Below are 115,343 nucleotides of genomic sequence, written 5' to 3' on the forward strand. Positions count from 1 at the left end.
TCAACAAACAATCTCCAAAAAAATAACTAATACTCACACAAACCCCCCGTTTTTTTTCTCCCCCCCCCCCCCCCCCCCCCCCTTCTTGTGGGGGGCCCCCCCCCCCCCCCCCCCCCCCCCCCCGCGTCCGTCCGGAAGCCTGCATTGGGTTGCGCAGGATGGCTTGCGACAGCGCATTCGCAACCGTGACGAAAGGGTTCTACGATGTCTTATAATTTTCTGCTGGCGTCGTGGGGAACCCTCGGGAATTTGAGCCCGCTGCTGACTGCGGCGCGGAGGCTGCACCGGAATGGACATCATATCCGGGTGATGGCGGATCCGGCGATGCGCGCTGAAGTCGAGGCCTCCGGCTTTGCATTTGTAGCATGGCGCCGCGCCCCGACCGGAAAGGCTGCGGATCCGGTGGACGTCTCGGATGTGAAAGACTTTCTACGCCAGGCCGTCTTTGATCCTGCCGCGCTCTATGCGGCCGATGTCCGGGATGAGATCGGCCGTATGCCGACGGATGCCGTTCTCGTGCTTGACGTGCTGTTTGGTGCTGCGCTCGGGGCGGAGGCGTCAGGCGTGCCTTTCGCTCTGCTGTCCCCTCATGTCAGCATTCGGCCCCTGCCGGGAATGCCGCCGGCTGTCAGCGGGTTGAGCCAACCGAAAACGCCGGAAGAGCGCGCCGAAGTCGACGCCGCCAATGCCAGGCTGGCCGAAACACTCAATCTGTTTCTGCCAAGTCTCAACCGCGCGCGTGCTGATCTGGGTCTTCCGCTTCTGGCAGATGTCTACGATCTGTTCGATCGGGCCAACCGGCTTTTGCTCGCGACCAGTCGAGCGTTCGACTTTCACGCTGACTCGCTGCCCGACAATTTTCGCTACGTCGGACCGCTGCTCGATGTACCGAATTGGTCCAAGTCTTCGCAGATGGAGGCGTGGCGAGCGCCATGGTCGGCTCAGTCGGGTCGTCCTCGCGGGCTGATCGCATGCAGCACGGGTGCGCAAGGTCAGCGCGAACTGTTTCAGCGCATTATCACAGCGATGGAGGCGGTCGAGATCGATGCCCTTGCAACAGCCGGTCCCAATGTCGACGTCGCCGATCTCAGGGCTCCGAACAATGTGCATTTGGTCCGGGGCGCTCCCCATGACCTCGTCATGAAGGATGTTTCCGTGGTGATCTCGCAAGGCGGTCACGGAACGACCACGCGTTCACTCATCAACGGACTGCCGCTGCTCATCCTGCCGATGGGTCGGGACCAGGCTGCCAATGCCGCGCGCGTCGAAGCGAAGGGGGCAGGGCTTCAATTGCCTCCAACCGCCTCCGAAGCGGAAATTGCAGCGGCGGTGAACCGATTGATTGCGGAGCCGCAATTCAGGATGGCAGCCCGTCTGCTCGGCGAGGCCATGAAAGTCGATATCGATCGGTCCGGCCTCGTCGACGAGATGGAGGCGATCGCCGCCATTGGCCGCGCGGCGAGACCGCAACCGAAGAATCAACCGCTTCGAAAATCTGCCTGACGGTTCGCAAGGCGAATTGGCGGCACACCGTTCGTGAAACGATGCGCCGCTCGTTGGTTCATGCCGCTTTGGCGTCGACGCTGCCGATCCAGTTGCGGGCCAGCGTCACGTCGGCCTGCGACAATTGATGGCCTGCCGGCAGGACCTTGTGGTCGACACGCGCGCCGGCTTCCGACAACAGCGCCGCAAGCTTTGCCGAATTGCTCGCTGGCACGATCGGATCAGCCTGCCCGGACAGCAGCAGAATCGGCTTGCCGCCAAGCTCCGCCTTCGGCGGATCCGACAGCGGCACCATGGCACGCAGCAGGATCGCGCCGGCCAGGACGTCCGGCTTCAGCAGCAACAGCGCGGCTGCGATGTTGGCGCCGTTGGAGAAGCCGACCGCAACAGGCGCGGCGATGCCGTATTGCTTCCGCGCATCCGCGATGAAGTCGCCGAGCTCCAGCGCGCGCCGGCGCACGTCGTCCTCGTCGAACACGCCCTCGGCGAGACGGCGGAAGAAGCGCGGCATGCCGTGCTCGAGCACGCGGCCACGCGGCGAGAGCAGCGCGGAGCCGGGCGAGATCATCTTGCCGAGCCCGAGCAGGTCGTTCTCATCACCGCCGGTGCCGTGCAGCAGCAGCAGCGGAGGGGAGCCCGCGTTGGTCGCGGGCTCGAAACGATGGATGAATGTGCTCTCGGTCATGACGCGCTTTCTTCCAGGCTCGGCAGAACATTTTCGATCTGCTTGCGCTGCGCTTCGAGGAAACTCGGCAGCTTCAGATCACGTCCCAGGGTTGCTACGGGCTCATCGACGGCGAAGCCGGGGATATCGGTCGCGATTTCGAACAGCACCCCGCCTGGTTCGCGGAAGTAGATCGAGCGGAAGTAGTTGCGGTCCCTCTGCTCGGTCGGATGCAGGCCGTGATTGCTCACGAGCTTTTGCGCCATCCGGCCCTGCTCGGCGTCATCGGCCGCGCGGAAGGCGATGTGATGGACGGAGCCGCCGCCCTGATGTCCGCGCAAGAAGCCCTTGGCCTCGTAGATGTCGACGACGCTACCTTCGGCATCGCCCGGCGCCTTGAAGCGGATCACCGAGCCCTCGCGTCCGGTCTCCTTGAAGCCGAACACGTCGGTGAGCACGGAAGCCGTCTTCGCCGCGCTGTCGAGCAGCAAGGTCACGCCATGGAAGCCGCGGATCGCGTGCTCGGCCGGGACGTCGCCATTGCTCCAGCCGGGCTCGTCCTCGGCACCGGGGACACCCACAAGCGCGAGCGCCATGCCGTCAGGGTCGGTGAACGGCAGGACGGACTCGCCAAAACGCTTCTCCAGCGCCTCGTAGGCGATGCCCTTCTCGGTGAAGCGCTGCGTCCAGTAGCCGAGCGAGCGCTGCGGCACGCGGAAGGCGGTCTGATGGGTCTCGCCGACGCCGCGGCGGCCGGCCGGCACGCCGGCCCAGGGGAAGAAGGTTAGGATCGTGCCGGGGCGGCCGGTCTCGTCGCCGTAATAGAAGTGGTAAGTGCCGGGATCGTCGAAATTGACCGTCTTCTTGACGAAGCGCAGGCCGAGATCCCGGGTGTAGAAGCCGAAATTGCGGATGGGATCGCCGGCGATCGCGGTGACGTGGTGCAGTCCAGACATTGTCGTCCTCCAGAAGTCGGGGAGCGGTCTTGCTCTGGGTGGAAATATCGTTCCGCTTTGGATTGGAGACAATCCATGCAAATATGACGTCTATGTCTACGATTTGGAAACAATCGCCGGGGCCGGCCCTTGGATAAGGTCGCCAGCCTCCGGGCCTTCGTGAAGGTGGTCGAAAGCGGCAGTTTTGCGGAAGCCGGCCGGCAGCTGCGGCTGTCGCGCTCGGCGATCAGCAAATACATCGCCGACCTCGAAGAGAGCCTCGGCGTCCAGCTCCTGAACCGGACCACCCGCCACGCCAGCCCGACCGAGAACGGCCAGCGCTACTTCGAGCGCGCGGTCGTGATCCTCTCGGAGATCGAGGCCGCCGACCAGGCGGTGGCGCAGGCCCAGTCGGCGCCGCGGGGATTGCTGCGGGTCAACGCGCCGATGTCGTTCGGCACCATGCGGCTTGGACCGGTGCTGGCCGATTTCATGGCGCGCTATGGCGAGCTTCAGCTCCAGATCGTGCTCAGCGACGATCTGCTCGATCCCGTGCAGGACGGCTTTGACGTGACGTTGCGGATCGCGGAATTGGAATCTTCGAGTTTGATCGCACGAAAAATCATGCCGGTGGCGCGCATGATCTGCGCCTCGCCGGATTATCTCGCGCGTCACGGCACGCCAAAGCATCCGCAGGATCTGCGTGAGCACGCTTCGCTGACCTATGGCTTCCTGCTCACCGGCAACCAGTGGAAGCTCACAGGCAGCGACGGCGATCACTGGATCCAGCCGGCCTGGTCGCTCTGCGTCAACAATGCCGAAGTGCTGCGCGACGTCGCGATCAAGGGCAGGGGGCTGGCGCTGCTGCCGGAGTTCATCGCGGCGGACGCTTTAAGGAGAGGCGAGCTGCGTACGGTGCTGGACGACTATTCTGCACCGCCGCTCGCGCTGTACGCGGTCTATCCGCCGACGCGGCATCTGTCGGTGAAGGTGCGGCTGTTCATCGATTTTCTGGTGGAGCGGTTTGCGCGCGAGGAGGAGGCGGGCGTGCAGTAACCGACCGCTGCTCGGCGGGCCGAAGCAGATCGTCGAGCGCGCTCATCGACGCCTCACGAAGTGCGGCGAGATCGCGCGCGGCGCTTTGGCATTCGGGTGGCGACATCGAGGGCGCCGCCAGCTCGATCTCGCGGCTGCGCTCGAACAGGCGGACGAGGCCGAGCGCGCCGGCGGCGCTGCCGAGCTGGTGCGTGAGCCGCGCCAACTGCGCGTGATCGCCGGCCGCGGCGGCTTTGGCGATTTCTGCGATCAGCTTGCCGCTGGTCTCCCCCAGCAAATGATGGAGCTTTTCGATTTGCGCGGGGCCGAGCAGCTCGCGCTGGTCGTCGAGGAAATGCCGGTCGATCAATGCGCCTGCAGCGAGTTGCGCGGCGGCCGGCTCATCCGGGGCGTCCTCGATCGCCTCGCGCAGCGCGTTGATCAGGATCGGCTTGCTGACGACCTTGGCGATGCCGGCACCTGCGAGCCGCTCGCGGGCGCTGGAGGAGACGTCGGCGGTCACGGCGATGATGCGCGGCATCCGCGGCAGATTGAGCTTGCCGATCCGCGACGCCGCCTCGACGCCGTCCATGTCGGGCATGTGCAGGTCCATCAGGATGATGTCGAACGCCTGATCGCGGGCGAGCGCAATGGCCGAAGCGCCGTCTCTCGCGATCGTCGCGCGATGGCCGAGCCGGTTCAGAATGGCTTCGCCGACCTCGCAATTGACGGGATCGTCGTCGACCAGCAGCACGCGGAGCTGCCGCGACGGCGGCGGGACCGCGCCTTGCGCCACGCCGCTTGCGGCGCGGCCGAGCGGCACCTGAAGCGTGAACGTGCTGCCCGCGCCCGGCGTGCTCTCCACCGTCAGCTCGCCGCGCATCAGGCGCGTGAGCCGGCGCGCGATCGCGAGTCCGAGGCCGGTGCCGCCGAACCGCCGCGCGATGCTGTCGTCGGCCTGGACGAAATCGTCGAAGATGCGCTCGTGCATGTCGGGCGCAATGCCGATGCCGGTATCGCGAACGGTGATGCGCAGCAGGACATGATCGTCGCGTTGCTCGGCGGCCGCCGCGAGCGCAATTCCGCCGTGCGGGGTGAACTTGATGGCATTGCCGATCAGATTGAGCAGGATGCGGTTGAGCCTGACCGGATCGCCGTGCACCGATGTGTCGACCGTCGCATCGCAGGCGAGGTCGAAGGTCAGGCCCTTGCCGAAGGCTTGCGGACACATCAGCTCCGCGGCGGTCTCGATCAGCTGGTGAAGGCGGAAGTCGCGCGTCTCCAGCGTTTCGGTGCTGGCCTCGAGGCGGGCATATTCCAGGATGGCATCGACCAGCGCGATCAGCGTTTCGCCCGATGCCTCCGCGGTCGCGAGGTGGCGGCGCTGGGCCTCGCCGAGGCTGCCGTCGTCGAGCAGCTGCAGCACGCCCATGACGCCGTTCAGCGGCGTGCGCAGTTCGTGGCTGACGACGGCGAGGAAGCGCGACTTGGTCTCGTTGGCCAGCACGGCGGCCCTGCGCGCGCGCTCGGCCGCGTCATGCTCGGCCAGGGCCTGATCGCGGGTCTTTTCGAGTTCGGCGGTCCGCTCGACGACCTTGCGCTCGAGCGTCGCATAGGAGTCGCGCAAGTGAGCGGCCATCCGGTTGAACTGGTCGCCGAGCGCTTCCAGCTCGTCGCCGGTCTTGATCGCGAGCCGCAGGCCGAGATCGCCGCTGCCGATCCGCCGCGCGCCCTGCGTCAGGATCTGGATCGGCACGGTCATGCGCCGGCTCAGCCAGAGGGACACCAGGATCGCGCAGGCGAGCAGGACGACCAGGAGAAACGTCGCGCGTCCGATCGATGCATAGATCGGAGCGTAGGCCTCGCTGAGCGGAAGCTCGACGAACACCAGCCAGCCGAGCGAGGGGACCGTCGCATAGGTCGAGAGCACGCGCTGGCCTGACAGATCCCCCTTGACCAGGCCGCCCGAAGGCGGCCCCACGCCGTCGAGTGCGGCGCGCACGTCGGCATGCCCGGAGAGATCGGTCCGTTGCAGCGCCGGCCACAGATCGGGATGCGCGATCAGGACTCCCATGCGGTCGACCACATAGGCCTTGCCGGTGTTGCCGACCCTGATCCCGGCGACGAGGTCCCAGATGAAGCGCAGATTGACGTCGGCCACGATCACATTGGGATTCCGCCCGGTCCCGCGCGTGGCGAGCGTCATGAACGGCTCGGTGTCGCCGAGGAAGTACACTGGCCCGTAATAGGCCCGGCTTTCATTGGCACCGCGGAAGGCCGGCGAGGCCGAGAGATCGGCCTTGCTGCCGACCCTGTCCGCGACGCGGCGCGACACGCGCACCTGCTCGCGGCCCTGCGAATCGAGCTCGGCAATTTCCGCGATCGCCGGCGAGAGGCGCAGGAGCCGGATGGCGTTCAGGCGGTCGTCTTCGTTGCTCGACAGCTCCGGAGGCAGCCGCGAGAGCCATCTGATCTGGCTTTCGATCTGGCCGATGAACTGGCCGATCTGGATGGCCGCGCTTGCTGCCTGCTCGCGCTGGGTCGCCGCGAGAAGCTGCTTCTGCTCGCGATAGGAGAACCAGACGTCGAAGCCGGTGTTGATGGCGAGCGCGGCAAAGGCGAGGGCGACGATCGAGTAGAGATATTTTCGGAACAACCGGCCCGGGGGCGTCCGCAAATGTCCCTGGTCGATCGCCTCGTTCACTCGCGGATCTCGTCGGCGCGCGCCAGCAGCGTGAAGGGAATGTTCAATCCGAGCGAGCGGGCGACCGTGCGGTTGATCAGGAGTTCGTATTTCCGCGGCGATTGCACCGGAAGATCCCCGGCCTTGGTGCCGCGCAGGATGAGATCGACGTAATCGGCCGAGCGCACCTCCAGCGTCGGCCCGTAGCTCATCAGTCCGCCCGCATCCATGAAATAATGGAACGGATAGATCGTGGGGACGCGATGCTTGGCCGCCGCCGCCACGACCGCCTGACGGTGGACCACGAGGAAGCTGTCGACCAGCGCAACCAGCGCCGCCTTGGGCGGTTCGGAAAAGCGCCTGATGGTTTCGTCGATGTCCGTTGGCGCGTTGACGGGCGCGGGGGTCACGGACACCCCTGAGGTCGCGGCCTCCCGCTCGATCGAGTCGAGGAAGAAGCGCCCGGCGCGAGGCGTGGTCGTCGGGTTGAAGAGGACGCCGACGCGCGCGAGATCCGGCACCGCCTCGCGGATGAGCTGAAGCCATTTGCCGCCCATTTCGGCGGTGCTGTTGGTGAAGCCGGTGACGTTGCCGCCGGGATGCGCGAGGCTTTCGACGAAGCCGTTGCCGACCGGATCGTTGGCGGTCGCGAAAACGATCGGGATGGTTTTGGTGGCGGCAAAGACTGCGGCGGTTTCGATGGTCGAGCCGGTCAGGATCACGTCCGGCTTGAGCTCGAGCAACTCCTGGACCGCGGTCTTGAGCTTGTCCGGTCCGCCGAAGGTCGAACGAAGTTCGAGGCGGAAGTTGACGCCCTCGACCCAGCCTCGCTGTCTCAAGCCGACGATGAGACCACCCAGGCGGGAGGTCGGGCTGTCGGTCATGCTCCGTCTGGTCAGTTCGTCGTCGAGCGGCAATCCCGTCAGCGAGGCAACGATCCGCATGCGATCTGACGTTGCGCCGAGCGCAATCCAGCCTGCAGCGGTTGTGCCTGCGAGGCGAATGAAGCCGCGGCGATCGAGCGCGAACGCGGAAGGCCGTTCGGTCATGGAATTCTTTGCACGATGGTCTGTCCCAACCGGATGCTTAACGCGAAAGGGCGGTGTCCACAATTGATGAAAAAATGCGCTTATGAATGTTCATTCGCAGCATTCGGCAGTCCGATACCGTATTCCTACCCCGCCAAAGAGTCGCTGTTTCGAGCTTTGTCTGCTCCGTGACGATCTGCAACGCATTGTGGCGTTGCAACATTTTCCGTCTCGTTGAGACGACGGTTCGGAGAAGTCGATTTCTGAGCGGCTGATTTTTTGAAGCGTTGTTTCAGGTTTGTTTCGAAGGTTGTCGATGCGCAAAATCTATCTTCTTCCGGCCCTCGTGGGCCTGCTGACCTCAGTTGCAGCCGGGCCGCTCGCGGCTCAGGGAGTAGTGCCGAAGCAGAAGGCTGCGCCGGCACCCAGAGCCGCCGCTGCCGGTGCGCCGCCGGCTGCCGCCGCCGGTGCGCCGGTCGCTGCTGCGACCGAGACGCCGACCGCCGGTGCGGACGACAAGACGGCCAAGGCGATCGACGGCTTCCGCTCCGCCAAATTCGGCATGAACGAATCCGACGTGCGCGCGGCGATGACCAAGGACTTCAGCGCCAAGCCCGACGCGATCAGGGCGCAGGACAACGCGTCCGAGCTGACGCACAGCCTGCTGCTCTCCGTTCCCGAGCTGCTGCCGAACGGCGGGACTGCCGAGCTCTCTTATGTGTTCGGCTACAAGTCCAAGTCGCTGATCCAGATCGGCGCGGTCTGGTCGAAAGGGACCGACACGGCGATGACGCCGGAGAAGCTGTTCTCCAACGCCAACATCCTGCGCGCCCATTTCATGGGCGAAGGCTTCAAGCCCGATTCGATCGCGATGAACATGCCCGTCGCCGGCGGCATCGTGATGTTCCGTGGCAGCGACGCCAAGGATCGCTCGGTGATCCTGCTTCTGCAGGGCACGTTCGAGAACAAGGAGAACAACCAGCGTGTGCTGACCCCGACCAGCCTGCTGCTGTTCTACGTGGCCGACGCCAAGAGCCCCGACATCTTCAAGCTGCCGCCCGGCCAGTTCTGATGCCGGACGACCTCACGACATTCTCCCACCCGGTTGTGGATCGGCGCCAATGCCGATGAAGAGGATATGACATGCGCGGACCATCTGCGACGCGACACAACGACGGGCTGACGACGCTGCGGGGGCTGGCACGCTTCCGTTCGATGTCGCTGCTCTGCGCGATGCAGATGGTCTTCCTGCCGGTGTTCAGCGTCCGCCTGCAGGCACAGACGGCGAACGTCATCACCCCGGATGGGCGCACGGGCACGTCCTTGCAAACCTCCGGCAGCGTGACCAACGTCACGACGTCGACGATTTCGGGCAACAACGCCTTCAACTCGTTCTCGCAGTTCAGCGTCGGGCAGGGCAACACCGTCAATCTGCAGCTGCCGACCGGCACGCAGAACCTCGTCAACATCGTTCGCGACGCCCCGGTCTACGTCAATGGCACGCTGAACTCCTACATGAACGGCGCGATCGGCGGTAACGTCTATTTCGCCGACCCCAAGGGGTTCGTGGTCGGCCGCAGCGGCACGGTGAATGTCGGCAGCCTCAACGTCTCGACGCCGACGCGCGAGTTCACCGACAGCCTGATTGGCGCGGGCGGGGCGATCAACCAGTCGGCGGTCGGCAACCTGATGGCCGGGTCGTTTCCGGTCTCGCCCGACGGCAACATCCGTATCTATGGCCGCATCAACGCGATCGACGGCGTGCGCCTGACCGGGCAGAACGTCTTTGTCGGCGGCGCCACCCAGCGCGACATCGCCAATCTCGACCACGCCGCGAAGTTCGCAGCCTCCGTCAACTCCAAGGGCCTGCGCAGCGCCAGCGCGATTACCGTGAGCAACGGCTCGATCCATATCGGCGCCGTCAACAATGCCAGGGTCAACGGGCGTCTCACCGCGCAAAGCAAGAGCGCGACGCCGAGCAACATCACGGTTCAGGCCGGCAACAACATCGATGTCGGCAAGAAGGCCAATCTCAACATCGCAAGCGCAAACGGCAATGCCGGAGAGATCCGCCTGAAGGCGGCGCAGAACCTGACCGTCGCGGGCGGCGCCAGGTTCGATGCCAGCGCGAAGACGGGCAATGCCGGTCTCGTCGACTTCAGCGCGAACGGGATCATCGACATTGGGAAAGGCATCAAGGTCGACCTCAGTGCGGACAACGGCAAGGCCGGCACGCTGCTGATCGACCCGACCGACGTGGTCGTGGGTGATGCCGCTCAGGGCGACACCGGCGTGACGCTGTCGAACAGCTCCATCGTGAATGCGCTCGCCGGGCTCAGCGCCGGTGCCGACTACCTCATCCAGGCCGATCATTCCATCACGCTCGCCGCGCATGCGATGATCGATGCCCGCCGTCTCGATGGCTCCGGCCATTCGACCGGCAACGCCAACAACGTCATCATCGACGCGCCGAACATCGAGATCATGAATGGCGCGCAGATCCTGGCCCAGTCGGTCAACTTCGGCGGGACCACCTACGCCGACGGCAACGTGACGCTGAGGGCAACGGCGAGCGACATCAAGCTGTCCGGCCAGGCCACCGCCGCGACGTCGATCACGGTCGACGGCAAGATTACCGGCGGCATCGTCTCGATCAGCGCGACCTCGACGGCCGTGTCGAGTTTCCTGAACGGTTCGGTGGCCGGTGATTTCGCGCTTGTCGGCTCGACGCTTGCCGCCTCGCTGCTCGGGCTCAATGGCGGCTATGTCGCGGCGAGCGCCACGGCGACCATCAACATCAACAGCCATGCCGACATCAACGGGCGCGGCGATGTGACCATTTCCGCACACGCCACGGAGACCGCGTCGGATCCGGCGGTCGCCTCCACCTTGCTCGGCAGCCTCACGCCGGTCGCGGCCGGCGTGGTCGTCGGCAAGATCGACGGCACTGCCACGACCAACGTGGCCTCGGGCGCGACGGTCAACGCCGGCGGCAACCTCGAGATCAAGGCGCTCAATGATGCGACCATCGCCATCTCGGCCCTCGCGGCGTCGACGAGTGCGCAGATTGTCCCGACGGTGGCCTATTCCACGGGATCGGTGACGACGACCGCAAACGTCGCGACCGGCGCGCATATTGCTGCCGGCACGGTGAACACGAGCGGCAGCACCCTGAAGGTGCGCGCGATTAACAACAACTCGTTCTCGACCAGCGCAACGTCGGTGGCGGCACCCGGGACGGGGGCGAGCGGCGCCGTCGGCGGGGCATTCGCCATCAGCGACATCACGACATCCGCGACCGCAACGCTCGGCGCATCGCTCGGAACCGATGTCAACAACCGAATGAACGGGTCCGTTCTGGTCGAAGCGACGTCCGATACCACGCTCAATTCCACGATGGCTTCGTCCATCGCCGGCCTCCCGGCACTGATCGCGGCAATCGAAAGAGGACTGCGTGCCGTCACCGCGCCGACGTCGATCATCAGGGACCATATGGGCTCGCTGATGCCGTTGAGCTTCGATTTCAAAGTCGCAGGCGCGCTCTCGCTGGCCAACAGCACGCAGAGCGCAACCGCTGCGATCGCGCAGAATCCGAGCGGCGGCGCGCCGAGCATCTATGCCAGCGGCAACGTCGCCGTCGCCAGCAACGTCATCGATCGCGGCGTTCGCAGCAATGCGACGTCCAGCGCGATCACGAAGGACCCGGTGTCCGGCGAGAGCACCGCGATCAGCGCGGCCGTCGCCTGGGGCAATTTCACCCACAATTCGAACGCCTATATCGGCGGCGGAACCCTGGTCAACGCGGCGAATATCGCCGTCGATGCCACCACCGAATTGCCGATCACCAACACCTGGCTGAAGTGGGATGGTTTGGGCGCGGTGCTGAGCCACCTCAACGGCAATCTCGGCGTCGGCGGCAACATCCTGACCAGCTACGCCAATGCCACCGCGGACGCTGGCGACACGATCGGCATCGCCGGTTCGCTGAACCATTTCGTCGTGAACAACAACACGACGGCGTGGGTGGCCGGCAGCGCGAGCCTGACGACAACCTGCGCGACCGCGGCCTGCGGCAGTGGCACCGGCTGGTCGGTCGGGATGGACAATGGCGACGTCCATACCTACAACGCCAGCCTCCAGATCGCGGCCACCACGACCACGGCGTCGATCGACGCCGCCGGCAATGTCGGCACGCTCGGCTTCCTGTTCGGCAACACCTCGGGCGGCTCCTCCGTCGGCGGCGCGCTCAATCTCGTCCAGTTCAACACCAATACCATCGCCGGCGTTTCGGACCGTGCGACGCTGCGTGCGGCGGACGACATCGCCGTCAACGCGATCACTTCCGACCGGTTCGTCGCTGTCGCACCGTCGTCCGGCAAGGCTGCCGGCACGCTGGCGCTGAACGGCATCACTTCGCTCGGTTTCCTGAACAACTCGACGCACGCGTCGATCTCGAGCCAGGCCACCGTCTATGCCCCGACCGTCGGCATTCTGGCGCAGCAGGATCTGTCGGTCGTGACGCTGTCCGGCGCGATGAGCTATAACGGGAGCGGCGGTTCGGCGGTCGGCTTGTCGGTCGCCTATCTCGGCGCAAACACCGACACCTCCGCCTATATCGGCGACAACCATTCCGACATCCGGCCCGGCGTGTTCAGCGCCAACGATCCGTTCGCCGGCACCAGCGGCGGAAGCGGGGCGGTCAATGTCGACAATCTGACACTCAGCGCGACCACTTCGGGACGCATCACCGCGGCCGCCGTCGCAGCAGCCGTCTCCGATCCGGCATCGTCCAGCTTCTCCGACAAGGCAGGCGCTGCCGGCGCCGCCTCGACCGGAGGCGCAGCCGGCGTGACGACGGCGGCGGGCAAGATCGGTTCGACCTCGGGATCGAGCACCAGCGGCTTCAGCCTCGATCTCGCCGGCAGCTCGTCGGTGAGCGACGTCTCGCTCCGCACAAGCGCCTATATCAGGAACACGACGGTCAACAAGTACACCACGACCGGCGCCGTGCTGACCAACACGATCGTTCAGGCGCTGAACGACACCATGCTCAACAATGGTTCGGGCTCGGCGGCGCTCAATCTGGCCGGAGGGTCCGCCACGGGGGCTGCGATCGGCGGCGCGATCGCGGCGGCGATGTCGAACAATGCGACGCTCGCCTATATCTACGGCACCACCATGAACAACCAGAGTTCGGTGACGGTGCAGGCGCTCAATGGCGGCTCGGAGACCGTCGTCGCCATCGGCGTGGCGGGATCGAAATCCAACGCGGCGTCGCTGTCGGCCTCGGTCGGCATCATCACCGACAGCGCCAACGCCTATATCGAGAGCTCGACGATCACGGGGCAGGCGAGCGGCGTCAATCGCGCGCTCGAGGTCGACGCCTACCAGACCACGAACATCGCGATCGGCGGCGGCTCGCTCTATATTTCGGGCGGTCAGGCCGGCGTCGGCATCGGGCTGACCTATGCCTCGATCGCCGATCCCACGGGCGGAAACGCGACCGATGCGCATATCCGCAGCACGGCGATCTCGAATTACGACACCCTGTTGGTGATGGCCGACAGCGCCAGCGTGATTGCGGCCGGTGCGGCCTCAGGCGGGGGCGGGGCCAGCGCCAACGGACTTGCCGGCGCGATCGTCGTCAGCGAGATCACGCCGACCACGACAGCCTATATCAACAGCGGCTCGACGGTGAGCATCAATGTCGGCCGCGTGACGGTGCTGGCGGACAGCGGCGCGGTGTCGGCGCTCGACACTGCGCTCGGCAACCTCGTCAAGAAGTCGAACAACAATCTTCTCGCGTCGGATACCTGCACGGTCGCCGGTGGCACGGGCGGGCAGAACTGCATCGACTTCAGCGCGGCTGCGCTCAACGACGGCACGGGGAACGGTCCGGGCGCCAGCATCGTCTCCGTTGCGGGCCTCATCCAGGCCGGCAAGAACAATGTCGGCGCCTCGATCGTCTACAACACGATCGCGACCACGCATTCGGCCTATATCGCCAACGTCCTGATGACGGCCGGCAGCAACGGCAATGTCAGCGTGAGCGCGGTGGATTCCTCCAAGATCCAGGCGGTCACGATCGGCTTCGGCCTTGCGACCGGCCAGTTCGCCGGCGTCGGCGGCACCACGATCAGCTCGATCGCCAACACCGTTTCGGCGGCCATCGGCAACAATTTGTCCAGCACGACGCAATCGTCCGTCACGGCCCGCAACATTTCAGTCAACGCGACCGACAATTCCAGCATTATCGGAACTGCCGCCGTCGCGGGCGCCTCGACGCAGGGCAGCGCGGCGGGCCTTGCGCTCGTCTACAGCAGCATCGCCAACAACGTCAGCGCTGGCGTGACCGGGTCCAAGCTGACCGCTTCGGGCAATGTCGCGGTCGGTGCGAACTCGAACGCCAGCATCTCGACCGTCGCCGTCGGTATCGCGATGTCCTCGCAGGTCGGGCTGGCCGGTTCGGTCGCCACCAATCTGATGGGCACCAACGTCACCGCCAGCATCACCGCCGCCGGCACCAACGGGATCAACGGCGCCGACGTCACCGCGACCAACAACGTCGCGGTGATCGCCGGCAACAACGACAAGGCGGCCGTGTTTGCGGGTGCCGTGTCGATCAGCAAGGGCGCTGCCGGCGGTGCCGGCTCGCTGGTCACCAATCAGATTACCGGGACGACGGCGGCCTATATCAGCGGGGCGAGCACCAAGGTCGACGCGCTCGGGACCAGCACCACCGATACGCTGTCGGTCAACAACGGCACGCTGGTGCATGCCTTCGATCTCGGCGCCGCCCACGCGCCGACCGACTCGACGCCCGATCTCTCCGAGAACCAGGACATCCTGCGCGGCCTTGCCGTGGTCGCGAGTTCGCACCAGGCGGTCGTGACCAACGTCGCGTCGGTCGCCGCGAGCAGCGGCATCGCCATCATGATCAACCCGATCACCAACGTGATGAGCGGGGAGACCAGGGCCTATATCGACAGTGCTTCCATCGACACACGCCTGACCTCGTCGACGCTGGCGCCGCAGATCGAGGTTGCCGCGTCGAGTTTCTCCTATTCCGGCGCGTTCGGTGCCGGCATCGTGGCTCCGACCGGCAACGGCGGCGGCGGTGCCACTATCATCAGCACCACGATGCAGCGCGGAACGTTCGCCTACATCACCAATTCGACTGTCGGCGGCGTGCAGTCGTCGAGCGCGACGGTCGGCGCCGTCACCGTGAAGGCCAATGCCGAGCAGGACGCGTCCTCGATCGCGATCGGCTTCAACACTGGCTCGGTCGGGTTGAACGTCTTCCAGGCGACGACGGAAGCCTATGTCGATGGTGGCGCGCTGACGGCCGCATCGCTGACGGTGAACGCCACCAACAACACCGGCATCTTCTCCGCGAACGGCTCCGGGGCCTATGGCAGCCAGGCCGCGATCGGCGCGGCGTTCCTGGTCCAGGTCTCTTCGAACCGGACCGAGGCCTATGTCGGCGACGAATTCCACTATCAGGGCAATGGCGCCGCACACACGACCGCGCTCAATCTGAGCGGCGCGCTCGACGTCGAGGCCACCACCAAGAATCGCTTCGAGGCCTATGCGATCGGCGGTGCGCTCTCGACCGGCACGGCGGCGATCGCCGGCATGGCGAACATCGAGATCGCCAACAACACCACCATCGCCGGCGTCTACGACACCACGTTACAATCGGTGACGGGCGGTGCGGCCGGCGCGGTCACCATCAACGCGACCGAGGACGTGGCGATCAAGGAGATCGCGGGGGCGCTCGCGGTTGGCGCCAGCGGGGCAGGGGTCGGCATCGGCGCCGCCGCCAACGTCATCAGCTTCAAGAGCCAGACCATTGCAGAAAGCCGCAACAGTAATCTGAACTCGGCTGGCGCGATCAACGTCAATGCGCTCAGCACCAAGGAGGTGCTGTCCTACGCGGTCACCGCGGGCATCGGCGGCAGCGTCGGTATCGGCGCGACGGTCGGAGTCATCATCATCGGCACCAACACCGCCGATGCGGACACCCAGGGCCAGCAGACCGGCCAGCTCAATCAGGGCAACAACGGCACCATCGCGTCCGTGAACAACGGCACCAACCACACGCAAGGCAGCAACGCGGTCGCCAGCGGCACGGCCGGCAATCCGAACAATGCCAACGTCAGCTCGACCTACGACGTCAGCAGCGTGCTGAGCGGCGGCAACGACGCCGTCGTCGCGCAGATCGCTGGCGGCAACGTCACGGGCACGCAGGTCAATGTCACTGCCACCAGCGCCAATGCGGCCAAGATGTATCTGCTCGGCGCCGGCTTTGCGAAAAATGTCGGCATCGGGGCCGGCATTGGCTACACCAGCGTCAACAGCACCGTGCTCGCCAATCTGAGTGACTACGGACGCAACGGCTCCGGCGTGCTGGTGGCCGCAGATACGCCTTTGGCCATCTCGGCACCGATTGTCACCGTTGCGGCGGTGGTCAAGGACGCGACCACCGGACCTTATGCCGGCAAGACCATCGACACCGAGGCGATCGCCGGCGGTGCGGCGCTCTACTTCGGCGCCGATGCGGCTGTCGCGGTCGGCAATGTCAGCAACTCCGTGGTGGCGATGCTTGGCGGCCAGATCACCGGCACGGGCGGCACCGGCACTGGCGCCGCCGTCATGGCGCAGGATTCGACGACCCAGGTGGTCTTCACCGGCGGCGTCACCGGCGGCGCCGTGGCTGTCGGCGCTTCGGTCGCGTCGGCAAGCCGAACGAGCTCGGTCGCTGCGAGGGTTCTGAACGGCTCCACCGTCAACGTCACGACTCTGGCAGTTGGAGCAAGCGGCGCCGGCACCTTGACCACGACGTCCACAGCACTTGGCGGCGGCATCGTCGCGGGCGTCGGTGCGGATGCGGAGGCCCACGAGAACTCGTCCGTGTTGGCGGAGATCGGCAGCAGTGCCTCGATCACGACGTCGGCGGCCGGCGTCGGCACGCTGGTGTCGGCGTCGATCGCGCCCAACCTGTCGAGCGAGGCAATCGGCGTCTCGGTCGGTGGCGGTGCCGTCGGCGTCGCCATCGCCAAGTCCACGGTCGGCGCCACGGTTACGGCCGATGTCGGCGACAACGTCAGCTTCTCGGGCGGTGCGCTCGCGGTAACCGCCATGGCGCTGGTTCCGACCGTCGGCACCACGACGTGGGCCAAGGCGCTCGCCGGCGGCGGCGGCTCGCTGATCGGCGCACAGGGCAGCCTTGCCGTGGCGTCCGAGAACGCGACGGTGAGCGCCTATGGCGGGACGGGGATCCGGCTTCCCAACGCCGACGTCACCATCGCGGCCGAGAACGACAGCGCCCAATACGCCGAGGGGACGGGCCTTTCGAGCGGCTTCCTGGCGCTCGGTGCGACGGTCGCGCAAACGTCGTCGAACGCGCACACCTATGCCTATCTGGGTGCGCCCGCCGATATGGATAATCTCAATCACAGCAATTACACGGGCATCCTCCGGATCACGGCCACCGGCACGGACACCAACGTGTCCAACGCGACGGTCGGCGCGGGCGGCACCTATGCCGGCGCGGCGGCGGTCGCGACGACCAGCTCGACCGCCGTGACCAACGCACGGTTCGACGGTGGCGCGACGGACGACACGCTCTACTTCGGCGGCCTCCGCATCAATGCCAAGCACACCACGAATTACGCCGCCAGCGGCGACGCCTATCAGGCCTCGACGGCCGGTGTCTCCGCCGGCAAGGCGCAGAACGACGTCGACTCGACCACCACTGCCGAGATCGGAACCCACCTGATCATCAATTCGGCGGGCGGCAACATGGTCGTCATCTCCAACGACATCGTCACCCAGGGCGGCGGCGGCGCACGTTCGGGCTCAGGCGGCTCGTTCTCGGGGGCTGCTGCGCTCAGTGACTCCCACGTCACCCAGACCGTCACCACCAATATCGGCGCCGGCACGGTGCTGAGCCTCAACGGCGATCCGCGGACGTCGGCGGCGTTCATCAATATCGAGGCCTACAACACGCTGAACACCAACGATACGGCGAGCCTCGCCACGGCCAGCTTCTTCGCCGGCGGCGGCGCCGAATCCAACATGACGGCGAACGCCACGCTCGCGGTCAACATCAATGCCCGCGAGCTGTTCAGCGTGGGCAAGATCTATATCGGCACGGCCGCGAAGATGGCGGCGGCGAACAACGCCAATGCCAGCCTCTACGGCGCGATCGCGGGCGTCGGCGCCAGCACCAACAGCTGGGTCCACGCCAACCAGTCCGTCAATGTCGGCGACAACGCGAAGATCGCGGCCTGGCGCGACATCACCATCTACGCGGGCCTCGCCGGCGACGGCACCGTCTTCAGCAGCGTGCAGGCGACGGCGACGACGGTCGTCTACAACAATACCGCCGTTCCGATCTCCACGCTTTATCGCGGCACGGCCAATGCCGACGACACCACGAGCCTAACGCTGGCCCCCACCTCGAGCATCCTCGGCGCGCGCGACATCTATCTCGGTGCAACGCAAGGGCAGGTCACGGCGGCCGGAAACGGCAGCAACTACAATCCGTATCTGGACATCTTCAGCGCCAAGAACAGCGACAACCACAGCCACACCAGCGGAACCGGCGATGTCGCGCTCAACGGCTTGGTGGTGGCGGGCGTCAATAACGATTTGACGATTACGATCGAGCTCGGTGCGACCGCGCCGACACTGAGCACGACCAGTCCCTATTCCCTGCTGACAAACGGCTCTTCGTCGGTCCTCGAGCTCGTCTCTGACGTCAATCACTTGAGCCCGGTGATGAGCTGGAACCATCAGACGGTCCAGTATGCCGTCGTCGGCAACTTCAATCCTTACCAGCTGGTGGTCAACCAGCTGGCGTCGCTGACCGGCTTGACCGAGGCGCAGGTCCGCTCCCAGCTCGCGGCGGCGACGCCCACGGCGCCTGCCAGCATGTCGCCGACCGGCACCGACCCGACCGGCGACAAGCAGCGCCAGATCGACACGTTGATCAAGCAGGCGCCGTTTACCTCCGACGCGCCCGGCAACGCCTTCGCGTTCGGCGACATCATGGTGTCCGCCGGCAACGTCTCGATCCTGGCCCAGAAGCTCACCGGCAACAGCGGCACGAACCCGGCCGCGCCCGCGGTCATCGCGCGCAGCTCGCCGTTGATCAAGATCGAGAACAAGGGCCTCGACTTTATGAGCCTGGCCAACCTCACGGTCACAGATGTGACCGGAGGCAACATCACCTACCGCCAGATCGACCATGTCGACCCGGATTCGCACTCCAATGTGACCTTCACCGCGATGCCGAGCGCGACGCCGGTCATCGACGTCTCGGCCACCTACAACCGCCTGGATCCTGACTCCGGTCAAGGCATCGACCAGAGCGGCAACGTGCTGACCCGCACGCCCGACATCTATTTCAACGGCGCCGTCAACAACGCGAACGGCCTGCTCAAGATCATCAACAATCTCGGCAGCGTCGTCGCATCGCAGTCGCTCAGTGCCGCGACCGTCCAGATCGTGGTGCCCAAAGGCACCTTCACCTTCCTCGGCGGTATCGGGAGCTTCTACGACAGCGGCAGCGCGGTCACCTCGCAATGGGCCACCACTGAAAACAGGCCGGAAGACACGCTGACCGCGGTGATGACGGCGGCGACCTATCTCGGCGCCTACGGCGACTACTATACCGCTCCGCATATCGCTTCGGGAACCGATCACCCCTATTTCTATTACTGCTGCACCGACGGCAGCCACGGCGTGTATCAACCCGTCGGCAACGCCGACGCCAGCACGATCTTCACCGCGCGCATGCTGATGACGTATTACGACGGCACCTCGCTCTATTCATCGATCTTCCTGCCGGTGGGCAGGGGTACGCCTGGGAACACCAGCACTCCCGATGCCGGCAGCGTGCCTGACATCGCGACCCTCAAGATCATCGAGGGGCAGTCGCAGGACTCGTCCAATGTCGTGCTCGCGCAGTGGAAGAAAACGACTTATGACGGCCGCAACGTCTACACCGATAGCGGTCCGTACAAGACGCCGTTCAACTGTGCGTCAGCCTGCGACAGCTCGGGCTTCTTCCAGGTGATCAACATCCAGCCGGATGCGATCACGCCGAAGACCGCGGACGCGCCGGCCACCGCGACTGCCACCCGGACCATCAGCGGCCAGGCGGTCATCATCTCGGCGTCGGTGATCAACATCAACGGCACCATCCAGGCCGGCTCGAGCAGCAATTACTCGGTCGACATCGGCGCCGCGGCGTACGATGCCATCTACGGCAGCAACGGCCTCAAGAACCGCAACGGCGGCGCGGATTTTGCCGCGGCCCAGGCCAATGCGCGGAACGGCGTCTATTACGACATCTCGGGCTCCGTGACGGCGTCGGCCAGCGGCGACGCCAAGATCGGGGTCAGGTACAACGCTCTCACCGACCAGCTCATCCTGAATGGCGTGGCGCAGGGCGCCGGCGGCTACGTCTACCTCAACGGCAAGATCATCTCGACCTCGACCGACAGCACCCAGACCCAGGGTAACATCGAGATCAAAGGCGGCGCCGGCACGGTCACCGTCAACAACACCAGCGGGCTCCAGCTGGTCACCAACACCATCAATACCAGCGTCACTGCCCAGAGCGTGGTCGAGATCGTCGACCAGCTCAAGGGGAAGACGACGTGGTGGGTTTACGATCCCAAGGCTGCAAGCAGTCAGCAGGTGTCGCGGTACGAGACCAACAGTGTCACTGCGGCCGCGATCGACCCGTCGATGCTTACGGCCAGGACCGGTACGGCGGGCGTCCAGTACCGGACGCAGGAGAACATGCTCTATCAATGGGTCGACACCGCGACGCTGGATCGTCTACCCACCAGCACGCAGTTCGACTACGGCTGGAGCTTCACGCCCAATCAGGTCACCGGCGAGAACTGGACCCGCTCGACCAACCTGGTTTCAGGCACGCAGAGCAGCAACTATCAGAAAGTCACCACCGCCACAGGCAGCTATCACTGGGCGGGAGGCGTGAACCCGGATGGGAGCCCCGTTGGACTCAACACCCATTCCAACGCGTGCTGCGGCGCGGACGCCCAGTACAACTGGTACCAGGCGATCTATGATCACCTGACGCTCACGCTGACCAACACGGTCAAGGCGTCGAACCCGATCAACATCAAGTTCATCGGCGGCAGTAGCAGCGACGTCGTGGTCAATTCGACCTCGGGCATCGTCATCAACGGGTCGATCAACAACCAGCAGGGCACGACGACGCTTGCCGCCACCGGCGCCAACTCGTCCATCACGGTCGCCGCCAATGCCAACAACCCGGTGATCTCGGGGACGAGCGTGACGCTTCGGGGTGACGGCGGTATCGGCACGCTCGGCACCACCAAGGCGCCCGTCCAGGTGCAGCTCTATGGCGGCAGCCTGACCGCGAGCTCGATCGACCGCGACATCGCGATCTCGGCCATCGGCGCGCTGTCGATCAACCAGGTGAAGGTGAACTCGGCAGGCGCGACGCCGCAGGGCAGCGTCTTCCTCTCGGCGACCGGCGACATCAACTCGGCGTCCGCCTACAACGTCGCCAATCCCGTCGTGATCGGCAAGAACATCGAGATCAACTCCACCTCCGGTGCGATCGGCGCGAAGAGCGCCGTCGTCAATGGTGCATCCACCCTGACCAACATCAATCCGCTGGTGATCCAGGCGACGGGGACGATTCAGGCCAACGGCAGCGTCGATGGTGGTGTTCTCGACAGCGCCTCGTCCACCGGCACCTACATCATCCAGTCCAAGGGCGATTTGCGCCTCGGCACGGTCCAGTCGACCGGTGGCCCGGTCTTCCTTGAGGCGGCGGGCTCCGACAACAACCCGGCCAACATCCTGAACGGCCGGGCGGCGGTTGGTCTGACCCAGGCGCAGAGCCAGCATCTTCAGGACGTTCAGGCGAGCCTCGACCTGCTCAGCGGCAATGCCGCCACCAACGCCGTCAACAGCTACCAGTCGATGGTGACGTCGGCCTACAACGACTACTTCCAGCTCAAGAACATCGCCTTCCCGAACGGCAGCACCTACAACCCGACCTCGGTGGGGCAGACGGTGCTGCGGGCGCAGGTGGCTGCCAAGCTCGGCATCGATCCCGCGAACGTCACGACGACGCAGATGAAGACCGAGGCCACGACGCGGTTCCTGAGGGACCAGTTCCTGCTCGGCAAGATCAGCACCGACGAGCTCAGGACCTCGCTGACGACGTTGCTGGGCAGCGCGCCCACAGATCCGCTGGGGACCGTGTTCGGCAGCTCGCTGTCGTCGACCCTGTTCACCAAGCTGTTCGACGGCGTGGCGACAGCCAATCAGCGCATGCCGAGCAATACGGCGCTGCAGACGGCGCTTGGCGCCTATAATGTGAATTACAGCTACACGCTCGCATCGACCGAGCGGGTCTACAGCATCATCACCGCGGGCTCGCAGTGGACGCAGAGCCAGCTCGCCTACACGGTGTCGTCGTCGGCCGTCGGCGCGGCGCCGCCGCCGATCGACGAGAACGTCGTCGCCAATGTCAGCGCCAACCAGATCATGCTCTACGCGCCGCGCGGCTCGGTCGGTAATTCGGCAGCGCCCCAGACGTTCTCCTTCACCAGCGTCGATTCCTCGTCGCTGACGCCGGAGCAGAGGGGATTGCTCGCCACCGCCGGTCCCGGCCAGCTCACCGTCGGCGCGGTCACGGACCCGACGACCCATGTCACGACCTATACGGTCAGCCTGTCGCAGCAGAACCTCGTCGTCGTCGACAACCCGATCGCGATCTCGGCCAAGGCGCTGACGAATATCTATCTCGGCAGCAAGAACAGCCTCGCGCTCGGCGGCGTCACCGCGAATTACGGCCCGATCGCGGCCGCGCAGGCCAACGGCATCGAGGTGACCGGCCGCGGCGACGTCAAGCTCGACGCCGTCAACAGCATCTCCGCCAACGCAAGCGGGGCCGTGATATCAGGCGATATCGGCAACCTGACCCTGATCGCCGAGCACGGCAATGTCGGTGCCCCCTCGGGGACCGCCGGAAGCAACCCCGCGAGCAATACGAACGCGCTCCAGATCGCGTTCGCAGATCCGTCCAACGACCAGCTCGACCAGGTCTCGTCGGCGCAGGGCATCTACCTGAAGCAGACCACCGGCGATCTCATTCTCGGCAACATCGCCGCCGGCAATGCGATCCAGCTCGCCGCGACCGGCAGCATCTATGCCGAGGCCGGCTTCACCGATCGTACGGCGATCCACATCCTGGGCGCCGACCTCGATCTGCGCGCCGGCGGCAACATCGGCTTCAACGGCTCGACCTTCCAGCCGCTGCAGGTGAATATCTCCGGCGCGGTGACCGGCTCTGCGGTCGGCGACCTCAGCATCCTCGCCGTCACTGGCGATCTCATGGTCGGCACCAGCGGCACCTATGGGACGCTGACGGCCGGCGGCGCGCTGACCCTCAACGCTGCGCGCGGCGGGCTCACCGTCAATGCCGACATCACCAGCGGCGGCCTGATGCAGCTGCTCGCCAACCGCGGCATGAATTTCGGGGCTGGCACCAGCGCTGCGCCGGTGGTTGCGGCCAGCAGCTCGGACGGCGTCACCCTGGTTGCCGCGACGCTGACGATGGGCGCCTATTCGGCCATCAACGCGGCCGGGTTGATCTCGGTGACCACCACGGGCGATACGACGATCGGCCAGCTGAATTCGTCGCTGTCCTATGCGGCGGCTTCGAACGCGCCCTCGATCATCGTCACTGCCGGTGGCGTGGCTTCGCTGGGCGCGATCATCGACAATGGCGACGGCCAGACCAAGTTCGTCGCATCCGGCGCGGGCGCCGAGCTGTCGCTGAGTGCATCGAACGGTATCGGAAGTGCCACGAGCCGGCTCGCCTTCAACGCCGTACAATTGTCGGCGAGCGCGAGCGCCGGGGGCATCCACCTGAAGGCGCTGACCGACACCGAGGCGAGCCTGCTCTCCGCGGTGAAGGGCAACGTGGACATCATCGGCACCGGCGCGCTGACGCTCGACCAGGTGCTGGCGGGCACGGCGACCGGCGCGAGCGGCAGCTTCACTGCCGTCGCGAACAACGGCAGCATCGTCATCGGGACCGCCGACAGCAGCGGCTCGCAGACGGTCCACGCGACCCAGAATGTGACGTTCAAGTCGCTGACGACGACCGGAAATGCCGGCGACGTCGGCAACATCAACGTCACCGCCGACAACGGCTTCATCCTGGCGCAGACGGTGACGTCGGGCGGCGTGACCACGCTGGGCTCGGTCTCGGCCCACGGCTCGGCGACGCTGCTCGCGGCGACGACCGTCACCGGCAACACGCTCGCCACCACGACCGGCTCGGCCGTGCTGACCGCGACCGGCCCGATCGACTGGAACACGCTCAACGCCGGGACGACGCTGGGCGCGACGGCAAGCCAGGGCAGCATCACCTTCAAGACCGCGCAGAGCGGCGGCACGCAGACCATCCGCGCCCATGACAATGTGACGTTCAATGCGCTGACGACGACCGGCATCACCGGCGATGCCGGCAGCATCAACGTCACCGCCGACAACGGCTTCATCCTGGCGCAGACGGTGACGTCTGGCGGCGTGACGAGCCAGGGCTCGGTCTCGGCCAACGGCTCGGCGACGCTGCTTGCGGCCACGACCATCACCGGTAACACGCTCGCCGCCACGACCGGCTCGGGCCTGCTGACCGCGAGCGGTCCGGTCAACTGGAATGTCCTCAATGTCGGCACGACGCTGGGCGTGACGTCAAGCCAGGGCAGCATCACGTTCCAGACCGCGCAGAGCGGCGGCACGCAGACCATCCACGCCCATGACAACGTGACGTTCAACGCGCTGACGACGACGGGCATCAACGGCGACGCCGGCAGCATCAACGTCAACGCGGACAACGGCTTCATCCTCGCGCAGACGGTGATGTCAGGCGGCGTGCCGACGCTCGGCTCGGTCTCTGCCAATGGCTCGGCGAGGCTGATCGCGGCGGGGACCAACACCGGTCATAACCTCACGGCCACGACCGGCAACGCAGTCCTGAGCGGCACCGTCGTTCGTTGGGATAATCTTAGCGCGGGCGGCACGCTCGACGTCACCGCGACGGCCGGAGGGATCACCGTTGGCACCGCCATCAGCGGCGGCACGCAGACCCTGCATGCCGTCAACGATATCGTCTTCAGCCAGCTTACCACGACCGGTATCCCGGGCGATGCCGGCGACCTCTACGTCAAGTCCGACACGGGCTCGCTCCGCGGCGGATCGATCACCGCCAACGGCGAGACGCGTTTCGATGTGGCCGGATCGGTCTCGTTCGACCGGATCAGTGGCGACATCGTCAAGATGACGTCGTCGGGTGACCTGACGATCAACTGGGTCAGCGTCGTGAGGGAGCTCGACCTGGCGGCAGACACGATCAACGTCAGGGGCGAGCAGATCCGTTCGAATCCCGCGATCCCGCTGATCATGAACATCACCGGCTATAACGGCGGCGTCGCGAAATCCGCCAACATCTCGATCGATCCGGACAGCATCATCGTCAACCAGTTCAGGGTGGTGGACGCAAACTTCTGGACCGACGCGCATGCGGTCACGATCCTGAACGGCTATGTCCCGGGCCAGCTCATGCTCACCACCGCCACCCAGCAGGTGTTCCTGAACAACCGGACGCTGGCGCCGACCAACGGGCCGACGCTCCAGCTCTACCAGCCGGGCGGCGTGTTCACGATGAGCCAGGTCGGCAACGCCAATGTCAGCAACGCCTATGTGGTGTTCTACACCGGCGACGTCTCGGCGAGCGTCACCAATTACGGGCCGACGCACACCTGCTGCTACGACTTCACCGGCGCCAGCATGGTGCGCAACATCCCGGTCGACGGCGAGGGCAAGGAGAGCATCGAGACCTGGCTCGCGAAGAAGGATGGCGGGACGTTCTATTTGCTCGGTCTCTCCGGCCAGGCGCGGCTCGATGCGCTGCTGACGCCGCGTCCGGTCGAGACCATCGGCTCCGGTCCCGCCGTCAACATCGAGGGACTGAGCGACCTGCGCAAGCTGCGCCGTCAGGGGCAGCGCGTGGGTCGCCCGGGCTGGAAGGATGCGGCGGTCGAGACGGCGAAGCCGTCCGTTGGCCGTCTCGCACAGGCATGGTAACGAGATTCGGGATGCGGATTTGGGGGGCCGCGTTGGGGGTGGGGCTTGCAGCTTGCTGCATCGCCCCTTCGCGCGCGCAAGTGCCCTCGATCAATCCCGGCGTGATCCAGAACGACGTCGACCGGCAGCGCCGCCAGCTCGAACGGCAGAGCGCGCCGCCCAAGCTCACCGGTCCCGCGGTGATCGGCGGTGAGCGGGAAAAGTCCCAGCTGCTGAAGCCGGGGGGGCCGAAATTCCGCCTGCGCAAGGTCGAGTTCGACGCATCCAAGTTCATCACGCCGGCAGAGCTGGACGAGATCGCGAAGAAATATGTCGGCAAGAACGTCGACATCGCTGCGCTATTGCAGCTCGTTGCCGACATCAACGCCATCTACACCGAGCGCGGCATCGTCACGGGCATCGCGACGCTGCCTGACCAGGATGCAAAGGGCGGTGTGGTCAAGATCAAGCTGACCGAGGGCCGGCTCCAGAAGACGACCATCGAGGGCAACAAGCAGACCCGCACCGATTACATCCTTCAGCGCGTGAAGGAGCCCGAAGGCGAGGTCCTCGACGTTCCAAAACTCAATCGCGACGTGATCTGGTTCAACCGGACCAACGACGTGCAGATCAAGGCGCTGCTCCAGCCTGGCACGAGTTTTGGCCTGACCGATCTCCAGTTCGCCGTGATCGAGCCGCCGGTCGACACCTTGCAACTCTTCACCGACAACCAGGGCGCGGAGAACACCGGGCGCTGGGAGGGCGGAGCCTTCTACAAGCGCCACGGCCTGTTCGGCGTCGACGACCGCCTGACCTTCTACGGCGTCCGCGCCGACGGCAATCTCAACGGCAACGCCGCCTACAGCATTCCGGTCAATCCCTGGGGTGGCCGCGTCGGCGTCAGCTATACCGAAGGCAAGATCAAGATCATCCAGGGACCGTTCGTCGCGCTCGACGTCACCGGACGCTCGAGCCAGGCCGCGGTCAATTTCAGCCAGCCGGTCTGGGTGACGCAGAACTGGCTGATATTGCTCAACGCCGCTGAGACCGAGGGCAAGACGGTCAGCCGCTTCGCCACGGTCTCCGTGACCGACGACCATTACGACAAGGCCACCGCCGGGCTGTCAGTGACCAATTCCGGCAACACCTATTCGATCACGGTCTCGCCGGCGGTGAACTACATCACCTGGCATGATTATGTGCTCGGCAACAACCGCGCGTTCAACACCTATACCGGCTCGCTGATCGCGACCAGCGCGGCGGGGCCGCAGAATTTCAGCGCCAATGTGCTGGCGAGCTGGCAGTACACGCAGGAAAAGCTGCTGCCGGGCGACCAGATATTCTCGATCGGCGGTCCCACCACCGTGCGCGGCTATCCCTCCAACTCCGCATCCGGCGACAGCGGCTATTATTTCAACGCCGAGCTGCACTACAATTGGTCGTCGTGGCTCAAGGGGTTCGACACCTACATCTTCACCGACTGGGGCGCAGTCTATTCGACATTCCCGGGGGTTACCGAGCTCGCTTCGGTCGGCGTCGGCTTCTCATGGACCTATGCGTCGTTCATGACGTTCGAGGCGAATTACGCGACGCCGTTGAAGATGGCCGTCTCGACCCAGAACCATTACGAGGCCTATGGCCGCGTCATCTTCCGACCGTTGTTGATGTTCCAGAAGCAGGAGAGCCCTGCGCCGGTGGCGGCTGCCGCCGGCAAGAGCAGGTCGTAGCGACAAGCCGCCTCTCTCTCCGTCGTCATTGCGAGGAGCCCGCGACAAAATTGCAAAGCAATTTTGCGCTGGTACGACGAAGCAATCCAGAATCCCTCCGCGGAGACAGCCTGGATTGCTTCGCTACGCTCGCAATGACGGAGGATGGAGCGGGGGCGCCTCAACGCCGCAGCGTGAATTCCTCCGCGCCGCGCCGGTGTTCCCATTTCGCCTGCTCGAGCTCCGGCTGGTCGCATTCGACTTCCGGATAGCCGATGCAGAGATAGGCGATGAACTTCCAGGTCTCAGGCACGTCGAGAGTGGTGTGAACGCGCTGCGGATTGAGGATCGACACCCAGCCGAGGCCGATGCCGTCGGCGCGCGCCGCGAGCCACATCGCGGTGATCGCGGCCACCACGGAATATTCCGTCGTCTCCGGCATGGTCGCGCGGCCGAGCCCGTGGCCGATGTCGCTCGCCTTGTCCGCGAACACGGCGAGGTGGCCGGGGGCCTGTTCGAGACCGGACAGCTTTAGTGTCGCATAGCGCGCGGCGCGCTCACCGGCATAGGCATTCAGCGCATCGGCGTTGCATGCCCTGAAGTCGTCGATCACGGCGCGGCGCCGTGCGGCATCTTCAACGACAACGAAGCGCCAGGGCTGGCTCAGGCCGACCGAGGGCGAGAGACAGGCGGTCTCGATCAGGCGATCGATGGTGCCGGCCGGCAGCGGATCGGCGCGGAAGCGGCGCACGTCGCGGCGCCACACGAACAGCTCGCGCAAATGTTGGCGGAAGGTGTCGTCGAACTCGACCATGAGATCAGCCTCCCATCCGGAAGGATGCCGCCACCAGCAGAATGAGGATCTCGCCGGTCTGCTCGAATGCGCCGAGGATGTCGCCGGTCTGCCCGCCGATCTGGCGGATGGCAAGCCGCGCCAGCATCAAGCCGGCGAGCGACAGCAGGATCAGGCTGACCAGCGCCTTGCCAGGCCCGAGCGCGAGGGCGAGGGCGAGCGTTCCAGCAGCGAAAGCGATGGCGACGCTGCGGCCCGGCGGCGATCCCGCGCTTGCCGACAGTCCATCAGATCGTGCCGGCGGGACCAGCGACATGAAAGCCGGCACGCCCGCGCGGGCGGCAGTGTGCGCGGCGCACAGCGCGAGCGCGACGGCCCAGGGATTGGCGATCGCCGCGAGCGCGCTCCAGCGCAGACCGAACGACAGGATCAGCGCGCAGACGCCATAGGTGCCGATCCGGCTGTCGCGCATGATCTCGAGCTTGCGCTCGCGCGTCCGGCCGCCGCCGAGCCCGTCGGCGGTATCGGCAAGGCCGTCCTCATGCAGCGCGCCGGTGATGAGCGCGGTCGCGGCCAGCGTGAGCAGGGCGGCGAGGTTCGGTGTCAGTCCGAACCGGCTGGAGACCTTGTAGACCAAGGCGCCCGCGAGGCCGACCAGCAGCCCCGCGACGGGGAGTGCCCAGGTTGCGCGCGCGACGGCGCCGTCAGCCGCGGACTTCGACGATGCGACGGGGAGGATCGTCACGAACGATGCCGCCATCCTGAGATCGGCGATAATCTCTTTGAAAAGCTCGGCGCGCGGCATCATTTCAGTTTCATCGGCAGGCCGGCCACGACGAACTCGACTTCGTCGGAAACCGCCGCGATGACCTGGTTCATGATTCCGGCGGCGTCGCGATAGCTGCGCGCCAGCGCGTTGTCGGGGACGATACCGAGGCCGACCTCGTTGGTGACGAAAATGACGGGGCTCTTCTGGCCGCCCATGAAAGCGGCGAGCTTCATGAGTTCGTGTTCCCAGTCACGCCCCGCATGCATGATGTTGGAGAGCCACAAGGTCAGGCAATCCACCAGCCTTGGGCCGGCGCCATCGGTCTCGATCAGAGCTTGCAGGAGATCGAGTGGTACCTCTCGCTCGATCCAGTCGACGGCCGCGCGCTTGGCTCGATGCTTGGCGATGCGCACCTCCATTTCGGCATCGAGCGCCTCGGCCGTCGCGATGTAGATGGGCTGGCCCGGAAAGCTGCGCGCGCGCTTTTCCGCGTGGGCGCTCTTGCCCGATCGTGCTCCGCCGGTGATCAAGATGACGGCCATAAAGGTCTCCTGTGGGCCTGACTAATCACCAATCGCGGCCAAAGACAAAGCCGAAATCAGGCGGCCGGGGGCTTGCGCTCCGCCTTCGCTTTGCGCAACAGGGGCGGGACAGGAGGTGGGCGTGGGTTTTGCAGGGGCGATGGCGGTGGCGATGGCGGTGGATGCCCTGCTGGGCTGGCCGTCGTGGCTGTTCGCGCGGATCGGCCATCCCGTGACCTGGCTGGGCCGGCTGATCGGCGCCATCGACGCCGCCTGGAATCGCGATTCCGATCCGCCGGCATTTCGCCGTGCTGCGGGCGTGGCTGGAGCGCTTCTGGTGATTGCGATCTCGGTCGCAATCGGCTGGGTACTTCAGTCCTTGCTCCCCTGGGGATGGATGGAGATCATACTCGTGGGTGTGCTGGCCTGGCCGCTGGTCGCCTTGCGCTCGCTCCATGATCATGTCGCTGCCGTCGCGAAGCCGTTGCTGGCCGGCGACATCGCTGCTGCGCGCGATGCGGTTTCGCGCATCGTCGGACGCGATCCCGCAACGCTCGACGAAGCCGGCATCGCGCGCGCGGCTATCGAGAGCCTTGCGGAAAACGCCTCCGACGGCATCGTGGCGCCGGTGTTCTGGGGCGCGCTGTTCGGACTGCCCGGCATTTTGGGCTACAAGGCGATCAACACGCTGGACTCCATGATCGGCCATCGCAACGAGCGCCACGAAGCTTTTGGCTGGGCCGCGGCACGGATCGACGATGTCGCAAACTTCATTCCGGCGCGGCTGACCGGCTTTCTGTTCGTCCTGTTGGCGTCGCGGCGCTCGGAGGCGCTGTCGTGCATGACGCGCGATGCCCGCCGTCACCGCTCGCCCAATGCCGGCTGGCCGGAAGCGGCCATGGCCGGGGGGCTTGGCGTGCGGCTCAGCGGCCCCCGCATCTATCACGGCAGCATCACCAACGAACCCTGGCTCAACGATGGCGCGCGCGATCCGCTTGCCGCGGACATCAGCCGGGGGTTGACGATCTACCGCCGCGCCATGCTGCTGCTCGCCGGCATCCTTGCGATCCTGGCCTTCGCGTGAAAGAACGGGGCATGCGCGAGCACGGTGGAAATCTCGATCTGGCCCAGCAGCGATTTGGCGGGCGCGCGGAGGACTGGATCGATCTGTCGACCGGGATCAACCGCCTGCCTTATCCCGTGGGCGAGGTGAGCGCGCGCGCGTGGAACGCGCTGCCGTCGCGGGCCGAGATCGAGAGCCTGCATCAGGCCGCGCAGCACGCTTACGGCACAAGCGCGCCGCTCGTCGCGATGGGTGGTGCGCAGGCCGCCATTCAATTGCTGCCGCAACTGGCGCCAGCCGGCCGCGCGCGCATCCTTGCGCCGACCTACAATGAATATGCCGGGGTCTTGTCGATTGCGGGTTGGGATGTCCAGGAGGTCGGCGAGCTCGACGCGCTGGCGGGCGCGGATCTCGCCGTCGTCGTCAATCCCAACAATCCCGATGGCCGGCGTTTTGCGCCAAAGGATTTGCTGGCGCTGCTGCCGCGCGTCGGCCGTCTCGTCATCGACGAGAGTTTTGCCGATGCTGCCCCGCAGCTGTCGCTCGCATCCGAGGCGGATCGGCCTGGACTGCTGGTCCTGCGCTCCTTCGGCAAATTCTATGGTCTTGCCGGCCTGAGGCTTGGGTTTGCGCTCGGCAATGCGGCCGACATCGCCAAGCTCGCGGCGGCGTCAGGTCCGTGGCCGGTGTCGGGAGCGGCGATCGCGATCGGCTGCCGCGCCTTGCGTGACGACGCCTGGGCCGAGGCGACGTCAGCGCGGCTCGCACGCGACTGTGCCCGCCTCGACGACATCGTGCAGTCGCAAGGCTGGCGGCTCGTCGGTGGTGCGCCGCTGTTTCGTCTCTACGAGACGCCTGATGCGCTTGCTGCGCAGGAGAAACTGGCGCGTAGCCAAATCTGGTCGCGCGTATTCGCGAAAGAGCCGGCATGGCTGCGCCTCGGGCTTCCCGGCAGCGAAGCCGAATGGACGCGCCTTGCCGAGGCGCTAGCGCGCTAGCGCGAGCAGGCCGCCGACGTCGAGATGCTGTTCGATGTGATCGGCGAGGGCATCGAGCGCGCTCTCAACCCTGCTGTGATAAGGCTCGTCGCCTGCCGGAATGTCGAGCTTTGCGAGATACGCCTTGCGGAAATCGTCCGACGTGAACAGGCCGTGCAAATAGCTGCCCTGCACGCGGCCATCGCGCGAGATCGCGCCCTCCGGCTCCCCATTCAGTTTCGCAAACGGGCGCGCGCGATCCGGTCCGTCGGTGCGGCCGATGTGGATTTCGTAGGCGTCGATCGGCTGGTCCGTGGCGGCATGCACGGCCGCGACGCGCGTCAGCGTCTTCTGCGGGCTCATCATTGTGGCGACGTCCAGAAGTCCGAGACCCGGCGTATCGCCTGCGGGACCTTCGATGCCGTCAGGGTCGGCGACGCTGCGCCCGAGCATCTGATAGCCGCCGCAGAGGCCAAGCACATGGCCGCCGCGGCGATGATGCGCCAGGAGATCGATGTCCCAGCCCTGCGCGCGCAGGAAGGCGAGATCGCCGCGGGTGGATTTCGAGCCGGGGATGATGACGAGGCGGACGTCGCCGGGGATGGCTTCGCCCGGCCGCACCATCACGAGATCGACGCCAGGTTCGAGTTTCAGCGGATCAAGATCATCGAAATTGGCGATCCGCGACAGCGCGAGGCAGGCGATCTTGCACTGGCCTGGCTTGCGCGCGTCGCTCAGCCCCAGCGCATCCTCGGCCGGCAGCTCGCCGGCGCGCGCGAACCAGGGCAGTACGCCGAGGCCGCGCCACGCGGTCTTCTGCTCGATCAGCTTGTAGCCGTCGTCGAACAGCGAGGGGTCGCCGCGGAACTTGTTGATGACGAAACCCTCGATCATCGCGGCATCGTCGGGGTCGATCACCGTCTTGATGCCGACGAGCTGGGCGATGACGCCGCCGCGGTCGATGTCGCCGACCAGCACGACGGGCACGTCGGCCTTGCGCGCAAAGCCCATATTGGCGATGTCGGCCTTGCGCAGGTTGACCTCGGCCGGGCTGCCGGCGCCTTCGACCAGGACCAGATCGGCGCGCGCTTTCAGCCTCTCGAAACTTTCCAGCACCGCGCCCATCAGCGACGGTTTCATCGCCGCATATTCGCGCGCCCGCGCGGCCGCGATGCGCTTTCCCTGCACGATCACCTGCGCGCCGACGTCGGTCTCGGGCTTGAGCAGCACCGGATTCATGTCGGTGTGCGGCTCGACACCGGCGGCGAGCGCCTGCAGAGCCTGCGCGCGGCCGATCTCGCCGCCGTCGACGGTCACGGCCGCGTTGTTCGACATGTTCTGCGGCTTGAAGGGCAGCACGCGCAGGCCGCGCCGCGTGAAGGCGCGGGCGAGGCCGGCGACGATGAGCGACTTGCCCACGTCCGAGCCGGCCCCCTGGATCATCAATGCGCGCGCCATGGTGTTTTCAGAATCTGGCGTCGTCAGAACTCGACGCCGGCTTGCGCCTTGATGCCGGAGCGGAAGGGGTGCTTGACCAGCGTCATCTCGGTGACGAGATCGGCGATCTCGATCAGCTCGTCCTTGGCATTGCGCCCGGTGAGCACGACATGCGTCATCGGCGGCTTGTGCGTTTTCAGGAAGTCGACGACCTCGGCGATGTCGAGATAGTCGTAGCGCAGCGCGATGTTGATCTCGTCGAGCACGACCATGCGCAGATTGGAATCTGATATCAGCTCCTTGGCCTTCGCCCAGCCGGCCTGCGCCGCGGCGATGTCGCGGGCGCGGTCCTGCGTCTCCCAGGTGAAACCTTCGCCCATCGCATGGAACTGGCAGAGCTCGCCGAAATGGCCGGTGAGCAGGCGCCGCTCGCCGGTGTCCCAGGCGCCCTTGATGAACTGCACGACCGCGCAGGGGAAGCCATGGGCGACACAGCGGACGATCATGCCGAAAGCGGAGGAGGACTTGCCCTTGCCGGCGCCGGTGTGGACGATGATGAGGCCCTTCTCGCCGCTCTTGGTCGCCATGATCTTGTCGCGGGCGACCTTGATTTTCGCCATTTTCGCGGCGTGGCGGGCGTCGGTTTCCTCGGCCGTTTGGGTATCCGGTTCAGGCGTCATCTGACAGGGTCCTTCGGCTTGACAAGAGGCGGCCGGGGGCAAATGGTGGCCCGGCGTTGGTTCCTGTCCTATGACAGGCGAAGAGGGAATGCGATAGGGTCCGAATCGACAAGATTCGGCTCCAAACTGCAGCCGCCCCCGCGACCGTGACCGGAGAGATGCCCGAGGCCACTGATCCCCCGCAGGGGATCGGGAAGGCGGGGATCGAAGGGCCAAAAGCCCTGCTCCGCAAGCCGGGAGACCTGCCAGCGCGGACGAGTTTTGGACCGGCGGACGGGGTGTTCCGCGACGGGGAAACGGACCTTCGGGGGAATGGTCCGTGTGCCTCTTCGCCTCCCGCTGTTTATCCTGGAAGAGGCGATGACCGTCACACTTCACGTCTGTATTACCTGCCGTGCCGGCCAGACGCTCGACGAGGGTGAGACGACGCCCGGCAAGCGCCTGCATGGTGCGATCCTCGACGCCGGCGTGCCTGAGGGCGTCAATGTGGTTCCCGTTGAATGCCTGTCGGCATGCAGCCAGGGTTGCTCGGTTGCGCTCAGCGCGCCCGGCCGCTGGTCCTATGTCTATGGCCGTCTGTCAGAGGCCCATGCGAGCGACGTGGTCGCGGGTGCTGCGGCCTATGCCGCCGCGCCCGATGGCCTCGTGCCCTGGCGCAGCCGTCCCGAAATCTTCCGCAAGCAGTCGCTTGCCCGCATTCCCCCCATTGCCGTGTTGCCGGAGGCCGCCGAATGAACTCGCTCGCAAAAGTCCCTGTGACGGTGGTCACCGGTTTTCTCGGCTCAGGCAAGACGACGCTGATCCAGCATCTGCTCGCAAACCCTGACGGCAAGAAGCTCGCGGTGCTCGTCAACGAGTTCGGCAGCGAGGGCGTCGACGGCGAGATCCTGAAATCCTGCGCCGATGCCAACTGCCCGGAGGAGAACATCGTCGAGCTCGCCAATGGCTGCATCTGCTGCACCGTTGCGGACGATTTCATTCCGACCATGGAAAAGCTCTTGGCGCGGCCGGTGCGGCCCGATCACATCCTGATCGAGACCTCGGGCCTGGCGCTGCCGAAGCCGCTGTTGAAGGCGTTCGACTGGCCGGAGATCCGCTCGCGGATCACGGTCGACGGCGTGATTGCGCTCGCCGATGCCGAGGCTGTCGCCGCCGGCCGTTTTGCGCCGGACCCGGCTGCGGTGGAAGCGCAGCGCGCGGCGGATGGAAATCTCGATCACGAGACGCCGCTGTCGGAAGTGTTCGAGGACCAGATCGCCTGCGCCGACATCGTGCTGCTGACCAAGGCTGATCTTGCGGGGCCCGCAGGGATCGAAGCCGCCAAAGCCGCCATCACCGCGGAGATGCCGCGCCGCGTGCCGATGCTATCCGTCACCGATGGCGCGATCGATGCGCGTGTCATCCTTGGCCTCGGCGCTGCCGCAGAGAACGATCTCGCCGCGCGCCCCTCGCATCACGACGGCGAGGAGGATCACGAGCACGACGATTTCGCCTCCGTCGTGATCGATCTTCCGGAGGTTACCGACATCGAAGCATTGGTCGCATCGGTGCAGCGTCTTTCGCGCGAGCAGAACGTGCTGCGCGTCAAGGGCTATATCGCGGTCGCGGGCAAGCCGATGCGCCTGTTGCTGCAAGCGGTCGGCGAGCGCGTGCGCCACCAGTTCGACAAGCCCTGGGGCGCAGCTCTCAGGCAGTCGAAGCTCGTCGTGATCGGCGAGCACGGCGATATCGACGAGGCCGCGATCAAGGTCGGACTTGGGCTTTCAGGATCTGGTATCTGATGCACGTCGTCTTCCGCGAGAGCCGCGGTCTCGAGGAGACTGCGACGCCAAGGGACATCGGCCAGGACCCGGCCGATCTCGTGGTGCTCTCGTACTCGGATTCCGACCTTGCCGCGTTCGCGGCCGGCTGGCGGCGCGGCCGCAACAGCCTGCCGTCGCTGCGGCTCGCCAATCTCGCGGAGCTGCGTCATCCGTTGTCGGTCGACACCTATGTCGAGCGCACGCTGTCGCAGGCACGCGGCATCCTGGTGCGCCTGATCGGCGGTGAATCCTATTGGCCGTACGGGCTCGCGGCCCTGCAGCAGCTGGCGAAGGACCGCAATATCGTGCTGGCCGTGCTGCCGGCCGACGGCCGCGACGACACGCGGCTCGATGCCTACTCGACCCTGCCGGTTTCGACGCTGCGCCGGCTCAAGGTGCTCTGTGACACCGGCGGTCCTGTTGCAGCGCAGGCCGCGATCGCGCAGCTCGCGTTGGCCTCGGGCCTTTACGCAGGCCCGGTCGTCGGCGAGATGAACCTGCCTGAGATGGGCTTTTACGATCCCGCGCGTGGCGTCATTGCTGCGCCGATGGCAGGCGAGGGAAAGCCGCTCGCGTTCGTGACCTTCTATCGCTCCTATCTCACCGCCGCGGATACCGGGCCGGTCGACGCCCTGATCGCGGCGCTGCGCGAGCGCGGCTTTGACGCGTACGGCGCGTTCGTCACCTCGCTGAAGGCTCCGGGCGTTGCGGACTGGCTGCGGACCTATTTCGCGACGAATCCTCCGGCCGCGATCGTCAACGCGACGGCGTTCTCGGCGATGGGCGACGACGGCACGACACCGTTCGATGCTGCATCATGTCCCGTCTTCCAGGTCGCGCTCTCATCGGCACGGCGCGAAGACTGGGCGGAGTCGCTGCGCGGCCTGTCGCCCGGCGATCTCGCGATGCATGTGGTGCTGCCGGAGGTCGACGGCCGCCTGTTCGCGGGCGTGGTGAGTTTCAAATCGGCCGCGGAGCGTGATCCCGATCTGCAATTTTCGCATCTGGCGCACCGGCCCGACGAGGAGCGCGTCAAGGCCGTCGCCGCGCGCGTTGCGGCCTGGCGGCGCCTCGCGGCGACGCCAGCCGCCGAGAAGCGGGTGGCGCTCGTGCTCTCGAACTACCCGGGCCGTCCGCATCAGATCGCGCATGCCGTCGGGCTCGATGCGCTGGCGTCGGTGGAGGCATTGCTGTCTGACCTGACAGAGGCCGGCTTCGATGTTGTGCCGGTCTCCGCACTTGGCGAAACGTTGCTGAAGCAGCAACTGACCTGGAGCGTCGCCGACTACCGCGCGGCGCTCTCGCGCCTGCCGCAAGCCTTGCAGGATGATCTCGCGCAGGCCTGGGGCGCGCCGGAGGATGACCCGAGCTGTCGCGACGGTGCATTTCAATTCGCAGCCGTCGCAAGTGGCCGATCGATCATCGCGGTTCAGCCCGAGCGCGGCGATGCGACCACGCGCGATGCCGACTATCACGATCTTGCCCGCACACCGCGCCATGCCTATGTCGCGTTCTATCTCTGGTTCCGCGGGCAGGCCATCGATGCCGTTGTGCACATGGGCGCCCATGGCACGCTGGAATGGCTGCCCGGAAAATCCGTGGCGCTGTCCTCACATTGCTGGCCGGAAGCCCTGATCGGCGATCTGCCGGTCATCTATCCCTTCATCGTCAACGATCCCGGCGAGGCCGCGCAGGCCAAGCGGCGCTTGGGTGCCGTCACCATCGGCCATCTGCCGCCGCCGCTGGAACAATCCGCGGTGCCGGACGGCCTACGCCGGCTCGAACGTCTGCTGGACGAATATTCGACCGCCGATGGCCTCGACCCCGCCAGACGTCAGCGTCTGATCGCCGCGATTCGCGACGAAGCGCGTGCGGCGGGCCTCGAGGACGATCTCGGTCTCGATGCATCGGCTGCACCGGCGGAAGCGATCCCGCGGATCGATCGCTTCGTCTGCGATCTCAAGGAGAGCCAGTTCGGCGACGGGTTGCACGTGTTCGGCCGCGGCACTTGCGCCGACGCGGAGCGCGATGCGTTGCGTTCCGCCCTCGCGGGGCAGCGCGTTGCGCCGGGGCCGTCGGGCTCGCCGTATCGCGGACGCCAGGACGTTCTGCCCACGGGGCGCAATCTCTTTGCCGTCGATCCGCGAGCGGTGCCGACGCCGTCGGCGCATGCGCAAGGCATCAGGCTTGCGGAAGAGCTGCTGCGTCGCCATTTGCAGGATCACGGCGACTGGCCGAAAGGCCTCGTGGTCGATCTCTGGGGCTCGGCGACGATGCGGACCGCCGGCGAGGAGTTCGCCATGGCGCTGCATCTTGCCGGCCTTGCGCCGCACTGGGATCACGCCTCCGGCCGCGTCACCGGCTACGACATCATCGCGCCGGCCGAGCTCGGGCGCCCCCGTATCGACGTCACGCTCCGCGTGTCGGGCCTGTTCCGCGATGTCTTCTCCGGCCTTGCGCAATTGTTCGAGGCCGCCGCCGAGACGCTCGCAACGCGCGAGGATGAGGGCGACGAGAATCCCTATCGCCACCGCGCCTCGCGCGTGTTCGCGCCGCGTCCCGGACAATATGGCGTCGGCCTGTCCGCGATCCCCGATGCCTTCACGGCCGAGACGCGTGATGCCGCCGGCGAAGCCTGGCTTTCGGCATCGTCCTGGGCGTTCTCGGCGGACGGTGCGATGCAGCCGGATCGTGCCGGCATCGAGACGCGGCTCGCAGCCGCCGATGCTTTCGTGCACGTCCAGGACTTGCCGGAGACCGATCTTCTGCTCGCCGCGGATTACGCCGCGCATGAAGCAGGCATCGCGGCGGCCGCAGCGCATCTCGGTGCGGCAGGACCATCGCTCTATCACCTCGATACGACGCGGCCCGAGCAGCCGCACGCGCGGACGCTGACCGAGGAAATCTCCCGTGTCGTTCGCGCACGCGCGGCCAATCCGGCCTGGATCGCCGGCATGATGCGGCATGGTTTTCGCGGCGCCGCCGAGATTACCGCGACGCTGGAGCACATGGCCGCCTTCGCGCATCTGGCCGGCGCCGTACCGCCGCATCTGTTCGATCTCTACTACGATGCGACGCTCGGCGACGCCGATGTCCGCAGCTTCATGGCCCGCGAGAATCCGGCGGCGCTCGCCGCGATGGAGACCTGCTTCACACGCCTGCACGAAGCCTCGCTCTGGCGAACGCGCCGCAATTCGATCGCGGCTGCGCTGAAGGAGGCTTCATGAGTGCGGCCGCGATCAAGGGCTGGTGTCCCGGCGCGTTGCGCCCGATGCAATCGGGCGATGGGCTCGTGGTTCGCGTGCGCCCGTTCGGCGGAAGGCTTGAAGCCGCCCAAGTCGCCGGCCTTGCCGAGCTCGCCGAACGCTACGGCAATGGTCTCATCGATGTGACGAGCCGCGCCAACCTCCAGATCAGAGGCGTCAGCGAGCAGGGCCATCGCCGGCTGCTCGATGGACTCGCGTTGCTGCGGCTGCTCGACCCCGATTCCGACATCGAAGCCCGGCGCAACATTTTGGTGACGCCGTTCTGGAACAGCGGTGACGAGACACAGGCGCTCGCCGCGGAGCTTGAGGAAGCGCTCGCGGACAGCACGCTCGATCTTCCCACAAAGTTCGGCTTCGCCATCGACGATGGAAAGTCGCGCGTACTCGCCGGCGATTCCGCCGACGTGCGCATCGAACGCGATCGCGGCGGCCGGCTCGTGGTGCGGGCCGATGGCGCAAGGCTGGGCCGCTCCGTCGCGCGCGGTGAGGCCGTGAGTACGGCGCTCGCGCTCGCCAACTGGTTCATCACGTCCGGCGGCGCGAAGGGCGGGCGAGGGCGCATGGCAGCTCATGTCGCGGCCGGCGCGGAATTGCCGGAGTCGTTGAGCGGCGAAACCGAGCCTGCTCCGGTCATGGCGGCGTCACGACCCGGTCATTATCCGCATGGCGCCCTGGTCGGCGTCGCGTTCGGGCAGATGCTGCACACGACGCTCCATCAGTTTTCCGGGTGCGGACATGCGCTGCGCATGACGCCATGGCGGATGGTGTTGAGCGAGGGCAAGCGCGAGATGCCGAGTGGGGCAGGCCTCATCACCGAGCCGTATGATCCGGCGCTGCGCGTCATCGCTTGTAGCGGCGCTCCGCGCTGCCGCGAGGCGCATGCCGATACCCGCGCGCTCGCTTCCGCCCTTGCGCCGCGCATCGCCCTCGATACGCGGCTGCACGTCTCCGGCTGCGCCAAGGGCTGCGCGCGTTCCGGTGCGTCCGCGGTGACGCTGGTTGCGACCAGCGCCGGATTCGATCTCGTCCGCGACGGCTCGACTCGCGATGAGCCGGTTCTGCGCGGCCTCAATGGTGCCGACATCGTCAGCGATCCCTCCATCCTGGTCGGAGGCCACTGATGCCGCACACCTACGAGACCGACGGTGCGGCGATCTATCGGCAGTCTTTTGCTACCATCCGGGCTGAAGCGGACCTTGCGCGCTTTTCGCCGGACGAGGAGCAGGTCGTGGTGCGGATGATCCACGCCGCCGGCATGGTGGGCCTCGAGGCGCATATCCGCTTCACATCAGGCATGGTGACGGCCGCACGCGCGGCCTTGCAGAAGGGCGCGCCGATCCTGTGCGACGCGCGCATGGTCTCGGAAGGAATTACGCGCGCGAGATTGCCTGCGGCCAACGCCGTGATCTGCACGCTCGGCGACGAAGCCGTTCCCGCGCTCGCGCAGTCCATGCGCAACACGCGCTCGGCCGCGGCGCTGGAGTTGTGGCGACCGCATCTCGACGGCGCAATCGTTGCGATCGGTAACGCGCCGACCGCGCTGTTTCATCTCCTCAACATGCTCGAGGACCCGGGCTGCCCACGGCCTGCGGCGATCATCGGTTGTCCCGTCGGCTTCGTCGGCGCGGCCGAATCCAAGGCTGCGCTGATCGCCGATCCGCCGGTGCCGGCGCTGACAGTCGAGGGCCGCCTCGGGGGCTCCGCGATCGCGGTCGCCGCCGTGAATGCACTGGCGAGCCGGAGCGAATAGCCATGGGACGCATCATCTGCTGCGGTCTCGGCCCCGGCGATCCTGATATGATGAGCGTGCGCGCCGATCGGACGGTGCGGGCTGCGAAGCATGTCGCCTATTTTCGCAAGAAGGGCCGGCCCGGCCAGGCGCGGCGGATCGTCGAAGGCATGTTGGCTTCCGACGTCACCGAATACGCAATGGAATATCCTGTTACGACGGAGCTCGCTTTCGATAGCCCGGAATATGTGCAGCTCCTCGCCAGCTTCTACGACGAATGGGCGGAACGGCTGGCGCGGCTTTCGCGGGCGGTCGATGTCGTCGTGCTCTGCGAGGGCGATCCTTACTTTTACGGCTCCTTCATGCATCTGCACACGCGCCTGCAAGGCCGTGTCGAGATCGAGGTGATCGCGGGGATTCCCGGCATGGTCGGTTGCTGGAACGGCGTCGGACAGCCGATCGCGCTTGGCGACGACGTGACGACGGTGCTGATGGGGACGCTCGCCGAAGACGAACTCGAGCGGCGCATGCGCGATTCCGATGCGCTGGTCATCATGAAGACCGGCCGCAATCTCGCAAAGGTGCGTCGCGCGCTGGCTTCCGCCGGCCGGCTGGACGATGCCTGGCTGGTCGAGCGCGGCACCATGCCGGGCGAGCGCGTGGTGCGGCTCGCCGAGATCGATGCCGCCGACTGTCCATATTTTGCGATCGTGCTCGTGCACGGCAAGGGCCGGCATCTGGACGCCGCCGAATGACGGGCACGCTGACCATCGCGGGCCTCGGGCCGGGCAGCGATGCGCTGGTGACGCCCGAGGTCTCCGCCGCCCTTGCCGCCGCCACCGACATTCTGGGCTATGCGCCCTATGTTGCGCGCGTGCCGCCGCGGGCAGGGCTCACCTTGCACCCCTCTGACAATCGCGAAGAGCTGCAGCGCGCAAGCGAGGCCCTGCGGCTTGCGGCCGAAGGCGGGCAGGTCGTCGTCGTCTCCTCCGGCGACCCCGGCGTCTTCGCGATGGCGTCGGCCGTATTCGAGGCGCTCGAACAGGCGCCGCAATGGCGCGAGCTTCCCATTCGCGTTTTGCCTGGTATCACAGCGATGCTGGCGGCAGCCGCGCGCGCTGGTGCGCCGCTCGGCCATGATTTCTGCGCGATCAATCTCTCGGACAATCTCAAGCCGTGGGCGGTGATCGAGAAGCGCCTGCGGCTGGCCGCGGAAGCCGATTTTGCCATTGCGATGTACAATCCGCGCTCGGCAAGCCGGCCGGAGGGTTTTGGCCGCGCGCTTGCGTTGTTGAAGGACGCCGGCTGCGGCGAGCGCCTCGTGATCTTCGCGCGCGCGATCAGCGCCGCCGATGAAAGGATCGAGACCGTCACGCTGAACGAAGCGACGCCTGAGATGGCCGACATGCGCACGCTGGTGATCGTCGGCAATTCGCAGACGCGCCGCGTCGGCCGCTGGGTCTATGCCCCGAGGCAGGCGCGATGACCGAGCCACTGCATGATCTCGGCCACGCTCTCAACCCGCTGGCGATCGGGCAACTCGGGCCGCGCGATCACGATCACGGGCAGGCCGAGCATGCGGGCCGCGTCGATCTTGGCGCGTGCGCCGTCGCCGCCGGAATTGCGGGCGACAATCCATGCGATGCCGCGCGTGCGCATCAACTCGAGCTCGCCGTCGAACGTGAACGGCCCGCGCGACACGATCACGTCCGCAGCGAAAGGCAGCGGTGCTTCGGGCGGATCGACGAACCGCAGCGTGTAGGTGTGCTGCGGCTTGCTCGCGAATGGCGCGATGTGCTGCCGGCCGATGGCGAGGAACATTTTTGCCGGCGTCTCGGGCAGCGCAGCGACCGCGGCGGTGACGTCGGCGACTTCGATCCAGTTGTCGCCGGGCGCCTTCGTCCAAGGCGCGCGCTCGAGCGCGATCAGCGGCGTGCCCGTTTGCGCGCACGCCTGGACCGCGTGGCGGCTCATCTCGGCAGCGAAGGGATGTGTGGCGTCGATCACATGCGTGATGCGCTCACCGCGAATATAGTCCGCAAGCCCGCTCACGCCGCCGAAGCCGCCGATGCGGGTCGGCAGCGGCTGATCGGCGGGCGCGCGAGTGCGACCGCCATAGGAATACACGGCGTCGATGCGCGCGCGTGCGACTTCCGCGGCGAGCAAGCTCGCATCGGCGGTTCCGCCCAGAATGAGGGCGCGCGTCATGGCTGATCCCTGGCTGACCATCATCGGTATCGGCGAAGATGGCCTTGCCGGGCTGTCCGAGGCAAGCCGAAAGGCGCTTGCCAAGGCAGAAACTGTTTTTGGTGGCGAGCGTCATCTCGCGCTTGCTGATGTGGAGGGGCGCGGTCGCCCGTGGCCGGTGCCGTTCGACGCAGACATCGTGGTGAGCTGCCGCGGCCGGCCGACGGTGGTACTCGCCTCCGGCGATCCGTTCTGGCACGGTGCCGGTGCAAGTCTCGCCGAGAAGCTCGATGCCAACGAGTGGATCGCGCATTCGGCGCCATCGACCTTCTCGCTCGCCGCCGCGCGGCTCGGCTGGCGCCTCGAAGCCATTGCCTGTCTCGGGCTTCATGCCGCGCCGTTCGAGCGTCTCGTGCCGTATCTGGCGCCCGGTGCGCGCATCATTTGCCTCATGCGTGACGGCAAGGCGGCCGGTGATCTCGCCAAATGGCTGAGCGAGCGCGGGTGGGGCGCCTCGGCGTTCTGGACTCTCGCCGCGCTCGGCGGGGCGCGCGAAAGCATCGCTGAGCATCGTGCCGACGGCTTTGCGGGCGATCTCGCCGAAAACCTGGTCGCAGTGGCCGTCGAGGCGAGGGGCGGGCAAGGCATTCCCCGCAGCTCCGGCCTGTCCGACGATCTCTTTGCTCACGACGGCCAGATCACCAAACGGCCGGTGCGCGCGCTGGCGCTCTCGGCGCTGGCGCCGCGTCCCGGCGAGCGGCTGTGGGATATCGGCGCGGGTTCTGGCTCGATCTCGGTCGAATGGGCGCTGTGCGGCGGGACGGCGAGCGCCATCGAGGCGCGCGAGGATCGTGCCGCGAATATCCGCAGCAATGCAACAGCGTTCGGATTGGCGCATCGGATCACCGTCATCACGGGGAGCGCGCCCGAAGCTCTTGCCGGACTGGAAGCGCCGGACGCGGTCTTCATCGGTGGCGGTCTCGATATCGAGATGTTCGATGCCATCTGGTCACGGCTTGTGCCGGGTGCTCGGCTCGTCGCGCATGCGGTGACGCTGGAAACGGAAGCGCTGCTCGGCGAGCTGCACCAGCGCCATGGCGGCGAGTTGATGCGGGTCGAGATTGCCCATGCCGCGCCGCTCGGCCGCTACCGGTCCTGGGAAGCGTCGCGGCCCGTGGTGCAATGGAGTGCGGTTCGATGAAAGTCGCCGGACTCGGATTCAAGAAGGATGTCACGCTGGCTTCGCTGCGCGAGGCGATGCTGGCGGCCGGTGGTCCCGAGGGCCTTGCGGCGGTCGCGACTGTTAGCGACAAGGCGGAAGCGGAGCCGCTCAAACAGCTCGCGCGCGAATGCGGCGTGCCGATCAAGGCAGTCTCGGCTGAAGCGTTGGCTAACATCCACACGCCGACGCAGTCAAAACTCGTCGCGGAAAAGTTCGGCACGGGCTCGGTCGCTGAAGCCGCTGCGCTCGTTGCGGCTGGCCCTCGCGCGCGATTGATTGCGACGCGGGCGGTCTCGCGGGATCGCACCGCGACCGCCGCGATCGCGGAAGGAGACGGCGCATGACGGTGCACTTCATCGGTGCCGGGCCGGGCGCTCCGGATTTGCTGACGTTGCGCGGACGCGACTTGATCGCGGCCTGTCCGGTCTGCCTCTATGCGGGCTCGCTGGTGCCCGAGGGCGTGCTGGCGCATTGCCCGCCCGGCGCCCGCATCGTCAACACCGCACCGCTGTCGCTCGACGAGATCATCGCGGAGATCGCTGCCGCGCATTCGGACGGCAAGGATGTTGCCCGCTTGCATTCGGGCGATCTCGCGATCTGGTCGGCGATGGGCGAGCAGCTTCGCCGCCTGCGCGCGCTCGGTATTCCCTACACGGTCACGCCGGGCGTGCCGTCCTTCTCGGCTGCAGCAGCTGCACTAGAGGCTGAGCTGACGCTGCCCGGTCTTGCCCAGTCAGTGGTGCTGACGCGCACGCCGGGCCGCGCCAGCGCGATGCCTGAGGGCGAAAAGCTCGCAGCGTTCGCCGCCACCGGAGCGGTGCTCGCGATCCATCTGTCGATCCATCTGCTCGACAAGGTCGTCGCAGAGCTCACGCCGCATTACGGCGCGGATTGCCCCGTCGCGATCGTCTGGCGTGCGAGCTGGCCGGACCAGCGCATCGTTCGCGCCACGCTGGCGACGCTCGATGCCGCCGTCGGCACCGAGATGGAGCGCACGGCGCTGATCCTGGTCGGCAAGACGCTTGGTGCTGCGGATTTTGACGAGAGCCGTCTCTATGCCGTCGACTACGACCGCCGCTATCGGCCGGTCGGTGCCGATCCGCGCTTTCCGGAGGCATCGTGATGCCGGCAGGGCTCGTCATCTCCGCGCCGGCCTCCGGCGTCGGCAAGACCACGCTGACGCTGGCGCTGGCGCGCGCCTGGCGCAATCGCGGATTGAACGTGCAGTGCTTCAAGAGCGGGCCCGATTATATCGATCCCGCCTTCCATGCCGCTGCGACGGGGCGCGCTTCCGTCAACGTCGATAGCTGGGCGATGGATCGCGGGGCGATAGCTCATCTCGTCGGTCGCGGCACTGATGCCGATGTCGTGCTCGCGGAGGGCTCGATGGGCCTGTTCGACGGCGTCGCCGCGCGCGGCGTCTCCGGCACCGGCGCCACCGCCGACATTGCTGAGATGCTGGGCTGGCCGGTGCTGCTGGTGATCGATCCCTCCGGACAGGCGCAGACGGCGGCGGCGATCGCCGCAGGCCTTCGTGACTATCGCGCCGGTGTGCGCCTTGCCGGCGTGGTGCTCAACCGCGTCGCCAGCCCACGTCATGAAGATCTCGTGCGGCGTGCACTCAACGACGCCGGCATCGCCGTGTTCGGCGCGCTGCCGCGCCATGCCGAGATCAGCCTGCCGAAACGGCATCTCGGCCTGGTGCAGGCCGAGGAGCAGGCCGAGATCGGCAAGCTGATCGACGAAGCCGCGCGCTTCGTCGCCGAGCATGTCGATCTCGATGCGGTGCTGCGATCGGCAGCGAGCTGGTCGCCGCAACCGGCGGCAAACGGCATGAATGTGACGCCGCCCGGGCAGCGCATTGCGTTGGCCCGCGATGCCGCGTTCTCCTTCATCTATCCGCACATGCTGGAAGCCTGGCGCGCGGCGGGCGCCGAGATATCGACCTTCTCGCCGCTTGCCGATGAAGCGCCTGACGCGAGTGCCGATGTCTGCTGGCTGCCCGGCGGCTACCCTGAGCTGCACGCGGGGAAGATCGCGGCCAATGCTCGCTTTCGCGACGGTCTGCGTGCCTTCGCTGACAAACGGCCGGTGCACGGCGAATGCGGGGGCTACATGGTGCTGGGAACCGCTCTGACCGACGCCGACGGCGTCCGTCATGAGATGACGGGCCTGCTCGGACTGGAGACGAGCTTTGCCAAGCGCCGCATGCATCTCGGCTATCGTCTCGCTGCGCTCGCCGCGCCGATGCCGGGCCATCAGGCCGGCGCGCGCCTGCGCGGTCATGAGTTCCACTATTCGACGATTATCGCGCAGCCGGATACGCCGCTGGCGGTCGTGCACGATGCAACAGGCGCGGTCATCGCCGAGACCGGCTCGCGCCGCGGTCATGCCACCGGCACGTTCTTCCATCTGATCGCGGAGGATCGGTGAGCGGTTTTGTCACTTTCATCTCGGCCGGCCCCGGCGACCCGGAGCTCCTCACGCTCAAAGGTGCCGCGCGGCTGCGCGATGCCGACGTCGTGCTCTATGACGACCTCGCCTCCGGTGCGATCCTCGATCTGGCCCGGCCCGGCGCCAATCTCGTCGCGGTCGGGAAGCGGGCAGGGCGGCCCTCGACCAAGCAGCACCACGTCAACCGCCTGCTGGTCGACTATGCCGCGGCTGGTGTCCGTGTGGTGCGGCTGAAATCGGGCGATGCGGGTATCTTTGGCCGGCTCGAGGAGGAGCTGGAGGCGCTGCGCGAAGCTGGCATCGGCTACGAGATCATTCCCGGAATCACCTCGGCCTGTGTCGCCGCTGCGCAAGCCGGCATTCCCCTGACCCGGCGCCACACCTCGCGCCGGGTGCAGTTCGTGACCGGGGCCGATGTCACCGGCGAGCTGCCGCAGAATTTGAACTGGGCGGCGCTGGCTGATCCCGAAGCGACCACCGTGGTCTATATGGGCCGGCGCACCTTTCCGGCGCTTGTCGCAAAATTGATCGAGCACGGCCTCGCGCCTGATACCCCGGCGCTGTTCGCCGAATCCCTCGGTCGTCCCGACGAGCGGCTGGTCCGCACCACCATTGCCGAGCTGGCCGAGCAACTTGCGCGGGGCGGCGCTGCCTCGACGGCCGCCGTGATCCTGTTCGGCGCACTGGCCGGGGATTATCCGTCATGACCGTCCCGGCCGCCCTTCGCCCCTTGACGCCCGGCTGGCGAAAGGGGCACACAGGAGATGCATGGTGCTCGAGGCGGCGCAAACCGCCGGAGCATAATCGGGAATGGGGGTGGGCGGACAGTTGCGCCGCCCAAAACCCCAGCCGCCCCCGCGACTGTAAGCGGTGAGGGACTCCGATCAGCCACTGGGCCGCAAGGCCCGGGAAGGCCGGAGAACCCCAGTGAACCGCGAGCCAGGAGACCGGCCGTGCATGTCTTGTGGCCAAGGCCGTCGGGTGTGACGGCAGGAAGGAACTGAACCATGCATATCGAACCCGGAGTCGTATCGGGCGCCAAGCTCGTGTTGAGTTACGCAACCGGCATCGCCGTCGGCGGCGTTGCGCTGAAGCTCGCGGTCGAGACCGTGCGCGAGCAGGGCATCACGTCGTTCGCGGCGCGGACGCTCGCCACCACGGGCCTCGTGTTCGTCTTCTTCGAGATCCTGCCGCACTTCCCGGTCGGCGTCTCCGAGGTGCACTTCATCCTCGGCTCGACCCTGTTCCTGCTGTTTGGGGCAGCGCCCGCGGCCTTCGGCCTTGCGTTCGGACTGTTGTTCCAGGGCATCTTCTTCGAGCCGCCCGATCTGCCGCAATTCGGCATGAACGTCACCACGCTGCTGGTGCCGCTGTTCGGGATCCAGGCGATCGCCGCGCGGATCATTGCCCGCAACACCGCCTATGTCGATCTCAGGTATCGCCAGGCGCTGGCGCTTTCGACCACGTATCAGGCCGGCGTCATCGCCTGGGTCGCGTTCTGGGCGCTCTATGGCTCGGGCTTCGGTGCGACCAACCTCGTCAACATCGCGACCTTCGCGGCCTCCTACGCGCTCGTCATCGTGATCGAGCCGCTGGCCGACCTCGGTGTGCTGGCGCTGGCGAAGTCGCTGCGCGGCGTCACCGCGCCCGGCCTCGTTACCCCGCGTTTGCATAACGCGGCTTGAGAGAGACAAGCGAACGGGCGGCCGTGATGGCCGCCCTTCGCACTCACGATGCTCACGCTCTCCCTGATAGGCATCGGTTGCGGCGATCCCGAGCAGCTCACGCGCGCCGCCGTTCAAGCCATCAACGCGGCCGATCTCATCCTGATCCCGCGCAAGGGGACGGCGAAGTCCGATCTCGCAGATCTCAGGCGGACGATCTGCGCGGATGTGCTCACCAATCAAACGACGCGCATTGCCGAGTTCGATCTTCCCGTGCGCGATGCCGGTGAAGCGGATTATCACAAGGGCGTGGACGATTGGCACGAGGCCGTGGCCGCGGCCTGGTCGCAGACGATCGCCAGCCATCTCGGTGATGATGGCAAGGTCGCGCTGCTGATCTGGGGCGATCCTTCGCTCTACGATTCCTCGCTGCGCATTGCGCGGCGGCTCGATCCCTTGCCTGATATCGAAGTTGTGCCCGGCATCACCTCGATCCAGGCGCTGTGCGCGGCGCATGCGCTGCCGCTCAACGACATCGGCGAACCCTTCCTCGTCACGACGGGGCGCCGCTTGCGCGAGGGCGGCTGGCCGCAAGGCGTCGATACCGTGGTGGTGATGCTCGACGGCGGCACGGCGTTCCAGTCGCTCGATCCTGCGGGGCTGCACATCTGGTGGGGCGCTTATCTCGGCATGCCCGATCAGATCGTCATGTCGGGCGTTCTGGCCGAGATCGGCCCGCACATCATCGCCGCGCGACAGGATGCGCGCGAGCGGCACGGCTGGATCATGGACAGCTACATTCTCAAGCGCAGGCCGTAAGCGAGGCAGCATGCTCCCTGAATGGGTCACCCGGAAATGCCCCGATGTCTCCGCTGTCCATCGCGAGGCGGCGCTCGCGCGTCAGGCGCAACTGACGAAGCCGGCTGGCGCGCTCGGCCGGCTGGAGCAGCTTGCGGTCGAGCTTGCGGGCCTGCAGGCGACCGAGCAGCCGCGTGCCGCGCGGGTGCCGATCATCGTCTTCGCCGGCGATCACGGCATCGTCGCGCAGGGCGTGTCGGCCTATCCGCAAGGAGTGACCATCGCGATGATGGCGAATTTTGCCTCGGGCGGTGCCGCGATCTCGGTGCTGGCGCGTGAGCTTGGCTCAAACCTTGAGGTCGTCGACGCCGGTACGCTGGCACAGGAGGAGATGGCAGGAATCGTCACCGACAAGCCGCGCAGCGGCACGCGCGACTTCAGCGTGGAAGCCGCGCTCACCCCCACGGAGCTGGCATTCGCCTTCGAAGCCGGTCAGCGCGCAGTCGCGCGCGCAGACGCCGGCAGGCCCGATCTCCTGATCTTCGGCGAGATGGGCATCGGCAATACCACGACGTCGGCGGCGATTGCGGCGAGCCTGCTTGGCATCAGTGCCGAGGAGATCGCGGGCAGCGGTACCGGCGTCGATGCGGCCGGCCGTGCGCACAAGGCGCGCGTGATCGACGCTGCGATCGTGCGGCATGGCGTTGCAGGTGCTTCGCCGGAAAAGATCCTGTGCGCCGTCGGCGGCCTCGAAATCTCGGCGATCTGCGGCGCCATCATTGCGGCTGCACAAGCCCGCATTCCCGTGTTGATCGATGGCTTCATCGTATCCGTGGCCGCGTTGGCGGCGGTGCGGCTGAACCCGTCGTGCCAGCCATTCCTGCTGCCGTCGCATCAATCGGCGGAGCAGGGGCATCGGCTGGTGCTGCGCGCGCTGAACGTGCAGCCGTTGATCAGCCTCGATCTCAGGCTCGGCGAAGGATCGGGTGCCGCCATCGCGCTGCCGCTGGTGCGGCTCGCGTGCAGCCTTCACAACGGCATGGCGACCTTCGCGCAGGCCAACGTGCCGGATCGCCCGGCCTGATCCAGCTCAAGCCGCGCGCTGATTGACCGCGACGACGCGCCAGCCGGTGGCGAGCCGGTCGATCCGGGTCAGTGACAACGGATCGATCACGAAGCGCAGGGCCGCTTGTGGTGTCAGATCCAGAGCAATGCAGAGTGCGGCGCGGATCGTGCCGGAGTGCACGACGAGCGTTGCTGAGCCGGCGCCGATTTGCGCGAGACCCAGCCGGACGCGCGCGACCTGATCCTCAAAACTTTCGCCGCCCGGCGGCCGGCCGCGCGCCGGATTGCTCCAGAACTGCGCATAGGCCTCGCCGCCGGTCGCCGCGAGCTCGTCATGCCGCAGGCCGGTCCAGTCGCCAAAATCCTGCTCACTGAATTCGGGCACCAACGCGGGTTCGAGTCCCAGCGCGCGCGCCGTCTCAACCGTACGTCGCGCCGGGCTCGCCAAGCTCGCAGCATCTGGCGGAAGCCTCTGCCGCAACGCCTCCAGCTGCACGCGATCGCCGAGATCGGCGGGCGCGTCGGCTGCGTGGATCGTCCCTTTGGCGCCGTCGACGGGCGCATGCCGTATCAGCCAGAGGAAGGTCTCGCCTTCCATGCCTATCTCCAGGGAAGTTGGTCGCTGTGGTAATAACGTCGCACCGGCACATTGACTCTGTCTTGTCGGTAATCCTAGATGGCTTTGACGGTTTCCCCGAGTGGGGATGAAAAGGGAATGCGGTGCGGGGATTTTGTCCCCAATGCCGCGGCTGCCCCCGCAACTGTAAGCGGCGAATCTTGCGTCACGAGCCACTGGGTATCTCGGTCCCGGGAAGGCGATGCAAGGTACTGACCCGCGAGCCAGGAGACCTGCCGTCAGCCGTGGTCACACGCGAAGATGTCGGTCGGGGAGTACAGACATTCGGCTTCATCGGAAGGCTCATAAGCCGGAAGATGGGACCTTGGTTCGCGGTGACGTGCCACTGACGTCACACCGAGGTCCCGAACTGTGTCTTCCATTCGTCTTGTACGACCGCGTTGCTTCCTGCTCGCTTCCGCCGCGCTTACGTCATTTGCCACCCTCGATCTGCCTGCCGCCGTGGCGCAGCAGGCCCGCGAGCCGCTGCCGCCGGTCGAGGTGTCGCCCGCCCAATCCCGCAAACCGGCAAAGCCGGCGGCCCGGGACGCGCAGAGCCCACGCCGCGCAGCATCGCGCAGGCCAGCGGCCGCATCGGCCGCGGCCAAGCCCGTCGTGCCGACCGCGGCGGCGCAGACGCCGCTCAACACCAATGTGGTTGCCGAGAGCGCCTCGCGCCTCGGCCTGACCGTGCAGGAGACACCCGCGACCGTCGAAGTCATCTCGGCCGCGACCATGCGGGAGCAGGGCTATCGCACCGTGTCGGAGGTTGCGCAGGGCGCGGTCGGTGTCACCTCCGGCGACAATCCGGCCGAGCCCGCGGCTTTCTCCATGCGTGGCTTCACCAACAGCCAGATCAACATGCTCTACAACGGCATCAAGATCGGTCCGCAGAACATGACCTCGCGGATCACGGATACGGCCAATCTCGCAGCCGTGGAATTTTTGAAAGGTCCGGCCTCGCTGATGTCGGGCGAAGGTGCCGCCGGTGGCGCAATCAACTTGATCACGAAGCAGCCACACACCGGGCCGATCCGGAATGAAGCTGACTTTTCCTGGGATTCGCTCAACTCGTTCGGCGTCCATTACGGCTCGGGCGGCAGCACTAACGTGCAGGGGCTCGACTACCGCTTCGACATCAGCCGCGCCTCGCTCAATGGCTTTGCCGACGACACCAATACCAAGACGTTGGATGTGTCTGGCCAGCTCAATTACCGCATCTCCGACAGCCTCAAGATCTGGGGCGCGATCGAGTACCGGGAAGATCGCTCGAAGGCCTATTGGGGCGCACCGCTGGTACCGATCGCCTTCAGCGGCTCGCATGCGACGAGCGGCATTGTTTCGGGCAATTACGTCTCGAACTTCAACAAAACGAAGCTCGGTGCGATCACGATCGACGATCGTACCTTCAACACCAATTACAACGTTCTCGACAACCGCAACGTGGCACAAGAGGTGTGGCTGCGCGGCGGCTTCGAACTGAAGCTGGCGCCTGACCTGACGCTGAAAAGCCAAGCCTATGCCTATGGCGCGGAGCGTACCTGGTTCAACAACGAGATCGAGGCTTTCAATGCCAGTACGGGCCTGCCCAACTCGAACATGGTCGATCGCGAGCGCTTCTATGTTGCACATAGCCAACGCCTTGTCGGCAACATTACCGACCTGATTTGGGACGCTAATATCGCAGGCTTCGACAACCGCCTGGTCACGACACTTTCGTCCAGCTATCTCGATTTCGTCAGGCCAGGCGCGGCCAACTTCCCGGACGATTACGTCTCGCTCGTCAATCCCGACCGTGGCCTTTACGGCCTGCTCACGACGCAGCAACAGACCGCGCGCATCGACAACGAAGCGCTGTCGTTCGAGGACCGGCTGAAGCTCACGCGAACCTTCGCGCTGGTCGGCGGCCTGCGCGTCGAGCATATCGGGCTTGACCGCAACTCGACCGACTCCGCCGGGCTGGAAAAGGCGAACTTCCCGTTCTCGACGTCCTGGGTCCCGACGACGGGGCGTATCGGCTACACTTGGGAGGCCGTTCCGGGCCTGACCTTCTTCAGCCAGTATGCGACCGGCGCCGATATCTCGGCCAACAACATCTTCCTGCTCGGCCCGACCCAGCCGCTCGACCTGACCACCGCGCGCACCTATGAGACCGGCGTCAAGCACCTGTTCTGGGACAACAGGGCGGAGTGGTCGTTCTCGGCCTACGACATCCTGCGCAAGAACGTCTATGCAGCGGCCGGCGGCATGCAGCTCAACATCGCAGGCCGGCAGGAGTCGAAGGGCGTCGAGCTCGCCGCGGCCGTACGCCCGATCGATCCCCTGCGGCTCTGGGGCAACATCGCTTATGTCGATGCACGCTATGCCGACTACAATTTTGCCGGTGGTTCGTTCTCCGGCAACACGCCGCCGAACGTGCCGCGTGTCGTGGCCAATGCCGGTGCGTCGTACCGGTTCTTCACGCCCTGGCCGGTGGAGCTCGGCATCACGGGCCGCTATGTCGGCGACCGCTACAACACCGATGCCAACGTCGTGACGATGAAGGCCTACACCGTCGCCGACGTCTACGCCTTCGTCGACATCCCGAAGACGGTGTTCAACGCGGTCGACCAGGCCCGTCTGGGCTTCCGCGTGCGCAACATCACCGACAAGCGCTACGCGATCTGGGGCGATCCGTTCTATCCCGACCAGATCCTGCTCGGTGCGCCCAGGACCTATGAGCTCTCGGCCGCGTTCAAATGGTAGGGCGCTGACCACATGATGAACGCGATCGTGCTGCTGCATCGCTGGCTCGGGATCGCGTTCTGCCTGCTGTTCGCGATGTGGTTCGCGAGCGGAATCGTGATGCACTTTGTCCCGTTTCCGTCATTGACGGAGGCGGAGCGCTTTTCCGGACTTACGCCGGTTGATCGCGGAGAGGTGAGGATTACGGTCGCGGATGCCGTCGCCGCGAGCGAGATCGCGGACGCCACGCGCGTTCGCCTGGTCCAGCGGAGCGACGGGCCGGTCTATGTCGTGTCGGACCGGTCGCTTGTGGGCGCGGTCCATGCCTCCGACGGACGGGATGCATCGGTGACGTCCGCCGACGTCGCGGTCGGTATCGCGCGGGATCATGCCCGGCAACGCGGGCTCGATGCCGCGCGGGCGGCGATGATTTCGGGCGCGGATTATGATCAATGGAGCGTACCCAACGGCTTTGATCGACACCGGCCTCTGTTGCGCGTCGCTCTTGGCGATGCGGCCGGAACCGAGGCCTATGTCTCCTCGCGCACCGGCGAAGTCGTGCTGGATACGACCCGCAGCGAGCGCGGGTGGAATTGGGCCGGCAGCGTCCTGCACTGGATCTATCCGACGGTCCTGAGGAGCAACTGGTCCCTTTGGGATCAGGTGGTCTCGACATTGTCGCTGGTGGCTTTTATCGCCGCGACGCTCGGCGCGGTGCTCGGAATTACCAGGATCAGGATTCGAGGGCGTCGGGTCTCGTCGCCTTATCGCGGGTGGCACGCACTGCATCACATCATTGGTCTCGTCGCGACCGTTTTCGTGCTGACCTGGAGTTTCAGTGGCTGGCTCTCGATGGATCACGGCCGGCTGTTCTCGCGTGGGGAGCTGACCCCGACCGAAGCGGGCGTGGTGTATGCCACGCCTGACTGGACGACGGCCTCTCCGGTCGGTCAGCCGTCGGCTCGCGAAGTCGAATGGTTCGCCGTCAGCGGTGTCGTCTACCGGCGCGACCGGATCGGCCTCGCCAGTCAGACCTTGACCAAAACGGCGGAGGCGAGCCGCAGCGGGCCGGTGGCATTCCTCGGCGAGAAGGATGTCCATGACCTGACGACGCGCCTTGCGCCGGACTGTGGCGCCCCGTCCGTTCTTGCCGACAATGACGACTATCCCGCGCACTCGGCTGTCCCCGGAGCGCCCGTCTATCGCTCCCGATGCGGCGACCTCTGGTTCGACATCGACGGTGCCGACGGCCGCGTGCTGCAAAGACTGGATGCCTCGCGGCGGGCCTATCGCTGGTTCTATGGCGCGCTTCACACGCTCGATTTTCCCGTTCTCATGGCGCATCCGCGTCTGCGCGATATCATGGTCGTCGGGCTCTGCTTGCTCGGGCTGGCATTTTCCGTCACCGGCATCGTGATCGGCTGGCGGCGCTTGCGGTCGACGTTCGCGGCTTGAGCTGCGTATCGAGCAAATCATATGCGCCATGCAAATTGCGGGTTGCGCGGGCGATGGCAGGCGCGGATGATCGTCCGAGGGGGCGCAGCGGTGCGCTCTCTCAATGGGGCGATCGTGATCGATGTCAATTCAGCGCAAGCGCCTCGGCATGATGACCCCGTCGTCAAACTCGGTGCTGGAGCCCGTCACCAATTCCATGCTGCATGGCGTGGCCGGCGTCACCGCTCATTTTTCGCGCTTCCGCGTTACCGAGATCGCGCTCGATGCCGCGGCGCTGAACCAGTTCGATGCCTCGGTGATGCTGCCGGTGGCGGATCTGTTGGCGGACGCCAAGGTCGATGCCATTGCCTGGAACGGCACATCGGCAAGCTGGCTCGGTATCGACCGCGATCGGAGCCTGTGCGAAGCGATCGCGGCGCGGACCCATGTCCCGGCGACGACCTCCACGCTCGCCTGCATCGACGCGGTCCGCGCGCTCGGCGCCGGACGTGTCGGCCTGGTCTCACCCTATACGGACGACGTGCAACGGCGGATCGGCGATGGCTGGGCCGAGGAGGGGATCGCCCCTCACGCCGAGCGGCATCTCGGCCTGCGCGATAATTTTTCCTTCGGTGAGGTCACGCCCGCGACGATCGCCGACATGATCCGCGCGGTCGCGGCGGACGGTGCCGATGCCGTCGTCATTCTCTGCACCAATCTCGACGGCGCCGCGCTGGCTGCCGCACTCGAACGGGAGTTGGGCATCGCCGTGCTGGACTCGGTCGCGGTCACGCTGTGGCGGACGCTCGAGCTCGCCGGTGGCGACATCGCGGCCCTTGCGGCGTGGGGCCGGATCTTCCAGACATCAGCGATCATCAAGTGACGGAGACACCTGTGACGCAGCTCGATCTCGCCATTCGCGGCGGCACCATCGTGACGGCCAGCGACGAGTTTCGCGCCGATATCGGCATTCGCGACGGGTGCATCGTCAGCATCGCCGACCGCATTGAAGGTGCGGCGCGCGAGATCGACGCGACGGGTCTGCTGGCGCTGCCGGGCGGGATCGACAGCCACGTCCACATCTCCCAGGCCTCCGGACCCGACGTCGTGATGGCCGACGATTTTGCTTCGGCAACGCGCGCGGCGGCGGCCGGCGGCAACACCATGGTGCTGCCCTTCGCGCTCCAGGAGAAGGGGACGTCGCTGCGCACCTGCGTCGAGAACTACCGCAAGCTCGCCGAGGGCGAATGCTACATCGATACCGCCTTCCACCTCATCATCTCCGACCCCACCGCAGTCGTACTCGGGCAGGAGCTGCCGGCTCTCGTCAAGGATGGCTACACCTCGTTCAAGGTGTTCATGACTTATGACGACCTCGTGCTCAGCGACAAGCAGCTGCTGGAAGTGTTCGACGTCGCGCGCCGCGAGGAGGCGCTGGTCATGGTCCATTGCGAGGGTTACGACGCGATCCGCTTCCTCACCGCGAAGCTCGAACGCGAGGGCCATATCGCGCCCTATTATCACGGCACCTCGCGGCCGCAGGCCGTCGAGCGCGAGGCGACGCATCGCGCCATCAGCCATGCCGAGGTGATCGGCGTCCCCATCATGATCGTGCACGTCTCCGGGCGCGAGGCGATGGAGCAGGTGCGCTGGGCCCAGCAGCGCGGACTGCCGGTGCATGCCGAGACCTGCCCGCAATACATCACGCTGACGGCCGACGACATGAAAGGCCTGAACATGGACATGTCAGGCGCAAAGTATGTCTGCTCGCCGCCGCCGCGCGATGCCGAAAGCCAGCAGGCGATCTGGGAAGGCATCACCACCGGCGTGTTCCAGACCTTCTCGTCCGATCACTGCCCGTTCCGCTACGACGACCCCAAGGGTAAGCTGACGCCGAATTCCCGCACCTCGTTCCGCTGGGTGCCGAACGGCATCCCCGGCGTCGAGACCCGGCTGCCGATCCTGTTCTCGGAGGGCGTGTCGAAGGGGCGTATCAGCTTGCAGAAATTCGTCGAGCTGACCGCGACCAATCATGCGCGGATCTACGGGCTCTATCCGCGCAAGGGCTCGATCGGCGTCGGCTTCGATGCCGATATCGCGCTGTGGGATCCGAAGCTGACAAAGACGATTCAGCAGGCCGACCTGCACCACGGCGCGGACTATACGCCGTGGGAGGGCTTTGACGTCACCGGCTGGCCTGTCACCACCATCGCGCGGGGCCGCGTGGTGTACGAGCAGGGCAGGATCGTCGGCGACAAGGGTGCGGGCGAGGTGCTCAGCCGCGGCAAGTCGAGCCTGGTGTGACGGAAAAATAACCGCATCGGGACGACGCCATGTCGTCTGTTGCGCATACCATCCTCGCGCTGCTGCGGCATCATTGATCTCTTTTCGCCGGCCGCCTTTCGGTGTAGCTCTGCGCTCACTTATGAGGCGGCCGGGCGCCAATGCTGATCGCCGCCGAAATCATGCAGGAGACACCAGGGATGTACCCGAAAGTTCAGATGTTCATCGCCGGCGAGTGGACCGACGGCACTTCCGGCAAGTCGGAGGACATCCTCAACCCCGCCACCGGCCAGCCGATCGGCAAGACCCCTCACGCCTCGCGCCAGGACCTCGACCGCGCGCTGGAGGCCGCCAAGGCCGGCTTCGAGATCTGGCGCAAGACCTCGCCGTTCGACCGCTACAAGCTGATGCGCAAGGCCGCCGACATCATCCGCTCGCGCGCCGCCGAGATCGCACCCGTGATGACCATGGAGCAGGGCAAGCCGGTCGTGGAAGCCCAGGGCGAGACCATGCTCGCCGGCGACCTGATCGACTGGTTCTCCGAGGAAGCCCGCCGCGCCTATGGCCGCATCGTGCCGCCGCGGATGGGCAACGTCTCCCAGCTCGTGACCAAGGAGCCGGTCGGCCCGGTCGCCGCATTCACGCCCTGGAATTTCCCGATCAACCAGGCGGTCCGCAAGATCTCGGCCGCGCTTGCCGCCGGCTGCTCGATCATCGTCAAGGGCCCGGAAGAAACCCCGGCAAGCTGCATGGAGCTGGTGCGCGCCTATGCCGACGCGGGCATTCCGGCCGGCGTCGTCCAGCTGGTGTTCGGCGTGCCGTCGGAAGTGTCGGAATATCTCATTCCGCACCCGATCATCCGCAAGATCAGTTTTACGGGCTCGACCGCGGTCGGCAAGCATCTGGCCGCACTCGCCGGCCTGCACATGAAGCGTGTCACCATGGAGCTCGGCGGCCACGCGCCGGCAATCGTGTTCGCGGACGCGGACCTCGACAACGCCGCCAAGATTCTCTCGGCCAACAAGTTCCGCAATGCCGGCCAGGTCTGCGTCTCGCCGACGCGCTTCCTGGTGCATGAGAGCGTGTATCAGCCCTTCGTCGACAAGTTCGTCGCCGCCGCCAAGAGCCTGAAGGTCGGCAACGGCCTCGACAAGGACACCCGCATGGGTCCGCTGGCGAACCCGCGACGCGTCGACGCGATGGAGGGTCTGGTCTCCGACGCTGTGCAGCGCGGGGCCAAGGTGCAGGCCGGCGGCAAGCGCATCGGCAACGAAGGCTTCTTCTTCGAGCCGACTGTCATCACCGACGTGCCGCGCGATGCCCGCATTATGAACGAGGAGCCGTTCGGACCGCTTGCCCCGATCACCTCGTTCCGCAGCTATGACGAGGTGGTGGCCGAGGCGAACCGCCTGCCGTACGGCCTTGCGGCCTATGCCTATACGACCTCGACCAAGACGATGCAGGCGATCGGCTCCGATATCGAGAGCGGCATGGTCTCGATCAACCACCATGGCCTCGCGCTGCCGGAAGTGCCGTTCGGCGGCATCAAGGATTCCGGTTACGGCTCCGAAGGCGGCCTCGAGGCGATCGAGGGTTATCTCAACACGAAGTTCGTGACGCAGGCGAGCGCGTAAAGAAAAGTCGCGTTGTCATTCCGGGGCGCGCGAAGCGCGAACCCGGAATCCATCGCGCCGCGCGTAAAGAGGGAAAATGGATTCCGGGCTCGCGCCAAGCGGCGCGCCCCGGAATGACGGTGGATAGGACCTGCGTTGCCTGACGGGCGAGACATGGACAACAGCCGTCACCCGAGCAAGCGCGTGTCCCTTGCCGGGATGCATATCGACCGGAATTCGGCGGTGCCGCTGCATCTGCAGATCGCGGCGCACATCCGCGACGGCATTTTGCGCGGCGTCTTTCCGGCTGGAACGCAATTTTTGGGATCCCGCGAGATCGCGCGCGAATTGGGCTGCTCGCGCACGGTGGTGTTGACCGCCTGGGATCTGCTCTACGCCGAGGGCTATCTTGAATCGATGCCGCGCGGAAGTGTCATGGTGGCGTCCGTGGCGACCCCACATGCCGAGCCTGCGTCCGCGACCTCGTCTACGGCCAAGCCCGCCCACATGTCGGAGCGCTGGCGCTCGCTGCTTGCCTTCGACTACGAGACCAACTGGCCGTCGGAATTCAGCCCGGGCGCGCCTGATATCTCGACCTTCCCATTCAAGGACTGGTCGCGCCTGCTGCGCCAGTCCTGGCAAAATCCAAGGGAGCAGGAGTGTCTCGATCTTCCCTCGGAAGGCCATCCGCGCTTGCGGAGCGAGATCGCGAATTTCCTCGGCTCGGTGCGCGGGCTCGTTTGCTCGCCGGAAGAGGTCGTCGTCACCTCGGGCACATCGGGCGCGCTTGATTTCTGCAGCCGGATGATCCTCGATCCCGGCGACGAGGTCTGGGTCGAGGAGCCCGGCTTCGTCGAGGCCCGGTGGGCGCTGACGGCCGCTGGCGCGAAGCTCGTTCCCATTCCGGTCGATGACAAGGGCCTCGTCGTCTCAGAAGGGATCCGGCGCGCGCCGGGCGCGAAGCTGATCGTGGTCACGCCGTCGCATCAATATCCGCTCGGCGTCAGCATGGGGCTGGAGCGGCGGCTCGAGCTGCTCGATTGGGCCAACAAGAACGACGTCTGGGTGATTGAGGACGATTACAATTCGGAGTTCAGGCACCAGGACAGCATGATCGCCTCGTTGCGCTCGCTCGATCGCGAGGGGCGGGTGATCTATTTCGGCACCTTCTCGAAGATCATGATGCCGAATTTGCGGCTTGGCTACATCGTCGCCAACAGGCATTTCATCGAAGGCTTTTCCAGGGGCCGCGCGCGTATCGATGTGCACACCTCCGGCATCGGTCAGCTCGCGCTGGCCGAGTTCATGCGGGAAGGGCACCTGCTGCGGCATCTGCGCGGGATGCGGCGGATCTACGCCGCACGCCGGAAGGCACTGATCGATGCGATCACAGCGCTGATGCCTGACGATCTCACCGTATCCTCCGCCGTCACCGGATTGCATCTGGTGGCGCTGTTCACTGAAGCAATGCAGGCACGCATGAGCGACCGCGAGGCGGCCGCGGTCCTGAATCAGGCCAGCATCCACGTCCAGCCGCTCTCGCAAAACTTTCTGGAGCAGCCGACGCGGCAGGGCCTGGTGTTCGGCTACGGGCGGCTGCGGGTCGAAGATGCCTCGCCGCTGCTTGCGAGAATCGCGGCTTGTATCGGCAGCGGCTGCCGCAGTGCATCATCGGACCCGCCAATATCCTCCCTTACTGTTCGTACAATAAAGAGAAGCTGAGCCGACCGTCGTGCATAGCTCGTAGGCATGCGACTATCCCGCATCGCCGTTCAACCGCCTGGAAATTAGACAGACGTTTTTGAGTGCTCCGATTGCAGTGCAGCGGGCGTCACGATTTGCACGGAGAAATCCGTGGTGCACTGCACGTTTGTCGCGCGGAACGGTTGGCGTTCGTGTGCTCTCTGCGCGGGCATGGCTGCACCAAAACGTGCAGCCGGTGTTGCACCGCGTGATGCCGGTCCTGCGCTGGTCTAGTGGTTTGCGACAACTCTGGCCCTATCCCGAGCCCATCGCTCTGTCGCACGCTCGCAGGCGGTGGCATGACAGGGGATGATGATGAGCGCTCTCGGTTTGGCATTGGACGTTGCGATGGACGGCAAGCACCCGGCGTCCGGTTCGGACGTCATCCGTAACTGACCCCGCACATGAGTTCCTCCGAAAATCACTGGGAAGTCGGCACCGATATCGGCGGCACCTTCACCGACATCATCGCCATCAGGCGCGACTCCGCGGAGGCGCGGATCGCAAAGGTGCCGTCGCGCCCCGACGCGCCGGTTCAGGCGATGCTGGAAGCGATCGAGGCGGTGGGCCTGCGCAAGAGCGAGGTCAAGCGCTTCGTGCACGGCACAACGCGCGTCACCAACGCCATCGTCGAGAACCGGCTGCCGAAGGTCGCGCTGGTCGCGACCGAAGGGTTCGCCGATGTGCTCGAGATCGCGCGCTATCGCCGCCGCGATCTCTATCGTCTCGACATTCCGCCGAAATCACCGCCTTTGGTGCCGCCCGAACGATGCTTTGGGCTCGCCGAGCGCCTCGATCACGAAGGCCGGGTGCTGAAGGCGCTGGATGAGACCGAGATCGAGCGCCTGGTGGCCTGGCTGAAGCAGACCGGCGTGCAGAGCGTCGCCGTGGCGCTGCTTCACGCGTATGCCAATCCCGTCCACGAAAAGATGCTCGGCGAACGGCTCAAGGGCGTCGTCGCCCACGTCTCGCTGTCGCACGAGGTCAATCCCGAGGCGCGCGAATACGAACGGACGTCGGCGACTGTGTTCAACGCGGCCGCGATGCCGATCGCGGTGGAGTATCTCAGCGAGCTGGAGCAGCGGTTGCCGATCGGCGCCGGCTTGCAGGTGTTTCATTCGGCCGGAGCCATGGTCCCGATCTCAGCCGTGAAGCGGCGGCCGCTGGTGATGGCGATGTCGGGGCCGGCGGCCGGCGTCTCCGCATCGGTCAGCATCGCGCGCCAGCTCGGTACATCGCGCATGCTCACCTTCGACATGGGTGGCACCACGACGGACGTCTGCCTGATCGTCGACGGCCAGGCCGAGATGACCGACGGCCGCATGCTAGGCGACAAGCCGCTGCGTCAGCCGATGCTTGCGGTCCATTCCATCGGGGCCGGCGGCGGATCGATCGTGCGAAACGGTCCCGGCGGCCTGACGGTCGGGCCGGAGAGCGCCGGCTCCGAGCCGGGGCCGGCCTGCTACGGCCGCGGCGGCACCGAGCCGACCATTACCGACGCCAACGCCGTGCTCGGCTATCTCAATCCCGAGACCAAGCTTGGCGACCGCATCGGCATCGACATCAAGGCAGCGGAACGCGTCATCGAGCCGATTGCGCGCGCCTTGGGGCTGAGCCTGACCGAAACCGCGCTCGGCATCATCAAGGTCGCCAACGCGACCATGGCCCGCGCGCTTCGCCGCGTCACGGTCGAACGCGGCATCGACGGACGCGACTGCACGCTGCTCGCCTTCGGCGGCGGCGGCCCGATGCATGCCGCAGGCCTTGCCGATCTCTACGGGATTGCAGAGGTCGTGGTGCCGAGCGCATCCAGCGCCTTTTCGGCGCTGGGCTGTCTCACCGCTGATTTCAGCTTTCTCCAGCAGCAGACGCTACGCGCCGCCCTAGATGGCATCGATCTCGCGCGCGTGTCGGAGCGGATCGGGACGCTGATGGACGATGCTTCGGCGCCGCTGATCGCCAACGGCGTTGCGAGGGCCGAGATCCAGGTCGAGCTTGTGGCGCTGATGCGCTACGCGGCGCAGAATGACGCCATTCCGGTGCCCTTCACGTTGCCGCTCGACGTGACCAAGCTGAAGAAGGACTTTCTGGCGCGGCATCACGAACTGTTCGGCTATGCGACCAGCGAGCCCTGCGTCATCGAATCCGTGCGCGTGCAAGCGCGGCGCCCGTCGACGACGGTGGTGAGCCGGCCGGCGACTGCGGTGAGGGCGGTGTCGTCAGGCAAGCGCGCCTGCTCATTCGACGGCCTCCACGATATCCCAACCGCCATCATTGATCGCGCCAAATTGACCGATGTCGTCAGCGGCCCCGCGATCATCGAGGACGCGTGGTCAACGGTGGTGGTCCCGCCGGGCTGGCAAGCTAAACCCGATGTATCAGGCAATCTGTTCCTGACGCGGAGGACGGCATGAAGCTCGATCCGTTCGTTGTCGAGGTTATCAGGCACGGGCTCTCGGCCGCGGCCGAGGAAATGAGCCTGGTGATGACGCGCTCGGCGCGCTCGCCGCTGCTGCGCGAGGCCGGCGACCTGTCATCCGCGATCACGGATGGCCGCGGCGGCCTGGTCGGGCAGGGCCGCGACATCCCGATCCATCTCGGCGCGATGGCCTACACCATCCCCGAGTTGCTGAAGGTGATGCCGCGCGACAGCCTGAACGACGGTGACGTCGTGATCTATAATGTCGGCGCGCTTGGAGGCAATCACCTCAACGACGTCAAGGTCGTGCGTCCCGTCTTCGTCGACGGCGAGATCGTGGCGTTTGCGGTGAGCCTCGCGCACTGGCCCGACATCGGCGGCACCTGGCCGGGCAGCTATTTTGCCAAGGCGATCGACACTTTCCAGGAGGCGATGCGGATTCCGCCGGTGCTGATCGCCACGTCAGCCGGCGTCAACACGCCGATCGTACAGCTGCTCAAGGCCAACGTCCGCGATCCCGAGTCCTGCGAGGGCGATCTGCTCGCCCAGATAGCCGCGACCAAGGCCGGCGAGAAGCGCATCGTCGAGCTTTGCCGCGAGCACGGCAAGGCGGTGTTCACGGCGACGCAGTCGCGGCTGCACGATCTCTCCGAAATCGAGATGCGGGAGGCGCTCCGCGACCTGCCTGATGGCGTCTACGAGGGCGAGGATTATCTCGACGACGGCAGCGTCAACAATGCACCTGCGCGCATCCATGTGAAAATCACCATTCGCGGCGACGAGGCGACCTTCGACCTCTCCGGAAGCTGCGATCGCGTCTCCAATTTCTGCAACACGACGCCGTTCATGGCACGCTCAGCTGTCGCCTATGCCGCACGCATCATGAGCGGGCGCGACATGCACCAGAACGCGGGCGCGCTCCGGCCTTTGACCATCATCACGCGCCCGGGCTCGATCCTGGAGCCGGGCTGGATGGCGTCCGTGGCCGCCGGCAACCACGAGACGTCCATGCGCATCGTCGATGCGATTTTTCGCGCGATGCAGGACACCATCCCTGAGCGTCTGTCGGCGGGCGGAGCGACCACGGCGGGCGTGCTGTTTTTTGCCGAGCCGCGGCAGAACGGCTCGTGGAAGATGCTCTACGAGGTTCACGGCGGTGGTGAGGGCGCGCGGCATGATCGGGCCGGCATGTCGGCGACGCGCGTGCATCTCTCCAATACGTCGAACACGCCGGTCGAGGTGATCGAGGCGAGCTACGCGATCCGCCTGGAGCAGCAGGCCATTCGCCGGCAGTCCGGCGGCGCGGGCGCCCATCGCGGCGGTGACGGCTCCGTTCGCACCTATCGCATCCTCGCGCCTTCGATGCACCTGACCACCTGCATCGAGCGCATGGTGATTGCGCCGTTCGGCATGCAGGGCGGCGAAGCTGGCAAGGCCTGCCGCATCTCGCTGGTGCGGAAGGGCGAAAACGTTGCGATCGACGGCAAGTCGAACCTGGTGTTGCAGCAAGACGATCTCGTCACGATCGAGATGTGCGGCGGCGGCGGCTATGGCGCCGCGGCCGCGGAGTGAGGGGATTGCGATGAGCAGATTGTTGCGAACCGGGCTGAACGCGGGCGAAGCCGCGCCGATGGCCGTCGTCGGCGGCGAGGGCGTCTACTTTCACCTGTCCGATGGCCGCAAGCTGATTGACGGCAGCAACACCGGCGGCGGCCTCGGCCATCGTCACCCGGCGATGGTGGAGGCGATCCGCCGCGCGGCCGATACGCCCGTCGTGAACGAAGGCTGGACCTGGGTCGGCCGTGAGCAGGCGGCCGACGATCTGATGGCCACCGCATTTAAAGGCGAAGACGACTGGGTCGGCGCGGTGCGCTTCTGCATCAGCGGCAGCGAGGCCAACGATATGGCGCTGTCGCTCTGCCAGGCGCTGACACAGCGGTCTGCGCTGGCGACGCGCGAGCGCGCCTATCACGGCATCACTGGCCTCTCCCGTGCCATGACGGTGCAGCCGCAATGGCACGGCGGCCTCGCGGTGCACGCGGGCGGCTCGAAGCTGCCGGCGCCGATGGCACCGGTGAGGGTCCTGCCCGCGCCGGATGGCGCCATCTACGGCGCGCCGGCCAACAACACCCCGCCCAGCGAATATCTGGCTGATGCCACGCGGCTGCTCTCGGACACGGCGGCGACCATCATCGACTACACCCAGGGTGGCATCTGCTACGATGGTGCCTATCAGGACGAGGTGGCGCGCTGCGCGCGGGAGGCTGGCTCGTACTGGATCGCGGACGAGGTCGTCACCGGCGCTGGCCGCGCAGGCCGCTGGTTCGCCTTCCAGGGCGCGGAGAGCCACCCCGATATCGTGACGCTCGGAAAATCGCTCGGCGGCGGTGCGGCGGCAGTCGCGGCGGTCGTGGTGTCGAAAGATATCGTCGAGCGGCTCAAGGGCACGAGCTGGCAGAATTACGGCACGCTGCGCGGCCATCCCATCAGCATGGCTGCCGTCAGCGCGTACCTGAAAGTCGTCAGCGACGACAAGATTCTGGAGCACGTCCGGAAGCTCGAAAAGCTGTTCACCCGCCGCCTGCTCGCGATCGCGCAGAAGCATCCGAGCGTGCAGCGCGTGGCGGGGCAGGGGCTGCACTGGACGGTGGAGCTGCACGGCCCGGATTGGCGCGCCTGGCATGCCGACACCACCGAGGTCCCGATCGCCTCGCGTGTCGCAGAGCGGGCGTTGGAGGCGGGTGCCGTGATCGGCACCAGCGGTGAGCAGACTTCGCTGTTCCTGGCACCGCCGCTGGTGATCTCGGAGCAGGAAGCCGAGCGGCTGCTGGATGCGCTCGACCACGGCCTCGATATCGCAGACGAGGAGCACGGGTGAGCGCAGACCCCGCAACACCTCAACGCTCGCCGGCCTGGCCGGCGGACGAGCCCTGGCATCTCGCGATGCCGGAGGGGACGCTTTACGACGCGCTGGCGCGTGCGGCGACGGATCGCCCATCGCATCCGGCGACGGTGTTTTATGGTGCGAGCCTGAGCTATGCCGAGCTACGCGCGCGGGTCGATGCCTTAGCCGGATTCCTGCAGAACGCTTGCGGCGTGAAGCGCGGCGACCGCGTCATGATCGCACTGCAGAACTCGCCGCAATATGTCATCGCCTACTACGCGGTGATGCGGGCGGACGCCGTGATCGTGCCGGTCAATCCGATGAACAAGACGGCCGAGATCGCGTATCTCGCCGAAGACAGTGGGGCCCGGGTCGCGATCATCGGAAGCGAATTGAGCGAAATATTCGCGCCGCTGGTGGGCGAAGCCATCTCCCATACGATCGTCGCACAGTATCGCGACGAAGTGCCGGCCGCCACGCCCTATACGCTGCCTTCATGCATCACCGAGGCGCCGTCGGAGATACCGTCGTCGCTAGGCTGGCATTCCTGGTCGCAGGCGATCGCGCAAGGTTTGCAGCCCGGCGCAATGACCGCGGGGCCGGACGATCTCATGATCCTGCCCTACACCTCGGGCACAACAGGCAAGCCCAAGGCCTGCATGCATACGCATCGCAGCGCGCTGTTCACGGCCGTCTTGCAGGCACGCTGGTATGGGCTCGACGGCGACGATGTGATGACCGGCTTCATGCCCCTGTTCCATGTCGCGGGCATGCAGGGCTCGATGAATGCCGCTGTGGTGACAGGCGCCACGCTGCTGTTGATGGCGCGCTGGGACAAGGATCTGCTGCCGGATCTGTTCGAGACCTACGGCGTCACGTTCTGGAACGCGGCGCCGACAATGATCGTCGACGTGCTCGCAAGCGTCCGGTTCCGCGACCGGTGCTTTGCAAAACTCAAGGTGCTGACCGGAGGTGGTGCGGCAATGCCGACCGCGGTGGCCGAACGGCTCAAAGGCCGCTTTGGCCTCGATTTCGTCGAAGGCTATGGCATGACCGAGACGATGTCGCCGACGCATCTCAATCCGATGACTGCGCCGAAGCGCCAGTGTCTCGGCATTGCCGTGCACGAGACCGATGCGAGGGTCGTCGATCCCGAGACCTTGATCGAGCTCGACGACAATGTCGTCGGCGAGATCGTCGTCCACGGACCACAAGTGCTGCAAGGCTACTGGAACAGGCCGCAGGCCAACGCCGAGTCCTTCATCGAGCTCTCGGGAAAGCGGTTCCTGCGCACGGGCGATCTCGGCTATCGCGATGCCCAAGGCTATTTCTTCGCGGTCGACCGCCTCAAGCGGATGATCAATGTCAGCGGCTTCAAGGTGTGGCCGGCCGAGGTGGAAGCGGCGATGTACCAGAACCGCGCCATCCGGGAATGCTGCATCGTCTCGACCCCCGACGACTACCGCGGTGAGACCGTCAAGGCGCTGGTGGTGCTCGACGAAGCCGCGCGCGCGACGACGTCTGCGCACGACATCGTCGGTTGGGCCCGTGGTGCGATGGCCAGCTACAAGGCGCCGCGCGCCGTCGTCTTCGTCGATGAGCTGCCGCGCACCGCCAGCAACAAGATCAACTGGCGGCTTTTGCAGGATGCAGAATGGGGGCGGACGGCATGAAAGCTGCTTGGCTGGAAAAACGGCGCAAGACCGCGTTATGCTGCGCGCGCCGGCACGCCCCTCAAGCTACGATCCCCAGCCTCACCAGGAAATCAGGAACTCGCTGATGCGTATCGTCACCGTTGCCGCCGCCCAGATGGGCCCGATCCAGAAGGTCGACAGCCGCGAGGCCGTGGTCAAGCGCATGATCGCGCTGATGGATGAGGCGAAAGCAAAAGGCGCCGATCTGATCGTCTATCCGGAACTGGCGCTGACGACGTTCTTCCCGCGCTGGTATGCGGAGGACCGGGCCGAGTTCGATACCTGGTTCGAGCGTGAGATGCCGAATGCGGCGACCAAGCCGCTGTTCGAGCGTGCGGCGCAGCATCAGATGGCGATGAACTTCGGCTACGCCGAGCTGACGCCGGACGGGCATCACTTCAACACCGCGATCCTGACCGACAAGTCCGGCAAGATCGTCGGCAAATATCGCAAGGTCCATTTGCCGGGCCATGTGGACTACGACACCAAGCGGTCGCACCAGCATCTGGAGAAGCGTTATTTCGAGCCGGGCGATCTCGGCTTCAACGTCTGGCGCGAGCTGGGCGGCATCATCGGCATGGCCATCTGCAACGACCGGCGCTGGCCCGAGACCTATCGCGTCATGGGCCTGCAGGGCGTCGAGATGGTTCTGATCGGCTACAACACGCCGTCGGTGAATGCGGAGAAGAGCGAGGAGGGCATCGAGAAGCGGCTGTTCCACAACCGTCTCTCGGTGCAGGCCGGCGCCTATCAGAACGCGACCTGGGTGGTCGCGGTGGCCAAGGCGGGTGTCGAGGACGGCCATCCGCTGTTCGGCGGCAGCCTGATCGTCGATCCCGATGGCGAGATCGTCGCTGAGGCCAAGACGGAGGGCGACGAGGTCCTGGTTCACGCCTGCGACCTCGACGCCACGACGTTCGGCAAGACCACGATCTTCAATTTTGCCCAGCATCGCCGCATCGAGCATTACGGCCTGATTACCAGCCAGACCGGCGCGGTGCCGCCGCCGGAGAAGTGACGCCGATGGCAGGCAACAGCACATCCGGCATTTCCTTGCGCGAGCTCGATCCGCGCGACCGCTACAAGCTGCTCTGCGGCGTGGTCGTGCCGCGGCCGATCGCGCTGGTGACGACGCTGGACGCGAACGGAGCGGTGAATGCCGCGCCCTTCAGCTTCTTCAATGTCTTCTCCGAAAGCCCTGCACTGATCGTGCTCGGGCTCCAGCACAAGCCGGATCACGGCCCGAAGGACACCACCCGCAACATCCATCGCGATGGCGAGTTCGTGGTTCACATGGTGGACGAGGCGCTGTCTGCCGCGATGAATGATTGCGCGGTCGATTTTCCCTCTGGCGACAGCGAGGTCGCGGCGACCGGGCTTGCCACGCTTCCCTCGGTCGATGTGAAAGTTCCGCGCTTGGCCGCGGCACCCTTTGCGCTGGAATGCCGGCGTCATGTCGTGCTGAATTTCTCGCCCGATCGCGAGCTGTTGGTCGGCGAGGTGCTCAGGGTTCACGCCCGAGAGGGCCTCGTCGACGAGGCCAACATGTATGTCGATCTCGAGGCCTACCGGCCGATCGGCCGCATGTTCGGCAATCTCTATACCACGCAGCGGGATACGTTTGCGCTTGCGCGCGAGAGCCACGCGCAATGGCTCGCGCGGCAGGACGCCAACGAGCTGAAGGACGCCTAGTGAGCCGAGAACTGCACCGTACCCAGTGCCATGGTGACGGCCGCCTGTGTCGGGTCGATCACGGGAATGCCAAGCGCTTCTTCCAGCGGACGGCGATGGCGCGCCATTCCGGCGCAGCCCATCACAATGGCGCGGGCGCCGTCCTCGTCGCGCAGCGCGCGGCCGATTTCGATCATCTTCGCCAGCGTGCCTTCGCCCGAGGCGGTTTCGGCGACGCTCATGTTGAGCGGCCGCTCGCCGGCGAGGCGATCGGTCAATCCCATCTGCCGGAGATAGCGCATGTGGCGCGGGATCGAGCGCTGGGCGATCGCGATGACGCCGAAGGTTTCGGCGCGGGCCAGCGCCGTCAGCACGCCGCACTCAGCGATGCCGAACACGGGACGGTCGGTGCCTTCGCGGCAGACCTGAAGCCCGGGATCGCTGTAGCAGGCGATGACAAACGCAGCCGAGCTGTTGTCGCCTTCGACCAGCCGGCGCAGCGGCATCGCAACGCCGTCGACATCGGCCTGGCTTTCAATGCCGAACGGACCCTCGGCCAGCGACTGGCAGACCAGTTCCGGGCCACCCTCGAAACCGAGCGGCTTCAGCGCCTCCTCCAGCCCTTGCGTGACCGCAGGGTTGGAATTCGGATTGATGACGAGAATGCGCGGCCGGGGCATGTTGGTCTTCCCTTGAGATGGCGATCACGTAGCTCAGGCATATCATGGAGTGCCTCATGACTGAACCCACATACGACCTGATCATCCGCGGCGGCCGCGTCGCCACCACGACCGACGTGTTCGAGGCCGATGTCGCGATCTCCGGCGAGGCCATCGCAGCAATCGGCCGCGGGCTTCCGGCGGCGAAACGCGAGATCGATGCGCGCGGCAAGCTGGTGCTGCCCGGCGGCGTCGACAGCCATGCGCATATCGAGCAGTTGTCCGCGGCCGGCATCATGAATGCCGACACGTTCGAGAGCGCGACCGTCTCTGCCGCTTTCGGCGGCACGACCACGGTAATTCCGTTCGCCGCCCAGCATGTCGGCATGAAGCTGCCGCAGGTGGTCGAGGATTATCACGCGCTGGCCAAGAAGGGCGCCGTGATCGACTACGCCTTTCACATGATCATTGCGGATGCGACCAAGGAGACCGTCGAGGAGCACATTCCGGCGTTGGTGAAGCAGGGCCATGGCTCGATCAAGATCTTCATGACCTATGACCGGCTCAAGGTCGATGACGAGCCGTTGCTCGACATCCTCTTGGCCGCACGCCAGTCCGGCGCGATGTTGTGCGCCCATGCCGAAAATCACGGCATCATCGCCTGGATGGTGAAGCGCCTGCTCGCGCGCGGCTACACGATGCCGAAATATCACGCCGTCAGCCACGCCCGCGTGTCGGAGGCGGAAGCCTTCACCCGGCTGATCGGCATGGCCGCCCTGATCGACCAGCCCATCATGATCTTCCATGTCTCGACCGCCGAAGGCGCGAAGGTCATCCGCGATTCGCGCGGGCAGGGGTTGAAGGTCTTCGCCGAGACATGTCCGCAATATCTGTTCCTCACCGCAAACGATCTCGACAAGCCTGGCGCGGAAGGCGCCAAGTGGATGTGCAGCCCGCCGCCACGTACGCATTCCGACCAGGAGGCGTTGTGGCAGGCGCTGTCGCTTGGCGATCTCCAGACCATCTCGTCGGATCATGCGCCCTATCGCTACGACGAGACCGGCAAGCTGCGCGCCGGACCCAATCCGAACTTCAAGCAGGTGGCCAACGGCCTGCCGGGCCTGGAACTGCGGCTGCCGCTGCTGTTCGACGCGATGGTGTCGAAGGGGCGGCTCGGCCTTGAAAAGTTCGTCGAATTGACTTCGACCGCGCCGGCAAAAATCTACAATCTGCATCCGCGCAAGGGCTCGATCGCGGTCGGCGCCGATGCCGATATCGCGATCTGGGACCCCAATCGCGAGACTGTGATCGCCGACGAGATGATGCACGACCTCGCCGGCTACACGCCGTTCGCGGGCCGCAAGCTGAAGGGCTGGCCGGTTAGCGTTCTCTCGCGCGGCCGGGTGATCATCGACGGCAACAAGTGCCTCGCGGAGGCCGGCAGCGGCAAATTCCTGGCGCGCAGCGGCGGCGAGGCGGCAAAGCCGACGGGGCGGCTCGTCGCCGACATGGATCCCGAGCGGAATTTTGGGGCAAAGCTGCTGTGATGGTGGATCGCGCGCGATGAAGATCGTCATCTTCGGCGGCACGGGCTTTGTCGGCCTCAATCTTGCCGAGGTGCTGCTCGCGCGCGGGCATGACGTCACGCTGTATGACCGCGCAGAGTTGCCGCCATCCGCGCGGCGATCGCTTGCTGACTACGGCGCACGGCTCAAAGCCGTGCAGGGCGATATCACCGACGCAGACGCCATCGACGCCCTCATTGCCGCGGGCTGCGATGCGATCGTGCTGGGCGCCGCGGTGACGGCCGGCGATGAACTCGAGCGAGCGTCGACCGCGCGCGTTCTCGAGATCAATGTGATGGCGCAAATCCCGATCCTGCTCGCGGCGATCCGACATGGCGTTCGCCGTGTCGTCAATCTGTCGTCGGCCTCGGCCTATGGCGCCGCGGGCGCGCGGGTCGAGGTTCTGGACGAGGAAACGCCTTGCGATCCGGTCTCGTTTTACGCCATCAGCAAGTTCACCTCCGAGCGATCGGTGGCGCGCCATGCCGAGCTCTTTGGCGGCGACTTCCTCAGTGTGCGCTTAAGCGCCTTGTTCGGTCCGTGGGAGCGACCCAGCTCGGTACGCGACACGCCGAGCCTCCAGTACCAGATCCTAGCTGCGTTTGCCCGTGGCGAGCCGGCGATCATGCCCGACACGGGCATGAAGGACTGGATCTACGCTCCGGATGCCGCCGAAGCCGTGGCAATGCTGATCGAAGCCGAGCGGCCGCGCCATCGGCTCTACAACATCTCCAGCGGCGGGCTATGGCCGGCGTTGGAATGGGGCAAGACCTTTGCGGCGCTAAATCCCGGCCTGCAATGCAGGCTCGCGGCGGCCGGAGAGACGACCGCCATCAAGCTGCATGGGCGCCATCGCGCACCGCTCTCGGTCGCGCGGATGGCGGATGAGTTCGGCTGGCGTGCGCGGTTCGGCTGTGCCGAGTCCGCCGCCGCGATGAGCGGCTGGCTGAAGCAGCACAAGGAGTGGATCTGAGATGCGGCTGCAGGCGCGCACGGCCATCATCACGGGAGCAGCTTCGGGCATTGGCCGCGCCAGCGCAAAGCTGTTTGCGGAGGAAGGTGCGCATCTCGCCCTTGTCGATCGCGATGCCGCGGCCCTTCAGGAGACGTTGAGCCTGATCGGAGAGGCGACGACGCATGTCGGCGATGTCGGCGATGCCGATTTCGCCGAGACCGTTGTGAACGACGTCATCGTGCGCCACGGCCGTCTCGATATTCTGATGACCGCTGCGGGCTTCTCCTGCGGCGGCACGGTGCTGACGACGAGGCTGGAAGACTGGGACGCGGTGTTCCGCGCCAATGTCGGCGGCACCTGGTTGTGGGCGCGGGCGGCGGTGCCGCAGATGCAGCAGCAGAAGAGCGGTTCGATCATCACGCTGGCGTCGCAGCTCGCCATCGCCGGCGGCAAGGGCAACAGTGCCTATATCGCCGCCAAGGGTGCGATCGTCAGCCTGACGCGCACCATGGCGGTCGATTTCGCGACCGACGGCATCCGTGTCAACGCGATTGCGCCCGGCGCAATCGACACGCCGATGCTTCGCCGCAGCTTTGCCCGCCACGCCAATTCGGACGAGGTGCGCGAAGCCTCCCGCAACCGCCACGCCATGAAGCGCTTCGGTCAGGCGGAAGAAATCGCTCAGACCGCGCTGCATCTCGCCAGTGATGCGTCTTCGTTCACGACCGGCACCGTGATGGTGGTTGACGGAGGCTGGCTCGCGGCATGAGCGACGCGCTGGCAAAGCTTGAAGCGACCGTGCGCGCCGATCTCGCGATGATCGCGCATCCCGGCGCCGCCTGGCTCGAGCCGAAGACGGGGCCGGATGGCAAGCCCGCGCTCGATGTTCTCATTATCGGCGCCGGCCAGTCCGGTATCGCCATCGGCTTCGGCCTGATGCGCTCGCGCGTCAGCAACATCCTGCTGCTCGACAAGGCCGAGGAGGGGAAGGAGGGCCCGTGGCTCAGCTATGCCCGCATGCCGACGCTGCGCAGCCCGAAGGACTATACGGGACCTGACCTCGATATCCCGAGCCTCACCTATCAGTCCTGGCACGAGGCCCGCTTCGGCAAGGAGAGCTGGCAGACACTCGACCTGATCCCGCGCGGGCATTGGGCGGACTATCTGCTCTGGCTGCGACGCACGATCGGTCTGCCCGTGCGCAACGGCTGCGAGCTTCTGGAGATTGCGCCTGCATCAGACAGTCTGCTCGCCGCGCGCGTGAGACGCGCCGATGGCGTCGAGACGCTCCATGCCCGCAAGATCGTGTTGGCGACGGGGCAGGAGGGCATGGGCGACTGGGTCATTCCGGAGCCGCTTCGTCAGTTGTCAGCGAGTTCGGTCGCAACTGTTGCCGACGACATCGACTTCGAAAGCCTGCGCGGCAAGCGCGTCGCGGTGATCGGCGCCGGCGCGTCCGCCTTCGACAATGCGGCGACCGCGCTGGAGGCAGGCGCGGCGGAGGTGCATCTGCTCTGCCGCCGCGCTCAGATCCAGGTGATCCAGCCCTATCGCTGGCTGACCTTCCGCGGCTTTCTGCGCCATCTCAGCGATCTCGACGATGCCTGGCGCTGGCGCTTCATGCGCAAGATCCTCGAGATGCGCGAAGGCTTTCCGCAGCCGACTTATGATCGCTGCGCGCGTCACGCCAATTTCACGCTGCACGAGGGTGCGCCGGTCGAGGGCACCAGGCAGACCGATGGCGGTGTCGAATTGCACACGCCACGCAGCACGATCACGGCGGATTTCGTCATTTGCGGCACCGGCATCGACATGAACTTTGCCGGCCGCGGCGAGCTGCGCCGCTTCGCCGGCAATATCGCGACCTGGGCCGATCGCTACCAGCCGCCTGCGAGCGAGCGCAACGCGCGGCTCGGCCGCTTTCCCTATCTCGCTGACGATTACGCCTTCACCGAGCGTGTGTCTGGCGAGACGCCGTGGATCTCCGACATCCATCTTTTCGCCATCGCCTCCACCATGAGTTTTGGTCCGTCGGGATCGTCGATCAACGCGATGACGACGGCCATTCCCAAGCTGGTCAATGGCCTGACGCGCGGCCTGTTTCGCGGCGATGTCGAACGTCACTGGGCTTCGCTCAGCGCCTACGACGTGCCGCAGGCCGTGGTTGCGCGGCCCGCGCGAACAATGGAGGAATCGCGATGATCATCCATGCACCGCCGCGACGAAGCGCCTCTGCGGGATTGGCGCGCAACTTGCTTCTTTCTTGACCTGCCTTGCTGGCGTTCTTGCCGAAATTTTGGGGAAAACGAATGCGTTTTGTGTCTTTCAGGCCCGCGGCCTCAGTCCTCGCTACCACTGCGCTGTTGCTCATTGCCACCGCGCCGTCGCAGGCACAGACCAGGGCGGAGACGTTGCGCTATGTCACGGGATCAGCGGTGAACACGCTCGATCCCAACATCCCCGGCTCGACGCGCGAGTCCTTCGCGCTGAGCATGAGCACGTATGACCGGCTGGTGGCGTTCGGCCGCAAGCAGCTCAACGGCAAATGGGTGTTCGATCTCGACACGATCACCGGCGAGCTCGCTGAATCCTACGACGTCAGCTCCGATGGCCTGAAGCTGACCTTCCGCCTGCGCAAGGACGCCAAGTTCCAGGACGGTTCGCCTGTCACGGCCGACGACGTGAAATGGTCGCTCGATCGCTGCGTCACCGCGCCGATCCTCGGCAAGGCCCAGTTGCTGACGGGTTCGTTGACGTCGGCGGACCAGTTCAAGGTGATCGATCCCCTCACCATCGAGGTGACGCTGCCGAAACCCGACAAGCTCGCGCTGCCCAATCTCGCCACCGTCTATCCCCTGATCATCAACTCGAAGGTGGCAAAAGAGCACGCGACGCCGGATGATCCCTGGGCCACCGCATGGCTGAAGGAGCACACCGCCGGCAGCGGTGCTTATGTGGTCGAGACCTTCAAGCCGGGCGAGCAGGTCATCCTCAAGCGCGACGAGACCTGGAACCGCGGTTCGGCCAACAAGCCCGCATTCTTCAAGCGCGTGATCATTCAGTCCGTGCCGGAGCCGGCGACCCGCGCCAACCTGGTCGAGCGCGGCGATGCCGACCTCGTCGTCGATCTCCAGGCCAGCGACGTGCAGTCGCTCGAGGCCAAGGGCAAGCTCAAGGTGGTCTCGACCCCGCAGTACAATGCGATCACCTATGTCTCGATGAACAACCAGATGCCGCCCTTCGACAACGTCAATGTCCGCCGTGCCATCGCTTACGCGCTGCCCTACGACGACATGTTCAAGGCCGCCCTGTTCGGCCGCGGCGCGCCGCTGTTCGGCGCGACCTGGCCGGACGGCAAGCCGCTGAACGGCATCTATCCGTTCCAGCAGCCCGTGAAGGTCGACCTCGACAAGGCCAGGGAATACCTCAAGGCCGCCGGGCTCCCCGAGGGTTTCTCGACTACCTTCAGCTTCAACGTCGGCCAGTCCTCGACCGCGGAGCCGATGGCCGCGCTGGTGAAGGAGTCACTCGGCAAGATCGGGATCAAGGTCGACATCCAGAAGCTGCCGGACGCACAGATGTCCACGCAGATCAACGAGAAGAAGCTTCCCTTCTACACCGAGGGCATCGTAGCGTGGTTGCCGTCGACTGATTACTTCTACCGCAACTTCTACACCGGCAATCAGCGCTGGAATTACAGCTCGATCAACAACCCGGATCTTGCCGCAATCGCGCAGGAGGCGCGTTTCGAGCCGGACAAGGCCAAGTATGAGGAAGCCGGCCGCAAGCTCAACGCGATGCATGTCGATCTGATGCCGCAGATCATGCTGTGGCAGCCGAACCAGGATGCGGTAATGGCGTCGTCGGTCGAAGGCTACACCTACGAGTTCCACCGCCAGGTCGACTATCGCGACGTCAGCCGCAAGTGACGTCGGACAACGAGAGGAGCTCTCAGAGGTGACGACCGGTCTTGGTGCAACCATGGTACGGGCGGGCAGGCGGCTTCTGTCATCACTGCCGGCGCTGTTCGGTGTGCTGGTCTTCACCTTTCTGCTGATGCGCGTGTTGCCCGGCGACCCCGCGGTGTTCTTCGCCTCGGGGCCCAATGCCGGCAAGGAGGAGATCGAGCAGATCCGCAAGCAGATGGGGCTCGACAGGTCGGTGCCGGAGCAGCTCGTGTTCTATCTCTCCGACATCGGCCACGGCAATCTCGGCCGCTCCATGATGACGGGACAGCCGGTGCTGAAGGACCTGCGCGAACGGCTGCCGGCTTCGCTGGAGCTCACCTTCACGGCGCTGCTGATCGCGCTGATCGCGGCGGTGCCGCTCGGCGTGGTCGCGGCCTTGAAGCCTGGCTCGATCGTCGATCACGGCGTGCGGCTGTTCTGCGCGCTCGGCGTCTGCGTGCCGACCTTCGTCTCGGGCCTGCTGCTGATCTACGTCTTCTACTACCTGCTCGGGCTGGCGCCTGATCCGACCGGGCGGATCGACGTCTTCACCTCGCTGCCGCCGCAGCGCACCGGCTTCCTGTCGATCGATTTCCTGCTCGCGGGTGATATCGAGGGCTGGTGGGCCGCCTGCAAGCAGCTGATCCTGCCGGCGGTGAGCATGGCCCTGTTCGTGATCGCGCCGCTGGCGCGGATCACGCGGGCCTCGATGCTGGTCTCGCTCGGCAGCGATTTCGTCCGCACTGCGCGCTCGGTCGGATTGTCCTGGCACAAGGTGGTCGTCACTTATGCGCTGCGGAACGCGATCCTGCCCGTCATCACCATCGCCGGCATCGTGTTCTCGACCATGCTGGGCGCCAATGTCCTGGTGGAGAAAGTGTTCTCCTGGCCGGGCGTCGCTTCCTACGCGCTCGATGCGCTCCTATCCTCCGACTATGCGCCCGTGCAGGGTTTCGTGCTGCTGATGGCCAGCCTGTTCGTGCTGGTCAATCTCGTGGTCGACATCTGCTACGGCATCGCCGATCCCAGGGTGTCGATCGAATGACCAGCGCAACTCTCCGCCATTCGGTCTGGATCCTGCGCGGCAACCCGCTCACCGCCGTTGCCGCGGCCGGCGTTGCGCTGTTCGTCCTGATTGCGATCTTCGGGCCCTGGATCGTGCCCTATGATCCCGTGGTCTCCAATGTCTCGGAGGCTCTTTTGCCGCCGAGCGCGGCCCATCTGGCCGGCACCGACCAGCTCGGACGCGATGTGTTCAGCCGCCTCATCATCGCCGCGCGCCTCGATCTCGCCATTGCCGTCTCCGCCGTCGGCATCTCCTTCGTGATCGGCGCCGTCGTCGGCGCGTCCTGCGGCTATGCCGGCGGTAAGCTCGATCGCGGTGTCGGCCGCTTCGTCGATGTGATGATGGCCTTTCCGCTGTTCGTGCTGGCGATGGCGATGGTTGCCGCCTTGGGCAACCGGATCGAGAACATCGTGATCGCGACCGCGATCATCAATCTTCCGTTCTACATCCGCTTCGCGCGCGCCGAGGTCAACGTTCGCCGCAATGTCGGCTGGGTGGAGGCCGCGCGTGCCTGCGGGGAGAGCCATTTCTCGGTGGTGCTGCGCTTCCTGCTGCCGAATATCCTGCCGGCGATGGCGGTGCAGATCTCGCTCAATCTCGGCTGGGCCATTCTCAACGCGGCCGGCCTGTCCTTCATCGGCCTCGGCGTCAAGCCGCCGACGCCGGAATGGGGCATCATGGTCGCGGAGGGCGCGCGCTTCATCTCGACCGGGCGATGGTGGCTGGTGGCCTTTCCGGGCCTCGCGCTGATGATGGCGGTGCTGTGCTTCAATCTCCTCGGTGACGGGATGCGGGACATTCTCGACCCGCGGATGCGCACATGAGCGAGGAGCTGCTAGGGATCAACGACCTCCACGTCTCGTTCTCGACGCGGCGTGGCATGGTCGAGGCCGTGCGCGGCGTGACGCTCACGGTCGAGAAGGGCGAGATGCTCGGCCTCGTCGGCGAGAGCGGCTCGGGCAAGTCGGTCACCGGCTTTGCAACGACGCGGCTGCTCGATGCGGCCGGGCGCGTCACCGGCGGCAAGATCCTGTTTCGCGGGCAGGACGTCACAAAACTCAGAGGCGAAGACCTCCGTCAGCTCCAGGGCGCCGCGATGTCCATGATCTTCCAGAATCCGCGCGCGGCGCTCAACCCGATCCGCGCGATCGGCCTGCAGATCGCGGATGCGATCCTCACGCATAAGAAGATATCGAAGGACGCCGCGCGCGCCGAGGCGCTGGAGCTGCTGCGCGCGGTCCAGATCCGCGACCCCGAGACGCGGATGAACGCCTATCCGCACGAGCTCTCCGGCGGCATGTGCCAGCGCGTGATGATCGCGATCGCGATTTCCTGCAATCCTGCACTGCTGATCGCCGACGAGCCGACCACCGGCCTCGACGTCACGACCCAGAAGGTGGTGATGGATCTGCTCGCAGACATTGCCGCCGCGCGTGGCATGGCGACGATCCTGATCACGCACGACCTCGGTCTCGCGGCGCGCTATTGCCGCCGCATCGCCGTGATGGAGCGCGGCCGCATCGTCGAGGAAGCGAGCCCCAAAAAGCTCTTCAGCGCACCGCAGCACGCCTATACTCGCCGCCTCGTTGCGGCATCGCCGACCGCGACGTCGCGGATCGAGGATCTCGTGACGGAGGAGGAGCGGGAACGGCATGCGACGATCGTCAGCAAGCCAAGGCAGGAGCTCCCGCACGGGACGCCACCGCTCCTCGAGGTGCGCAAGCTCGCCAAGCGTTTTGACCAGGGCTCCGCTGCGGTCGCGGATTTCTCGATGACGATGGCCGGCGGCGAGAGCGTCGGGCTCGTTGGCGAGTCCGGCTCCGGCAAGAGCACGACGTCGCGGATGATCTGCCGCCTGATCGACCCGAGCGAAGGCGATATCGTGTTCGACGGCCAGTCGATCGGCCATGTCGCCTCGCGTGACTTCCATCGCTCGCCGCTGCGCAAAGACATCCAGATGGTCTTTCAGGACCCGAACGAGAGCCTCAACCCACGCTTCACGGCGTTCGACTGCGTTGCCCATCCCCTGATGCGGCTCGACGGCATGCGTGCGGGTGATGCACTGCGCAAGCGGGTGGAAGAGTGTGCGGAGCGGGTGGGCTTGCCGCTCGATCTGCTGCCGCGCTTTCCGCACCAGCTCTCCGGCGGCCAGAAGGCCCGCGTCGGCATTGCCCGCGCCATCGCCTGCCGGCCGCGGCTGCTGGTGCTGGACGAGCCGACCGCCGCGCTCGACGTTTCGGTGCAGGCGGTGGTGCTGCAACTGCTCGACCGTCTCAGGCGCGAGAACGACATCGCGCTGCTGTTCGTCAGCCACGATCTCAATGTCGTGCGTATGCTCTGCGACCGCACCATCGTGCTGCGCAATGGCGGCATCGTGGAGCAGGGGGAGAGCCGGGCGCTGTTCGACAATCCCAAGACCGACTACACGCGCAAGCTGGTCGAGGCGATTCCGCATATCGAGACCGGACCGGCACTGGCGGCCGCGCTTTGACGCCTGAACCGGTCGTAATCCCGATGAGATCCCGCTGGCGAAGGCCTGGTTAGTGGCATACCATTTGCACGCCAATGGGTTCTGGTTTCACCTGCCTTTGGCCAACGATGGCCGGCATCACGGCACTACTGGGAGGATTTCATGGATCGCAGGACCGTTTTGAAGGGACTGGCCGGCGCGGGCGGTCTGGCATTGACCGGCCTCTCGGCCCCGGCGATCGCACAAGGCGCCTCTGCGCGCACCCTGCGCTTCGTGCCGCAAGCCAACCTCGCCAATTTCGATCCCATCTGGGGCACGCAATATGTCGTGCGCAACGCGGCGGCGCTGGTCTGGGACACGCTCTACGGCGTCGATGCCAAGCTTCAGCCGCAGCGTCAGATGGTCGAGTCCGAGGAGACCACCGACGACGGCAAGACCTGGACCTTCAAGCTGCGCCCGGGTCTCAAGTTCCATGACGGCGAGCCGGTGCTGAGCAAGGACGTCGTCGCGAGCCTGTCGCGCTGGGCCGCGCGCGATCCAATGGGTCTGATGATCCTCGCGATCCAGCAGGAATTGACTCCGGTCGACGACCGCACCTTCAAATGGGTCCTGAAGCAGCCTTTCCCGAAAATGCTGTACGCGCTGGCCAAGAACAACGCGCCGTGCTCCTTCATCATGCCCGAGCGCATCGCGAAGACGGATCCGTTCAAGCAGATCACCGAATATGTCGGCTCGGGTCCGATGAAGTTCGCCAAGAGCGAATGGGTGCCCGGCGCCAAGTCGGTGTTCGAGAAGTTCACCGATTACGTGCCGCGGCAGGAGAAGGCGTCGTGGCTTGCCGGCGGCAAGAACATCCTGGTCGATCGCGTCGAGTGGCTGGTGATGCCGGATCCGGCCACCGCTGCCGCCGCCTTGCAGAACGGTGAGGTCGACTGGTGGGAGAACCCGATCTCCGATCTCGTGCCCGTGCTGAAGAAGAACAAGAACATCAGCGTCGATATCGGCGATCCCCTCGGCAATATCGGCTCCTTCCGGATGAACCATCTGCACCCACCCTTCAACAATGTGAAGGCGCGGCGCGCGGTGCTGATGGCGTTGAGCCAGGAAGACTATATGCGTGCGCTGGTCGGCGACGACGATACGTTGTGGAAGCCGCTGCCCGGCTTTTTTACGCCGGACACACCGCTCTACACCGAGTTGGGCGGCGAGATCCTGAAAGGAAAGCGCGATTTGGATGCGGCCAAGAAGCTGCTCGCCGAGAGCGGCTATTCCGGCCAGCCGGTCACATGCGTGGTCGCGCAGGACCAGTCGATCACGAAGGCGCAGGGCGACGTCACCGCGGATCTGCTCAAGAAGCTCGGCATGAATGTCGATTTCGTCGCGACCGATTGGGGCACGGTGGGCGCGCGCCGCGCGATGAAGACACCGCCGGGGCAGGGCGGCTGGAATATGTTCCACAGCTGGCACGCCGGCGCCGATTGCATCAATCCGGCCGCCTACACCGCCATCCGCGCCAATGGCGACAAGGCCTGGTTCGGCTGGCCCAACAGCCCGAATACCGAGAAGGAGATCACGGCCTGGTTCGACGCCAAGAATCTCGAGGAAGAGAAGGCCGCGATCGGGCAGGTCAACAAGGCGGCGCTCGAGGATGTCGTCTACGCGCCGACCGGCTTCTTCCTGACCTACACGGCATGGCGCAAGAACGTCTCCGGCATCACCAAGGGGCCGCTGCCGTTCTTCTGGAACGTGTCGAAATCCGCATGATGGTACGCTGAAGCCAGATGCTCTCTTACATCCTCCGTCGCATCGTCTCGACCTTGCCGGTGATGGCAATCGTCGCGCTGTTCGTGTTCAGCCTGCTCTACATCGCGCCGGGTGACCCCGCCGTGGTGATCGCGGGCGACCAGGCGAGCCCGGAGGATGTGGAGCGCATTCGCCAGAGTCTGGGTCTCGACCGTCCTTTCCTGATCCAGTTCGGAAGCTGGGTCTGGCGCATTCTGCACGGCGATCTCGGCACCTCGATCTTCACCAACCTTCCGGTCTCGACGATGATCGGACAGCGTCTCGGGCCGACACTGTCGCTGATGATGGTCACGCTGCTACTCACCATCGTGGTCGCGGTGCCGCTTGGCGTCGTGGCCGCGTGGAAGGCGGGGAGCCTGATCGACCGCGTCATCATGGCATTCGCCGTGTTCGGCTTCTCGCTGCCCGTCTTCGTCGTCGGCTATATCCTCGCCTATGTCTTCGCACTCGAGCTCGAATGGCTTCCGGTGCAGGGCTATACGCCGCTCACGGAAGGCTTCTGGCCGTGGCTGCAAAACCTGATCCTGCCGTCGATCGCGCTGGGCTGCGTCTACATCGCGCTGATCGCGCGCATCACGCGTGCCACCATGCTTGAAGTCTTGCAGCAGGACTATATCCGCACCGCGCGCGCCAAGGGCCTCGGGCAGGGCGGCATCCTCTTCGTTCACGCGCTGAAGAATGCCGCGGTCCCGATCGTGACCGTGATCGGGATCGGCATCGCGCTCCTGATCGGCGGGGCGGTCGTCACGGAAAGCGTGTTCGCGATCCCCGGCCTCGGCCGACTCACGATCGACGCGATCCTGCGCCGCGACTATCCCGTCATCCAGGGCATCGTGCTTCTCTTCAGCTTCGTCTACGTCCTCGTCAATCTGATGATCGACGTCATCTATACGCTCGTTGACCCGAGGATCCGCTATTGACCGATACGACCGTCAATCCGCAAGCGCTGCCGGCCGGCTTCGTTCTCGCGCCGCAACTGCCTGAAATCCTGCGGCCGGTCACGATCCGGCGCGGCTTCCTGGGATTCTTGCGCGGCCATCCGACCGTCGCGATCGGCGGCGCACTGCTGCTGGCACTCGTCTTCATCGCGATCTTCGCGCCGTACCTCTGGACAGTCGACCCGACTGCGCTCGCGCCCGCCAAGCGCACGCGGGCTCCGTCGGCACTCTACTGGTTCGGCACCGATGTGCTTGGCCGCGACATCTATTCGCGCGTGCTATTCGGTGCGCGGGTCTCGCTCACGGTCGGCCTGTCAGTTGCGATCTTCGCCTCCGTGGCGGGTCTCGCCATCGGCATGGTCTCCGGTTTCGTCCGCTGGGCCGACGGCATTTTGATGCGCTTCATGGACGGTTTGATGTCGATCCCGCCAATTCTGCTCGCAATCGCGCTGATGGCGCTGACGCGCGGCAGTGTCGGCAACGTCATCCTGGCCATCACCATCGCCGAGATCCCGCGGGTTTCCCGTCTTGTCCGTAGTGTGGTGCTGTCGCTGCGCGAGCAGCCCTATGTGGACGCCGCGGTCGCCTGCGGCACGCGCACGCCGATGATCATCCTGCGCCACATCCTGCCCAATACGCTGGCGCCGATGCTGGTCCAGGCGACTTACATCTGCGCCAGCGCCATGATCACCGAGGCGATCCTGTCCTTCATCGGGGCGGGCACGCCGCCGACCATTCCGTCCTGGGGCAACATCATGGCCGAGGGCCGCGCGCTGTGGCAGGTCAAGCCCTACATCGTGTTCTTCCCGGCGGCGTTCCTCTCCGTCACCGTCCTCGCCGTGAACCTGCTCGGCGACGGCCTTCGCGATGCGCTCGATCCGCGCATGGCCAAGAGCCTCTGATGTCGAGGGGTTGATCGCGATGGCCTTGCTCGAAGTCGAGAACCTCCAGACCCACTTTCGCACGCCCGGCGGCATCAACCGTGCGGTCGACGGCGTCTCCTTTCATGTCAACGAAGGCGAGACGCTCGCCATCGTCGGCGAATCCGGCTGCGGCAAGTCGGTGACCTCGATGTCGCTGATGCGGCTCATTCCAGAGCCGCCGGGCAGGATCGCAGGCGCCGTCCGCTTCGCGGGCAGGGACCTGCTGCAACTGTCCGATCGCGAGATGCGCGCCATCCGCGGCAACGATATCTCGATGATCTTTCAGGAGCCGATGACGAGCCTCAACCCGGTTCTGACGGTCGGCCGCCAGATCCGCGAGACGCTGATGATCCATCAGGGCCTGGACAAGCAGGCGGCCGAGGCGCATGCGATCGAGATGCTGACGCTGGTCGGCATTCCCGAGCCGAAGCGGCGCGTGCGCGAATACCCGCACCAGCTTTCCGGCGGCATGCGCCAGCGCGTGATGATCGCGATTGCGCTGGCCTGCAATCCAAAGCTCCTGATCGCCGACGAGCCGACCACCGCGCTCGACGTGACGATCCAGGCGCAGATCCTGAAATTGATGCTCGATCTCAAGCGCCGGGTCGGCGCGGCGATCATCCTGATCACTCACGACCTCGGTGTCGTCGCCGAGATCGCCGAACGCGTCATGGTCATGTATGCCGGCCGCAAGGTCGAGGAGGCGCCGGTGGCCGAGCTGTTCCGCTCGCCGCGTCATCCCTATACGCAGGGCCTGCTCGGCGCCGTGCCGCGGCTCGGCTCGTCACTAACAGGCACCGCGCGGCGTCTCGCCGAAATCCCGGGGCAGGTGCCTGATCTGCGCAAGCCTATCATCGGCTGCGTCTTCGCCGGCCGCTGCGCGCTCGCGACCGATCTCTGCCGCCAATATGCGCCTGGGCTCGAAGAGAAGGCGCCTCGCCACGTCGCCGCCTGCCACTATTCCGCCAAGGGGGCCATCGCGGCATGAGTCCTCCGCTGCTCCAGGTCAACGACCTCAAGAAGCATTTTCCGGTCAAAAAGGGCCTGTTCGGCCGCAAGTCCGAATATGTCTATGCCGTCGACGGTGTCTCGTTCGAAATCGCGAAGGGCGAGACGCTGTCGCTGGTCGGCGAGTCCGGCTGCGGCAAGTCCACGGTCGGCCGTGCCATCCTGCGGCTGTTCGACATCACGGCGGGCCAGGTGATCCTCGACGGCCAGCGCATCGACGAGGCACATCCGAGCACGATGCGCCAGATGCGCCGCCGCGTGCAGGTGGTGTTCCAGGATCCGTTCTCGAGCCTCAATCCGCGCATGCGCGTGCGCGACATCCTGGCCGAGCCGATCCGAAATTTCGGCCTCGCCAAATCCGCCACCGATCTCGAAACCCGCGTGACGGCGCTGATGGATACCGTGCGGCTGCCGCGCGAGGCGCTCAACCGCCGGCCGCACGAATTCTCCGGCGGCCAGCGTCAGCGCATCGGCATTGCGCGGGCGCTCGCAGCCGAGCCCGAGCTGATCGTCTGCGACGAGGCGGTCTCCGCGCTCGACGTCTCGGTCAAGGCGCAGATCGTCAATCTCTTGCAGGATCTCCAGCGCGAGTTCGGCCTGGCGCTGCTGTTCATCAGCCATGACCTCGCCATCGTCGAGCACATGACTCACCGCGTCGCGGTGATGTATCTCGGCAAGATCGTCGAGGTGGCGCCGCGCCGCGAGATCTTTGCCGCGCCAAGGCATCCCTATACCAAGGCGCTGCTCTCCGCGGTGCCGCTGCCCGAGCCCGGCGCCCAGCGCAATCCCATCATCCTCAAGGGGGACGTGCCGAGCCCGATCAACCCGCCGAGCGGGTGCCGCTTCCACACCCGTTGCCCATACGTCTTCGACCGTTGCCGGACGGAGGAGCCGATGCTGCGTTCGACCGGACCCGAGCAATGGGTGGCCTGTCACCTCGAAGAGGCGCCGTAGGCCTTCAGCCCTGGCGGCGCAGGAAGCCCGTGATGGTGACTTTCTCCCAGATGCCGGCTGCCGCAAACGGATCGGCGCGGTTGAAGGCTTCGACCTCGGCGCGGCCGGGCGCCTCGATCAGGAACAGGCTGCCGATCATGCTCGCGCCGTCGTCGGAGACCAGCGGCCCAGACATCACGATCTTGACGCCGAAGCGCGATGTGTCGCTCAGGAAGGCCTTGTGGGCGTCGTAATTGGCGAGCCGGGTCGGCAGCGCGCTGGCGCGGTCGAGGGCGTGAATGGCGAACAGCATGATGTCTCCGTTGACGTGTCGGTGTTCTTGGACGGCCGCGGAGGCGGCCGTCCATGCTTGTGATGATCGGTTGGGCTACTTGGCGCCGAGCTTGCCGGCGTCCTCGAAGGTCGGGCAGGTCCGTTGCTCCAGCGGCACGTCGAACGGCTGGTAATTGTCCTTGGTGATGACGGTCGGCTTCAGCACGATCTCGGAAATGACAGGCTGGTTGCGCAAGCTGCGGATCGCCATCATGGCGCCGAGACACCCTTGCGCAAATCCGTTGTAGTCGCCGCTGGCGAGCAGCTTGCCGGACTTGATCGCGTCGATCGCCTCCTTGGTGCCGTTGATGCCGATCACCTGGGCCTTGCGGTTGGCGCCGTCGAGCGCCTCGATCGCGCCGACCGCCATGGCGTCGTTGGCCGCCAGTACGCCGTCGATCTGCGCGTTCGACTGCATCAGGTTTTCCATGACCTGGAGCGCCTGCAGCCGCTGGTAGTTGCCGGGCTGCGAGGCCAGCAGCTTGGCGCCCGAATTCTCCTTCAGCGCGTCGTTGAAGCCGCGGACGCGATCGACATTGGTCAGCGAGCCCTTGACGCCCTCGATGATGACGATGTTGCCCTTGCCGCCCAAAGTCTTGAGCAGGAAACGCGCGGTTTCCAGTCCGAGGCTGTAATCGTCGGCGCCGACGAAGGAGAGGAACTTGCCGCCGGCGGAGCGGTCGGTGATGTTGACGACGGGGATTTTCGCCTCGTTGATCTTCTCGACGCCCGGCACCATCGCCTTGTAGTCGACCGGCGTGAAGACGATCGCGCTCGGCTTCTTCACCACGACGTCCTCGATCTGGCTGAGCTGCTCGGGGATCGAGTCCGGCTTGGTCGGGATGTACTGCAGCGTCTTCGCATTCAGCGCTTTCGCCATGTTGTCGGCACCGACCCGCACCGTCTGGAAGAACGGATTGGTCTGGTTCTTGGTGAACACGGCGATGGTCTCGCCGTCGGCGCGCGCCTGTGTCGTGAACGCGGCCGCCATCAGCAGCGGCAGCGCCAAATAACCCATTTTCTGTTTCATGTAGCCTCCATCCCTCATTTTGCTTGTTGGATTTCTAAGAGCTCATTGCGCGCGGCGGCGGGTCTTCATGTCGAGCCAGACCGCGAGAATGACGATGATGCCGGTGACGAGCGGCTGCCAGTTGGCGCTGACCGACAACAGGTTCATGCCGTTCAGCACTAGCGTCAGGATCAGCGCGCCGATGAAGGTGCCGAACACGGTGCCGACACCGCCGAACAGCGAGGTGCCGCCGATCAGCACGGCTGCGATCGCGGGCAGCGTCAGGCTTTCGCCGATGTCGGCTTCGGCCGAATTGAGCCGCGACAGGAAGATGATCGAGGCCAGTCCCGCCATGGTGCCTGATACCGCGTAGACCAGCAGCAGGCGCCGCGCGACCGGAATGCCGGAGAGGCGGGCGGCGACCGGATTGGCGCCGATCGCATAGATCTCCTGGCCCCAGATCGTGCGCTGCGCAAACAGCGTTCCGATCCCGAGGAACACCAGCAGCAGATAGACCGGGATCGGCAGGCCGAACAGATAGCCGCTGCCGATCTGGCGGAAGCCTGCCGGGAAGCCGTGAAGGGTTTCGCCCGCCATGTACCAGTAGGTGAGGCCGTTCAGCACCCAGAGCATGCCGTAGGTGGCGATGAAGGAGGGGATGCGGAGCGCGGTGACCATGATGCCGTTGAGCAGGCCAACGATGCCGCCGCAGGCGAGCCCGGTGAGGATGCCGAGCGCCGGCGAGCCGGTCTTGTGGATCACGGTGCCGGCGATGCAGGCCGACAGCGCGACATTGGCGCCGACGGAGAGATCGAGGCCGGCGGTGAGCACCACCAGCGTCAGGCCGGAGGCGATGAAGAAGGTCAGGCTCGCTTGTCTCAGCACGTTGAGGATGTTGCCGAGGCTCAGGAAGGAGTCGCTGAGCACGGCGAGCACCGCGCAGATCAGCAGCGCTGCGAGCAGGCGATAGAACACCTGGATCGCGTCCTGCGACAGGAACGAGCGGGGCGGCGAGAGGGCCTCTTTGGAGATGTCGGTCATGCGCGGCTCCGGAGGCCGTCGAGGAAGAGAGCGACGATGACGAGGACGCCGACGCTTGCGACCTGCACCGAGGAGGGCATCGAGATCAGGTTGAGCCCATTGCGAAGCACGCCGACCGCGATCACGCCGAGCAACGTGCCGAGCAGCCAGCCATTGCCGCGCTCGAACGAGGTACCGCCGACCGCGACCGCGGCGATGGCGTCGAATTCCAGGCCGAGGCCCGCGGTCGGGTGGCCGGAATTCATGCGCGCGGTCATCAGCAGGCCGGCAATGCCGGCCATGGCGCCGCCGATCGCGTAGACCGCGATCAGCAGCTTGTTCGGCGAGAGGCCGGCATAGCGCAGCGCCTCGCGGTTGCCGCCGAGTGCGAAGATGTAGGTGCCGAAGCGGGTGTGGTAGAGCAGTCCGTGGAAGGCCGCATAGGTCACCAGCGCCATCACGATCGGCACGGGCACGCCCAGAAGCGTCGCCGAATAGATGTCGCGCACGCTGTGGGGGATGCCGACCACGCTCTGGCCGTCGCTGACGATCAGCGACAGGCCCTGCGCCATGCCGAGCGTGCCCAGCGTCGCGACGAAGGGCGGAATGCCGACGATGGCGACCAGCCAGCCGTTGGCGAAGCCGAAGGCTGCGCCGACGAGAAGCCCGGCGCCGAGGCCCAGCAGCATCGACTTGGTCGCGAGCGACACGATGGCGACGCAGAGCGAGGTCAGCGTCAGCACCGCGCCCATCGACAGGTCCAGCCCCTCGGTCATGATGATCAAGGTCATCGGCAGCGCCAGCATGGTCAGGATGGTCGACTGCACCAGCACGTTGGAGAGGTTGGCGACCGACAGGAAGCCGGGCGCGATCGCGCTGAACAGGGCGATCAGCAGCACCAAGACGATGGCAACGCCGGGAATGCGTTGCAGCGGATTGGGTTGAGAGACGACCGCGGCTTCACGCATGATGCATCCCCAGTCGCACGATGTTCTCCTCGGTCAGTTCGCTGCGGGTCAGGTGTCCGGCGATGCGGCCCTCGCGCATCACATAGGCGCGGTCGCAGACATGGCAGATCTCGACCTGCTCGGACGAGATCATCAAGGCCGCCGCGCCTTCGGCGACCAGCCGGTCGATCAGCGCAAAGATCTCGGACTTGGCGCCGATGTCGATGCCGCGCGTCGGCTCGTCGAAGATGAAGAGCTTCGAGCCGGCCGCCAGCCACTTGCCGATCACGACCTTCTGCTGGTTGCCGCCCGAGAGCAGGCCGACAATCTGGCGCGCGCTCGGGGTTGCGATGCGCAGCTGCCGGATCAAGCCGTCGGACGTCCGCTGGGCGCTACGCTGGTCGAACAGGCCGCTCGGGAACAGCTTTCGCAGCGCCGACACCACCAGATTGTCGCTCACCGACCGCAGCAGCGCGAGGCCCTCGCTCTTGCGGCTCTCCGGGATCAGCGCGATGCCGCGGCGGGCGGCAAGGTCAGGCTCGCCGGAGATGGCCTTGCCGTCGAAAATAATCTCGCCTGACGTCACGGCATCGGCGCCGAAGATGGCGCGGGCGACCTCGCTGCGGCCGGAACCGACCAGGCCGCACAGGCCGACGATCTCGCCCCGGCGTACCTCGATGTTGATATCGGAGATGCCGGTCGACGAGCTCAAGCCCTTGACCTCGAGCAGCAGCTCGCCGGGCTTGTCGGCAAAGTTGCGCGGATAGGTCATGTCCACGTTGCGGCCGACCATCATGCGGACGAGCTGGTCCGGCGTGACGTCTGCGGGGCGAACGCCGTCGATGCGGCGGCCGTCGCGCAGCACCGTGATGCGGTCTCCGAGCGCGAACACCTCGGCCATGCGGTGGGAGATGTAGACGATGGAGACGCCGTCGGCCTTCAGCCGCGCGATAAGCGCGAACAGCAGCTCGGTCTCGCGGTCGGACAGCGCCGCCGTCGGCTCGTCCATGACCAGGATGCGCGCGTTCTGGCTGATCGCTTTCGCGATCTCGACCATCTGCTGCTGCGCCACCCCTAACTTGTCGACGGTGGTGGAGGGATCGATCTCGAACCCGATCGTGCCGAGCACGCGCCTGGCGTCGGCCAGGATCTTGCGGCGGTCGATGGTGCCGGGAATGCGGCCCTTCGGCTCGCGGCCGAGGAAGATGTTCTGGGCGATATCGAGATGGGGGACCAGCGAGAATTCCTGGAAGATCACGGCAATGCCGAGCCTCTGCGCATCCGCGGTCGAGGAGATCGCGACCTTGTCGCCCTTGTAGTAGAACTCGCCGGCATCGGCGCGGTAGGCGCCGCACAGTACCTTCATCAGGCTCGACTTGCCGGCGCCGTTCTCCCCCAACAGCATATGGACTTCGCCGGGGAAGACGGCAAAGGAAACATCATCCAGCGCCTTGACGCCGGGAAACTCCTTGCTGATGCCGCGCAGCTCCAGCAGAGGCGCGGGTGAGGCGGGCTCGATAGCCAATGCGGCGCTGCTCATGCGTGCACTCCGCTCGCGAAGATCTTTCCGGGATTCATCAGTCCATCAGGATCGAGCGCGGTCTTGATCGACCGCATCACATCGACGGCCTCGCCGAGTTCATCGGCGAGATAATCGATCTTGCCGAGCCCGATGCCGTGCTCGCCGGTGCAGGTGCCGTCCATCGCGATCGCGCGGGCGACCATGCGGGCCTGAAGCGCCTTGGCGCCTTCGGCCTCGTCCGGCTTTGCCGGGTCGATCAGGATCAGCATATGGAAATTGCCGTCGCCAACATGGCCGACGATCGGGGCGGTGAAACCGTGCTCGTCCGCGTCGCGCCTGGTTTCGGTCAGGCATTCCGCCAGCCGCGAGATCGGCACGCAGACATCGGTGATCACGGCGCGCGCGCCGGGCCGCAAGCCCAGGCCCGCATAAAGCGTGTTGTCGCGGGCGTGCCAGAGCCGGCTGCGGTCTTCCTGCGCTTTGGCCCAGGCAAAACCATGGCCGCCATGGTCGGCGGCGATCGCCTGCGCGGCTTCGGCCTGCTCGGCAACGGAGGTCTCGGAGCCGTGGAATTCGAAGAACAAGGTGGGGGCCTCGCGATAGCCGAGCTTCGCGTAGGCGTTGATGCCGCGCATCATGACGTCGTCGAGCAGCTCGATGCGTGCCACGGGGATCGCGGACTGGATCACGGAGATCGCGGTGTCGACGGCATCGTGCAGGGTGTCGAAGCTGCAGACAGCGGCCGAGATCGCCTGCGGCACCGGGTGCACCTTCAATGTGACTTCGGTGATGACGCCAAGCGTGCCTTCGGCGCCGACGAACATCCGCGTCAGGTCATAACCGGCGGCCGATTTGCGTGCGCGCCTTGCGGTGCGGATCACGCGCCCGTCGGCCAGCACCACCTCGAGCGCCATGACATTGTCCTTCATGGTGCCGTAGCGCACCGCCATGGTGCCGGACGCGCGTGTGGAGGTCATGCCGCCGATCGAGGCGTCGGCGCCGGGGTCGATCGGAAAGAAAAGTCCGGTGCCGCGCAGCTCCGCATTGAGCTGTTTGCGCGTGATGCCGGGCTGCACCACGACATCCATGTCGCTGTCGTGCACGGTCAGCACCTTGTTCATCCGGGCGAAGTCGAAGCAGACGCCGCCGGCGACCGCGGCCGCGTTGCCTTCGAGCGAGGTGCCGGCGCCGAACGGGACCATCGGCATGCCCGCGCTAGCGCACAGCTTGACGATCTCCGCGACTTCCTGCGTGGTTTCAGGGAAGACGACGATGTCCGGCGGCAAATTGCGATAATGCGATTCGCTCTGCCCGTGCTGATCGAGCACGCCGCGCGCGACGCTCGCGCGCGGGCCGATCATGCCGGTGAGGCGATCGGCCAATATGCTCGTGCTGACCCGCGGTCCCATCCTCAGCTCCCGTCTGCTCCCTGTTGCCGGACTCTTGTTGGTCCGCCGTCGCTCAAGCCTAGGCGGCTCGCGCGTTGCTCGCGACCTGCTTCAGGCCGAAATCGTAATTGAGGTGGAAATAGTCGCGCTCCACCATGCGACCATCCGGCGCACGGCCGGCAGGGTGGCCAGTGAATTCGCGGATCAGGCTGTCCTTGACGCCGAACACCACGTCAGAGTCGAGATATTTGTCACCGGCGACGAACACATGGGTTACGAGCTGCTCGAAACCGGGCGCCGAGATCATGAAATGCACATGCGCCGGACGCCAGGGATGGCGGCCCTGCACCTCCAGCATCTCGCCGACAGGGCCGTCATGCGGGATCGGATACGCCGCCGGCTTGATCGACCAGAAATGGAAACGGCCATTGGCGTCGGTATGGAAGCGCGCGCGCATCGCGAGATCGCCGATGTCGTCGAGCTGCTGCACGTCGTAATAGCCGTCATCGTCGGAATGCCAGACATCCACGATGGCGCCCGCAAGCGGTTGTCCGTCGACGGTCGAGACCGAGCCTGTGACCAGCATCGGATCGCCTTCCATCGGGCCGGAGATATCGGCGCCGCTGTCCTTCTCCGGCGCGGCCTGGACGAAGAACGGGCCGAGCACCGTCGTCTCGGTCGCGCCTTCCGGCACGGGATGGTTGATCGCGTCGACCAGCATGGAGACGCCGAGCGTGTCGGACAGCAGGATGAACTCCTGGCGCTTGTCGTCGCACATGTGCCCGGTGCGGGTCAGGAAATCTATGCCGTATTCCCATTCCTTCTGGGTCGGCCGGACCTCGCGGACGAAGGCGTGGAGGTGGTGCACCAGCGCTTCGCTGACCTCCTTGATGCGTGGATCGGTTGCGTCCTTGATCCGCTCCAGCACCGCGTCCGTGATCGTAGTCTCGTTGAAGTTGCGCATAGGTGTCTCCGCGATCAGAGTTTGGGTTCGCCAAGCCCGGACAGACGTTCCAGGTGCTTGACGGTCGCGATGAAGTCGGTGTCGCCGTCGCCCTGCGCGATCAGCGAGCCATAGGTCTCGCGCACCTGCGCCGCGAGCTGCAGCGGCACGCCCACGGCGTGGCCGGCGCCGAGGATGAGATCGAGATCCTTGGCCATCTGCTTGCAGGAGAAGGTGGACTCGAAATCGCGCGTCCGCAGCGGCGCGGTCTTGTACTTCACCATCGGCGAGGCCGCCGCGCTATCGTCGAGCACCTTCAAAATGTCCTGCCAGGCGATGCCGCCCTTGCGCGCCAGGGCCAGGCTCTCGGCCATCATTGCCGCCGAGACTGCGATCATCAGATTGACCGAGAGCTTTGCGTAGCGGGCTTCCTCGGCCGGCCCGAGATAGGTCTGGGCGCGGGTGAAGGCGGCGAACAGAGGCTTGGCGTTGTCGAAGGCATCCTTCGGCCCGGAGACGAAGCAGGTCAGCGCACCCGTATGAACGATGCTGGCATTGCCGGAAACCGGCGAACGCAGATAGGCAATGCCGCGCGCCTGTGCGGCGGTCGCAACTTCAGTTGAGGCCTCGACGCTCACGGTGCTGGTCTCGATCAGAACAGATCCAGCCGCCATCGCGGCGATCAGACCAGCGGGGCCGAGCAGCGCGCCGCGCAAGGCTGCGTCATCGGGCAGGGACGTGATGATCGCGGCCTTGCCGCTCACGGCCTCGGCCGGCGAAGCGGCAATCGAGATGCCTTGTGCACGCGCCTCGTTGATCCGGGCTGCGCTCTGATCGAATGCGGTCACGGCGTAGCCGGCCTTGGCGACGAGCGCCGACATCGGCAGGCCCATCTTGCCGATCCCGATGAAAGCGACATTCCTTGAAGCGTCGGTCATTGATCTCATCCATTGGCGCCTTCAGGCGGCGCGTCCCTGTCGTTCGATGTCCTGCACCAGCCGCCGGCCGGATTGGGCCAGCAATTCTTTCTTCGCGTCCAACCCGTCAACCAAAAGCCGGCCATCCCGCTTCTTCCAGGCGCCGCCGATCATCACAGCCTCGATATTGGCGAGGCTCGTCTGCATCACGACGGTCGCGACGGGATCGTGCACCGGGACAAGGTTGAGATCGGATGCGTTGATGATGACGAGGTCAGCGAGCTTGCCCGGCGTCAGCGAGCCGATCTGGCCTTCGCGGCCGAGCATGCGGGCGCCTTCGGTCGTGATCCAGCGCAGCGCCTCGCGGACGGGGATCGTGGTGGTCGCCGGAATGGTGCCGCTCACTTGACGCGACTCCGCATTGTCCAGCGCCCGCTGCATCGACAGCGCGACGCGGGCGACGGAGAAGAGATCGCCGGCCAGCACGGATTCCAGGTCGATCCCGATGGTCGGGCGCACGCCGCGCTTGAGCAGCCGTCCGGTGATCGGGAAGCCGTGGCCCTGGATCATCTCGTTCTCCGGCGTCACCGAGAAGGACACGCCGAGGTCGACCATCTTGTCGAGGAGATCGTCGGGCAGATCGTTGCCATGGACGATGTTGATGCCGGCGCCGACGAGGCCGGCCTCGACCAGCTTCTCCCAGCCGCCGGGCGTCTTGGCCGGACCGCCGCCTTGATGCATGGATGCGATCAGGTTGAGCTCGCGCGCCAGGCGGAAGTCGTGCATGGCGACATCGAGCGTCGAATAATGCGGGCCGAGAATGGCAAGCCCGAGCGTGACGAGGCCGTCGCGGTCGGCGAGGGGACCCGCCAGCAGCCGCTCGACCTCGCGGCGCGGATGCGGGATCTCGGAGAAATGCGGCTCGCCCGGTTTCGGCTCGGGCTTCGGCGAGCCATGGAAGAAGGCGGCGCGGATGCCGCTCTCGATCAGGCCGCGCACGGCGGCATCGGTATGATCAGGCGTTGGATTGTTGTGGCACCAATCGACCAGCGTGGTGGTGCCGCAATTGATCTGGTTCAGCGCACCGACGAGGGTCGCAATGTAGATGTCGTCGGGCCGGAATACGGTCGCGAGCCCGGCATGCATGCGGCGGAAATATTCCAGCAGCGTCCAGTTCGCGGCATAGCCGCGCAACGCGGTTTGCCAGGTGTGCATGTGCGCGTTGATCAGGCCGGGGATGACGATCCGGCCGTTGCCGTCCACGATCTCGGTCTCGGCTGCAGCGCTGCCGAGGTCGATCGATGGGCGCACGTCGACGATGCGGCTGCCCTCGACCAGCACATCGCCGGTGTTGAGGTCGCCAATCGCGTCATCCATGCTGATGATGACAGCTGATTTGATCAGCGTGCGCCGCATCGCTTCAGGCCGCCGCTTTGATGGTAACAGGCGGCTCGCCGGCCCAGGCGCGGGCGATCAGCTCGCGGATGGCGTTGCGCTCGAGCGGGCGCGGGTTCCAGTAGGCGTTGGTGACGGCGAGATCGGCGGCCTTGTCGATGCCGCTTTCGGGCATGCCGATGTCGCGCAATGCCAGCTTCGCACCCAGCCGCTTCGCGAGGTCGTAGAGCCCCAGGGACGCGTCGGCCGCGCCGATCGCGCGCGATATCCGCGCCATGGCATCGGGCACCGCCGGTGCGTTGTAGGCCAGCGCATGCGGCAGCACGATGGTGTGGGTCTCTGCGTGCGGCAGATCGAAGGTGCCGCCGAGCGTGTGGCAGAGCTTGTGATGCAGCGCCATGCCGACCGTGCCGAGGCAGACGCCGCAGAGCCAGGCGCCGTAGAGTGCTTCGGTGCGAGCCTCGCGGTCATCGCTTTTGGCCGCAATGGCGGGGAGGGCGCGCGCGATCGCGCGGATGCCTTCTTCCGCCATCAGCGATGTCACGGGATTGGTGTCGCGCGCATAGAGCGCCTCCACGGCATGTGCGATCGCGTTGATGCCGGATGTTGCGGCGAGGCTCGCCGGCAGCGTCAGGGTGAGGTCGACATCGTAGATCACGGTCTCCGGCAGCACGGCTGCGTCGCGCACCGTGGTCTTCAGGCCGTTCTCGGTCTGGCCGACGATCGGCGTCATCTCCGAGCCGGCATAGGTGGTGGGAATGCAGAGCTGGTTGACGCCGGTGCGCAAGGCCAGCGCCTTGCCAAGGCCGGTGGTCGATCCGCCGCCGAGCGAGACGACGCAATCGGCCTCGCATGCCTTCATCGCCGCGAGCGCGCGCTCCGTGACCTCGACCGGCGTATGCATGGTCGCGCCGGGAAAGATGCCGGCAAAAAGCGAACCGAGTGCGGCCCCCAAGCTCTTGCCTTGCGCCTCCTGCTGCGGCGTCGTCAGCACCAGCGCGCGCTTGCCGCCGAGCCGCTCGACCTCGGCTTTGGCCGAGGCCAGCGTTCCGCTGCCGAACACGACGCGGCAGGGCAGATTTTCAAAGGTGAACGAACCGATCATGCGCCGGTCTCTTTGATGGGATAATCGACCTGGAAGCGCCCGATCCGCAAGTCGCCCAGCGCCTCGCGGACGCGCAAATGTTCCGGATGGGTGGCATAGGCGGCGAGTGCGGCCTGGTCGGCGAATTCGGAGAAGAGAACGACGTCGCAGGCGTAATCGACCTCACTGACGTCAACGCCGACCTCGATATGGGTGAGGCCCTCAATCCGGCCCCGCAGTCCCTCGAACAGGGTCTTGACCTTGGAACGGGCCGCGGAGCGCTCCGCGGGCGTCTCCCCGCGCAGCCGCCACATCACGATGTGCCTGATCGGGCCCGACATTTCCCTGTTTCCTCGCCTGCTATCTTGCTTGTGTTCTGGCCATTTTGACTTGCGGGATACGGAAATAAAGGTCAATATTTGTAAGTCTCTTTTTCTAAAAGTGGAAAAATGGATCGTCTGCTGCAGTTGGAGGTGTTCTCCAAGACGGCCGAGCTTGGCAGCCTGTCAAAGGCCGCCGAGGCCTTGCGCATGTCGAATGCGGCGGCGAGCCGCCATCTCAGTGCGCTCGAGGAGCGCCTCGCGGTCAGGCTGATCGAGCGCAACACACGCAGGCTGTGGTTGACGGAGGCGGGGCAGGAGCTGCTGGAGCGCTCCAGCCGGGTGCTGAGCGAGCTGGCGGAGGCCGAGGACATCGTCAGCGATCGCGCGCTGTCGCCGCAGGGTACGCTGCGGGTCACGAGCTCGCTGTCCTTTGCGGTGATCTATCTGGCGCCGATGTTGCCGGCCTTCCGCGCGCGCTATCCGAAGCTCAACATGCAGATCACGACCGCCAACCGCTATCCCGATTTCATCGAGGCCGGCATCGACGTGGCGATCCGGACGCGCGAGCAGGAGCCGGATTCGAACATCATCGTCCGCCGCATCGGCCAGATGCGGCGCGTGCTTGCCGCCGCGCCTTCCTATCTCGCAAGCGCCGGCGAGCCGGAGCAGCCCGCCGATCTCGCGCGCCACAACATGCTGGTCTACAATCTCGCGAACGATCCCTATTCGCTGCGCCTGCGCAAAAGCCATGGCGCGCAGACCGTCCGCATCACGCCGACGCTCGACAGCAATGACGGCCAGGTCATTCGCGGCGCGGCGCTGGCAGGGCTCGGCATCCTCATCCAGCCGCTCTACATCGTCCAGAGCGACATCGCGGCGGGCCGTCTCGTCCCGGTCCTGGTGGATTGGGAGCTGCCACTGCTCACCATGAACATCGCATACCAGAATCGCGCCGGGCTGCCCGCCAAGATCAGGGCCTTTTCCGACTTCCTCGTCACCCACATCCGCGAGCATTCGGAGCCGGGCATCTGGATGGACGCGACCAAGTGAGCGGGTAGCAGCCATGTATCTCGGCATCGATCTCGGCACCTCGGCGGTCAAGACCGTTCTCGTCGACGGTGCCCAGCGCGTGATTGCAAGCGAGAGCCGGCCGTTGACGACCGCCTCGCCGCTATCAGGCTATTTCGAGCAGGACCCCGCGCAGTGGATCGATGCAACCTTCGCCACGCTCGATGCCTTGAAGGCGACGCATGCCGGCGAGCTGGCGGCTGTCGAAGGCATCGGACTGTCAGGCCAGATGCATGGCGCCACGCTGCTCGACGCGAGCTCGAGACCGTTGCGGCCCTGCATCCTCTGGAACGACGGACGCTCCGCCGCCGAGTGTCGTGTCCTGGAACGACGCTGGCCCGCCTTGCGCGCGATCTCGGGCAACAAGGCGATGCCGGGATTCACCGCGCCGAAGCTGCTCTGGATCGCGACGCATGAGCCTGACATCTTTGCGGCGACAAAACTCGTGCTGCTGCCAAAGGCCTATCTGCGCCTGGTGCTGAGCGGCGAGGCCATCGAGGACGTCTCGGATGCATCGGGATCACTGTGGCTCGACGCCGCGCGCCGGGACTGGTCGGACGCAGCACTGGCAGCGACCGGCCTGTCGCGCGATCACATGCCGCGACTGGTCGAGGGATGCGCGCCAGCGACCACGCTGCGCGGCGAGCTGGCACGGCGCTGGGGCATGACCGGACAGCCGGTGATCGCGGGCGGTGCCGGCGACAATCCGGCAGGCGCCGTCGGCATCGGCGCGATCCGGCCGGGAACCGCGTTCGTGTCGCTGGGAACCTCGGGTGCCTTGTTGGCACCGACCAGCAGAATCGCCGCCAACCCGGACCGCGCGGTGCACACGTTCTGCCACGCCATCCCCGACATGTGGATTCAGGCCGGCGCGATCCTCTCGGCCGCCTCCTGCCTGGCCTGGATCGCGCGCCTGTTCGGCGCCACCGAGGCCGAGTTGCTGGCGCCGCTTGGATCGCGCCCGCAGGCGCCGTCGCCCGTGAGCTTCCTGCCGTATCTGGCGGGTGAGCGGACACCGCACGACGACCCCGCCGTGCGCGGCATGCTGGATGGTTTGAGCCACGGCACCGATCGCGGGTCGATCGTGCAGGCGGTGCTCGAGGGTGTTGCCTTCGCGCTTGCCGATTGCCGCGACGCGCTCGCGGACGCCGGCATTGCGATGACGGAAGCCGACGCCATTGGCGGTGGTTCACGGTCCGGGTTCTGGCTCTCGGTGCTGGCAAACGTGCTGAATGTTCCGGTCCATCGTTTTGCCGGAGGCGAGACCGGCGCGGCGTTCGGTGCGGCGAGATTGGGGCGGCTTGCTGTCACCGGTGAGGCGATCGCCGCCGTATGCACACGGCCGCGGCGCATCGAGACGTTCGAACCCGACGCAAGACTGGTCGATGCCTATGCCGAGCGGCTTCCCGCGTGGCGTGCACTGTATCGGCCGCGCCACTAGCATCGCCTCGACGTTGCATTCCCGTGTGTTCGGTATTGCTCTGTGCCGCGGCCTTTTGTTTAATGCGTGAACCGCGCTGACAAAATCATTGAGACGCGGGTAGGAAACGCATTGTGCGTCGGGAGGCACGATGAACGATCCGATCCTCGAGATGCGTGGGGTCTCAAAATCCTTCTTTGGCATCAAGGCGCTGCGTTCCGTCGATCTCACCGTCTATGCCGGCGAAATTCATGCCCTGATGGGTGAGAACGGCGCCGGAAAGTCGACGCTGATGAAGATCTTGTCCGGCGCCTACAGGCCCGATCCCGGCGGCGATATCCGGATCGAAGGAAGCCCGGTACGGATCGAAGGTCCGCTCGGCGGCCGCGCGGCGGGCATCTCCATCATCTACCAGGAGCTGTCGTTGGCTCCCAATCTCAGTGTCGCCGAGAATATCTATCTCGGCCGGGAGCTGTCGCGAGCAGGCTTGCTGGCACGCGGCGCCATGCGCGAGGGCGTCGGCCCCATCCTGAAACGGCTGGGCGCGGACTTCCTGCCGTCGACGCTGGTGGCGCACCTCTCCATGGGCCAGCGGCAACTGGTCGAGATCGCGCGTGCGCTGCACGTCAGGTCAAAAATCCTGATCATGGATGAGCCGACCACCGCGCTGTCGGCCGGCGAGAGCGCGCGGCTGTTCGCGCTGATCCGCCAGCTTCGCGCCGAGGGGCTTGCCATCATCTACATCTCGCATCGCATGGACGAGGTCTACGCGCTCGGCGACCGCGTCACTGTGCTGCGCGACGGCCGGCTGGTCGGGGCGCTCGACAAGCAGGACATCCGCGCCGACACCATCGTTCGGCTGATGGTCGGGCGCGACGTCTCCTCGTTCTACAAGAAGGATCATGATCCGGAGGCGGGGCGGGGGCATCCCGTGCTCGCGGCGATCGACATGGCCGATGGCCGGCGCGTCAAGGGGTGCTCGCTGACCGTGCATGCGGGCGAGGTGGTCGGCCTCGCCGGCCTGATCGGCGCGGGTCGCACCGAGCTTGCGCATCTCATCATTGGTGCGGCGCCCAGGACCTCCGGCCGTGTCGAGCTGGAGGGACGCCCGGTCGACATCCGCACGCCGGGTGAGGCGCTCGACATCGGCGTCGCCTATCTGACCGAGGACCGCAAGGCGCTCGGCCTGTTCCTGGACATGTCATGCCTGGACAACATCAACCTCGCGGTGCTCGGCCGGGATGCCCGGATCGGTTACATCCTCGACCGCGACAAGGGCCGTGATCGCGCCAACAGGGCGTTCGCCGCGCTCGGCATTCGCGCCGCCGATATCAACGTCACCGTCGGCGCGCTGTCCGGCGGCAACCAGCAGAAGGTGCTGCTGTCGCGCCTGCTTGCGACCACGCCAAAGGTCCTGATCCTCGATGAGCCGACGCGCGGCGTGGATGTCGGCGCCAAGTCCGAGATCTATTCGATCATCGACAATCTTGCCAAATCCGGCACCGCGATCCTCGTCATCTCGTCCGATCTGCCCGAGATCATCGGCATCTGCGACCGCGTCGTCGTCATGCGGGCGGGGCATATCGCCGGTGAAATCGAGCGTGGCGCGACGTCGCCCCTGAACCAGGAAGACATCATGGCGCTCGCCACGGGGATGGAGCAACTCGATGCATGACGGCTCTCCAAAGATGGACACCGCCGCCGCGGGCCTCGCGGCCGCGCAGGAGACGAAGCGTCAGCGCGTAAGGCTTCTGATCCGCGCCGCCGGCATGCTGCCGGTGCTGCTCATCTTGTGCGGCGGCTTCCATTTTCTGTCGGAGGGCCGCTTCTTCACCGGGCAAAATCTCGGCATCGTGTTGCAGCAGGCCGCAGTGAACACCGTGCTCGCCGCAGGCATGACCTTCGTCATCCTCACCGGCGGCATCGACCTCTCGGTCGGCTCGATCCTGGCGGCGTCCGCGATGGCCGGGTTGACGCTCTCCAAGCTGCCGGAGCTCGGGATGCTGTGGCTGCCGGCCGCGCTGCTCACCGGCCTCGGCTTCGGCGTCATCAACGGCGCGCTCATTGCACTCCTCCGCCTGCCGCCTTTCATCGTCACGCTCGGCTCTCTCACCGCCGTACGCGGCCTGGCGCGACTGCTCGGGGCCGACACCACCGTCTTCAATCCTTCCATTCCGTATGCCTTCATCGGCAACGGCTCGTTGACTCTCATTCCCGGCGTCGCGTCGATCCCGTGGCTCTCGGTGATCGCCTTGCTCGTCATCCTCGTCTCGTGGCTGGTGCTGCGCCGGACCGTCCTCGGCGTGCACATCTATGCGGTGGGCGGCAATGAAAGCGCGGCGCGGCTTGCCGGCATCAAGGTCTGGGCCGTGCTGATCTTCGTCTACGGCATCTCGGGACTCTTCGCCGGGCTCGGCGGCGCCATGCAGGCGGCGCGGCTCTATGCGGCCAACGGTCTCCAGCTCGGTCAGTCCTACGAGCTCGATGCGATCACCGCCGTGATCCTGGGCGGCACCTCGTTCGTCGGCGGCATCGGCTCGATCTGGGGCACGCTGATCGGCGCGCTGATCATCGCCGTCCTGTCGAACGGCCTGATCCTCGTCGGCGTCTCGGACATCTGGCAATATGTGATCAAGGGCCTGGTGATCATCGGCGCCGTGGCGCTGGACCGCTACCGGCTGCAGGGCTCCGCCAGAACCTGAAAGGGTTCGGCGCGCACCTGAGTGCACATGGTGTGATGCGAGGTTCCGTTGCGGCAACTGGTCTGCCGTGCCGGATAAGAATACAGACCAGGGAGGAAGCCAATGTTGAAGACGATCACGCTCGCCGGCGCCGCGATGGCGCTTGCCCTAAGCACCGCGCCATCCTTCGCCAAGGAACTCAAGTCGATCGGCGTCTCGCTGGGTTCGATGGGTAATCCGTTCTTCGTCGCGCTGTCGAAGGGCGCCGAGTTCGAGGCCAGGAAGACCAACCCCAATGTGAAGATCACGACGGTCGGCTTCGAATACGACCTCGGCAAGCAGGTCACCCAGATCGACAATTTCATTGCCGCCGGCGTCGACCTGATCCTGTTGAACCCCGGCGATCCCAAGGCGATCGGGCCGGCGATCAAGAAGGCGCAGGCGGCGGGCATCGTGGTCGTCGCGGTCGACACCGCGGCCGAAGGCGCCGACGCCACCATAACCACGAACAACGTGCAGGCCGGCGAGATCTCATGCCAGTACATCGTCGACAAGCTGGGGGGCAAGGGCGACGTCATCATCGAGAACGGGCCGCAGGTCTCGGCCGTGATCGACCGCGTCGTCGGCTGCAAGAACGTTCTCTCGAAGAATCCCGGGATCAAGGTGTTGTCCAGCGACCAGGACGGCAAAGGCTCGCGTGAAGGCGGTCTCACCATCGCGCAGGGCTATCTGACGCGCTTTTCCAAGATCGACGCCATCTTCGCCATCAACGATCCGCAGGCGATCGGCACCGATCTCGCGGCGCGCCAGCAAAGCCGCAGCGGCATCGTCATCACCGCGGTCGATGGCGCGCCCGACATCGAGGCGGCACTGAAGGATCCGGCGGCGCCGCAGGTCCAGGCTTCCGCTTCGCAGGACCCGTTCTTCATGGCGCGGCGCGCGGTGCAGGTGGGCGTCGGCATTCTCAATGGCCAGAAGCCGGCCTCGACCGTCGAACTCCTGCCCTCGAAGCTCGTGACCCGGGACAACGTCGCCGACTACAAGGGCTGGACCTCGGATCGTTCTCAGTAGGACGCCGCCTCCCGCGGGAGCGGTCGAAACGCGAGATGACGGGCGGCGTTGTGATCCACGCCGTCCGTCGTGCCACGCGCTAACAGGCGGTGTGGGGACTGGTTCGCGGGGACAAGACGAGCGATGGAAATTTGCTTGCGAAGGCCCGGGTCTTGGGTTGAACACGCGATCCGTCGATCACCTCGAGCCGGCCACAGCGGTTCAGCGTGTGCAGCTTTCTGCCGGGCCATGCCGGTCCGGGTCTGAGGGAGTGGCGGACGACCTGCTTGAACGTCGTCGGAGACAGTTCGACCACTTCCGCGAGGCCGAGTGCGGCGCCATATCCGTCGGCGCAATCCTGCACCGGCCGCCACAATTTGCCATCGATGGTGACGAAATTCCCCGCGGGTCGCGTACTTGCGCGATCGATCAGGACCGGGTTGCTGGCATGGGGCAACCAGGGGCCGAGCAGGTGCTCGGCGTGATAGATCGCAAGCGAATCCGAATAGCCGCCGGTTCCGTCTCGCCAGGCTCCGAACAGGTAGTTCAGACCGTTGTGCTGCGTGATGGTCACATCGGCCAGTTCGAGGCCCGAGAGCAGCGTAGCGTGTCGCTCCCATTTGTCCGGAAACCGAATGCATCTGTAGAGCGCGACGTCCCCCTGGAGCGAGCTCTCCGGGATCATCCACAACTCGCCATTGTCCTCGATCAGGAACGGATAGGACAGGTGCCAGGGCTCCTCCAGCACGGGTACGACCTCGCCGACCGGGCCGGCGTCGCCGAACTCGACTGCCGAAATGATGCCTTTTCCAACCCGATGATCGAGATCTTCGAAGTAGACGAATGTTCGTCCCTGCCATGTGATCGGGAAGGGATCGGCGTAGAAATGATTTCCGGGATCGGCGAGGACGTTCCAGCCAGGCCCGGAGAGATCTCCCGTCTGCCAGACACCCGCGCCATCATTGAAGCGCCATCCGACATGCCAATGCGGGGCATAGCAGCAGAGGCGGTAGATCTCCTTGGCGATCGACACGGCGAGGCCGCGCACGACATAGGCCGCCGGCGGCCGGCCGCTGCCGGCTCGGGCCTGGCGTGCCAGCTGAGGCACGATACGCGGCCGTCCCGACAGGATGGCCGCCACCATGGTCAGGGTTCGCGCCATGACCGTTTCGAGCCCACCGCTCAAACCGGCCGCGATCTCTGCGGAGGGATGGCCGCGATCGAGCACCGCACCGTCAACCTCGTTGACGATCTCGATGACGGGCAGGTCGCCGGCGAGAATCGCCGCGAGTGCCGCGTTTTCACCTGCAGTTCCGTTGAACAACGGGCGGAGATACAGCCGGGCCGCACAGTCCGGATCGCGCGCGGCGCTCGTGAAATCGACGATCACATCGGCCGTGCCGGTGCGGGCCTGCGTCTGTTCCGGATCGATCTTCAGCCCGTCGGCGCCGCTGTGCCTGCCTTTACGCAGCACCACGCGCTCGAGCTCGAACAGGGCGTCGAGCCCCGTGGGCCGTGGCTCCGCCGTTGCAGTCAACGCGATTTGAACCGGAACGTCCCGGCCGTCGATCGACAGCGTCTGGCGGTGCATCCACCGCCGCGCATGGTCACGTTCGCAGCGAAACTCGATGATCATGTCGAGCCAACCTATTCCAACGCATCGGCTCAGACGACCCGATTGAGGATTTGAACGTATTCCTCAACCATCGCATCGACCGAATAGCGCAACCTCAGGCCTTTGGCATTCTTTTGCAGTTCGTCGCTCAGTGCTTGGTCGGTCAGAAGTCTGGAGACGGCAGCCGACAGCTTCGCTTGATCTGAAGCATCGACAAAGAGGGCAGTGGGCTTTCCTTCGAAGGACAGCACCTCGCGCAGCACGGGAAGATCGGTGACGACCGAGGGAACGCCGGCGTTGGCGGCCTCGACGGCGGCGAGGCCAAAGGTCTCGGCCTGCGTCGGAAACACGAATATGTCGAGACAGGCGAGAAAATCCGCGATCTGGCGTGGCGCGATTTCGCCGAGCAGATGCAATCGGTCCGAGACGTTCAGCTCGTCCGCAAGCTGCCGCAGTCGCGCTTCGTCGGCACCCTGGCCGGCGAGTGCAAGGTGCCACGACGGTTCATCCGGCAGGAGGCGTATCGCTGCATCGAGCCGCTTGTGCGGATGCAGCCTCGCCGCGCAGCCGAGCAGGACGCGGTCCGGCGGCAGGTTGAATTTCTGTCGTGCGGCGCCCTTCGGCAGGATGAGGGCCTTGTCCTCGAAGCCGTGCGGGACATGCACCATGCGCGACCGGTAGGCCTGCGGGTAGCGCGAATACTCGCGCTCCATATCCTTTGAGTTCAGCGTGATGCGGTCGAAGAAGCCGACGCTGCCCATGACGATGTCGGCCGTGCGGATCGGCCAGCTCATCGACAGCGCGGATGAAACCTGATTGGCGACGACAGGAGCGCGGCTGACGAGGCGCGTCACGCCCGCGCCGATGACGTTGCCGAAATGCTGGAAGGTCAGGACGGCGTCGGGCCGCGTGGCCCTGATATGACCGCCAAGCGTCCACAGCATCCGCAACAGCGCAACCGGATTGCCCGGCCGGCTCGATGCGCAATAGAACGTCTCGGGCGGCTCATCGAACGAATCCGATTTGCGGAAGAAAAACAGGTTGGAGACGCGATGGCCGCGCGCGGAGAGGCCGGCGCCGAGAAGCCTGGAGATCTCCTGCGCGCCCGCGTTTTCGGCCTGGGTCTGTACGAGAAGGACGTGCAGCTTTCGTTCGCTGCCGTTCAGCCGCGCGAGTTCTGTCGCGGTCGTCTCGCCCAATTCCTTGTTCGGCTGGTAGTGGAGCACGGATCCCGACCGCTAAAGAAACGAAATCTTCACCTTCTTAACCCCGTACCTATCATGCAGGCATCGGGCAGACACCGACTAGCAACAAACGGAGTTAATGCGCGAGCCGCCGATTGCCGCGTTCTCGCGGGAATTCTGCCGATTCCCGGATGGTGCGCCGCGAGCGCGTTAACCAACGGGACCTGCACGCGCCGTCGCGGATCAACCAGGCCGATCGTACGGCTGACGCCTATTCGGCGGAGTCGCCGCCGCGAACCGCATAGCGGCCGCGTCGCCACGCCGAGAAGCGCAACAGCACGAGAACCGAAGGATCGACCCCAGTTCGCCGCCGGCACAAGATATTGAGCGCGATGGTCGTGAGCGCCAGCGACACGGTGGCCGCAATCGCCGCGCCAAGCACGCCGAGCCAGGGGATCAGGACGAGGAATCCGACCAGTCTCAATGCGACATTTGCGGCGACGACGGGGACGTAGATGCGTTCATGGCCGGTCAACTGCAGGATCGCCGCCGACGGACCGCCCGCGGCCTGGATGGCCGTTCCGATCGCGAGCACGATCAGCACCGAGTGCTGCTCGGTGAAATGAGGCCCGAACAGGTTGAGGAGATAGGGGCCGCCGATCCAGATCATGGCGAGGCCTGCGACCACGCAAAGTGCGGTCACTTCCGCCATGAGCTGCAGCGTCCGCTCGAATTCCCGGTGATTTTTGCTGAAGTAGAGCGAAGGAAGCCGGCGCGCGCCGAACGAGTACAGCGCGGCGGAAAGCATGGCGAAGATGTTGGCGAGGCGTGACGCCGCGAAGTAGATGCCGGCGGTCGCCGGATCCAGCATCCAGTAGACCAGAATGACGTCGAAATACTGGTTCGCGACTTCAAGGATGGACGCAAGCCAGAAATGCAATGCGCTCGATCGCCAGCGCGTTGCTTCGGAATTCGCTGCTGTGGCGCGCAAATCCGGCAGCGCCCGTACAATCGCAATGATCTGTGCGACGAGGCCCACCGACATCGCAATCGTCATTGCGGCGATCAGCTCGGCGGGATCGAGCTGCCGATGCCCGAACAGCATGGCGAGCAGAAACAGCACGACGAAAACCCGCCAGAAGAACTCGCGGTTGCCTTCGCCCATGATAATGCTGACCAGCGAGCGCGCGATCTGGCTGCCGAGCATCAATCCGGCACTCACGGCGGTGTAGGCCGAGACGGCGAGGATCAGCAGCCACAAATCCCCTCTGAAATGCGCAACCGCCGCAACTGCGGCGATCGCGATCAGCATCGCGACGGCGGAAATCCTGAAGCTGGAGAGCAGGAGGCCCTTGGTGAGGTCGGGCCTGTCGCCGACCTCATACTCGTTCAGGAACCGCACCAGCAATGCTTCCTGACCGACCAGGCCTACGACTGCGGCGATCTGGGCAACCGAAAGCCAGGTCGCAAAGATGCCGAATCCGTCGGGTGTCATCGTTCGCGCGGCCAGCGAGAACAACGCAAACGCGAGCGCGCCGCTGCCAACCTTCAGGAGGATGGTCCCGACGACACCGCGCGTGACGTCACGCCGCAGAAATTGAACAATGGAATCGATCATCGAAGATGCGAAGCGTTCCCCGAAGATGGGCGTTGCAAGGACGGCGAGAGCCTAGCATGCCGGAAAAATGCGAGTGTTAATGCGCGGTCTTCAGGTCCCGCCGTCTGTCGTCGACGAAGGTCGTACGCCGCTGCTTCACTGCGGAACAGCCGCGTCCGTGATGTGCCAGATTGAGCGGGCACCGGCTCGGTCGAAAAGCGGCGCGATGTCGTGCCGGTGCAAGATGCGGGGCGAAGCCGGCCGGCCTGCGGCTGTTCGAGCATTGGAATGGCCTCTCTGGAACGAATTCGGACGCTTTGTCTGACGAGACAGCAGTATTTCGAGGTCGTTCTGAGCAAGGCGCGTGCCGGGACGGATGTGTCCGGCGACCCGTTAACCTCAATCGCCGGAAATGATCGCGTTTGGCTCTGCGATACGACATCAGGCGAGGGAATTGCACATGGAACCACCGTTAACCGTGGAGCCCTAAACCATGACGACGGATAGACCCGTGACCGAGCCGAGCGCTGCAGCTGCGACTGCGGCGATCGTCGCAGACATCGCGATCGTCGGTGGCGGCCTCGCGGGATCGCTCGCCGCGTCCGTGCTTGCGCGGGCGGGGCATCGCGTCGCACTCGTCGACAAGCGCGCGGTGCATCCGGACGAATTCCGGGTCGAGAAGCTCGGTGGCCAGCAGCTCGAGATGTTCCGCAGGCTGGGCTTCCTCCATGCGCTCGAGAACGTCGCCTGCCGGTATGACCGGGTGCTCAATATCCGGGAGGGCAAGGTCGTCGATGTCGGCGTCGGCCAGGCTTACGGGTTTTCCTATGCCGGCCTCGTTGCGATGGCGCGCAGCCAGCTGCCTGATCCGTCCAATCTGATCGTCGACGAAGTCACCGCAATCAGCCCCAGCAATGATGTCCAGCATATCGAGCTTGCGTCCGGACGACGCCTTGAGGCGCGGCTCGTCGTGCTCGCCACAGGCATGGCGGGAGCCCTCGGCTACAAGCTCGGCATCAAGCGGCGCGTGCTGGCCGAGCGCCATTCGGTGTCGTTCGGCTTTTCGATCGCCCGCCGCGATGGCACGCCATTCGATTTCGAGGCGCTGACCTGTTACGGCGAGCGCACCGCTGACGGCATCGACTATCTCAGCCTGTTCCCGGTGCCATCGGGCATGCGGGCCAATCTGTTCATGTTCCGTGACCCGACCGATCCGATCATGCGCGAGCTGCGCCGCCAACCGGAAGCGACCGTCCTGCGGCTGCTGCCGGGACTGCGGCCTTACCTCGGCGACTTCCACGTGACCGACAAGGTGCAGAACTGGGTGATGGATCTGACCGTGGTGGAGGGACACCTTCAGCCCGGAATCGTCCTCATCGGCGATGCGTTCCAGACCAATTGTCCCGCCGCCGGCACGGGCGTCGCCCGCCTCTTGGTGGACGTCGATCGCCTTTGCACGGAGCACGCGCCGCGCTGGCTCGCAAGCGCCGGCATGGGCACGAAGAAGATCTCGCAGTTCTACTCCGATCCCGACAAGCTCGCGGCAGACCAGCGGTCGCTGAAAATGGCGCGCTTCCGTCAGGCCCTGACGTCCCGCAACGATATCGAATGGGATGTGCGGCGGCGGTTGCACTTCCTGCGGCGCAGTCTCACGCATCGTGTCGATCAGATGCATCCGGGCTGGCTCGGACGCGTCCGCGGCGCGCTCCGCGCCTGAGCTCTGCGCCCGCTCGCTTGCGTTTTGGTTAGCGCGTGGGCGTCGGGGTGCGGGCCGGCAGGAGCCTGAAATCCGATAGCCGCTTGGCCGCCAGCTTGAGCCAGGGAGCCTGCCTCAGCGCGAACAGGCTGATGGCGCCCGCGGTGCTGCCGGCCTGCGTGACCATCCACATCGGCGAAGGCTGGCCGCCGAACAATTTCTTGTACGGCTCGTCGCCAATCGTGAAGTCGAGCATCTGATCGCCGCGCTCGATGCAATCCCTCGCCACTTGCTCGAACATCAGAGAGCCCAGGGATTGGCTCTTGTACCCGTCGATATCGAAGGCGCTCATGATGACGAGGAAGCTGCCGCGATGGCGCAGTCCGAGCACGGCGGCGATCACGCCGCCGTCCATCTTCATGGCGTAGAGTCGGACGAACGAGCCGAGACCGCGGGCCGCCACGTCAGAATAGAAGCTGTAATATTCGGGGCGCTGGAGCAGGTCGCCGTCGCCCTGGGCGTGAAAGCGCGGGCCGCGATATTGCTTCATCGCGTCCATCGCCTCGGAGATCGAGGCGCTGTCGTCGCAGCATGAGAAGCTCAATGCTCCCTTCTTCTGGAGCTGGCGATATTTCTTGGCGAGCTCCTTCTGATAGGAGCGATCCAGTGCGCTGGCACGCCATTGCTCGAACGGGGCGACGAGAACGGTCGCGTAGGCGTTCGTCTCCATCGAGACGCGGCGTGGCGCGCCGAGTAAGCTCTCGATCGGAAGCCGTCCGTCGGGCAGCTTGGTCAAGCGGAGCAGATCGAACGGGCGGGCGAGGCGCCTGATCTCTGCGCAGGCCGCTTCATCCTCCAGCAGGCTGGAAAACACCTCGGGACTGCAGACCGGCGCCAGATAGTCGGATACGCGCAGATCGGCGAATTCGATGGTCCGGATCGGGCCGCGGCGGATTCGGAGCAGGGGCAGCACCATCGCCAGCGCCCCCGTCGTACGGCGACGGACCACGACGACCAGCGGCGTCGCGCCTGCATGGGATGCGAGCCTGGCGTAGAGGCTGTCCAGCCAGAGCGGATGCTGAAACGCGGTCGCGGCAGAGCTGTCGAACAGCGCTCCGTATTCCGGAGACAGGAAGTCGAACGCCTGCTCGATGGCGATATCGAATGTATTGCTTGGCTTATTCATGCGTGACCACGGAAACCAGATAACCCGGAGAAGTCGATCGGGCCGGATCCCGCGCTTGTATAGCAGGGTCGTGACGGCCGAGGCACCAGCGGGGTGCGATTTGCATTAACGCATCGAGCAGGGCCGTATCGTTATCAATCCCCGAAGTTTCGAGATTTCGCGGTGTCGGGGCTCGGGAGATCAACCCGCAGTAGTAGATAATTAACCAAGCTTAAGGGAAAGTCACCTCATGGCCATCCTGCAGACCGAGAGAGCCTCCGAGGCACTCACGAGCGCGATCTGGAAGACGCGCAGTGCCGGCGTGGAGAAGATCGCCAGGCTCGTCATCTGCGTCTCGATCACCGTCAATGTCGTCGCGTCGATGGGGACATTCAATACGGCGATACTGCCGGCGGGACTGACTTATCTGCAACAGGCGGTCGCTCTGCTGATGTGGAGCGTCCTGATCTACGCAAGCGCGTTCGTACGCCCGCGCCTGCAGCTGGCGTTCAACCCCGATCTGATCGCGCTCCTCGCATTCTACGCGTTGGCGGTCGTCTCGGTGTTGTGGACCACCCTGAACGCCGCAGCCATCATGAAGAGCGCCGCTCTTGCAATGACGACGTTTGGCGCGTTCTGCATGATCACGCGGATCGATATCGACGATGTCGTGAAGGCGACATCCTCCGGGCTCTTCATATTGGTCGCCGCATCGGCGCTTTGCGCACTCGCCGTGCCCGATATCGGGATAGATCATAGCTGGATGCACAATGGTCAATGGCAGGGCGTCTATGAATCGAAGCAGACGCTCGGCTTTGTCGGTGCGTATCTGATGTTCTTCTCCTGCTACCGGAAGATGACGGGGCAGGGGTGGCTGGCGTTCCTCGTCGCGTTCCTGTTGGCGTCGACCTGCGTCCTCGCGTCGGAATCGCGCGGCGCCGGTGCCGTCGCCCTGGCGGCTTGTGCGCTGCTCGTGACGTCGATGTGGTCGGTCGGCTGCATGAGGCTCTATGCGATCCTGCCGTTCGTCATGTGCGTTATGGCCGGCCTCCTGATCGTCTATTTTTACGCGACGGGATACGACGCCATCCACATTGGCGATGCGACCGTCAATTTCACCGAGCGGACCTTCATCTGGCACTACGCGATAAGCCATTTCGACCATGCGCCGCTGCTCGGCTTCGGAATCAACGGTTTCTGGACGATCCCGTCGATCTACGATTATTTCGAGCAGAACCACGGTTGGGTGCTCGACAACTATCATAGCGGCTATATCGCGATTCTGATGGAAACGGGGTTCCTGGGCTACGTGCTTTTCGCAGCGAGTGTTCTTCTGTTCTCGAACAAGGTTCTCTATTTGATTTCTGCACGATCGATCCACCGGGCGCACTGTGCCCTCATTATCGGGTTTGTCGCCCTCAGCTTTCAGACCAATTTCACCGAGACGACGTTCCTTCGCTCGACCATGTTCACGTCGGTGCTCCTCGTGGCGTTCCTCCTTGCAACGTGCAGGCCGGTGCCGGAGACCGATTTCTAACCCTTACGGAATGGAAGCAGGATGACCGCCCACCGCGCTCGCTGGTCGAGAAGCTTCAATCTTGCCGCAGCGGCTTTCGTCTTCGCATCGCTCTGCTCCGACGCCCATGGCGCCGGGCAGGTCGTGCCTCGCGATGCGGCAAGGTTGGGACGCGGGATCAACATTCTCGGTTACGACGGAATCTGGGAGGGCGGTCAGAACGCGCCGTTCCGTCTGGACAATTTGACGGCGATCAGAAAGGCCGGATTCGCGCACGTCAGGATCAATTTCTTCGGCTTCAAGTTCATGGATCGCGGGAATGTGCTGGATGAGGCCGTGCTGAGAAGGCTTGATGCCGTCATCGAGGAAATCCTCGCCAGGAACCTCGTTCCCATCGTCGACGAGCACGACACGCATGTCTGTCAGCGTGATGTATCCGAATGCGGCGAGAAGCTCAGGGCATTCTGGCGGCAGATCGCGGAGCGCTATGCCGGAAGATATCCCAGGCTCGTCTTCGAGGTCTTGAACGAGCCGGGGGGACAGATGACGTCCGCCAGCTGGAATTCGCTCCTCAACGACTGTATCGGCATCATCCGCCGCACCAACCCCGAGCGGCGGGTCATTGCTGCGGTTCTCAACACGGACGAGATTCCCATCGACGATCTGGCTCTCCCCGCCGACGACAGGAACCTCATCGTCACCTTTCATTATTACGCGCCGATACGCTTCACGCATCAGGGTGCGCCATGGTCCGAGACGTTCGCGCGCATCGGGCCGCTGGATTGGGGCAGTCCGGACGACGAAGCCAAGGCGGCCGCTGATTTCGAGAAGGTCAGCCGGTGGTCGGAGCGAGAGAAGCGCCCGATTTATCTCGGCGAGTTCGGGGTCTACGAACGAGCTCCATCCGAGAGTCTCCAGAGATACCTGTCGTTCGTGGCGCGAAGCGCCGACAGACGTGGCTGGGCATGGGCCTATTGGCAGTTCGACCATGATTTCGCGGCCTTTGACAGCGCCCGTCAGGCCTGGAAGCCCGACATCCTGCGCGCCCTGATCCCGCCGGCCCGTTGAGGCCGCGGTTCACGGCCAGTATCGGCCAGATCACGATCGCCTAGCGGTGACGGCTAACCGCCGTCTCTGGCGCGGCAGAACAGATCGATCCCGCCGACCTGTCCGCCCTTGAGCGCGATCTCGATGTTCGCATGCGCGCGATCCGATGATGCGCGGTTGAGTGGCGCGCCTTCCGCGAGAGGGGCGATCGCGGTCAGCGCATAGATGCCCATCGCCTGCAGCGCATGTCCGGACGTGTCGCCGCCGGCGACCACGGCGCGAGGGAGCCGCGCGGTTTCCAGAATGGAGTCCAGTGCCTGGCCGAGCCCCGCGCCGATGCGCTCGTTCACCCCACTCGCTGTTGCGCCGCTCGCCTCGATGGCCGCGTTGAGCGCACCGATGGCGGGATCGTCGGGCCCACTTGCGGTGATCAGGAGCGCATCGCGCCCCGACGCGAGTGCGGCGAGCGCACGTTCGGCAGCGCGGCCGATCTCCCTGGTCCATTCAACCGCGTCGACGGCGCGGGTCGCATCGAGCCGTTCGATATCGAAGCCATTGTCCGCGGCATGCGCGATCTGCGCGGCGGTGACGGGCGAGCAGGAGCCTGAGACGCAGGCGATGCGCTCGACGCCGGCAAGGCGCAGATCAGGCTTGCTGTCGGCAATCAGGCCCGCCGACCGCCAATAGGCGACCAGGGCCTGCTCGACACCTTGCGAGCCGGCGACAAAGAGCCGTTCGCCGCGATATTCCCAGATCAGGCGGCCGGCTTCGATCAGGGATGGCTGATCGAGCACGTCGAGCGAGATGATCTCGGTGCCGGCGCCCCTCGCGCGCATCAGCGCCAGATCCGCGCCGCCATTGGCCATGGTGACGAAGTCGATCAGTCCGATCGATCGCGCCGTCTGTTTTGCAAGATGTCGGCCGAGATCGGACTCGTCCATCGGCGTCACCGGATGACGCGACATGGTCGGGTGCCGGTCGAGACGATGGCCGACGCCATTCACGGCCGCGAACAGATGGCCGAACATCTGATAGCGCCCCATCGCCGGCGATCCCACGAGGAGCGGATGCCAGGCGCCGCCGAGCTGCGGCACGGCGAGATCGATCGCACGCCCGATCGAGCCGATCTGCGGCGAGGAGTCGAAGGTCGAGCACACCTTGTAGTGTGCGATCGGCGCGCCGATACCTGCGAGCACCGCGAAAGCCGGCGGCAGGTTTTGCTCCATCCAGGCCGGATCCTTCGCGCGCGCCGTGCCGGCGATGCCGATGCCGCGGTACTGCCCGATAGAAACGAGACGTTCGGGCGTCGGAGGTTCGAGGAACAGGATTGTCGGCAAGCCTGCGAAGGTGAGGGCCTCCATCGCCGCGGACGAGCCGGTGTAATCGTCGCCGTAGAAGGCAACGAGTGGACCGTCGGGCAGGGTGGATGCGCCGCTCACGGCTGCGGGCTCGCCATCGCGGCGTCCCATGCTGCGCGCAAATCGGCAACGCCGGCGGCCGGTCCAGCGGGATGGGCGAGAATGCCGCCGCCTGCTGCGAAGATCAGATCTGTCGAACCGAGTGCGTGCCAGGTCGGCGCGGCCTGAGCCGGCGTCTGGCCCGAGGAGAACACGGGCATCGCGATGCATGGTTTGTGCGCGAACATCGGCGTCAGCGCCGCCTTTGCGGATGTGACCACGCTGTCATCGGTCTCGCTGAACTTGTTGCCGATGCCGTTGACGTGCATGTGGTCGGCGCCGGCCAGCCGCCAGATCTTGTGCCACGCCGTATAATCCCAGCCGAGCGCGGGATGACGGTTCAGCGCGCCCCAGCCGTTGCGATGCGCATGAACGGGAAGCTGCGTATGGCGGCCGATCTCGACCATGCCGGCGAGCCCGACCGAGTTGATGCTCGCCATCACGCAGGTGCCACCCTCGCTGAGCACCAGATCGTGCCGGCGGCGCATCTGGTCGATCTCGCCGGTCAGGTTGAAGGCGATCATGACCTTCTTGCCGGTTCGATCAGCGTGGTCGTTGACGACGCGCATCACGGCGCGCACGCGCGCGTCGAACGGACAATAGGCGCCGTCCGATTGCAGCTCGTCATCCTTGATGAAGTCGATGCCGGCCTCGCACAGCGTGGCGACGAGAGAGGCCGTCTCGGCCGGACTGAGTCCGATGCTCGGCTTGATGATGGTGCCGATCAGCGGGCGGCCGCTGACACCGGTCAGCTCGCGCGTGCCGGCGACGCCGAACTTCGGTCCGGGATAGGCGGCGGCAAACGCGAGCGGCAGGCGCAGGTCGAGCAGGCGCAGGCCGGTCAGCTGGCGCAACTCCCAGAGATTGCCGGCGATCGCCGTGACCAGATTGGGCAGTGATGCGCCGATATTGTCGAGCGGCCATGACAACGTCACGCGCGCGCGATTCCAGGGGCCATCTGGGTTGATCGGGCGGGCGACCGGGAGCGACGGCGCGGAGATTGCATCAAGCAACTCGATGCTCTCGACGCGGGCGGCCGCACGCGCCTTCAGCTCCGGCGTTTCGCCGGGCACCGCAACGAACGTGCCGCTCGACTGCTCGCCCGCCATGGTTTCCGCGGCAAGACGCGGATCTTCTGGCGTTTCGATCAGATAGTCGGCTTCGATGCGAACGGGATTTTGCGTCACGGGAGCGCAGGTCTAGAGCTTGGTCAGATCGGGGAACGGCCGCACGGGGTCGCGCCCGTCCCAGCCTTTGGCGGCTGCGCGGATGAGATCGAACATCTTGCCCTTGGGTCCCGAGACCTCAGACAGTTCGATCACCGTTCCCGGATGATACTCCGTGTCGAAATAGACGAAACGACCGCGCGCGCCGACTTCGCCGCTCATGACCGGCTTGAAACCCTCGGCTTCGAGACGGGACAGATCGGCGTCGTAGTCTTCGGTCCAATAGGCGACGTGCTGCAGACCCTTATGTCCGGCTTT

General features: G+C 65.7%; 85 protein-coding genes and 3 riboswitches (1 of these 88 cut by a window edge). Of the genes, 55 read left to right on the plus strand and 30 right to left on the minus strand.

The annotated features are described in order from the left end of the window. The first annotated feature begins 204 nt into the window (after positions 1-204). On the plus strand, positions 205-1,503 hold the full coding sequence (locus tag AC0L3X_RS08725; RefSeq protein WP_063984449.1) for a glycosyltransferase: 1,299 nt from the start codon (positions 205-207) through the stop codon (positions 1,501-1,503). A 58-nt stretch (positions 1,504-1,561) separates the two neighbouring features. On the opposite strand, the gene AC0L3X_RS08730 is transcribed toward AC0L3X_RS08725, so the two are convergent. Continuing rightward, entirely contained in the window at positions 1,562-2,188 is a 627-nt protein-coding gene (locus AC0L3X_RS08730) for an alpha/beta hydrolase (RefSeq protein WP_063984448.1), read from the minus strand. Next, the gene (locus AC0L3X_RS08735) at positions 2,185-3,123 is read right to left on the minus strand and encodes a ring-cleaving dioxygenase (RefSeq protein ID WP_063984447.1); all 939 of its coding nucleotides are present in this window, start codon (positions 3,121-3,123) and stop codon (positions 2,185-2,187) included. Before AC0L3X_RS08735 ends, AC0L3X_RS08730 begins: the two co-directional genes overlap by 4 nt. Positions 3,124-3,252: 129 nt before the next feature. On the opposite strand from AC0L3X_RS08735, the gene AC0L3X_RS08740 reads away from it, so the two are divergent. Continuing rightward, complete coding sequence (locus tag AC0L3X_RS08740) at positions 3,253-4,158, plus strand: LysR family transcriptional regulator (protein ID WP_063984446.1); 906 nt, start codon at positions 3,253-3,255, stop codon at positions 4,156-4,158. Here the strand turns inward: AC0L3X_RS08740 and AC0L3X_RS08745 are convergent. Next, positions 4,103-6,841: a hybrid sensor histidine kinase/response regulator gene (locus AC0L3X_RS08745; protein ID WP_063984445.1), complete on the minus strand. Its 2,739-nt coding sequence runs from the start codon at positions 6,839-6,841 to the stop codon at positions 4,103-4,105. The genes AC0L3X_RS08740 and AC0L3X_RS08745 overlap by 56 nt on opposite strands. Then, positions 6,838-7,869, minus strand: a complete 1,032-nt coding sequence (locus AC0L3X_RS08750) for an ABC transporter substrate-binding protein (protein WP_063984444.1) — start codon at positions 7,867-7,869, stop codon at positions 6,838-6,840. The genes AC0L3X_RS08745 and AC0L3X_RS08750 overlap by 4 nt, the downstream gene beginning before the upstream one ends. A gap of 295 nt (positions 7,870-8,164) precedes the next feature. Here AC0L3X_RS08750 and AC0L3X_RS08755 point away from each other — a divergent pair, with 295 nt between their 5' ends. From AC0L3X_RS08755 to AC0L3X_RS08765, 3 genes are all read left to right on the plus strand, one after another. Next, positions 8,165-8,920 carry a hypothetical protein gene (locus AC0L3X_RS08755; RefSeq protein WP_063986535.1) on the plus strand — a complete coding sequence of 252 codons (756 nt, stop codon included), beginning with the start codon at positions 8,165-8,167 and terminating at the stop codon, positions 8,918-8,920. A gap of 71 nt (positions 8,921-8,991) precedes the next feature. After that, positions 8,992-26,022, plus strand: coding sequence for a leukotoxin LktA family filamentous adhesin (locus tag AC0L3X_RS08760; protein ID WP_473316369.1), 17,031 nt, complete (start codon positions 8,992-8,994; stop codon positions 26,020-26,022). 11 nt (positions 26,023-26,033) lie between these two features. Beyond that, entirely contained in the window at positions 26,034-27,728 is a 1,695-nt protein-coding gene (locus AC0L3X_RS08765) for a ShlB/FhaC/HecB family hemolysin secretion/activation protein (RefSeq protein ID WP_063984442.1), read from the plus strand. A 160-nt stretch (positions 27,729-27,888) separates the two neighbouring features. Here AC0L3X_RS08765 and bluB read toward each other — a convergent pair whose 3' ends face one another. The 3 genes from bluB to cobU are packed head-to-tail and all read right to left on the minus strand — an operon-like array spanning position 27,889 to position 29,811. Further along, the gene (gene bluB / locus AC0L3X_RS08770; protein WP_063984441.1) at positions 27,889-28,521 is read right to left on the minus strand and encodes a 5,6-dimethylbenzimidazole synthase; all 633 of its coding nucleotides are present in this window, start codon (positions 28,519-28,521) and stop codon (positions 27,889-27,891) included. Positions 28,522-28,525: 4 nt separating this feature from the next. Continuing rightward, positions 28,526-29,308, minus strand: coding sequence for an adenosylcobinamide-GDP ribazoletransferase (gene cobS, locus AC0L3X_RS08775; protein ID WP_283018574.1), 783 nt, complete (start codon positions 29,306-29,308; stop codon positions 28,526-28,528). Further along, positions 29,305-29,811: a bifunctional adenosylcobinamide kinase/adenosylcobinamide-phosphate guanylyltransferase gene (cobU, locus tag AC0L3X_RS08780; RefSeq protein ID WP_063984439.1), complete on the minus strand. Its 507-nt coding sequence runs from the start codon at positions 29,809-29,811 to the stop codon at positions 29,305-29,307. The genes cobS and cobU overlap by 4 nt, the downstream gene beginning before the upstream one ends. Before the next feature lie 121 nt (positions 29,812-29,932). Between cobU and cbiB the strand changes: the two genes are divergently transcribed. Continuing rightward, a complete protein-coding gene (cbiB, locus tag AC0L3X_RS08785) occupies positions 29,933-30,874 on the plus strand; it encodes an adenosylcobinamide-phosphate synthase CbiB (protein ID WP_063986534.1) in 942 nt (313 codons plus the stop codon). Positions 30,875-30,885: 11 nt separating this feature from the next. Further along, entirely contained in the window at positions 30,886-31,851 is a 966-nt protein-coding gene (gene cobD, locus AC0L3X_RS08790) for a threonine-phosphate decarboxylase CobD (RefSeq protein WP_063984438.1), read from the plus strand. Here the strand turns inward: cobD and AC0L3X_RS08795 are convergent. Beyond that, positions 31,840-33,288, minus strand: coding sequence for a cobyric acid synthase (locus tag AC0L3X_RS08795; RefSeq protein ID WP_063984437.1), 1,449 nt, complete (start codon positions 33,286-33,288; stop codon positions 31,840-31,842). The two genes, cobD and AC0L3X_RS08795, sit on opposite strands and share 12 nt — an antisense overlap. Positions 33,289-33,311: 23 nt before the next feature. Continuing rightward, a complete protein-coding gene (cobO, locus tag AC0L3X_RS08800) occupies positions 33,312-33,947 on the minus strand; it encodes a cob(I)yrinic acid a,c-diamide adenosyltransferase (protein ID WP_028148472.1) in 636 nt (211 codons plus the stop codon). 40 nt (positions 33,948-33,987) lie between these two features. Continuing rightward, positions 33,988-34,211, plus strand: a riboswitch (cobalamin riboswitch). Between the two features lie 96 nt (positions 34,212-34,307). Between cobO and AC0L3X_RS08805 the strand changes: the two genes are divergently transcribed. The 7 genes from AC0L3X_RS08805 to cobJ are packed head-to-tail and all read left to right on the plus strand — an operon-like array spanning position 34,308 to position 42,230. Continuing rightward, positions 34,308-34,682, plus strand: a complete 375-nt coding sequence (locus AC0L3X_RS08805) for a DUF1636 family protein (RefSeq protein ID WP_028148471.1) — start codon at positions 34,308-34,310, stop codon at positions 34,680-34,682. Further along, positions 34,679-35,728, plus strand: coding sequence for a cobalamin biosynthesis protein CobW (gene cobW, locus AC0L3X_RS08810; RefSeq protein ID WP_063984436.1), 1,050 nt, complete (start codon positions 34,679-34,681; stop codon positions 35,726-35,728). The genes AC0L3X_RS08805 and cobW overlap by 4 nt, the downstream gene beginning before the upstream one ends. Then, entirely contained in the window at positions 35,728-38,976 is a 3,249-nt protein-coding gene (cobN, locus tag AC0L3X_RS08815) for a cobaltochelatase subunit CobN (RefSeq protein WP_063984435.1), read from the plus strand. The genes cobW and cobN overlap by 1 nt, the downstream gene beginning before the upstream one ends. Continuing rightward, entirely contained in the window at positions 38,973-40,136 is a 1,164-nt protein-coding gene (gene cobG / locus AC0L3X_RS08820) for a precorrin-3B synthase (RefSeq protein WP_063984434.1), read from the plus strand. Before cobN ends, cobG begins: the two co-directional genes overlap by 4 nt. Further along, complete coding sequence (locus AC0L3X_RS08825) at positions 40,136-40,765, plus strand: precorrin-8X methylmutase (protein WP_063984433.1); 630 nt, start codon at positions 40,136-40,138, stop codon at positions 40,763-40,765. Before cobG ends, AC0L3X_RS08825 begins: the two co-directional genes overlap by 1 nt. Positions 40,766-40,767: 2 nt before the next feature. Further along, positions 40,768-41,499, plus strand: a complete 732-nt coding sequence (locus tag AC0L3X_RS08830; protein ID WP_063984432.1) for a precorrin-2 C(20)-methyltransferase — start codon at positions 40,768-40,770, stop codon at positions 41,497-41,499. Continuing rightward, on the plus strand, positions 41,496-42,230 hold the full coding sequence (gene cobJ / locus AC0L3X_RS08835; RefSeq protein ID WP_063984431.1) for a precorrin-3B C(17)-methyltransferase: 735 nt from the start codon (positions 41,496-41,498) through the stop codon (positions 42,228-42,230). The genes AC0L3X_RS08830 and cobJ overlap by 4 nt, the downstream gene beginning before the upstream one ends. Here cobJ and AC0L3X_RS08840 read toward each other — a convergent pair. Next, positions 42,206-42,952 (minus strand): cobalt-precorrin-6A reductase, encoded by a 747-nt coding sequence (locus AC0L3X_RS08840; protein ID WP_063984430.1) that lies wholly within the window; start codon positions 42,950-42,952, stop codon positions 42,206-42,208. The two genes, cobJ and AC0L3X_RS08840, sit on opposite strands and share 25 nt — an antisense overlap. Here AC0L3X_RS08840 and AC0L3X_RS08845 point away from each other — a divergent pair. The 8 genes from AC0L3X_RS08845 to cobT all read left to right on the plus strand — a co-directional run bounded on the left by AC0L3X_RS08845 (position 42,951) and on the right by cobT (position 50,153). Then, a complete protein-coding gene (locus tag AC0L3X_RS08845; RefSeq protein WP_063984429.1) occupies positions 42,951-44,132 on the plus strand; it encodes a bifunctional cobalt-precorrin-7 (C(5))-methyltransferase/cobalt-precorrin-6B (C(15))-methyltransferase in 1,182 nt (393 codons plus the stop codon). The two genes, AC0L3X_RS08840 and AC0L3X_RS08845, sit on opposite strands and share 2 nt — an antisense overlap. Then, entirely contained in the window at positions 44,129-44,497 is a 369-nt protein-coding gene (locus tag AC0L3X_RS08850) for a cobalamin biosynthesis protein (protein ID WP_354131495.1), read from the plus strand. Before AC0L3X_RS08845 ends, AC0L3X_RS08850 begins: the two co-directional genes overlap by 4 nt. Next, positions 44,494-45,276: a precorrin-4 C(11)-methyltransferase gene (gene cobM, locus AC0L3X_RS08855; RefSeq protein ID WP_063984427.1), complete on the plus strand. Its 783-nt coding sequence runs from the start codon at positions 44,494-44,496 to the stop codon at positions 45,274-45,276. The genes AC0L3X_RS08850 and cobM overlap by 4 nt, the downstream gene beginning before the upstream one ends. Further along, positions 45,276-46,586 carry a cobyrinate a,c-diamide synthase gene (locus tag AC0L3X_RS08860; protein ID WP_063984426.1) on the plus strand — a complete coding sequence of 437 codons (1,311 nt, stop codon included), beginning with the start codon at positions 45,276-45,278 and terminating at the stop codon, positions 46,584-46,586. Before cobM ends, AC0L3X_RS08860 begins: the two co-directional genes overlap by 1 nt. Further along, positions 46,583-47,314 carry a uroporphyrinogen-III C-methyltransferase gene (gene cobA / locus AC0L3X_RS08865; RefSeq protein ID WP_063984425.1) on the plus strand — a complete coding sequence of 244 codons (732 nt, stop codon included), beginning with the start codon at positions 46,583-46,585 and terminating at the stop codon, positions 47,312-47,314. Before AC0L3X_RS08860 ends, cobA begins: the two co-directional genes overlap by 4 nt. A gap of 45 nt (positions 47,315-47,359) precedes the next feature. Further along, a riboswitch (cobalamin riboswitch) is annotated at positions 47,360-47,577 on the plus strand. A 37-nt stretch (positions 47,578-47,614) separates the two neighbouring features. After that, positions 47,615-48,292 carry an energy-coupling factor ABC transporter permease gene (locus tag AC0L3X_RS08870; protein WP_063984424.1) on the plus strand — a complete coding sequence of 226 codons (678 nt, stop codon included), beginning with the start codon at positions 47,615-47,617 and terminating at the stop codon, positions 48,290-48,292. A 48-nt stretch (positions 48,293-48,340) separates the two neighbouring features. Beyond that, the gene (gene cobF / locus AC0L3X_RS08875; RefSeq protein ID WP_063984423.1) at positions 48,341-49,090 is read left to right on the plus strand and encodes a precorrin-6A synthase (deacetylating); all 750 of its coding nucleotides are present in this window, start codon (positions 48,341-48,343) and stop codon (positions 49,088-49,090) included. Between the two features lie 10 nt (positions 49,091-49,100). Then, positions 49,101-50,153: a nicotinate-nucleotide--dimethylbenzimidazole phosphoribosyltransferase gene (cobT, locus tag AC0L3X_RS08880; protein WP_063984422.1), complete on the plus strand. Its 1,053-nt coding sequence runs from the start codon at positions 49,101-49,103 to the stop codon at positions 50,151-50,153. A 6-nt stretch (positions 50,154-50,159) separates the two neighbouring features. Here the strand turns inward: cobT and AC0L3X_RS08885 are convergent, their stop codons facing one another. After that, positions 50,160-50,732 carry a histidine phosphatase family protein gene (locus tag AC0L3X_RS08885; RefSeq protein ID WP_063984421.1) on the minus strand — a complete coding sequence of 191 codons (573 nt, stop codon included), beginning with the start codon at positions 50,730-50,732 and terminating at the stop codon, positions 50,160-50,162. Between the two features lie 71 nt (positions 50,733-50,803). Then, positions 50,804-51,005: riboswitch (cobalamin riboswitch) on the plus strand. A gap of 117 nt (positions 51,006-51,122) precedes the next feature. Here AC0L3X_RS08885 and AC0L3X_RS08890 point away from each other — a divergent pair. From AC0L3X_RS08890 to AC0L3X_RS08945, 12 genes are all read left to right on the plus strand, one after another. Beyond that, positions 51,123-53,495 (plus strand): TonB-dependent receptor, encoded by a 2,373-nt coding sequence (locus AC0L3X_RS08890; RefSeq protein ID WP_231144489.1) that lies wholly within the window; start codon positions 51,123-51,125, stop codon positions 53,493-53,495. Between the two features lie 12 nt (positions 53,496-53,507). After that, positions 53,508-54,929 (plus strand): PepSY domain-containing protein, encoded by a 1,422-nt coding sequence (locus tag AC0L3X_RS08895; RefSeq protein WP_473316370.1) that lies wholly within the window; start codon positions 53,508-53,510, stop codon positions 54,927-54,929. Between the two features lie 121 nt (positions 54,930-55,050). Then, entirely contained in the window at positions 55,051-55,791 is a 741-nt protein-coding gene (locus AC0L3X_RS08900) for a maleate cis-trans isomerase family protein (RefSeq protein WP_063984418.1), read from the plus strand. An 11-nt stretch (positions 55,792-55,802) separates the two neighbouring features. Beyond that, positions 55,803-57,212, plus strand: coding sequence for a dihydropyrimidinase (hydA, locus tag AC0L3X_RS08905; RefSeq protein ID WP_354131515.1), 1,410 nt, complete (start codon positions 55,803-55,805; stop codon positions 57,210-57,212). Between the two features lie 179 nt (positions 57,213-57,391). Next, a complete protein-coding gene (locus AC0L3X_RS08910; RefSeq protein ID WP_038934240.1) occupies positions 57,392-58,825 on the plus strand; it encodes an NAD-dependent succinate-semialdehyde dehydrogenase in 1,434 nt (477 codons plus the stop codon). A gap of 153 nt (positions 58,826-58,978) precedes the next feature. Further along, positions 58,979-60,526 (plus strand): MocR-like pyridoxine biosynthesis transcription factor PdxR, encoded by a 1,548-nt coding sequence (gene pdxR, locus AC0L3X_RS08915; RefSeq protein WP_354131496.1) that lies wholly within the window; start codon positions 58,979-58,981, stop codon positions 60,524-60,526. 425 nt (positions 60,527-60,951) lie between these two features. Beyond that, a complete protein-coding gene (locus AC0L3X_RS08920) occupies positions 60,952-62,961 on the plus strand; it encodes a hydantoinase/oxoprolinase family protein (protein ID WP_063984416.1) in 2,010 nt (669 codons plus the stop codon). Beyond that, positions 62,958-64,538, plus strand: a complete 1,581-nt coding sequence (locus AC0L3X_RS08925) for a hydantoinase B/oxoprolinase family protein (protein WP_063984415.1) — start codon at positions 62,958-62,960, stop codon at positions 64,536-64,538. Before AC0L3X_RS08920 ends, AC0L3X_RS08925 begins: the two co-directional genes overlap by 4 nt. Before the next feature lie 10 nt (positions 64,539-64,548). Then, positions 64,549-65,844, plus strand: coding sequence for a class-III pyridoxal-phosphate-dependent aminotransferase (locus tag AC0L3X_RS08930; RefSeq protein WP_473316371.1), 1,296 nt, complete (start codon positions 64,549-64,551; stop codon positions 65,842-65,844). Further along, entirely contained in the window at positions 65,841-67,523 is a 1,683-nt protein-coding gene (locus tag AC0L3X_RS08935) for a long-chain-fatty-acid--CoA ligase (RefSeq protein WP_231144492.1), read from the plus strand. The genes AC0L3X_RS08930 and AC0L3X_RS08935 overlap by 4 nt, the downstream gene beginning before the upstream one ends. A 106-nt stretch (positions 67,524-67,629) precedes the next feature. Beyond that, the gene (locus AC0L3X_RS08940; protein WP_063984413.1) at positions 67,630-68,562 is read left to right on the plus strand and encodes an N-carbamoyl-D-amino-acid hydrolase; all 933 of its coding nucleotides are present in this window, start codon (positions 67,630-67,632) and stop codon (positions 68,560-68,562) included. A gap of 5 nt (positions 68,563-68,567) precedes the next feature. Continuing rightward, entirely contained in the window at positions 68,568-69,236 is a 669-nt protein-coding gene (locus tag AC0L3X_RS08945) for a flavin reductase family protein (RefSeq protein ID WP_187387762.1), read from the plus strand. Here AC0L3X_RS08945 and AC0L3X_RS08950 read toward each other — a convergent pair. Beyond that, on the minus strand, positions 69,233-69,895 hold the full coding sequence (locus AC0L3X_RS08950) for an aspartate/glutamate racemase family protein (RefSeq protein WP_063984411.1): 663 nt from the start codon (positions 69,893-69,895) through the stop codon (positions 69,233-69,235). The two genes, AC0L3X_RS08945 and AC0L3X_RS08950, sit on opposite strands and share 4 nt — an antisense overlap. Before the next feature lie 56 nt (positions 69,896-69,951). On the opposite strand from AC0L3X_RS08950, the gene hydA (AC0L3X_RS08955) reads away from it, so the two are divergent. The 13 genes from hydA (AC0L3X_RS08955) (at position 69,952) to AC0L3X_RS09015 (ending at position 85,503) form a co-directional block, all read left to right on the plus strand. Beyond that, entirely contained in the window at positions 69,952-71,421 is a 1,470-nt protein-coding gene (gene hydA, locus AC0L3X_RS08955) for a dihydropyrimidinase (protein WP_063984410.1), read from the plus strand. Between the two features lie 16 nt (positions 71,422-71,437). Further along, complete coding sequence (locus AC0L3X_RS08960) at positions 71,438-72,412, plus strand: NAD-dependent epimerase/dehydratase family protein (RefSeq protein ID WP_063984409.1); 975 nt, start codon at positions 71,438-71,440, stop codon at positions 72,410-72,412. A 1-nt stretch (position 72,413) separates the two neighbouring features. Further along, the gene (locus AC0L3X_RS08965; protein ID WP_231144493.1) at positions 72,414-73,163 is read left to right on the plus strand and encodes an SDR family oxidoreductase; all 750 of its coding nucleotides are present in this window, start codon (positions 72,414-72,416) and stop codon (positions 73,161-73,163) included. Next, positions 73,160-74,596: an NAD(P)-binding domain-containing protein gene (locus AC0L3X_RS08970; RefSeq protein ID WP_063984408.1), complete on the plus strand. Its 1,437-nt coding sequence runs from the start codon at positions 73,160-73,162 to the stop codon at positions 74,594-74,596. Before AC0L3X_RS08965 ends, AC0L3X_RS08970 begins: the two co-directional genes overlap by 4 nt. Before the next feature lie 107 nt (positions 74,597-74,703). After that, positions 74,704-76,323, plus strand: coding sequence for an ABC transporter substrate-binding protein (locus AC0L3X_RS08975; protein ID WP_283018578.1), 1,620 nt, complete (start codon positions 74,704-74,706; stop codon positions 76,321-76,323). A gap of 28 nt (positions 76,324-76,351) precedes the next feature. Further along, positions 76,352-77,386 carry an ABC transporter permease gene (locus AC0L3X_RS08980; protein ID WP_063984406.1) on the plus strand — a complete coding sequence of 345 codons (1,035 nt, stop codon included), beginning with the start codon at positions 76,352-76,354 and terminating at the stop codon, positions 77,384-77,386. Beyond that, on the plus strand, positions 77,383-78,231 hold the full coding sequence (locus AC0L3X_RS08985; protein ID WP_473316372.1) for an ABC transporter permease: 849 nt from the start codon (positions 77,383-77,385) through the stop codon (positions 78,229-78,231). The genes AC0L3X_RS08980 and AC0L3X_RS08985 overlap by 4 nt, the downstream gene beginning before the upstream one ends. Continuing rightward, entirely contained in the window at positions 78,228-79,898 is a 1,671-nt protein-coding gene (gene nikE, locus AC0L3X_RS08990; protein WP_063984405.1) for a nickel ABC transporter ATP-binding protein NikE, read from the plus strand. Before AC0L3X_RS08985 ends, nikE begins: the two co-directional genes overlap by 4 nt. A gap of 141 nt (positions 79,899-80,039) precedes the next feature. After that, positions 80,040-81,641, plus strand: coding sequence for an ABC transporter substrate-binding protein (locus tag AC0L3X_RS08995; RefSeq protein WP_231144494.1), 1,602 nt, complete (start codon positions 80,040-80,042; stop codon positions 81,639-81,641). Positions 81,642-81,658: 17 nt separating this feature from the next. Next, positions 81,659-82,600, plus strand: a complete 942-nt coding sequence (locus AC0L3X_RS09000; RefSeq protein ID WP_063984403.1) for an ABC transporter permease — start codon at positions 81,659-81,661, stop codon at positions 82,598-82,600. After that, on the plus strand, positions 82,597-83,520 hold the full coding sequence (locus AC0L3X_RS09005) for an ABC transporter permease (RefSeq protein WP_063984402.1): 924 nt from the start codon (positions 82,597-82,599) through the stop codon (positions 83,518-83,520). The genes AC0L3X_RS09000 and AC0L3X_RS09005 overlap by 4 nt, the downstream gene beginning before the upstream one ends. A gap of 19 nt (positions 83,521-83,539) precedes the next feature. Next, positions 83,540-84,529 (plus strand): ABC transporter ATP-binding protein, encoded by a 990-nt coding sequence (locus AC0L3X_RS09010; RefSeq protein ID WP_063984401.1) that lies wholly within the window; start codon positions 83,540-83,542, stop codon positions 84,527-84,529. Beyond that, on the plus strand, positions 84,526-85,503 hold the full coding sequence (locus tag AC0L3X_RS09015; RefSeq protein WP_354102040.1) for an ABC transporter ATP-binding protein: 978 nt from the start codon (positions 84,526-84,528) through the stop codon (positions 85,501-85,503). Before AC0L3X_RS09010 ends, AC0L3X_RS09015 begins: the two co-directional genes overlap by 4 nt. A 4-nt stretch (positions 85,504-85,507) precedes the next feature. Here the strand turns inward: AC0L3X_RS09015 and AC0L3X_RS09020 are convergent, their stop codons facing one another. The 11 genes from AC0L3X_RS09020 to AC0L3X_RS09070 form a co-directional block, all read right to left on the minus strand. Beyond that, positions 85,508-85,795 (minus strand): YciI family protein, encoded by a 288-nt coding sequence (locus AC0L3X_RS09020; RefSeq protein WP_063984399.1) that lies wholly within the window; start codon positions 85,793-85,795, stop codon positions 85,508-85,510. A 75-nt stretch (positions 85,796-85,870) separates the two neighbouring features. After that, on the minus strand, positions 85,871-86,845 hold the full coding sequence (locus tag AC0L3X_RS09025; RefSeq protein ID WP_063984398.1) for a sugar ABC transporter substrate-binding protein: 975 nt from the start codon (positions 86,843-86,845) through the stop codon (positions 85,871-85,873). 42 nt (positions 86,846-86,887) lie between these two features. After that, positions 86,888-87,865, minus strand: a complete 978-nt coding sequence (locus tag AC0L3X_RS09030) for an ABC transporter permease (RefSeq protein ID WP_014496503.1) — start codon at positions 87,863-87,865, stop codon at positions 86,888-86,890. Then, positions 87,862-88,812 carry an ABC transporter permease gene (locus AC0L3X_RS09035; protein ID WP_063984397.1) on the minus strand — a complete coding sequence of 317 codons (951 nt, stop codon included), beginning with the start codon at positions 88,810-88,812 and terminating at the stop codon, positions 87,862-87,864. The genes AC0L3X_RS09030 and AC0L3X_RS09035 overlap by 4 nt, the downstream gene beginning before the upstream one ends. Beyond that, positions 88,805-90,331 carry a sugar ABC transporter ATP-binding protein gene (locus tag AC0L3X_RS09040; protein WP_063984396.1) on the minus strand — a complete coding sequence of 509 codons (1,527 nt, stop codon included), beginning with the start codon at positions 90,329-90,331 and terminating at the stop codon, positions 88,805-88,807. The genes AC0L3X_RS09035 and AC0L3X_RS09040 overlap by 8 nt, the downstream gene beginning before the upstream one ends. After that, complete coding sequence (locus AC0L3X_RS09045; RefSeq protein ID WP_063984395.1) at positions 90,328-91,722, minus strand: FAD-linked oxidase C-terminal domain-containing protein; 1,395 nt, start codon at positions 91,720-91,722, stop codon at positions 90,328-90,330. The genes AC0L3X_RS09040 and AC0L3X_RS09045 overlap by 4 nt, the downstream gene beginning before the upstream one ends. Positions 91,723-91,780: 58 nt before the next feature. Continuing rightward, positions 91,781-92,665, minus strand: a complete 885-nt coding sequence (locus tag AC0L3X_RS09050) for an intradiol ring-cleavage dioxygenase (protein WP_063984394.1) — start codon at positions 92,663-92,665, stop codon at positions 91,781-91,783. Between the two features lie 14 nt (positions 92,666-92,679). Beyond that, positions 92,680-93,582 (minus strand): NAD(P)-dependent oxidoreductase, encoded by a 903-nt coding sequence (locus tag AC0L3X_RS09055; protein ID WP_063984393.1) that lies wholly within the window; start codon positions 93,580-93,582, stop codon positions 92,680-92,682. A 21-nt stretch (positions 93,583-93,603) separates the two neighbouring features. Further along, positions 93,604-94,977, minus strand: a complete 1,374-nt coding sequence (locus tag AC0L3X_RS09060; RefSeq protein WP_063984392.1) for an amidohydrolase family protein — start codon at positions 94,975-94,977, stop codon at positions 93,604-93,606. Positions 94,978-94,981: 4 nt separating this feature from the next. After that, the gene (locus AC0L3X_RS09065; protein WP_063984391.1) at positions 94,982-96,061 is read right to left on the minus strand and encodes a maleylacetate reductase; all 1,080 of its coding nucleotides are present in this window, start codon (positions 96,059-96,061) and stop codon (positions 94,982-94,984) included. Next, on the minus strand, positions 96,058-96,381 hold the full coding sequence (locus tag AC0L3X_RS09070) for a Dabb family protein (protein ID WP_063984390.1): 324 nt from the start codon (positions 96,379-96,381) through the stop codon (positions 96,058-96,060). The genes AC0L3X_RS09065 and AC0L3X_RS09070 overlap by 4 nt, the downstream gene beginning before the upstream one ends. Positions 96,382-96,489: 108 nt before the next feature. On the opposite strand from AC0L3X_RS09070, the gene AC0L3X_RS09075 reads away from it, so the two are divergent. The 5 genes from AC0L3X_RS09075 to AC0L3X_RS09095 all read left to right on the plus strand — a co-directional run bounded on the left by AC0L3X_RS09075 (position 96,490) and on the right by AC0L3X_RS09095 (position 102,603). Then, positions 96,490-97,413 carry a LysR family transcriptional regulator gene (locus AC0L3X_RS09075; RefSeq protein ID WP_028147172.1) on the plus strand — a complete coding sequence of 308 codons (924 nt, stop codon included), beginning with the start codon at positions 96,490-96,492 and terminating at the stop codon, positions 97,411-97,413. A gap of 13 nt (positions 97,414-97,426) precedes the next feature. Continuing rightward, complete coding sequence (gene xylB / locus AC0L3X_RS09080; RefSeq protein ID WP_063984389.1) at positions 97,427-98,872, plus strand: xylulokinase; 1,446 nt, start codon at positions 97,427-97,429, stop codon at positions 98,870-98,872. 130 nt (positions 98,873-99,002) lie between these two features. Beyond that, positions 99,003-100,526 (plus strand): sugar ABC transporter ATP-binding protein, encoded by a 1,524-nt coding sequence (locus tag AC0L3X_RS09085; RefSeq protein ID WP_063984388.1) that lies wholly within the window; start codon positions 99,003-99,005, stop codon positions 100,524-100,526. A gap of 13 nt (positions 100,527-100,539) precedes the next feature. Then, the gene (locus tag AC0L3X_RS09090; protein ID WP_371498212.1) at positions 100,540-101,553 is read left to right on the plus strand and encodes an ABC transporter permease subunit; all 1,014 of its coding nucleotides are present in this window, start codon (positions 100,540-100,542) and stop codon (positions 101,551-101,553) included. Positions 101,554-101,655: 102 nt separating this feature from the next. Next, positions 101,656-102,603: an ABC transporter substrate-binding protein gene (locus tag AC0L3X_RS09095; RefSeq protein WP_063984386.1), complete on the plus strand. Its 948-nt coding sequence runs from the start codon at positions 101,656-101,658 to the stop codon at positions 102,601-102,603. A 79-nt stretch (positions 102,604-102,682) separates the two neighbouring features. Here AC0L3X_RS09095 and AC0L3X_RS09100 read toward each other — a convergent pair whose 3' ends face one another. The 3 genes from AC0L3X_RS09100 to AC0L3X_RS09110 form a co-directional block, all read right to left on the minus strand. After that, complete coding sequence (locus tag AC0L3X_RS09100) at positions 102,683-104,218, minus strand: glucosamine inositolphosphorylceramide transferase family protein (RefSeq protein ID WP_063984385.1); 1,536 nt, start codon at positions 104,216-104,218, stop codon at positions 102,683-102,685. 29 nt (positions 104,219-104,247) lie between these two features. Beyond that, the gene (locus AC0L3X_RS09105) at positions 104,248-105,423 is read right to left on the minus strand and encodes a glycosyltransferase family 4 protein (RefSeq protein ID WP_063984384.1); all 1,176 of its coding nucleotides are present in this window, start codon (positions 105,421-105,423) and stop codon (positions 104,248-104,250) included. Positions 105,424-105,652: 229 nt separating this feature from the next. Further along, complete coding sequence (locus AC0L3X_RS09110) at positions 105,653-106,999, minus strand: lipopolysaccharide biosynthesis protein (protein ID WP_063984383.1); 1,347 nt, start codon at positions 106,997-106,999, stop codon at positions 105,653-105,655. Between the two features lie 472 nt (positions 107,000-107,471). Between AC0L3X_RS09110 and AC0L3X_RS09115 the strand changes: the two genes are divergently transcribed. Beyond that, positions 107,472-108,695 (plus strand): FAD-dependent oxidoreductase, encoded by a 1,224-nt coding sequence (locus AC0L3X_RS09115; RefSeq protein WP_063984382.1) that lies wholly within the window; start codon positions 107,472-107,474, stop codon positions 108,693-108,695. A gap of 28 nt (positions 108,696-108,723) precedes the next feature. On the opposite strand, the gene AC0L3X_RS09120 is transcribed toward AC0L3X_RS09115, so the two are convergent. Next, positions 108,724-109,860 carry a GNAT family N-acetyltransferase gene (locus AC0L3X_RS09120; protein WP_231144496.1) on the minus strand — a complete coding sequence of 379 codons (1,137 nt, stop codon included), beginning with the start codon at positions 109,858-109,860 and terminating at the stop codon, positions 108,724-108,726. Between the two features lie 229 nt (positions 109,861-110,089). On the opposite strand from AC0L3X_RS09120, the gene AC0L3X_RS09125 reads away from it, so the two are divergent. Together AC0L3X_RS09125 and AC0L3X_RS09130 are read left to right on the plus strand one after the other, a co-directional pair. Beyond that, positions 110,090-111,376 carry an O-antigen ligase family protein gene (locus tag AC0L3X_RS09125; RefSeq protein WP_063984380.1) on the plus strand — a complete coding sequence of 429 codons (1,287 nt, stop codon included), beginning with the start codon at positions 110,090-110,092 and terminating at the stop codon, positions 111,374-111,376. Positions 111,377-111,397: 21 nt separating this feature from the next. Then, complete coding sequence (locus AC0L3X_RS09130) at positions 111,398-112,423, plus strand: glycoside hydrolase family 5 protein (RefSeq protein ID WP_063984379.1); 1,026 nt, start codon at positions 111,398-111,400, stop codon at positions 112,421-112,423. Positions 112,424-112,476: 53 nt separating this feature from the next. On the opposite strand, the gene AC0L3X_RS09135 is transcribed toward AC0L3X_RS09130, so the two are convergent. The 3 genes in view from AC0L3X_RS09135 to AC0L3X_RS09145 are tightly spaced (at most 12 nt apart) and all read right to left on the minus strand, a layout consistent with a single transcriptional unit that may run on beyond the window. Then, entirely contained in the window at positions 112,477-113,841 is a 1,365-nt protein-coding gene (locus AC0L3X_RS09135) for a four-carbon acid sugar kinase family protein (RefSeq protein WP_283018582.1), read from the minus strand. Next, on the minus strand, positions 113,838-115,046 hold the full coding sequence (locus tag AC0L3X_RS09140) for a ribulose-bisphosphate carboxylase large subunit family protein (RefSeq protein WP_473316373.1): 1,209 nt from the start codon (positions 115,044-115,046) through the stop codon (positions 113,838-113,840). Before AC0L3X_RS09140 ends, AC0L3X_RS09135 begins: the two co-directional genes overlap by 4 nt. 12 nt (positions 115,047-115,058) lie before the next feature. After that, positions 115,059-115,343 carry the 3' portion of a VOC family protein gene (locus AC0L3X_RS09145; RefSeq protein ID WP_014496479.1) on the minus strand. Its footprint extends 255 nt past the window's final position, so only the last 285 of its 540 coding nucleotides appear in the window; its start codon lies off the right edge, out of view — the gene reads right to left on this strand; it ends in the stop codon at positions 115,059-115,061.

It is taken from the genome of Bradyrhizobium sp. MI1.7, from assembly GCF_055811795.1.

What these genes read in the sequence shown, in the direction of transcription:
- AC0L3X_RS09115 (WP_063984382.1), top strand. Translation starts at nt 107,472, where the DNA reads ATGACGACGGATAGACCCGTGACCGAGCCGAGCGCTGCAGCTGCGACT.
- cobJ (WP_063984431.1), top strand. Translation starts at nt 41,496, where the DNA reads ATGACGGGCACGCTGACCATCGCGGGCCTCGGGCCGGGCAGCGATGCG.
- AC0L3X_RS08950 (WP_063984411.1), bottom strand. Translation starts at nt 69,895, where the DNA reads ATGCCCCGGCCGCGCATTCTCGTCATCAATCCGAATTCCAACCCTGCG.
- AC0L3X_RS08765 (WP_063984442.1), top strand. Translation starts at nt 26,034, where the DNA reads ATGCGGATTTGGGGGGCCGCGTTGGGGGTGGGGCTTGCAGCTTGCTGC.
- AC0L3X_RS08850 (WP_354131495.1), top strand. Translation starts at nt 44,129, where the DNA reads ATGAAAGTCGCCGGACTCGGATTCAAGAAGGATGTCACGCTGGCTTCG.
- cobF (WP_063984423.1), top strand. Translation starts at nt 48,341, where the DNA reads ATGCTCACGCTCTCCCTGATAGGCATCGGTTGCGGCGATCCCGAGCAG.
- AC0L3X_RS09100 (WP_063984385.1), bottom strand. Translation starts at nt 104,218, where the DNA reads ATGATCATCGAGTTTCGCTGCGAACGTGACCATGCGCGGCGGTGGATG.
- AC0L3X_RS08930 (WP_473316371.1), top strand. Translation starts at nt 64,549, where the DNA reads ATGAGCAGATTGTTGCGAACCGGGCTGAACGCGGGCGAAGCCGCGCCG.
- AC0L3X_RS08970 (WP_063984408.1), top strand. Translation starts at nt 73,160, where the DNA reads ATGAGCGACGCGCTGGCAAAGCTTGAAGCGACCGTGCGCGCCGATCTC.
- cobO (WP_028148472.1), bottom strand. Translation starts at nt 33,947, where the DNA reads ATGACGCCTGAACCGGATACCCAAACGGCCGAGGAAACCGACGCCCGC.
- AC0L3X_RS08985 (WP_473316372.1), top strand. Translation starts at nt 77,383, where the DNA reads ATGACCAGCGCAACTCTCCGCCATTCGGTCTGGATCCTGCGCGGCAAC.
- AC0L3X_RS09095 (WP_063984386.1), top strand. Translation starts at nt 101,656, where the DNA reads ATGTTGAAGACGATCACGCTCGCCGGCGCCGCGATGGCGCTTGCCCTA.
- AC0L3X_RS08945 (WP_187387762.1), top strand. Translation starts at nt 68,568, where the DNA reads ATGGCAGGCAACAGCACATCCGGCATTTCCTTGCGCGAGCTCGATCCG.
- cobM (WP_063984427.1), top strand. Translation starts at nt 44,494, where the DNA reads ATGACGGTGCACTTCATCGGTGCCGGGCCGGGCGCTCCGGATTTGCTG.
- cobN (WP_063984435.1), top strand. Translation starts at nt 35,728, where the DNA reads ATGCACGTCGTCTTCCGCGAGAGCCGCGGTCTCGAGGAGACTGCGACG.
- AC0L3X_RS08840 (WP_063984430.1), bottom strand. Translation starts at nt 42,952, where the DNA reads ATGACGCGCGCCCTCATTCTGGGCGGAACCGCCGATGCGAGCTTGCTC.
- AC0L3X_RS08830 (WP_063984432.1), top strand. Translation starts at nt 40,768, where the DNA reads ATGGGACGCATCATCTGCTGCGGTCTCGGCCCCGGCGATCCTGATATG.
- cobD (WP_063984438.1), top strand. Translation starts at nt 30,886, where the DNA reads ATGCGCGAGCACGGTGGAAATCTCGATCTGGCCCAGCAGCGATTTGGC.
- AC0L3X_RS08885 (WP_063984421.1), bottom strand. Translation starts at nt 50,732, where the DNA reads ATGGAAGGCGAGACCTTCCTCTGGCTGATACGGCATGCGCCCGTCGAC.
- AC0L3X_RS09075 (WP_028147172.1), top strand. Translation starts at nt 96,490, where the DNA reads ATGGATCGTCTGCTGCAGTTGGAGGTGTTCTCCAAGACGGCCGAGCTT.
- cobS (WP_283018574.1), bottom strand. Translation starts at nt 29,308, where the DNA reads ATGATGCCGCGCGCCGAGCTTTTCAAAGAGATTATCGCCGATCTCAGG.
- AC0L3X_RS08750 (WP_063984444.1), bottom strand. Translation starts at nt 7,869, where the DNA reads ATGACCGAACGGCCTTCCGCGTTCGCGCTCGATCGCCGCGGCTTCATT.
- AC0L3X_RS08925 (WP_063984415.1), top strand. Translation starts at nt 62,958, where the DNA reads ATGAAGCTCGATCCGTTCGTTGTCGAGGTTATCAGGCACGGGCTCTCG.
- hydA (WP_063984410.1), top strand. Translation starts at nt 69,952, where the DNA reads ATGACTGAACCCACATACGACCTGATCATCCGCGGCGGCCGCGTCGCC.
- AC0L3X_RS08975 (WP_283018578.1), top strand. Translation starts at nt 74,704, where the DNA reads ATGCGTTTTGTGTCTTTCAGGCCCGCGGCCTCAGTCCTCGCTACCACT.
- AC0L3X_RS09055 (WP_063984393.1), bottom strand. Translation starts at nt 93,582, where the DNA reads ATGACCGACGCTTCAAGGAATGTCGCTTTCATCGGGATCGGCAAGATG.
- AC0L3X_RS08725 (WP_063984449.1), top strand. Translation starts at nt 205, where the DNA reads ATGTCTTATAATTTTCTGCTGGCGTCGTGGGGAACCCTCGGGAATTTG.
- AC0L3X_RS09050 (WP_063984394.1), bottom strand. Translation starts at nt 92,665, where the DNA reads ATGCGCAACTTCAACGAGACTACGATCACGGACGCGGTGCTGGAGCGG.
- AC0L3X_RS09120 (WP_231144496.1), bottom strand. Translation starts at nt 109,860, where the DNA reads ATGAATAAGCCAAGCAATACATTCGATATCGCCATCGAGCAGGCGTTC.
- AC0L3X_RS08940 (WP_063984413.1), top strand. Translation starts at nt 67,630, where the DNA reads ATGCGTATCGTCACCGTTGCCGCCGCCCAGATGGGCCCGATCCAGAAG.
- AC0L3X_RS09040 (WP_063984396.1), bottom strand. Translation starts at nt 90,331, where the DNA reads ATGAGCAGCGCCGCATTGGCTATCGAGCCCGCCTCACCCGCGCCTCTG.
- cobT (WP_063984422.1), top strand. Translation starts at nt 49,101, where the DNA reads ATGCTCCCTGAATGGGTCACCCGGAAATGCCCCGATGTCTCCGCTGTC.
- AC0L3X_RS08730 (WP_063984448.1), bottom strand. Translation starts at nt 2,188, where the DNA reads ATGACCGAGAGCACATTCATCCATCGTTTCGAGCCCGCGACCAACGCG.
- AC0L3X_RS08900 (WP_063984418.1), top strand. Translation starts at nt 55,051, where the DNA reads ATGTCAATTCAGCGCAAGCGCCTCGGCATGATGACCCCGTCGTCAAAC.
- AC0L3X_RS08960 (WP_063984409.1), top strand. Translation starts at nt 71,438, where the DNA reads ATGAAGATCGTCATCTTCGGCGGCACGGGCTTTGTCGGCCTCAATCTT.
- nikE (WP_063984405.1), top strand. Translation starts at nt 78,228, where the DNA reads ATGAGCGAGGAGCTGCTAGGGATCAACGACCTCCACGTCTCGTTCTCG.
- xylB (WP_063984389.1), top strand. Translation starts at nt 97,427, where the DNA reads ATGTATCTCGGCATCGATCTCGGCACCTCGGCGGTCAAGACCGTTCTC.
- AC0L3X_RS09085 (WP_063984388.1), top strand. Translation starts at nt 99,003, where the DNA reads ATGAACGATCCGATCCTCGAGATGCGTGGGGTCTCAAAATCCTTCTTT.
- cobG (WP_063984434.1), top strand. Translation starts at nt 38,973, where the DNA reads ATGAGTGCGGCCGCGATCAAGGGCTGGTGTCCCGGCGCGTTGCGCCCG.
- AC0L3X_RS09025 (WP_063984398.1), bottom strand. Translation starts at nt 86,845, where the DNA reads ATGAAACAGAAAATGGGTTATTTGGCGCTGCCGCTGCTGATGGCGGCC.
- cobW (WP_063984436.1), top strand. Translation starts at nt 34,679, where the DNA reads ATGAACTCGCTCGCAAAAGTCCCTGTGACGGTGGTCACCGGTTTTCTC.
- AC0L3X_RS08845 (WP_063984429.1), top strand. Translation starts at nt 42,951, where the DNA reads ATGGCTGATCCCTGGCTGACCATCATCGGTATCGGCGAAGATGGCCTT.
- AC0L3X_RS08920 (WP_063984416.1), top strand. Translation starts at nt 60,952, where the DNA reads ATGAGTTCCTCCGAAAATCACTGGGAAGTCGGCACCGATATCGGCGGC.
- AC0L3X_RS09125 (WP_063984380.1), top strand. Translation starts at nt 110,090, where the DNA reads ATGGCCATCCTGCAGACCGAGAGAGCCTCCGAGGCACTCACGAGCGCG.
- AC0L3X_RS08910 (WP_038934240.1), top strand. Translation starts at nt 57,392, where the DNA reads ATGTACCCGAAAGTTCAGATGTTCATCGCCGGCGAGTGGACCGACGGC.
- AC0L3X_RS09020 (WP_063984399.1), bottom strand. Translation starts at nt 85,795, where the DNA reads ATGCTGTTCGCCATTCACGCCCTCGACCGCGCCAGCGCGCTGCCGACC.
- AC0L3X_RS09110 (WP_063984383.1), bottom strand. Translation starts at nt 106,999, where the DNA reads ATGATCGATTCCATTGTTCAATTTCTGCGGCGTGACGTCACGCGCGGT.
- AC0L3X_RS09130 (WP_063984379.1), top strand. Translation starts at nt 111,398, where the DNA reads ATGACCGCCCACCGCGCTCGCTGGTCGAGAAGCTTCAATCTTGCCGCA.
- AC0L3X_RS09060 (WP_063984392.1), bottom strand. Translation starts at nt 94,977, where the DNA reads ATGCGGCGCACGCTGATCAAATCAGCTGTCATCATCAGCATGGATGAC.
- cobU (WP_063984439.1), bottom strand. Translation starts at nt 29,811, where the DNA reads ATGGCCGTCATCTTGATCACCGGCGGAGCACGATCGGGCAAGAGCGCC.
- AC0L3X_RS08795 (WP_063984437.1), bottom strand. Translation starts at nt 33,288, where the DNA reads ATGGCGCGCGCATTGATGATCCAGGGGGCCGGCTCGGACGTGGGCAAG.
- AC0L3X_RS09030 (WP_014496503.1), bottom strand. Translation starts at nt 87,865, where the DNA reads ATGACCGACATCTCCAAAGAGGCCCTCTCGCCGCCCCGCTCGTTCCTG.
- pdxR (WP_354131496.1), top strand. Translation starts at nt 58,979, where the DNA reads ATGGACAACAGCCGTCACCCGAGCAAGCGCGTGTCCCTTGCCGGGATG.
- AC0L3X_RS08860 (WP_063984426.1), top strand. Translation starts at nt 45,276, where the DNA reads ATGCCGGCAGGGCTCGTCATCTCCGCGCCGGCCTCCGGCGTCGGCAAG.
- AC0L3X_RS08870 (WP_063984424.1), top strand. Translation starts at nt 47,615, where the DNA reads ATGCATATCGAACCCGGAGTCGTATCGGGCGCCAAGCTCGTGTTGAGT.
- AC0L3X_RS09090 (WP_371498212.1), top strand. Translation starts at nt 100,540, where the DNA reads ATGGACACCGCCGCCGCGGGCCTCGCGGCCGCGCAGGAGACGAAGCGT.
- AC0L3X_RS08735 (WP_063984447.1), bottom strand. Translation starts at nt 3,123, where the DNA reads ATGTCTGGACTGCACCACGTCACCGCGATCGCCGGCGATCCCATCCGC.
- AC0L3X_RS08755 (WP_063986535.1), top strand. Translation starts at nt 8,165, where the DNA reads ATGCGCAAAATCTATCTTCTTCCGGCCCTCGTGGGCCTGCTGACCTCA.
- AC0L3X_RS09070 (WP_063984390.1), bottom strand. Translation starts at nt 96,381, where the DNA reads ATGTCGGGCCCGATCAGGCACATCGTGATGTGGCGGCTGCGCGGGGAG.
- bluB (WP_063984441.1), bottom strand. Translation starts at nt 28,521, where the DNA reads ATGGTCGAGTTCGACGACACCTTCCGCCAACATTTGCGCGAGCTGTTC.
- AC0L3X_RS08825 (WP_063984433.1), top strand. Translation starts at nt 40,136, where the DNA reads ATGCCGCACACCTACGAGACCGACGGTGCGGCGATCTATCGGCAGTCT.
- AC0L3X_RS09000 (WP_063984403.1), top strand. Translation starts at nt 81,659, where the DNA reads ATGCTCTCTTACATCCTCCGTCGCATCGTCTCGACCTTGCCGGTGATG.
- AC0L3X_RS08760 (WP_473316369.1), top strand. Translation starts at nt 8,992, where the DNA reads ATGCGCGGACCATCTGCGACGCGACACAACGACGGGCTGACGACGCTG.
- AC0L3X_RS09015 (WP_354102040.1), top strand. Translation starts at nt 84,526, where the DNA reads ATGAGTCCTCCGCTGCTCCAGGTCAACGACCTCAAGAAGCATTTTCCG.
- AC0L3X_RS08805 (WP_028148471.1), top strand. Translation starts at nt 34,308, where the DNA reads ATGACCGTCACACTTCACGTCTGTATTACCTGCCGTGCCGGCCAGACG.
- AC0L3X_RS09045 (WP_063984395.1), bottom strand. Translation starts at nt 91,722, where the DNA reads ATGGGACCGCGGGTCAGCACGAGCATATTGGCCGATCGCCTCACCGGC.
- AC0L3X_RS09035 (WP_063984397.1), bottom strand. Translation starts at nt 88,812, where the DNA reads ATGCGTGAAGCCGCGGTCGTCTCTCAACCCAATCCGCTGCAACGCATT.
- AC0L3X_RS09010 (WP_063984401.1), top strand. Translation starts at nt 83,540, where the DNA reads ATGGCCTTGCTCGAAGTCGAGAACCTCCAGACCCACTTTCGCACGCCC.
- AC0L3X_RS09065 (WP_063984391.1), bottom strand. Translation starts at nt 96,061, where the DNA reads ATGATCGGTTCGTTCACCTTTGAAAATCTGCCCTGCCGCGTCGTGTTC.
- AC0L3X_RS08965 (WP_231144493.1), top strand. Translation starts at nt 72,414, where the DNA reads ATGCGGCTGCAGGCGCGCACGGCCATCATCACGGGAGCAGCTTCGGGC.
- AC0L3X_RS08895 (WP_473316370.1), top strand. Translation starts at nt 53,508, where the DNA reads ATGATGAACGCGATCGTGCTGCTGCATCGCTGGCTCGGGATCGCGTTC.
- AC0L3X_RS08995 (WP_231144494.1), top strand. Translation starts at nt 80,040, where the DNA reads ATGGATCGCAGGACCGTTTTGAAGGGACTGGCCGGCGCGGGCGGTCTG.